This is a genomic window from Microcoleus sp. Pol8_D6 (genome assembly GCF_036700965.1).
Lineage (GTDB): Bacteria > Cyanobacteriota > Cyanobacteriia > Cyanobacteriales > Microcoleaceae > Microcoleus.
Map to the genome: position 1 here is coordinate 115344 of NZ_JAUBPW010000002.1, position 111744 is coordinate 227087.

100 protein-coding genes and 1 pseudogene (1 of these 101 cut by a window edge) are annotated in these 111744 nt (G+C 45.0%); 50 read left to right on the top strand and 51 right to left on the bottom strand.

The features are described from left to right. From QUA10_RS01365 to QUA10_RS01375, 3 genes are all read right to left on the bottom strand, one after another. A protein-coding gene (locus tag QUA10_RS01365) for an MOSC domain-containing protein (protein WP_333081269.1) crosses the window boundary here: on the bottom strand, positions 1–788 show its 5' portion. 16 nt of this gene lie to the left of the window's left edge; 788 of the gene's 804 nt are visible here — the first part of the coding sequence; it begins with the start codon at positions 786–788; the stop codon falls past the left edge of the window. A gap of 116 nt (positions 789–904) precedes the next feature. Beyond that, positions 905–1204 carry a putative quinol monooxygenase gene (locus tag QUA10_RS01370; protein ID WP_190656699.1) on the bottom strand — a complete coding sequence of 100 codons (300 nt, stop codon included), beginning with the start codon at positions 1202–1204 and terminating at the stop codon, positions 905–907. A gap of 237 nt (positions 1205–1441) precedes the next feature. Next, a complete protein-coding gene (locus QUA10_RS01375; RefSeq protein ID WP_333081268.1) occupies positions 1442–2119 on the bottom strand; it encodes a hypothetical protein in 678 nt (225 codons plus the stop codon). Positions 2120–2378: 259 nt separating this feature from the next. On the opposite strand from QUA10_RS01375, the gene QUA10_RS01380 reads away from it, so the two are divergent. Further along, entirely contained in the window at positions 2379–2858 is a 480-nt protein-coding gene (locus tag QUA10_RS01380) for a hypothetical protein (RefSeq protein WP_333081267.1), read from the top strand. 118 nt (positions 2859–2976) lie between these two features. Here the strand turns inward: QUA10_RS01380 and QUA10_RS01385 are convergent, their stop codons facing one another. Next, the gene (locus QUA10_RS01385) at positions 2977–3480 is read right to left on the bottom strand and encodes a hypothetical protein (protein WP_333081266.1); all 504 of its coding nucleotides are present in this window, start codon (positions 3478–3480) and stop codon (positions 2977–2979) included. A gap of 445 nt (positions 3481–3925) precedes the next feature. On the opposite strand from QUA10_RS01385, the gene aroA reads away from it, so the two are divergent. Then, positions 3926–5281: a 3-phosphoshikimate 1-carboxyvinyltransferase gene (aroA, locus tag QUA10_RS01390; RefSeq protein ID WP_333081265.1), complete on the top strand. Its 1356-nt coding sequence runs from the start codon at positions 3926–3928 to the stop codon at positions 5279–5281. Between the two features lie 113 nt (positions 5282–5394). Here the strand turns inward: aroA and QUA10_RS01395 are convergent, their stop codons facing one another. The 5 genes from QUA10_RS01395 to QUA10_RS01415 all read right to left on the bottom strand — a co-directional run bounded on the left by QUA10_RS01395 (position 5395) and on the right by QUA10_RS01415 (position 9644). Beyond that, positions 5395–5832 (bottom strand): CAAD domain-containing protein, encoded by a 438-nt coding sequence (locus QUA10_RS01395; protein WP_333081264.1) that lies wholly within the window; start codon positions 5830–5832, stop codon positions 5395–5397. A 196-nt stretch (positions 5833–6028) separates the two neighbouring features. Further along, the gene (locus QUA10_RS01400) at positions 6029–7036 is read right to left on the bottom strand and encodes a 2-hydroxyacid dehydrogenase (RefSeq protein ID WP_333081263.1); all 1008 of its coding nucleotides are present in this window, start codon (positions 7034–7036) and stop codon (positions 6029–6031) included. 159 nt (positions 7037–7195) lie between these two features. Beyond that, positions 7196–7930 carry an ABC transporter ATP-binding protein gene (locus QUA10_RS01405; protein WP_333081262.1) on the bottom strand — a complete coding sequence of 245 codons (735 nt, stop codon included), beginning with the start codon at positions 7928–7930 and terminating at the stop codon, positions 7196–7198. A gap of 135 nt (positions 7931–8065) precedes the next feature. Further along, on the bottom strand, positions 8066–8722 hold the full coding sequence (locus tag QUA10_RS01410; RefSeq protein ID WP_333081261.1) for an energy-coupling factor transporter transmembrane protein EcfT: 657 nt from the start codon (positions 8720–8722) through the stop codon (positions 8066–8068). Next, the gene (locus QUA10_RS01415) at positions 8715–9644 is read right to left on the bottom strand and encodes an energy-coupling factor ABC transporter permease (protein WP_333081259.1); all 930 of its coding nucleotides are present in this window, start codon (positions 9642–9644) and stop codon (positions 8715–8717) included. The genes QUA10_RS01410 and QUA10_RS01415 overlap by 8 nt, the downstream gene beginning before the upstream one ends. Positions 9645–10372: 728 nt before the next feature. Here QUA10_RS01415 and QUA10_RS01420 point away from each other — a divergent pair. The 6 genes and pseudogenes from QUA10_RS01420 (at position 10373) to QUA10_RS01445 (ending at position 16074) form a co-directional block, all read left to right on the top strand. Beyond that, a complete protein-coding gene (locus tag QUA10_RS01420; RefSeq protein WP_333081257.1) occupies positions 10373–10951 on the top strand; it encodes a hypothetical protein in 579 nt (192 codons plus the stop codon). Positions 10952–11067: 116 nt separating this feature from the next. After that, the gene (locus tag QUA10_RS01425) at positions 11068–11502 is read left to right on the top strand and encodes a ferritin-like domain-containing protein (protein WP_333075906.1); all 435 of its coding nucleotides are present in this window, start codon (positions 11068–11070) and stop codon (positions 11500–11502) included. A gap of 96 nt (positions 11503–11598) precedes the next feature. Beyond that, positions 11599–12561: an FTR1 family protein gene (locus QUA10_RS01430; RefSeq protein WP_333081256.1), complete on the top strand. Its 963-nt coding sequence runs from the start codon at positions 11599–11601 to the stop codon at positions 12559–12561. A 596-nt stretch (positions 12562–13157) separates the two neighbouring features. Then, positions 13158–13895, top strand: a complete 738-nt coding sequence (locus QUA10_RS01435) for a response regulator transcription factor (protein WP_333081299.1) — start codon at positions 13158–13160, stop codon at positions 13893–13895. A gap of 696 nt (positions 13896–14591) precedes the next feature. Continuing rightward, a pseudogene (locus QUA10_RS01440) lies at positions 14592–15086 on the top strand (chlorophyll a/b binding light-harvesting protein); the annotation flags it as partial. Between the two features lie 472 nt (positions 15087–15558). Next, positions 15559–16074, top strand: a complete 516-nt coding sequence (locus QUA10_RS01445; RefSeq protein ID WP_333081255.1) for a transcriptional repressor — start codon at positions 15559–15561, stop codon at positions 16072–16074. 149 nt (positions 16075–16223) lie between these two features. On the opposite strand, the gene QUA10_RS01450 is transcribed toward QUA10_RS01445, so the two are convergent. Together QUA10_RS01450 and QUA10_RS01455 are read right to left on the bottom strand one after the other, a co-directional pair. Beyond that, positions 16224–17078, bottom strand: a complete 855-nt coding sequence (locus QUA10_RS01450; RefSeq protein ID WP_333059034.1) for an Npun_R2479 family HD domain-containing metalloprotein — start codon at positions 17076–17078, stop codon at positions 16224–16226. 311 nt (positions 17079–17389) lie between these two features. Then, positions 17390–17593, bottom strand: a complete 204-nt coding sequence (locus QUA10_RS01455) for a hypothetical protein (RefSeq protein WP_333081254.1) — start codon at positions 17591–17593, stop codon at positions 17390–17392. A 454-nt stretch (positions 17594–18047) separates the two neighbouring features. On the opposite strand from QUA10_RS01455, the gene rpsL reads away from it, so the two are divergent. From rpsL to QUA10_RS01490, 7 genes are all read left to right on the top strand, one after another. Next, positions 18048–18428: a 30S ribosomal protein S12 gene (gene rpsL / locus QUA10_RS01460; protein ID WP_006632197.1), complete on the top strand. Its 381-nt coding sequence runs from the start codon at positions 18048–18050 to the stop codon at positions 18426–18428. 145 nt (positions 18429–18573) lie between these two features. Next, complete coding sequence (gene rpsG, locus QUA10_RS01465; RefSeq protein ID WP_006632196.1) at positions 18574–19044, top strand: 30S ribosomal protein S7; 471 nt, start codon at positions 18574–18576, stop codon at positions 19042–19044. A 345-nt stretch (positions 19045–19389) separates the two neighbouring features. Continuing rightward, positions 19390–21462, top strand: a complete 2073-nt coding sequence (gene fusA / locus QUA10_RS01470) for an elongation factor G (RefSeq protein WP_333081253.1) — start codon at positions 19390–19392, stop codon at positions 21460–21462. Between the two features lie 101 nt (positions 21463–21563). Continuing rightward, positions 21564–22793 carry an elongation factor Tu gene (gene tuf, locus QUA10_RS01475; RefSeq protein ID WP_242724596.1) on the top strand — a complete coding sequence of 410 codons (1230 nt, stop codon included), beginning with the start codon at positions 21564–21566 and terminating at the stop codon, positions 22791–22793. A gap of 182 nt (positions 22794–22975) precedes the next feature. Further along, positions 22976–23293: a 30S ribosomal protein S10 gene (rpsJ, locus tag QUA10_RS01480; protein ID WP_006632193.1), complete on the top strand. Its 318-nt coding sequence runs from the start codon at positions 22976–22978 to the stop codon at positions 23291–23293. Positions 23294–23693: 400 nt separating this feature from the next. After that, positions 23694–24335: an LON peptidase substrate-binding domain-containing protein gene (locus tag QUA10_RS01485; RefSeq protein ID WP_015174045.1), complete on the top strand. Its 642-nt coding sequence runs from the start codon at positions 23694–23696 to the stop codon at positions 24333–24335. Positions 24336–24543: 208 nt separating this feature from the next. After that, complete coding sequence (locus QUA10_RS01490; protein ID WP_333081252.1) at positions 24544–25482, top strand: PspA/IM30 family protein; 939 nt, start codon at positions 24544–24546, stop codon at positions 25480–25482. 31 nt (positions 25483–25513) lie between these two features. Here QUA10_RS01490 and QUA10_RS01495 read toward each other — a convergent pair whose 3' ends face one another. Together QUA10_RS01495 and pheA are read right to left on the bottom strand one after the other, a co-directional pair. Next, positions 25514–26155 carry a pentapeptide repeat-containing protein gene (locus QUA10_RS01495; RefSeq protein WP_333081251.1) on the bottom strand — a complete coding sequence of 214 codons (642 nt, stop codon included), beginning with the start codon at positions 26153–26155 and terminating at the stop codon, positions 25514–25516. Between the two features lie 50 nt (positions 26156–26205). After that, complete coding sequence (gene pheA, locus QUA10_RS01500) at positions 26206–27153, bottom strand: prephenate dehydratase (RefSeq protein WP_333081249.1); 948 nt, start codon at positions 27151–27153, stop codon at positions 26206–26208. Positions 27154–27360: 207 nt separating this feature from the next. Here pheA and QUA10_RS01505 point away from each other — a divergent pair, with 207 nt between their 5' ends. Continuing rightward, positions 27361–27939, top strand: a complete 579-nt coding sequence (locus tag QUA10_RS01505; protein WP_333081248.1) for a DUF1997 domain-containing protein — start codon at positions 27361–27363, stop codon at positions 27937–27939. A gap of 145 nt (positions 27940–28084) precedes the next feature. On the opposite strand, the gene QUA10_RS01510 is transcribed toward QUA10_RS01505, so the two are convergent. The 6 genes from QUA10_RS01510 to pgl all read right to left on the bottom strand — a co-directional run bounded on the left by QUA10_RS01510 (position 28085) and on the right by pgl (position 32346). Beyond that, positions 28085–28537: an FHA domain-containing protein gene (locus tag QUA10_RS01510; protein ID WP_333081247.1), complete on the bottom strand. Its 453-nt coding sequence runs from the start codon at positions 28535–28537 to the stop codon at positions 28085–28087. Next, on the bottom strand, positions 28534–28983 hold the full coding sequence (locus tag QUA10_RS01515) for a hypothetical protein (RefSeq protein WP_333081246.1): 450 nt from the start codon (positions 28981–28983) through the stop codon (positions 28534–28536). Before QUA10_RS01515 ends, QUA10_RS01510 begins: the two co-directional genes overlap by 4 nt. Positions 28984–29263: 280 nt before the next feature. Further along, the gene (locus QUA10_RS01520; protein ID WP_333081244.1) at positions 29264–30001 is read right to left on the bottom strand and encodes a PRC-barrel domain-containing protein; all 738 of its coding nucleotides are present in this window, start codon (positions 29999–30001) and stop codon (positions 29264–29266) included. Positions 30002–30056: 55 nt separating this feature from the next. Next, entirely contained in the window at positions 30057–30548 is a 492-nt protein-coding gene (locus QUA10_RS01525) for an FHA domain-containing protein (RefSeq protein WP_333081243.1), read from the bottom strand. An 82-nt stretch (positions 30549–30630) separates the two neighbouring features. Further along, positions 30631–31422, bottom strand: coding sequence for an FHA domain-containing protein (locus QUA10_RS01530; protein ID WP_333081242.1), 792 nt, complete (start codon positions 31420–31422; stop codon positions 30631–30633). Between the two features lie 204 nt (positions 31423–31626). Further along, positions 31627–32346: a 6-phosphogluconolactonase gene (gene pgl, locus QUA10_RS01535; protein WP_333081241.1), complete on the bottom strand. Its 720-nt coding sequence runs from the start codon at positions 32344–32346 to the stop codon at positions 31627–31629. Positions 32347–32478: 132 nt separating this feature from the next. Between pgl and QUA10_RS01540 the strand changes: the two genes are divergently transcribed. Next, complete coding sequence (locus tag QUA10_RS01540; RefSeq protein WP_333086150.1) at positions 32479–32691, top strand: hypothetical protein; 213 nt, start codon at positions 32479–32481, stop codon at positions 32689–32691. A gap of 118 nt (positions 32692–32809) precedes the next feature. Then, positions 32810–34177, top strand: a complete 1368-nt coding sequence (locus tag QUA10_RS01545; RefSeq protein ID WP_333081239.1) for a hypothetical protein — start codon at positions 32810–32812, stop codon at positions 34175–34177. A gap of 183 nt (positions 34178–34360) precedes the next feature. Here the strand turns inward: QUA10_RS01545 and QUA10_RS01550 are convergent, their stop codons facing one another. The 6 genes from QUA10_RS01550 to QUA10_RS01575 form a co-directional block, all read right to left on the bottom strand. Next, complete coding sequence (locus QUA10_RS01550; protein ID WP_333081238.1) at positions 34361–35527, bottom strand: LptF/LptG family permease; 1167 nt, start codon at positions 35525–35527, stop codon at positions 34361–34363. 79 nt (positions 35528–35606) lie between these two features. Continuing rightward, positions 35607–36335 (bottom strand): LPS export ABC transporter ATP-binding protein, encoded by a 729-nt coding sequence (gene lptB, locus QUA10_RS01555; RefSeq protein ID WP_333034782.1) that lies wholly within the window; start codon positions 36333–36335, stop codon positions 35607–35609. A 173-nt stretch (positions 36336–36508) separates the two neighbouring features. Further along, positions 36509–36979 carry an LptA/OstA family protein gene (locus QUA10_RS01560; RefSeq protein WP_333081237.1) on the bottom strand — a complete coding sequence of 157 codons (471 nt, stop codon included), beginning with the start codon at positions 36977–36979 and terminating at the stop codon, positions 36509–36511. 229 nt (positions 36980–37208) lie between these two features. Beyond that, positions 37209–39929: an AAA family ATPase gene (locus QUA10_RS01565; RefSeq protein WP_333086151.1), complete on the bottom strand. Its 2721-nt coding sequence runs from the start codon at positions 39927–39929 to the stop codon at positions 37209–37211. Positions 39930–40000: 71 nt separating this feature from the next. After that, entirely contained in the window at positions 40001–40408 is a 408-nt protein-coding gene (locus QUA10_RS01570) for a DUF309 domain-containing protein (protein WP_333081235.1), read from the bottom strand. A gap of 147 nt (positions 40409–40555) precedes the next feature. Then, the gene (locus tag QUA10_RS01575; protein WP_172186333.1) at positions 40556–40918 is read right to left on the bottom strand and encodes a ferredoxin-thioredoxin reductase catalytic domain-containing protein; all 363 of its coding nucleotides are present in this window, start codon (positions 40916–40918) and stop codon (positions 40556–40558) included. 311 nt (positions 40919–41229) lie between these two features. On the opposite strand from QUA10_RS01575, the gene cas6 reads away from it, so the two are divergent. Next, positions 41230–42360 (top strand): CRISPR-associated endoribonuclease Cas6, encoded by a 1131-nt coding sequence (cas6, locus tag QUA10_RS01580; protein WP_333081234.1) that lies wholly within the window; start codon positions 41230–41232, stop codon positions 42358–42360. A gap of 93 nt (positions 42361–42453) precedes the next feature. On the opposite strand, the gene QUA10_RS01585 is transcribed toward cas6, so the two are convergent. Both QUA10_RS01585 and QUA10_RS01590 read right to left on the bottom strand, forming a co-directional pair. Further along, positions 42454–43890: a DUF2079 domain-containing protein gene (locus QUA10_RS01585; RefSeq protein WP_333081233.1), complete on the bottom strand. Its 1437-nt coding sequence runs from the start codon at positions 43888–43890 to the stop codon at positions 42454–42456. Positions 43891–43899: 9 nt separating this feature from the next. Beyond that, positions 43900–45483, bottom strand: a complete 1584-nt coding sequence (locus QUA10_RS01590; RefSeq protein WP_333081232.1) for a DUF2079 domain-containing protein — start codon at positions 45481–45483, stop codon at positions 43900–43902. Positions 45484–45610: 127 nt separating this feature from the next. Between QUA10_RS01590 and dxr the strand changes: the two genes are divergently transcribed. Both dxr and QUA10_RS01600 read left to right on the top strand, forming a co-directional pair. After that, positions 45611–46801, top strand: coding sequence for a 1-deoxy-D-xylulose-5-phosphate reductoisomerase (gene dxr / locus QUA10_RS01595; RefSeq protein ID WP_333081231.1), 1191 nt, complete (start codon positions 45611–45613; stop codon positions 46799–46801). Positions 46802–47073: 272 nt separating this feature from the next. Further along, positions 47074–47766, top strand: a complete 693-nt coding sequence (locus QUA10_RS01600; protein WP_333081229.1) for a Uma2 family endonuclease — start codon at positions 47074–47076, stop codon at positions 47764–47766. On the opposite strand, the gene QUA10_RS01605 is transcribed toward QUA10_RS01600, so the two are convergent. Further along, positions 47763–48275, bottom strand: coding sequence for a phosphoribosyltransferase family protein (locus tag QUA10_RS01605; protein WP_333081228.1), 513 nt, complete (start codon positions 48273–48275; stop codon positions 47763–47765). The two genes, QUA10_RS01600 and QUA10_RS01605, sit on opposite strands and share 4 nt — an antisense overlap. Before the next feature lie 54 nt (positions 48276–48329). On the opposite strand from QUA10_RS01605, the gene QUA10_RS01610 reads away from it, so the two are divergent. Continuing rightward, positions 48330–49079 carry a pentapeptide repeat-containing protein gene (locus tag QUA10_RS01610; protein ID WP_333081227.1) on the top strand — a complete coding sequence of 250 codons (750 nt, stop codon included), beginning with the start codon at positions 48330–48332 and terminating at the stop codon, positions 49077–49079. Positions 49080–49227: 148 nt separating this feature from the next. On the opposite strand, the gene QUA10_RS01615 is transcribed toward QUA10_RS01610, so the two are convergent. The 4 genes from QUA10_RS01615 to QUA10_RS29050 form a co-directional block, all read right to left on the bottom strand. Beyond that, positions 49228–49428: a hypothetical protein gene (locus QUA10_RS01615; RefSeq protein ID WP_041622289.1), complete on the bottom strand. Its 201-nt coding sequence runs from the start codon at positions 49426–49428 to the stop codon at positions 49228–49230. A 717-nt stretch (positions 49429–50145) separates the two neighbouring features. Beyond that, positions 50146–50343: a hypothetical protein gene (locus tag QUA10_RS01620; RefSeq protein ID WP_333081226.1), complete on the bottom strand. Its 198-nt coding sequence runs from the start codon at positions 50341–50343 to the stop codon at positions 50146–50148. A gap of 2137 nt (positions 50344–52480) precedes the next feature. Next, on the bottom strand, positions 52481–52618 hold the full coding sequence (locus QUA10_RS01625) for a hypothetical protein (protein WP_333081225.1): 138 nt from the start codon (positions 52616–52618) through the stop codon (positions 52481–52483). 6 nt (positions 52619–52624) lie between these two features. After that, complete coding sequence (locus QUA10_RS29050) at positions 52625–52744, bottom strand: transposase (protein WP_445243554.1); 120 nt, start codon at positions 52742–52744, stop codon at positions 52625–52627. A 587-nt stretch (positions 52745–53331) separates the two neighbouring features. Between QUA10_RS29050 and QUA10_RS01630 the strand changes: the two genes are divergently transcribed. From QUA10_RS01630 to QUA10_RS01695, 14 genes are all read left to right on the top strand, one after another. Beyond that, entirely contained in the window at positions 53332–53517 is a 186-nt protein-coding gene (locus QUA10_RS01630; RefSeq protein WP_015174018.1) for a hypothetical protein, read from the top strand. A 92-nt stretch (positions 53518–53609) separates the two neighbouring features. Further along, a complete protein-coding gene (locus QUA10_RS01635) occupies positions 53610–54470 on the top strand; it encodes a calcium-binding protein (RefSeq protein ID WP_333081224.1) in 861 nt (286 codons plus the stop codon). Positions 54471–54747: 277 nt separating this feature from the next. Then, on the top strand, positions 54748–57531 hold the full coding sequence (locus QUA10_RS01640) for a tetratricopeptide repeat protein (RefSeq protein ID WP_333081223.1): 2784 nt from the start codon (positions 54748–54750) through the stop codon (positions 57529–57531). A gap of 24 nt (positions 57532–57555) precedes the next feature. Further along, positions 57556–61647, top strand: a complete 4092-nt coding sequence (locus QUA10_RS01645; RefSeq protein ID WP_333081222.1) for a tetratricopeptide repeat protein — start codon at positions 57556–57558, stop codon at positions 61645–61647. Continuing rightward, positions 61640–63478, top strand: a complete 1839-nt coding sequence (locus tag QUA10_RS01650) for a tetratricopeptide repeat protein (RefSeq protein WP_333081220.1) — start codon at positions 61640–61642, stop codon at positions 63476–63478. The genes QUA10_RS01645 and QUA10_RS01650 overlap by 8 nt, the downstream gene beginning before the upstream one ends. A 199-nt stretch (positions 63479–63677) precedes the next feature. Next, the gene (locus QUA10_RS01655; protein WP_333081219.1) at positions 63678–64412 is read left to right on the top strand and encodes a glutathione peroxidase; all 735 of its coding nucleotides are present in this window, start codon (positions 63678–63680) and stop codon (positions 64410–64412) included. A 201-nt stretch (positions 64413–64613) separates the two neighbouring features. Next, complete coding sequence (locus tag QUA10_RS01660) at positions 64614–65585, top strand: sodium-dependent bicarbonate transport family permease (protein WP_333081218.1); 972 nt, start codon at positions 64614–64616, stop codon at positions 65583–65585. Between the two features lies 1 nt (position 65586). Further along, positions 65587–65898, top strand: coding sequence for a P-II family nitrogen regulator (locus QUA10_RS01665; protein ID WP_223300725.1), 312 nt, complete (start codon positions 65587–65589; stop codon positions 65896–65898). A 479-nt stretch (positions 65899–66377) separates the two neighbouring features. Continuing rightward, positions 66378–67409: a type I glyceraldehyde-3-phosphate dehydrogenase gene (gap, locus tag QUA10_RS01670; RefSeq protein ID WP_333081297.1), complete on the top strand. Its 1032-nt coding sequence runs from the start codon at positions 66378–66380 to the stop codon at positions 67407–67409. Positions 67410–67557: 148 nt separating this feature from the next. Beyond that, positions 67558–67923, top strand: coding sequence for a DUF1823 family protein (locus QUA10_RS01675; protein ID WP_333081216.1), 366 nt, complete (start codon positions 67558–67560; stop codon positions 67921–67923). Between the two features lie 315 nt (positions 67924–68238). Beyond that, a complete protein-coding gene (locus QUA10_RS01680) occupies positions 68239–68562 on the top strand; it encodes a helix-turn-helix domain-containing protein (RefSeq protein ID WP_333086154.1) in 324 nt (107 codons plus the stop codon). 195 nt (positions 68563–68757) lie between these two features. Next, entirely contained in the window at positions 68758–69177 is a 420-nt protein-coding gene (locus tag QUA10_RS01685; RefSeq protein ID WP_333081215.1) for a transposase, read from the top strand. Next, a complete protein-coding gene (locus tag QUA10_RS01690; protein WP_333081213.1) occupies positions 69149–69358 on the top strand; it encodes a zinc ribbon domain-containing protein in 210 nt (69 codons plus the stop codon). Before QUA10_RS01685 ends, QUA10_RS01690 begins: the two co-directional genes overlap by 29 nt. Positions 69359–69475: 117 nt before the next feature. Next, positions 69476–70171, top strand: coding sequence for an LPS assembly lipoprotein LptE (locus QUA10_RS01695; protein ID WP_333081212.1), 696 nt, complete (start codon positions 69476–69478; stop codon positions 70169–70171). Between the two features lie 311 nt (positions 70172–70482). Here the strand turns inward: QUA10_RS01695 and QUA10_RS01700 are convergent, their stop codons facing one another. After that, the gene (locus tag QUA10_RS01700; RefSeq protein WP_333086152.1) at positions 70483–72792 is read right to left on the bottom strand and encodes a protein phosphatase 2C domain-containing protein; all 2310 of its coding nucleotides are present in this window, start codon (positions 72790–72792) and stop codon (positions 70483–70485) included. A gap of 776 nt (positions 72793–73568) precedes the next feature. On the opposite strand from QUA10_RS01700, the gene QUA10_RS01705 reads away from it, so the two are divergent. Continuing rightward, on the top strand, positions 73569–73925 hold the full coding sequence (locus tag QUA10_RS01705) for a hypothetical protein (RefSeq protein WP_333081209.1): 357 nt from the start codon (positions 73569–73571) through the stop codon (positions 73923–73925). Positions 73926–74130: 205 nt separating this feature from the next. Here QUA10_RS01705 and QUA10_RS01710 read toward each other — a convergent pair whose 3' ends face one another. From QUA10_RS01710 to QUA10_RS01720, 3 genes are all read right to left on the bottom strand, one after another. Beyond that, positions 74131–74475 (bottom strand): NAD(P)H-quinone oxidoreductase subunit M, encoded by a 345-nt coding sequence (locus QUA10_RS01710; protein ID WP_333034736.1) that lies wholly within the window; start codon positions 74473–74475, stop codon positions 74131–74133. A gap of 75 nt (positions 74476–74550) precedes the next feature. Next, positions 74551–75072, bottom strand: a complete 522-nt coding sequence (locus tag QUA10_RS01715) for a hypothetical protein (protein ID WP_333081208.1) — start codon at positions 75070–75072, stop codon at positions 74551–74553. Positions 75073–75261: 189 nt separating this feature from the next. Then, positions 75262–76998 (bottom strand): pentapeptide repeat-containing protein, encoded by a 1737-nt coding sequence (locus tag QUA10_RS01720; RefSeq protein WP_333081206.1) that lies wholly within the window; start codon positions 76996–76998, stop codon positions 75262–75264. A 25-nt stretch (positions 76999–77023) separates the two neighbouring features. Here QUA10_RS01720 and QUA10_RS01725 point away from each other — a divergent pair, with 25 nt between their 5' ends. After that, positions 77024–77824, top strand: a complete 801-nt coding sequence (locus QUA10_RS01725; protein ID WP_333081205.1) for an ion transporter — start codon at positions 77024–77026, stop codon at positions 77822–77824. A 310-nt stretch (positions 77825–78134) separates the two neighbouring features. Here QUA10_RS01725 and QUA10_RS01730 read toward each other — a convergent pair whose 3' ends face one another. The 9 genes from QUA10_RS01730 to QUA10_RS01770 form a co-directional block, all read right to left on the bottom strand. Beyond that, entirely contained in the window at positions 78135–79511 is a 1377-nt protein-coding gene (locus QUA10_RS01730) for an ATP-binding protein (RefSeq protein WP_333081294.1), read from the bottom strand. Positions 79512–80038: 527 nt separating this feature from the next. Then, a complete protein-coding gene (locus QUA10_RS01735; protein ID WP_333081204.1) occupies positions 80039–81394 on the bottom strand; it encodes an ATP-binding protein in 1356 nt (451 codons plus the stop codon). Between the two features lie 677 nt (positions 81395–82071). Next, positions 82072–82638, bottom strand: coding sequence for a hypothetical protein (locus tag QUA10_RS01740; protein WP_333081203.1), 567 nt, complete (start codon positions 82636–82638; stop codon positions 82072–82074). 82 nt (positions 82639–82720) lie between these two features. Continuing rightward, positions 82721–84286, bottom strand: a complete 1566-nt coding sequence (locus tag QUA10_RS01745; RefSeq protein WP_333081202.1) for a hypothetical protein — start codon at positions 84284–84286, stop codon at positions 82721–82723. 482 nt (positions 84287–84768) lie between these two features. Next, positions 84769–85755: a hypothetical protein gene (locus QUA10_RS01750; protein WP_333081201.1), complete on the bottom strand. Its 987-nt coding sequence runs from the start codon at positions 85753–85755 to the stop codon at positions 84769–84771. Between the two features lie 20 nt (positions 85756–85775). Then, complete coding sequence (locus QUA10_RS01755; protein WP_333081199.1) at positions 85776–87152, bottom strand: oligosaccharide flippase family protein; 1377 nt, start codon at positions 87150–87152, stop codon at positions 85776–85778. 182 nt (positions 87153–87334) lie between these two features. Next, positions 87335–88123 carry a TIGR03943 family putative permease subunit gene (locus QUA10_RS01760; protein WP_333081198.1) on the bottom strand — a complete coding sequence of 263 codons (789 nt, stop codon included), beginning with the start codon at positions 88121–88123 and terminating at the stop codon, positions 87335–87337. Positions 88124–88259: 136 nt separating this feature from the next. Continuing rightward, positions 88260–89339: a permease gene (locus QUA10_RS01765; RefSeq protein WP_333081196.1), complete on the bottom strand. Its 1080-nt coding sequence runs from the start codon at positions 89337–89339 to the stop codon at positions 88260–88262. 502 nt (positions 89340–89841) lie between these two features. After that, positions 89842–89985 (bottom strand): hypothetical protein, encoded by a 144-nt coding sequence (locus tag QUA10_RS01770; RefSeq protein WP_333081195.1) that lies wholly within the window; start codon positions 89983–89985, stop codon positions 89842–89844. A gap of 340 nt (positions 89986–90325) precedes the next feature. Here QUA10_RS01770 and QUA10_RS01775 point away from each other — a divergent pair, with 340 nt between their 5' ends. Then, entirely contained in the window at positions 90326–91765 is a 1440-nt protein-coding gene (locus QUA10_RS01775; protein WP_333081193.1) for an ATP-binding protein, read from the top strand. 228 nt (positions 91766–91993) lie between these two features. Here the strand turns inward: QUA10_RS01775 and dnaN are convergent, their stop codons facing one another. The 3 genes from dnaN to dnaA all read right to left on the bottom strand — a co-directional run bounded on the left by dnaN (position 91994) and on the right by dnaA (position 95133). After that, on the bottom strand, positions 91994–93133 hold the full coding sequence (gene dnaN, locus QUA10_RS01780) for a DNA polymerase III subunit beta (RefSeq protein WP_333081191.1): 1140 nt from the start codon (positions 93131–93133) through the stop codon (positions 91994–91996). 238 nt (positions 93134–93371) lie between these two features. Then, positions 93372–93605 (bottom strand): hypothetical protein, encoded by a 234-nt coding sequence (locus QUA10_RS01785; RefSeq protein ID WP_333081190.1) that lies wholly within the window; start codon positions 93603–93605, stop codon positions 93372–93374. A 154-nt stretch (positions 93606–93759) separates the two neighbouring features. Continuing rightward, entirely contained in the window at positions 93760–95133 is a 1374-nt protein-coding gene (gene dnaA / locus QUA10_RS01790) for a chromosomal replication initiator protein DnaA (protein ID WP_333081188.1), read from the bottom strand. A gap of 211 nt (positions 95134–95344) precedes the next feature. Here dnaA and QUA10_RS01795 point away from each other — a divergent pair, with 211 nt between their 5' ends. From QUA10_RS01795 to QUA10_RS01815, 5 genes are all read left to right on the top strand, one after another. After that, a complete protein-coding gene (locus tag QUA10_RS01795; RefSeq protein ID WP_333081187.1) occupies positions 95345–96586 on the top strand; it encodes an HhoA/HhoB/HtrA family serine endopeptidase in 1242 nt (413 codons plus the stop codon). Between the two features lie 118 nt (positions 96587–96704). Beyond that, positions 96705–97238 carry a peptide deformylase gene (def, locus tag QUA10_RS01800; RefSeq protein WP_333081186.1) on the top strand — a complete coding sequence of 178 codons (534 nt, stop codon included), beginning with the start codon at positions 96705–96707 and terminating at the stop codon, positions 97236–97238. Positions 97239–97292: 54 nt separating this feature from the next. Beyond that, entirely contained in the window at positions 97293–97865 is a 573-nt protein-coding gene (locus QUA10_RS01805) for a TerD family protein (RefSeq protein WP_333081185.1), read from the top strand. Between the two features lie 99 nt (positions 97866–97964). After that, a complete protein-coding gene (locus tag QUA10_RS01810) occupies positions 97965–99419 on the top strand; it encodes a TerD family protein (RefSeq protein ID WP_333086153.1) in 1455 nt (484 codons plus the stop codon). A gap of 81 nt (positions 99420–99500) precedes the next feature. After that, positions 99501–100100, top strand: a complete 600-nt coding sequence (locus QUA10_RS01815; protein WP_333081182.1) for a TerD family protein — start codon at positions 99501–99503, stop codon at positions 100098–100100. A gap of 122 nt (positions 100101–100222) precedes the next feature. On the opposite strand, the gene lysS is transcribed toward QUA10_RS01815, so the two are convergent. Both lysS and QUA10_RS01825 read right to left on the bottom strand, forming a co-directional pair. After that, positions 100223–101776, bottom strand: a complete 1554-nt coding sequence (gene lysS, locus QUA10_RS01820; protein WP_333081181.1) for a lysine--tRNA ligase — start codon at positions 101774–101776, stop codon at positions 100223–100225. 310 nt (positions 101777–102086) lie between these two features. Continuing rightward, positions 102087–102224, bottom strand: a complete 138-nt coding sequence (locus QUA10_RS01825) for a hypothetical protein (protein ID WP_190734883.1) — start codon at positions 102222–102224, stop codon at positions 102087–102089. 34 nt (positions 102225–102258) lie between these two features. On the opposite strand from QUA10_RS01825, the gene tkt reads away from it, so the two are divergent. Then, complete coding sequence (gene tkt / locus QUA10_RS01830) at positions 102259–104274, top strand: transketolase (protein WP_333034692.1); 2016 nt, start codon at positions 102259–102261, stop codon at positions 104272–104274. On the opposite strand, the gene QUA10_RS01835 is transcribed toward tkt, so the two are convergent. Next, entirely contained in the window at positions 104212–104562 is a 351-nt protein-coding gene (locus QUA10_RS01835; protein ID WP_333081180.1) for a hypothetical protein, read from the bottom strand. The genes tkt and QUA10_RS01835 overlap by 63 nt on opposite strands. A gap of 315 nt (positions 104563–104877) precedes the next feature. On the opposite strand from QUA10_RS01835, the gene QUA10_RS01840 reads away from it, so the two are divergent. The 5 genes from QUA10_RS01840 (at position 104878) to QUA10_RS01860 (ending at position 111578) form a co-directional block, all read left to right on the top strand. Next, a complete protein-coding gene (locus QUA10_RS01840; protein WP_333081178.1) occupies positions 104878–107676 on the top strand; it encodes a PAS domain S-box protein in 2799 nt (932 codons plus the stop codon). 48 nt (positions 107677–107724) lie between these two features. Further along, positions 107725–108171 carry a response regulator gene (locus QUA10_RS01845; protein WP_333081177.1) on the top strand — a complete coding sequence of 149 codons (447 nt, stop codon included), beginning with the start codon at positions 107725–107727 and terminating at the stop codon, positions 108169–108171. A gap of 444 nt (positions 108172–108615) precedes the next feature. Beyond that, positions 108616–108768 (top strand): hypothetical protein, encoded by a 153-nt coding sequence (locus QUA10_RS01850; protein ID WP_333081175.1) that lies wholly within the window; start codon positions 108616–108618, stop codon positions 108766–108768. Positions 108769–108859: 91 nt separating this feature from the next. Further along, entirely contained in the window at positions 108860–110362 is a 1503-nt protein-coding gene (locus QUA10_RS01855) for an ATP-binding protein (protein ID WP_333081174.1), read from the top strand. A gap of 127 nt (positions 110363–110489) precedes the next feature. Beyond that, positions 110490–111578 carry a response regulator gene (locus QUA10_RS01860; protein WP_333081173.1) on the top strand — a complete coding sequence of 363 codons (1089 nt, stop codon included), beginning with the start codon at positions 110490–110492 and terminating at the stop codon, positions 111576–111578. Positions 111579–111744: the final 166 nt, after the last annotated feature.

The following is a 111744-nucleotide window of genomic DNA, read 5'->3' on the forward strand; positions in this document are numbered from 1 at the left end:
TCGCCGATTTTAACTGTGCCGCTGTTGATAATTTTGGCTAAAACTCCAGTTTGTGCGTGACCGAATTCCTGTTGCAGTAAACTGAGTAGAGAAATATCCCGATCGCCTGTTTCTGGATTCACTTCTATATTGACACAGCGACCGATTCGTGCTGTAACTTCTATGCGCGCCGTGCCTAATTGAAACTGTTTTCCGATCAACTCAAATTCTGACCAAGCGGCCATACCTTCTAGCACAATGTTCGGGCGAAATCGGCCCACGTCAATGTTTTGAACAGCAATTTCTGTTAATTGGTCTAATGTGGCTTGACTGAGTAAAGAAATGTGTACGGGTTCTCGATCGGGATAACGAGTTTCGCCGCTGGTGTCGCCGACTAAGTGCAAAGGTGCAAACTGCGGGTGTCTCGCTTCTTTTGTGGGTTCAATTGCCGCCAAATATTCTGTGAAAAAACTGCCGATGCGATCGCGACCCGCTGCTGTGTTCGTTTCTGCGGATAGCACTTCAACTCCTTGACGCTTGACTGTTAAAATCGTCGTTTCCGGTTGATAATCGCATTCTAAAGCTGCTAACAAAGGCCAATCATTTTGAACAGCAAAATGTTTTTTGCTCATCCAAGGCATATTTTTGACGGGCATCTTTGCAGCTTCCAGATTATCTGCAAACATTAAGGCAAAAGTTCGATCGCCCTTAATTCCGTGTCCTGCTGTTAAAGCAAACTCCGACATTGCTTGGGGTGTCAGTCCCTTAATTGGATAAATAAATAACTGTTTTATTGTTGCTACTGTCATAATTTTTTCAGCTCTGCTTCAATTTAAACTGAACTCTTGTCCCCCCCCTTACTAAGGGGGGCTAGGGGGGTCGAAGCTAATTCACAAACATTAATCAAATTGCGATAAAAAGCTGATTAAGCTAGCAATTCATAGCGACGAATATCTGGAGGCCCAACGGCCAAACCGTCTAATTTCTGCACGGCGTCTTGAATGTGAGTGGAACCGAGATGTAGTTCGAGCAAATCTGCACTTTCCCACTCTTCAACGAAGGTAAAATCTGTGGGATCGGCTTGATTTTGCAGGAGTTCGTATTTGATACAGCCTTTTTCTTTGCGAGTGGGCTCCATAATGCTCAGCAGCAGAGATTTAAGTTCTGCTACTTTGTCAGGAAAGGCAGCGAGGCGGGCGACTACTCGCAAGGTTGTTTTGGACATAGGACAAAAAAGTCACAGATAGGACGATCGAATTTACCGATTTTTATTTGGCAGACTCAGCAAAACACGATTTTACTTAAAATAACCTAAAGAGGTTGCTCGGTCAACGGCAGTACAATTAGTCTAGGACGCGCTCATCTCTCAGAAACCCGCTTTCTTCCCAAATTCTTCGTTACTAACCGCAGAGCGTCGTATAAACCGGGTTTCTTGATATATTTTGGCGAAGACCGGAGAAACTCAATCTTTCGGATAAAATCGCTTGTTTTCTGTAGAATATTCCCAGGCGAGATCCTCCGGGTCTTTTTCGCGGCTCCACTGAGCAAACTCCGGCTTAAGTTTCCACTTGCCGATCGTAGTTGCGTGGACTTTGAACCTGCGGGAGAGTTCCGTCTGGGTAAAAGAGATTTTGGGCTTTTGAGGAGTCTTGGTTTGAGCAAGGGGGAATAAATTTGGTTTTTTATCTTGTGCTTTTTCCCGATTTGTGGGAGGCTCTTGAACAGCTATTCCCGCATTAGCTGTTTCGCTTTGATTGACAGGTGGAGCTATTTGAAAATAATACAAAATTCCGCCTTGTTCCGTCACTTCAAAATCTGCAGCAAACTCAGAAGCTCGTTCGTCGAGATACTCTTGAACTTTTTCTCCCGGCAGTTTCGCATTCATCGCCAAATCCAAAGCCGTAACTCGCCCTTGATTTTCCTTGATCAACTTATAGAAAACCGAGTCTAGATGAGCGAGTTTATGTTTTTGCTGCTGGTGGTAGAGTTTGTAAGCCCAAGCAATGCCCGCTGTGGTGGCGATGGCCCAAAACATCCTTCCCGACTCGAAACTGGCAACCGCCGTCAAGGAAATAGGCAAAAGCAGGGTAAGATATCCCCAAATGCTTCCCTTCTTTAGGTTATTGCTGTTTTTGACCATAGTTCCTAAACAGGTACGTAGTTTAGCTTAGTAGAGCGTGTCTGAATGTCGCGAAAGTTTTTCGACAGTCGATATATCGATCGGCCCGCTGACACACCCAAAAACGGATACTGTGCCGCGTACACTCGCCTTGTGGACAATCCCTAATTTTAGACCAAAGTTCCAGCTCCTTTGATTCAATGTCGCAAGTAAATCGAAAATCGAGTGACGCACTCTACGACAAAATCCCAGAATCTACTTTTTTTGCAACCGAGGATTCATGTACTTTTTTCGCAAACAGATTGCCATCCTGTTGATAGTTGTTGCTTGCTGTACGCTGACGATTAGTTGCAGCGATAGCCGAGCTGTCCAGTGTACTAAATTTACTGAAATTGTCAACAAAGGCAACGCTCTCCTTGAGGTTGACAAAGACAGCAACGATGCTGCAACGACCGACAATTTAGCTAAAAATTTGAACCTGATAGCGAATGAACTTGAGGATCTGCGAATAACAGATCCAACCCTCAAAGAAATTCAGCAGCCATCGGTTAAATCATTCCAGGAAATTAGTCAAGCACTCGGCGACATAAGCAAAAGTCTTCAGGCTGGAAATCTCGCTTCTACAAGTATAGAAGGTCGAGAGCAAATCCAAACCGCTCAAGCAGATATTATTAGAGCCGGCCAACAGGCGAATCAAGCAGCCGCAAATCAAGACGCTTTGACTAGCAAACTGATTAATTATTGTAAGGGCGATCGCTAAAGGCTAAGAGTTTTGAGTTTTGAGATGGCCACGCGAACCCCAACAAACCACGGGGGGTGAATGAATTTGAGGAATGCGTCGCCTTCACCTACTATCTACCCCTTTGCAATTACCCAATTTAGTGATGAATTTCTAGATTCAAAATATAGCGACCGAGTTGTACTTTCTCCGACCACAACTCGTATTCTAACCGCAAGTGATCCGGTTCCGGCTTTCCTGTCAGCGTCAAGTTGCGAGTGAAGTTGCGGAGTCGCAACTGTTCGGGAGTGGCCAGCGATTCGCCCTGAAGCCAATAACGGCTCAGGCCGTACATTCCTCGTTCCCAGCAGTGGCGGTAACTGTATTTGCCGTTTCCTTGCATGGTCATAATGACTCGATAGGGGGAAACTTCTAGCCAGAGCAACCGGGGTTTTGTAGTTGGGGGTAAGATTGTAACTTGCTCGGCAGATGCGTCGGAGTCGTCAGAAAATTGGCGATCGAGGATGGCTGGTTCGTGCAACAACAAGTGAAAGCGATCGCGGTCTTTTTGATAAAGCGTACCAGCGGTTTCAACAACTGACCACAATGGTAAATCTGTGGATACCAGCGATAAACTTACAGGCTTGCGGTGATGCGTCAGCATAAACAAAAGTGTAGGAGTTGTTGTGGATCGGGGGGTTTGAGATTTGAGATTTTAAGCTTTAGATTTTAGATTTTAGATTAGCTGGGTTCCAAATTCCGGAGCTTTTGCTTAAAAAAATGAAAAATCTACAACTGGCAATCGAAAATCGAAAATTGTTTAGTCACAATTCAATCATCTGGTCGATAACTCACAGCAGGACATGAAATCTAAGCATATACACGGATAATATTTGTGAAATTAATGTGAAATTAAAGTGAAATCCGTGCTGTTGCGTCCGCACTCCTGTGTCCTCGATAACTGACAGCGGAGTCTCTGGGCGAGTTTAATCAGGCTTTAAGTTAACCGGACACATTGGGAAAAAACCCGCAGGCCGTACAAAAGACGACTGACTTAGGACTGAGAAAAAGGTAGGATAGCTAACGCCATCCAATCCTAGTTTATCTCAATGCAAGCTGACATTATAACTACTACGCTTCTTGACAAAAGCCAAACTTTAAGCATTCAAAAACCGACCTCGGGCTTGTCGCTGGTGGGGAGGATTCGAGTTCCGGGCGATAAGTCAATTTCTCACCGAGCTTTGATGTTGGGTGCGATCGCCCAAGGTGAAACTACTATTGAGGGACTACTCCTAGGGGAAGACCCCCGCAGCACGGCTAAATGTTTCTCGCTCCTGGGGGCCAAAGTTTCTGAACTCAACGCGGAACGGGTGACAGTCACGGGCGTCGGAATTGGCGAGTTAGAGGAGCCTGTAGAAGTCTTGGACGCTGGCAATTCCGGCACAACGATGCGGCTAATGTTGGGAATTTTAGCTTCTCATCCGGGGCGTTTTTATGCGGTAACGGGTGACAGTTCTTTGCGATCGCGCCCGATGTCGCGCGTCATTAAACCGCTGCAACTTATGGGAGCGCAAATTTGGGGTCGAAAGAGCAATTCTTTAGCTCCCTTAGCGATACTAGGACAGCAGTTAAAACCGATTCACTACCATTCTCCGATCGCCTCGGCTCAAGTTAAATCTTGCATTTTGCTCGCCGGTTTGATGGCGGAGGGAGAAACTACAGTCACAGAACCCGCTCTGTCGCGGGATCACAGCGAACGGATGCTGCGAGCGTTTGGAGCCCAATTGAGCGTCGATCCAGAAACTTGTAGCGTGACAGTTACTGGGCCGACACAACTGCAAGGGCAGAATGTGATTGTACCGGGGGATATTAGTTCGGCGGCATTTTGGCTAGTTGCTGGGGCGATCGTCCCGGGTTCGGAACTCCTAGTCGAAAATGTCGGCGTCAACCCAACTCGTACAGGCATTTTGGAAGCTTTGGAAATGATGGGGGCCGATATTGAACTGCAAAATCAGAGAGAGGCCGCCGGAGAACCTGTAGCGGATATTTTGGTTCGCAGTTCCGGCCAATTGCGGGGATGCACCATTGCGGGCGACTTAATTCCCCGACTGATTGACGAAATCCCGATTTTGGCAGTAGCGGCGATCTTTGCGTCGGGTACTACAATAATTCGAGATGCGGCCGAGTTGCGAGTCAAAGAGAGCGATCGGCTGGCCGTGACTGCTGCCGAACTCAACCGCATGGGAGCCCAAATTTCCGAGTTACCCGACGGTTTAGAAATTACCGGGGGAACTCCTTTGACCGGCGCGGATGTTGACAGCTACACCGACCACAGAATAGCGATGAGTTTGGCGATCGCAGCCCTCAACGCCACAGGTACTACTAACATTCACCGGGCAGAAGCTGCTGCCATTTCCTACCCCGAATTTACCGCCACTTTGCAACAAGTTTGCCATCCAAATTAAGATTGGAAATTTGGCATTGGGCATTGGGCATTGGTTGCTGGTTACTTGTTATCGGTTATTGGTATAGCCTCACAAATAACAAATAACCACTAACTAATGACTAATGACTTCCTCTAAGAATCTTTCCCTACAACTTGTTCTTTTAAAGAATCAATTTCCGTTAACAACTCTTGGCGATTAGAAGCCTTGAGCAGATACCGGTAAACAAACCAACCCGTATATCCCATGCCAATCAACTCAAAAATTGGAGCTACCAAAGGGACATCATTAAGAGCACCTAAAACTCCCAGCATTACCTTAATACTAATACCGCCTGCCAGAATTAAACCAACAGTTATGAGGGGCTTTTGGTAGTCAGCAAAAAAATTAGAGAGATAGGCTGGGAGTTCCGACAAAATTGTAATAACTTGGTCTTTAATATCTTGGAACTGGCTCGCCGTTGTTTCCGTGGTTGTCACTGTAGTCATTACCCCCGGTTTGTCATCCACCAGGTCTACTGTGACGACTTCAGTAACTGTTTGTGTCTCGTCCGAAAAGTTAGCTTGTGTCATTGGATACTTCCTCCGTTGTCAGGTAAAATTGCAGGCTGTGAATTGCTGCCAGTATAATTCTCCGGCAATTAGCACAGCATTCGCGCTGCAGGGACTAATTGATGAGACTAAGGCAGAGCTTCACAAATTGCAAGCAAAAATAAGGATAAGACTTGATTGTAAACAATTCCCCTCGTTGCTAAATCGGTCTTTTGACTCATTTTTTCACTTGATCGAGGTCAATTTGATTCGGGCAAGGGCGTCCTTGTTCAAAGTCGGTGATATTGCCGATCGTGGTTTCGGCGATATTTTTCAAAGCTTCCTCGGTGAAAAAAGCTTGGTGTCCGGTAATCAGGACGTTGGGGAAAGTCAGCAAACGCTGAAATACGTCGTCTTGAATGACGTGATTTGACAAATCCTCAAAAAACAGATCCGTCTCTTGTTCGTAAACATCTAAACCGAGGTAGCCAATTATACCAGACTTCAGTCCTTTGGTAACAGCTTTAGTGTCAATCAACTGACCGCGGCTGGTATTGATCAGCATCATCCCCGGTTTCATTTGCTCGATCGCCTCTGCACCGATTAAATGGTAAGTTTCCGGTATCAGCGGACAGTGGAGGCTGACAATATCAGAGGTGGCGAACAGTTCGGGGAGTGCGACGTATTTCATGCCTAGGGCGAGGCAATCCGGGTTTTGGTAAACATCGTATCCCAGCAGGTGACACCCGAATCCGTGCAGAATTTGGGCAGTAATTGCGCCAATTCTGCCTGTTCCGACGATTCCCACCGTTTTGCCGTGGAGATCAAAACCCAACAATCCGTCTAGGGCGAAATTGCCTTCGCGGACGCGGTTGTAGGCCCGATGGATTCTGCGGTTGAGGGACAAAATCAGAGCGACTGCGTGTTCGGCCACTGCGTAGGGAGAATAAGCGGGAACTCGGAGGAGAGTTAGATTTAAATCCTTCGCTGCTGCTAAATCGACGTGATTGAATCCGGCGGATCTCAGGGCCAGCAACCGAACGCCTTTTTCGGCAATGCTAAGCAGCGTTTTCGCGTCCAAAGAGTCGTTCACGAACGCGCAGACTGCCGGAAATCCAGCAGCCAAAACGCTGGTTTCCAGGTTCAGACGCGGTTCAAAAAAAACTAAATTGTGTTTGTCGCCGACATTCGCTGCTTCCAGAAATGTGCGATCGTAAGATTTGGTGCTGAATACGGCTACCTTCATGATTTTTGCCTGCAAACCCAGTAATAGTGGGAAATTCTTTCCCGATCAACTCTAAAGTTTACTAGAACGCCGTTGCCCCAAACAACCCACTTTCCATGAGACATATCGCTTGTGGTTAGTTATGACTACTTTATGTAATGACTAATAAACAATGGTTAATTACCAATCTGGCGGCAAATTGTAATATTCGAGAGTTGATTTGTCTGCCAGCAAATCTTGGGTTTTTCTGTCAATTTTAATCTCGCCATCCGCCAAAACTAAAGCCCTTTGAGTTGTTTTCCCGATCCAATTCAAATTGTGAGAAGCGATCAAAATTACCTCGATCGGCAATTGGGACAAAACTGACGCCAAGTGACGCCGCCACGAGGGATCTAGTCCATTAGTCGGCTCATCTAAGATTAAAATTGCTGGCTCTAATGCTAAAATTGCTGCCAAGGCTGCTAACCTTCTTTGACCTCCAGAAAGTTCGTGGGCAGAACGGTTGGCAAATTCTACTAAACCAAATTCGTGTAATAGCGCTAAAGCTCGATCGCGCGCAACTCTCGGCGGCACTCCGTAATTGCGCGGCCCAAACATGACATCCTCTAAAATAGTGGGCATAAATAGCTGGTCGTTAGCATCTTGAAAGCAAAATCCAATCTGCCTGCGTGCCTGCGATAAAGTCTTCGGTTCCAATTTTTTTCCCTGCACTCTAATCTCACCGGATTGAGGCACTTTTAAGCCGATCAAGTTTTCCAGCAAAGTGCTTTTACCAGCACCTGTCAGGCCGAGTAGAGCAACTCTTTCTCCGGGTTGCAAAGTAAAAGAAATTGCCCGCAATATTGGCTTTTGATCGTGATATCCGAATACTAAGTTTTCTACTTCGATTGTAGGCACGGATTTGAGTATAGTCAATTTTTATTTTCCTCGATTTTAGGATTAAGAGTATTTAACCGCAGAGAGCACAGAGGGCGCAGAGAGGGGAAGGGAGAAGGCAAAAGGTAGAGGCAGGAATTAATCAATTACCAATTACCAATTGCCCCTTCTAAATTACCACTTACCATAAGAAGCTATTGTTAATCCGGCTGCCATTAAAATTGCTACTGTCAGCCATAGTAGCTCTTTTGGTGTTGATTTTGAGTCAGCAGGTAAAGCTCCTTGATACCCGCGAATTAGCATGGCTGCGTGTACTCTTTCTGCCCGATCGAGACTTCGCAAATAAAGCGCTCCGATCATGGAAGCACTGGCGTAACGCAGCCATCCTCCGGTACCGGACAAGCCCCGGAGTTGGGCAGATATTTTCATGCGGTTGACTTCTGCCAGCAGGATTTCTAAGTATTGTCCTGTTAAAAGTACAATCTCTTGCAAACCTGCTGGTAGGGGTAATCCTTTGAGGGCAATTCCGAAACTGTGGGGTGGCAAAGTTAGCAGAAAACTGTTCATAATTAGCAAGCAAATTAGGGAACGCAGCAACAAAAAACTGGCGCGTTCCCAACCTTGGGGCAGCACTAATAAGGAGAGAAAAAGCAATTCTGCTCCCAAAAGTTGCGCGAGGGTTCGCACCGGAGCCCGGAGCCAAAACGACCAAAAAAGTGCGATCGCCCCATAAATTCCCAGCCACAGCCAAGCGCCTGTCTTCAGAAAACCCATGCCAATCACAATTGTGAGAGACACTCGCAATCGAAAAGGTATGGAGAGTTTAGACATCTTTAGGTTTTACCACCAACTGAGCAATCCCAAAAGCCGCGCCGAAGCTGAAGGCAGACCCTAAAAGTCCAGCAATGCTAGTACCAATCGGCTGTTCTTCTAATCCTTTAACTGTGTAATCTGCTAAAGGAGTGGGATTTTCGATTGCCACAGCTTCTTTATCTTTAAAGCCGTATTTTTCGGCTACCGCTTCTAACCCGTCAGGCCAACTTGAAGCAAACAGTGAAAGCACCCCGGAAATTAATAAAACTCCGATTACTGGCACTACCCATTTCTGCAATTGTGGCTGTTGTCCCGGCAATAAATCCGGCCGCACTTTGACGAGATAAGTTAACACGCCGCCTGTAATTACCCCTTCGCCAATCCCAATTAAAATATGTACGCCTACCATTGCTGGCAATGCGATATTGAGCCCTACGGTACCAGAAATTGCCAATTGAATCGCCACACTAATCGAAGCAGCCACGACGCTAAGGGCGGCTGCAATCCCTGCTGCTAGGGGCAAACGATTTCTGGAACCTCCCAAAAGTTGCTGCAATGGCTGCAACAGCCACCAGCCCACCCAAATGCCAACTAGCCCCATGTTAAAAATATTGGCTCCCAGGGCGGTGATGCCCCCGTCGGCAAACAAGACGCTCTGAATTATAAAAACGGTGCTCATTGTCAAAGTTGCCGCCCAAGGGTTACCCAAAACGACGGATGCGAGCGCCCCTCCCAACAAGTGGCCGCTGGTGCCGCCGGCTACGGGAAAGTTGATCATCTGGGCTGCAAACACGAAAGCTGTGGTTAAGCCCATGATTGGGGCTTGTCGAAGTCCAAGACTGGCGCGGGTTCGATTTAGGGCAACTGCAATTAATGCTGCGCTTGCTATGCCGGTGGCAATGGCTACTGGCGGTGAAAGAAAACCATCAGGTATGTGCATTGATGTATCCAAACGAGAGAAGTTCCAACTCTTTAGTCAACTATTTTTTACAAAAATTTAAAACCCCCTCTGGGGGCATTAATGCGATCGAGCGATGGGGGGATTTGTGGCTGGCAATCGCTTACTCGATATAGATTCGGGCTTCCCAGCCAGAGTTTTGAGGATGAGAAATGTAACATTAAATAATCCTGAAGAATTATTCGGATATTTTACCGACCCCCCCCACATTCAAGCTTTTTGATAAGAATTATCAATGTTTGTTTACAGATTAAACTGAAAAATGTATTTACCATCAAGCTCAAGCAATTTTTTTAAAAAAATATAAAGAAAAGAAAATCCCTAATTAATTTTATTTGCGGCTCTTCAGAATAATTTGTATTAATCTGTTGACGATAGCAGCAGCTAAATTGCCCGATAGCTAATCCAAGCCAAGCCAAAGTATGGCGTGTTTTTGAAAGAAAAAACTCCTTCCTAATTATTACTTAGTTAGTAGAGTTATTGGTTGCCGTCACAGCTATGTACTGGCATCCTCTCTTCCATACTTACCGTTAAATTAAATAATGTGAGGTTTGATAATGGAGACAAAAAATAAGCTACTCCCCGCCAGGGAGATGCACAAAATAGTTTGGATCAGCATCGGACTTTTGAGTTTTTTATTTGTGACTTATCCCATCACAATGTTTAACGTTAGCCCAAAATAAAAGTTTCGCGGTTTCCATGTCAAATCTTTGACAAGTGAGGGGCAAAATCCCGCTAAGGTAGCAGATGCTAATCCTGTTCCTAATAAATCGGCCCAATCAGCTATTGCGAGTAGCAGTGCGCTTCCGGCTATGTTTACTGACAGTCAAAAAAAGCTGCCTGAAAAGTCTTCTGATGTTGCACCTTCTACTAATAATTCTTCTGAAACAGCTATTGCCAGTAGCCCTAAAGATCAGACTGTCCAATCTGCACCTGTATCAGCAGGCAAGCAGGAAGTTCAGGCAGTAGATAGAACAAATCAGAGAGCAGAAATTACCGATCGCGCTAAACTATATGAGTTAGCTCTGAAAGCCTACGATCGCATCGATCGAAGTTGGCAAACTAGCCCTACGTTCAATCAAAATCTAGTCTATCGAGTCAGCACAAGTCAAGATGGGGCGATCGCCCATTTCGATCCGCTCAATCAACCAGCCAAGGATTTCATCCCAGAACCTGCTTTGCCAAATCTGCTGAAATCTTCTGAAACTAGCAGCAGTAACAGTACAGCAGTATTCGTTAAGTTTATTGTAGTGTTTGCTCCTACTGAAACCTTAGAAGTTAACCCGTAACTCACATACAACCTCTCTCCGGTAAAGTGCGCCATCAGCACCTTACTTTTCATTTTTAACTTAAATGTGATATTATAAACAGCGCCATCTAAGGCCTGCTACTTCTAAAACAACAAATGAAAGAACTTGACGAGAAAAAAACCCAGGAACTGCTATGCACCATCATGGAATGGGAACTTGCAGGTGTCGTGCGCTATACCCACTATTCACTAATGGTGACAGGGCCAAACCGGATTCCCATCGTGCAGTTTTTTAAAGCACAAGCCACAGAATCTCTAATCCATGCCCAACAAGCAGGAGAAATTCTCACCGGTTTAGAGGGGCATCCTAGTCAGAAAATTGCTCCAATCGAAGAAACCTACAAACACTCGGTGAAAGACTTGTTAGAAGAAAGTTTAAATCACGAGAAAAAAGCGCTCAAAAAGTATAAATCTTTACTTGAAGTTGTGACAGACTCCAGCGTTTATTTGGAAGAATATGCCCGCAATTTGATTGGGCAAGAAGAATTGCACCAAGTAGAATTGAAAAAAATGCTGCGGGATTATAGTTGATTTAATCATTAGTTAGTTGTTATTGGTTATTGGTTATTGGTTATTTCCACTCACCAATGACCAATACCCCATGCCCATGCCCCATGATTATAAAAAATGAATTTTAGTGAAGCCATACCCACTTTTGTAATTACCCTCCGCGAAGGCGTAGAAGCCGCCTTAGTTGTCGGAATTGTACTAGCTTGCCTCAAAAAAGCCGAGCAAAGTCACCTCAATTCTTGGGTTTATGGAGGTGTCGCAGTCGGCATTGGTGCTAGCGGTATTGTGGGTATTATCTTCAATGGATTGCTCGCAGCATTATCAACCTCAGAGCAGCCTTACGCACCAGTCATTAAACAGCTATTAGAGGGAGTGTTGGGCATTGTGGCGATCGCAATGCTAAGCTGGATGCTAATTTGGATGACTCAGCAAGCTCGCTTTCTCAAAGCAGAAGTTGAAGGAGCAGTTACAGCAGCTTTAACAGAAAATAGCAATGCCGGCTGGGGCGTATTTGGCTTAATTTTTATTGCGGTACTGCGCGAAGGTTTTGAAACAGTTATATTTGTCAGCGCTCAATTTCAACAAGGTTTAACTCCTGCTTTGGGTGCTTTGGGCGGTTTGACTGGGGCGGCAATCCTTGGCGCGCTACTGTTCAAGTGGGGTGTCAAAATTGATATCCGCCTGTTTTTCAAGTTTATGGGGATTTTGTTGCTGTTAATCGTAGCAGGTTTGGCAGTATCTGCACTCAAACATTTTGACCAAGCCGCTGGGATTTTGTCGCAGATGAATAGCAAATATTCAGCAATTTGTGTTTATTACGATCGCCTCGCACCAGTCCACTCTTGTATTTTAGGGCCTATGGTGTGGAATGCAGGGGAAATTTTGCCCGATCGACAATTTCCAGGAGTGCTTCTCAAAGCACTGTTTGGATACAGAGATCGACTTTATCTCGTCCAAGCAGCCGCTTACACAATATTCTTAGCCACCATCGGCGGTCTTTATTTCCAAAAATTAGGCTCTAAGGCGACTGTTCCCAACAAAAATACTCAGCAACCTCAATCGGAAACTCGCCCTCAGTAGGTATGCAACCTGTTTTTATCGGTTGTTTTGCTGATTCCAGGGCGATAAAGAAATTAGCCCCACACGCAAAAAATTGACCAAAAACTTTCAGTTTGCGGGATTTATTATTTGACTTTTATATGATATCATTAAATGATGCCAACATTGTTTATTTGTTTTATAAATAGTCATATTAATATTATTTAATAATACCGTCAATACCCCAAAAAAGCAAGCCCTACCGATCAAAAAACACAAAAATTTTATCAGCAAAATTAACTAACTTAAAAAATTTACAGTTAACGGTTAACAGGGTTATGCAAAACGCGGACTACCGTTAGGGCGATCCTGTGAAGCCCCAAGCGCACCCTGCAAAAGTTAAGGCTGTTCTTTCCGACCCAAAATCTGTCCCCAGCAAGATTTTTGGTAAACAGTTTTCTGATAAGCGCTCTTAGGGCTTATAATTAGTACAAGAATATTTACAGAGTTCCGAAAGTTCTTAATCAACCTTATAATCCTTAATGAAGCTTAAAATTAAAAAATTGTTCGTTAAAGTTACCTGGAACCCCCAGAAGGCTGTAGGATCTGCCATTCGGTTAGCGGTGAGATAAATAATGATGCCTCGGATACTTGTTATTGATGATGACGCGGCGATCGCCGAACTCGTAGCAGTCAACCTAGAAATGGCTGGCTACGAAGTCACCCAGGCAGAAGACGGCATCAAAGGTCAGGCACTAGCCATACAACTGCTCCCCGACCTGATCATGCTAGACCTCATGCTGCCTAGAGTAGACGGATTCACCGTATGTCAGCGTTTGCGGCGTGACGAGCGCACCTCAGACATTCCCGTCTTGATGTTGACAGCCTTAAGTCAAACTCAAGACAAAGTAGAAGGCTTCAACTCCGGCGCCGACGACTACCTGACCAAACCCTTTGAACTAGAAGAGATGCTAGCCCGAGTGCGAGCTCTACTAAGACGCACAGACCGCATCCCCCAAGCGGCCAAACACTCCGAAATCCTGAATTACGGCCCGCTGACCCTTGTCCCCGAAAGGTTTGAAGCTGTTTGGTACGCTCAGACAGTCAAACTGACCCACCTAGAGTTTGAGCTGCTGCACTGCTTGCTTCAGCGCCACGGTCAGACAGTCTCTCCTAGCGAAATTCTCAAAGAAGTGTGGGGTTACGACCCCGACGACGACATCGAAACTATTCGTGTACACATCAGACACCTGAGAACCAAGATGGAACCCGATCCCCGCCATCCTCGGTACATCAAAACCGTATACGGGGCTGGTTATTGCCTGGAGTTACCCAACAACGAGCAAGTAGCTGAACAAACAAAATCCTCTGCTTGAGCTAGCACGCCAGATGCAACAAGCAGTTAAAAGTTCCGCTAGAAAAGCCTGAGAGCAAATGCTCTCAGGCTTAGTTGTTTGGAGTTTGAGATGAATATGTCAACAAGTAGGCATTAACTCTCTTCATTCGGAAAAAAACAATCCCACACCCCCCTCTAACCGCGCGGTTTCATTCTCTTGTAGGGGCTGCCCCCCGTGGCTGCCCCCATGTCTGAAACTGTGAAATCGCCTGTGGGGGGGTAGGCACGGGGGCACTACCCCTACAAAATCGCGATTTTCGTGAGAATGAAACCGCCCTGCCTCTAACCGTACTTTTAGAGAAGCTTGTCCATAGGAAAGTACCGGATTTCTTTTTCCACCTTGTCTTTTCCGAGAGGATTGGATACCTACTTAAACAATACTCTAGCCATAATACTCTTTAATAATATTATTTATCAATAAATTTAGAGGTATTCCTTGAGCTGCTATTTTGGCTAAGGAGAAGCCAAACTCCGCTCAAGCGCCAAAAACAGTCATAATCGTGATATAACGATGTTTTTTCCTACTGATTTACATACCTGAACTCAAATCAGTGAAAATTTTTCTCAAATACCCCTTGACTAAACTACTAAAATTGTTGATTATCTATATCAATAATCTGTGATCGCTTAAAACTCCACTGACATCTTTCTCAAGAGGTAAATCGCCGTGACCAGCATGGCAAAAAAATCCTTCCCAGCCGAAGGAAAATCATTTCCCTGGTGGGTCGGCAACGCCCGCTTAATCAACCTTTCCGGCCGTTTGCTCGGTATCCACGTCGCCCACGCCGGCCTCATCGTCTTCTGGGCGGGAGCCTATACCCTATTAGAGCTTTCCCGCTTTAACTCAGAATTGCCCATGTACGAACAAGGCTTAATCCTGTTGCCAAACCTGGCCAGACTCGGCTTGGGCGGGGGTGCGAGAGGCAAAATTGTCGAGACTGATCCGTATTTCGCCGTTAGGGCGATTCACCTAATCAGCTCAGCCTTTCTCGGCTTCGGCGGCATCTTTCACTCCCTCAAAGAGCCAGCCACCCTCGAAGCAAGAACTTCTTTCTTTGGCTACACATGGGAAGACGCACACAAAGTGACCACCATCTTGGGCATCCACCTAGTTTTGCTGGGTGTCGCTACCTTCTTGTTGGGGGCTAAAGCTATATATCTCGGTGGTTTATGACTGTCTTTTTCTAATATTTATGTATTGCCACTTTGATTATTTTTGTGGAGTCTGTCCGTAACATTGCCAGAAGGAGTGCATCAAATCAAGTGCTTGTATCCAATTCCTTGTGATTGGAATTTTTTTACTAACGACTACCGCCTCACATTTACAGTGCGCCCGTGCGTTGCTTGTGCTGAAGATGCGAGCGGTTGCACTGACTTTGAACCTAAGACTTGTTTTATTAATGCTTATCCGCAACATTGCTATAAACTTCACAAAAATTACGCAGAAATACCGAAAACAACTTTTTCAGTTCCACTTTTAGCAAAGGGGATAGGTGGCTAGCAGATTACCCTGGACTAAAGGGGGAGTCTAGAGTTATATGGATTATCACGGAAAATATACTTTAGGAGCATCTAAAAAATAGCACGAATAAATAACAGATAATCCATGACCATCCTCGTTCAACTTTTTTATTTTTTCCGACATGAATTTATACAGTGCTAACTCACTCAAAGTCGAACTCAACCAAAGAGGCTGCCGCCTGACTCCCCAGCGAGAAACTATTTTGAGTGTCTTTCAAAATCTACCGCAGGGTAATCATTTAAGTGCGGAAGAATTATACAGGACTTTGCAGAATCAAGGAGAACGAATAGGCTTGTCTACTGTCTACCGAACGCTGCATTTATTAGCAAGGATAGGAATTTTGCGTGAACTAGAATTAGCAGAAGGACACAAACATTACGAACTGAATTTTCCCGAATTGCACCACCACCATCATCTGGTTTGCATTCAGTGTCACAAAACCTTTGAATTTAGCGATGAATCAATTTTAAAAATTGGCAAAAAGCAAGTTGAAAAAGCTGGGGTAGAACTGCTTGACTGTCAGTTAACTGTGCGTGCTGTTTGTTTGGAAGCGCTGCGGGAGGGATGGCCTTCTTTGGTACCCAGTAATTGGTTGTGTCCCAGATATCATTCTGAAATGGATGAGGAAATTAGTTGATTTGGATGAAATACACTTAGGTAATATGGAATTGGTGACAATTGGTAATTTGTGCTTTTTTATTCGTTATGAGCTGTTAGTTATTAGCACCTACAAATAACAAATGATAACTGACAACTGACTGCTGACTGCTGAATTCACTTTTGCAATCAAGCAACCTCAGAAGAATCGCAACGTTGGTGTTCCATCCGAAATATGTTAGCGTACAAACTAGCAACAATCTGTTTGCCTTCCTGCGTCAATTGCAAGTAACCGAGAGATTCACTGATGTGAGGATAAATGCCGCTCCAGTAAAACTTAGAGTAGCTTTGCAGCAAGTCGCCCGGATGTCGATAGCCCAAAACTTTAGTAGCACCGCTTTCTTCCAACTCATAAAACAGCGCGCCAATTTTCTGCAAATATTGCGGGTTGCTGAGCTGACCTATCAAGTCAGCACCGCGCACTAAACTAGAATAATTACCTGCATCCTCGTCAGTGTTGCCGTCAAGCACCGAGAAACGAGTCTGTTCTATGTTCTGCTTAATTATCTCAGCATTAATTAGCTTGTGGTTGCCGAAGCGCTCGTCAATAAACAATTTAGCTCTGTCAACTCGGTAAGGAGCTAAGCTAGCGGCTGTTGCACCGGGAGCAAGTGCAATTCTCATGCCATCTTTTCCCGTAGCATATAATCCTTCTGATTCTTGGTCTTGCCGGCAAACTCCTTTGACATATCCGATGTCTTGGCACAGCAAAGAAATAATGAAGTGCAGCCAATCTTCGCAGGAAACTCCGCCCTTGCGAATGTGTTTTCCCCGCAAGATTTCTTGACCGACTAAGCTAATGCAAATGGCGTGTTCTACATTGTGATAAAGAGCGTCGCTGTTGGCGATGTTTTCTAACGCCATTGCCCCCACCCAGGCAATAATGTCAGCATAATCAGATTTGTAGCCTCCGTAAGTGCGGCTGTACCCGTTCTGAAGTTGTTCGATGAAAGCCTCGATCAGCAGTTCTGTAGAATTAAACATACCCTATCCTTTTACCTTAATATTTCCTTTTAAGAGCGGTGCATCTATTGGGGATTCGTCTACTTTTATGGATGAGATTTTAGCTCATACCAATTCACTATCAAGATACACTAAATGAGGCTGATGTCTTTTTGGTTGGAACTATATCCTTAGCGTTATATTAAATGCAGCTTGATAGTAAATTGGTATCACCACTCATGCACGCCGTGTGTGTTGTGCTCCGTGGGTGGCAATCTCAAAACTCATTGACGCAGCTACGCCCGGGGAGTCACGAAGCAATCTCGCGCCCTGACTCAAAACTCCCAAGCAACTCAGTCCATCACTGACACCCATCCCCGCCGTACTGCATACAGCAGCCTGCTGACAATTTTTCGATCCTCTGAACTTTTTAAACTGTGAGAATTAATTGCGTATTGAATTTCCTGGAACTGATCCCGATCGATCTTACCGGATTTCCAAATATTCAAGTAAAGTTCGGAAATTTTATATTCAGGAATATAAGCTTTGGTTGTCATCTGCAGTCAACTCAATGTATATTTCTTATTGTCCGGCAGTTTTAGATAATTTTATGTGATGTAGATCGGCTATAGACTGTGATGCGATCCCAGGCAGGAGTTAATGCACTTCTCCTAACAATGGTAATTTGAGCGAAAAAGCGCGATATTGCGATCTCATAAATTTTGCTGACGGCTGTGAAAATCATCATAGTTGCGCCTAAATTATAGGATGTCACATACCATTCTCCCGTTGCGCTCGCCCCCTCCCAACTTGCAGCAAGGAAGAAAGTTTGAGTGCGGGTCGCGCAAATTTCTTGCCAAAGAAACACGCGTCGTGTACAATATAGAGTCTGGTATCCTCACTTACCCATAATTATTTTCATTCATCCCGTCCCCCCAGAGGGGAAGGGACTTTCAGTGCGGATACAGCCAAATCACTATATTCAGCAAAAAGCTAGAAATGCCGTAACTCATGCCCACTATTCAGCAACTCATCCGTTCAGCACGGGAACAAACGCAGAAAAAAACCAAATCGCCAGCTCTCAAGAGTTGCCCCCAGCGCCGCGGAGTTTGCACCAGAGTGTACACGACCACCCCGAAAAAACCCAACTCGGCGCTGCGGAAGGTGGCTCGGGTACGGCTGACCTCTGGTTTTGAAGTGACCGCCTACATCCCAGGGATCGGTCACAACTTGCAAGAACACTCGGTAGTAATGATCCGGGGCGGTCGGGTAAAAGATTTGCCCGGAGTTAGATACCACATCATTCGGGGTACATTAGACACCGCTGGGGTGAAAGACCGCAAGCAGGGTCGTTCCAAATACGGGGCCAAGCGTCCTAAAGAGAAAAAATAACACGGAACTCGCCCGATCGTAGGGGTTGGGAAGCAAAAATAAATCCGATTGCGCCGCTCAATTGCACGCTCGCTCGTCATCAATAGAGATGTGATCCCAAAACCCCAAACTCAATCATTCAAAATCAAAAATCCCAAATAGAACTATGTCTCGCCGCACAGTTATTCAAAAACGTCCAGTTCCACCAGATCCAACCTACAACAGCCGGTTGGTAAGCATGATGGTGAGACGGATCATGCAGCACGGCAAAAAATCCGTTGCCTCCAGCATCGTCTACGACGCCCTCAAAACCATCCAAGAACGCACAGGGGCTGAACCGTTAGATTTGTTTGAAAAAGCAGTCAAAAACGCGACACCTCTGGTAGAAGTCAAAGCCCGCCGGGTAGGTGGCGCCACCTACCAAGTTCCAATGGAAGTGCGTTCCGATCGCGGTACCACCCTCGCCCTCCGCTGGCTGATCAGATTTGCCCGCGCCCGCACAGGCCGCTCGATGGCAGCCAAGCTAGCCAACGAACTGATGGATGCAGCTAACGAAACAGGCAGTGCTATTCGCAAGCGCGAAGAAACACACCGCATGGCTGAAGCTAACAAGGCTTTTGCTCACTACCGCTACTAACTGCAACATCGGGCATGGAGAAGAGCGCGATCGTGCGGTATAAAAGCATCGGGTGAGAAATTGGAAAGTGTAAGTTTTGAGTGTTGAGATTGCTTCTCTTGGCGCAATTGCGATTCGTGAAGCAAACTCAAAACTCCTAAAATCAAAATTCATGCACTCAAAATTCATGCACTCTCTGAATCCTCCATGTCGCATCCTTAATATTTTTGTAAACAAATTTTGCAAAAAATATTAAAATGTAACAATAAGCTCCAGAGACTTTTGTAAGTCGCTGGGGAGTGCAAAATAGGGTTACTGTGTAGTATAATAGTATTATAACAGCAACACAAGATTAAGGAGGTAGCTGTGGCACGTACCGTCCCGCTAGAAAAAACTCGCAACATCGGCATCGCAGCCCACATCGACGCGGGCAAAACAACAACAACTGAAAGAATTCTGTTCTATTCAGGCATGGTTCACAAAATGGGTGAAGTGCACGAGGGAACAGCAGTCACTGACTGGATGGAGCAAGAGCGGGAGCGGGGAATTACGATTACTGCCGCTGCTATCACCACCAGTTGGAAAGATTACAAAATCAACATCATCGACACTCCCGGACACGTAGACTTCACGATCGAAGTCGAACGCTCGATGCGAGTGCTCGACGGAGTGATCGCAGTGTTCTGCTCGGTAGGGGGAGTGCAGCCGCAATCCGAAACAGTTTGGCGACAAGCCGATCGGTACAAAGTACCGCGGATCGTGTTCGTCAACAAAATGGATCGGATGGGCGCAAACTTCTACAAAGTCTACGGCCAAATTCGCGATCGCATGAGAGCGAACGCCGTACCCATCCAAATCCCGATCGGCAGTGAAGAAAACTTCCGGGGAATTGTAGACTTAGTGCAAATGAAAGCCTATATCTACAACAACGACACGGGAACCGACATCGAGGAAGTAGAAATCCCCGATGAAGTAAAGGATCTAGCCGTAGAATACCGCACCAAGCTGATCGAGTCCGTAGCAGAAACCAGCGACGCCCTCACGGAGAAATACCTCGAAGGCGAAGAGTTAACGGAAGACGAAATCCGCTTGGCCCTGCGTCACGGCACTGTCGAAGGTACGATCGTCCCCATGTTGTGCGGTTCGGCATTCAAAAACAAAGGCGTTCAGTTGTTGTTGGATGCAGTCATCGACTATCTGCCGTCGCCCTTGGAAGTTCCTCCAATTCAAGGACTCCTGCCCAACGGCGACACAGCAGAGCGGTTTGCCGACGACAACGCCCCGCTGTCAGCCCTGGCATTCAAAATCATGGCTGACCCCTACGGTCGGCTGACCTTTGTTCGCGTCTACTCAGGTATCCTCAAAAAAGGCACCTACGTCCTGAACTCCACCAAAGACAAAAAAGAGCGGGTTTCTCGCCTAATTGTACTCAAAGCGGACGATCGGATAGAAGTTGAGGAACTGCGGGCAGGAGATTTGGGAGCAGCCTTGGGTTTGAAAGACACCTTCACCGGCGACACCCTCTGCGAAGAAGGAGCGCCAGTGATTCTGGAATCTCTGTTTATTCCAGAGCCAGTCATCTCGGTGGCTGTCGAACCCAAAACCAAACAAGACATGGAGAAGCTCTCCAAAGCCCTCCAGTCACTCTCGGAAGAAGACCCCACCTTCCGAGTCAACGTTGACCCAGAAACCAACCAGACAGTCATCGCCGGCATGGGCGAACTGCACCTGGAAATCCTGGTAGACAGGATGCTGCGGGAATTCAAAGTAGAAGCCAACGTGGGTCAGCCACAAGTAGCCTACCGTGAAACCATTCGCAAATCCGTCCGCGCCGAAGGTAAATTTATCCGCCAAAGTGGCGGTAAAGGTCAGTACGGTCACGTCGTGATCGAACTAGAACCCACGGAAGTTGGAAGCGGCTTTGAATTTGTCTCCAAAATTGTTGGTGGCACTGTACCCAAAGAGTACATCGGCCCGGCAGAACAAGGGATGAAAGAAGCGTGCGAATCAGGTATTGTAGCAGGATATCCCGTGATTGACCTCAAAGCTACTATGGTAGACGGGTCTTTCCACGACGTAGACTCCTCAGAAATGGCATTTAAGATCGCCGGTTCAATGGCGATCAAAGAAGCCGTGATGAAGGCGTCGCCAGTGCTGCTAGAGCCTATGATGAAAGTAGAGGTTGAAGTTCCCGAAGATTATATCGGGAACGTCATCGGAGACCTCAACTCGCGTCGGGGTCAGATCGAAGGTCAAGAGACGGATCAGGGGATAGCCAAAGTTTCTGTAAAAGTTCCACTAGCAGAAATGTTTGGTTACGCCACCGACATCCGCTCGAAAACCCAAGGTCGAGGCATCTTCACAATGGAATTCAGCCATTACGAAGAAGTGCCGCGAAACGTGGCTGAAGCCATTATCGCTAAGAACAAAGGGAACTAATGATTTTGGATTTTAGATTTTGGATTTTGGATTGAATCCAAAGTCTAGAATCTAAAATCTCAAGTCTAAAATCGCTAAAAAAAACAAGGAACAGATCAAGAATGGCACGCGCAAAATTTGAACGGAATAAACCCCACGTAAACATCGGCACGATCGGTCACGTTGACCACGGCAAAACAACTTTGACCGCCGCGATTACGATGACTCTCTCTGCACTAGGTCAAGCAAAGGCTAAGAACTACGCCGACATCGACGCTGCCCCAGAAGAAAAAGCACGGGGTATTACGATTAATACTGCTCACGTGGAATACGAAACCACAGGTCGGCACTATGCTCACGTAGATTGCCCCGGACACGCTGACTATGTGAAAAACATGATCACCGGTGCTGCTCAAATGGATGGCGGCATTCTAGTAGTGTCAGCAGCAGACGGCCCCATGCCTCAAACTCGCGAACACATCCTGCTAGCTAAGCAAGTTGGCGTTCCCAGCTTGGTTGTGTTCTTGAACAAAGAAGACATGGTGGATGATGCTGAACTTTTGGAATTGGTAGAACTGGAAGTTCGCGAACTTTTGAGCTCTTACGATTTTCCGGGCGATGACATCCCCATCGTCACAGGTTCGGGATTGAAAGCTCTCGAAGCGATGCTTGCTAATCCCAAGACTGTCAAGGGCGAAAATGAGTGGGTTGACAAAATTTACAAGCTGATGGAAGAAGTAGATGCTTACATCCCCACCCCAGAACGCGAAGTTGACAAGCCTTTCTTGATGGCAGTTGAAGACGTATTCTCGATTACTGGTCGGGGTACTGTCGCCACAGGCCGGATCGAACGTGGAACTATCAAAGTCGGCGAAACAGTCGAATTGGTGGGTCTTAAGGACACTCGCAGCACTACAGTGACTGGTGTGGAAATGTTCACCAAGTCTCTGGAAGAAGGTTTGGCCGGCGACAACGTTGGTCTACTGCTGCGGGGGATTTTAAAGGCGGATATTGAACGCGGAATGGTGATTGCTAAGCCGAAAAGCATCCTGCCGCACACTCAGTTTGAATCTGAAGTGTACATCCTGAAGAAGGAAGAAGGCGGCCGGCACACGCCCTTTTTCTCTGGATATCGTCCTCAATTCTACGTCCGTACCACTGACGTGACCGGCACGATCGCACAGTTCACCGCTGATGACGGTACTGAAGCAGAAATGGTGATGCCCGGTGACCGGATCAAAATGACTGTTGAGCTGATTCACCCGATCGCGATCGAACAAGGAATGCGCTTCGCTATCCGCGAAGGCGGCCGCACCGTCGGCGCCGGCGTTGTTTCCAAAATCCTCAAGTAGGACTCCGATAACAGCTTAAATAGCAGAAAAGCCACCAAATTTAATCAGGCTTTTCTGCTATTTAGTGATTAGTTATTACTCAGAAATCTGCTGTTAGCAGTTAGCCCAAAAACAACTGCAAATAGACGACAGACAACAGACAACAAACAACAAACTGAACCTCGAAAATTCAAGAAACAAAAATGGCAACAATTCAACAACAAAAAATTCGCATTCGCCTCAAAGCTTTCGATCGCCGAATTCTAGACGCATCCTGCGAAAAGATTGTAGATACAGCAAATCGGACAGCAGCCACAGCGATCGGCCCGATTCCCCTACCGACAAAACGCCGGATTTACTGCTTGCTGCGATCGCCCCACGTAGACAAAGATTCTCGCGAACACTTTGAAACCCGCACGCACCGCCGGATTATCGACATTCACCAGCCATCGGCCAAAACAATTGACGCTTTGATGAAATTGGATTTGCCAGCCGGCGTAGATATCGAAGTCAAGCTGTAGATTGACTCTTTAGAAACTCGGAAGAAGGAACAAAAATTAAATAACTTGTTCCTTCTTTTTGTTGAAATTTTCCAAGTTATTAGGTATTAGTTATTAGTTAATAATCAGCAATAATTTCTGTTATGGCACGAACTTAAATAATTATTCTTAATTAAGGCGCGATAACTACAAAAAAGCTCCTTGAGCAGTCGCTATAATCGCCTTCGGGATCGCTTAGTTTAGCAAAAAGGTATATTTAACATTTTGATGCAATAACGCCTTTGTCAAGCTGCCAGCACCGGAGATAGCTCGCCGTCGCTTCCGTTGCCACCGAAAAAGCCCGATCGCTCCTGCCCCGGAATTGCCTTTAATCAGTTAAAGTAAGAAAAATAAGCGCAAGTACCGTCACTTTTGAGCGACAATGGCATCCTCTTCCTCTGTAGCAGTTCGCGAACTCCCCTTATTTCCGTTGCCGGAAGTGGTTCTATTTCCAGGTAGACCACTCCCGCTGCAAATCTTCGAGTTTCGCTATCGAATCATGATGAATACGATTCTGGAGGGCGATCGGCGTTTCGGTGTACTCATGTGGGACCCCAACCAAAACAAAGTCTCTGCCGTTGGCTGTTGCGCCGAAGTGATTCACTGTCAGCGCCTCCCCGACGATCGCATGAAAATTATGACTCTCGGACAACAGCGGTTTCGAGTGCTTGACGCCGTTCGGGAAAAACCATATTTAGTCGGTCTGGTAGAGTGGATCGAAGACGCACCGCCGCAACAAGACCTCAGACCTTTGGGGAAAGATGTTGAACAACTGCTGAGAGATGTAGTTCGCCTCTCCAGCAAATTGATGGATCAGCCGATCGACCTGCCCGAAGACATTCCCAGTTTGCCTACAGAATTGTCCTACTGGGTAGCCAGCTACCTGTACGGCGCCGCGACAGAACAGCAAACTCTTTTAGAATTGCAAGATACTGCGGCGAGATTGGAACGCGAAACCGAAATTTTGACTTCTACTCGTAATCACTTGGCAGCGAGGACTGTACTTAAAGATACCCTCAAGTAGCCAATTTGCCTAGGAAAAAGCACGATCGGTTTGACCTGAAGTGAAAAAAGAATTACACACAAATCATTCGATTTTTGATTTTTGGTTTTCGATTGACTGATGAACTAAGGGTTTGGATCGCAGCCCTACAGTTCCATTCTTTTTGGGAACTGGCATCTGTTTAATTCTTAACTTCAAACAGGTTCGGATAGGTTCCTTATAGCAGTAAATGCTTGTGTTAGACAATCACGACCAACCGAAACCATACGATGCAGTTAGAGGCGGTCAACTGCCACCTCCTGTGGGCGGTGTAGTGCTCGGCGGACTAGCAGGAGTTAAACATCGGCTGTCTAGTTCTGTCAGCGAACATCGAATCGCCGCCTTGAGAGAGACATTGAATTACGGCGATGCAGGCTTAAAAATAGTCATCAAGATTTGTCAAAGCGAAACAGGCCCAGTGCAGTGGGCGGCCTGTGATTTGCTTCGACAAAGGCTGAATTCGATCGCCCGCGAAAAATTACAGGCCTTTGTAGCTTCAAGTTCAGATTCAGAAGCTAAGCTAGATAGCACTGAAAAAATATTAAAGCACTCATGCGGTGCAGTCTCAGAAAAAAATTACGATCGGCAAATGTCCGAAGCACAGTTAATATTTGAGACAATTACGCAGCAAATGCAACCAAATTTGTTGCTATTAGAAGCACTGGTAGCCTCTGTAGAACGCGAAGAATTTACCAGCGAACTGATGAATCTTTGGGAACTATTAATCTTAGAAATTCAGGAACGTCTCAAAGAACTGCGTCAGGCTGTTGGCATTGCGATTTCCGCCCAACTGCGGATTCAGTGGCTGTACAATCAAGCTGAATCTCAAGCCAACCAGTGGCAGCAGCGAGCTTTGCTAGCTCTTCAGACACAGGATGAGAATTCAGTCGGCCTCGCCGTGGTTCGCAAGCAGGTTCAATTCGATCAGGCGGCAGAACTAAAAATTGACTTAGACTACCAAACTGTGCGAGTAGAAAATCTCAACCGCAACTTGCTGGCTTTGGAAAGTAAGATTGCTCAAGCTAATTCTAAGAAAGAAATCCTCAAGATGCAGCTTCATTTTGCTAAGGTACAGCAGCAAATAGACTTCACTTTCAGCCAAGTCAATAGTATATTTTTTAGTCCTTAGTTGTCGGATACTCCGGTGATATTGCGTGATATCAAACTTGTCTGACGCAAAAATGTATAGCCCCACTTAAAATTGCCTTATCTAGCTTAGCTCCCTCAAGATTAGCACCGCACAAAAATGCCCCGCTCAAATTAGCACCCCTCAAGTCAGCTCCTCTCAAATCTGCGCCCTCAAGGTTACTTTCACACAAAAAAGCGTTCCTCAAGTTGGCTTTTTTTAGACTTGCTCCCCGCAGTTTAGCCTCGCTTAGATTGGCTTCTTCGAGGTTTGTATTGTCCAAGCAAGCATCTATGAGGTTTGCTTCCATTAGGTTGGCGGCGTACAAGAAAGCTCCGCTCAAATCAACACCGATCATTTTGGTGTCGCTCAAGTTGGCGTTTTTCAGTTTGGCTTCAATCAGGTCAGCTCCTGTTAATCTGGCGAAACTTAGATCGGCTCGGCTCAGGTTAGCCCCATTGAGTTTTGTCATCACCAGGCAAGCATTCTTGAGGTTGCTACCTATTAAGTTTGCCCCCATTAGGTTCGCCAAAGCAAAATTTATTTCTTTGAGATTCGCGCAGGCTAGATTAATATGAATTAGGAAAGCTTCTCGCAAAGAAGCCTCTTTCAAGTTTGTTTCATGAAAATTTCTTTCTCCGGCGGCGTATCGCTTGAGAAGTTCATCAGCATTCATCTCACCAGCCTCCTAAGGTTGACTTAAAAAGTATACTACATAAAAGAAAATTATACTACTGACAGTAAATTGTAGCAACCAAAGATTTTTAAAGTTTCTGTGTGATTTTTTAATTCTTCGAGTGCCGCTCGAACAAATGCTTGGCAGGCGTTAGCCTCAACGTCCATAAAGAAAATATATTCTCCGAGTGATCTTTTAGTCGGTCTAGATTCAATCCGACTTAAATTAATACCGCGACTGGCAAATACTTCCAAAGGTTTTACCAGTGCTCCCGGCATATTGGCCGGTACGCTAAAAGCTAGTGAGGTATGGGTGCAATTAGACGGTGAAGTATCGAGGATCAACTTAGCAGCAGATGTTGTGCTGGACTTAAGGGATGAGCGTTCCCCTGGTTCTACGTTGGCGATTTCTCCACCACTCCTGCTGAGTACCCAAAAGCGAGTGTAATTATCGGGATAATCATTAATGGGGTGAGCTAACACTGGCAAATTGTAAAGTTCAGCCGCTCTTGGCGAAGATATCGCTGCTACATTTCTATCTTCCAGATATTGCAATGCTTCCGTGGTAGAATTCGCCGGAATTAATTGAGCTGAGGGAATAAACTGCCCCAACCATACCTGACACTGAGCTAGCGCTTGCGGGTGAGAGTAAACTTTTTGAATCTCGTTAAAATTTTTGGCATTAGACACTAAGGCGTGGGAAATTGGCAAAACTAAGGCGTGTTGAATGCGGAGTTGATCGAGTCGCCAGAGTGTATCTAAGGTGACAGTCACGCTGCCTTCGATCGAATTTTCGACGGGCACAACTGAATAGTCAACCTGCCCTACGGCAGATGCCTCTAGCGCTTGGGAAATGGTGGAATAAGGACACAGGGTGCATTCCAAGTTAGTTTCCAGACTCAACCAATTGAGATAAGCTAGAGCCGCTGTTTCTGCATTTGTACCAACAGGGCCGAGATGTGCGATCCTCTTCGAGGGCTGCGCTAACGAAATTTTCATGTAGAGGCAATTTAGGTTACAAATGTTTGCTTTACTCTCATCAGCTAGGAAGTATGATGAAAAATTAGCGATGTCCAGAAAGCTTTAATCAGTGATTTCTCGGATGACATTGCTGGGCGCGCGACTTAGTGCGCTACGTATGTCACCTTAAAAAAGGTGATACTTTATTAAGATATGCTTAGGAATCCTATATTTTGATATTTTCTCATGTATACCCGCTTTAATTCTTCCCAATCCGTCGAGATCGCCGTACCAGAGGAACGGGTTCCCATTCAACATTATCTGCGCCAGCCGAGGCGACTGGTGAACGCCCTCGTTGATCAAAGTCGCACACAACAGCTAAGCGATGACTGTTTCCGCCTAAAAATGCGACCCTTACAATTTATGATGCTGAGCATTCAACCCACAGTAGACATGAGGGTGTGGGCCCAGTCGGATGGCACAATCAATTTGCAGTCCGTCGCCTGCGAAATTCTCGGCGTGGGTTATATCAATGATCGCTTTGCTCTCAATCTCAAAGGAAAGCTTTGTGTACACCAAAGCAGCGGGGTAGCATACTTGAAAGGAAAAGCGGATTTGGAAGTGCAAGTAGAATTACCGCCGCCGTTTTGGCTGACGCCCAAACCCATTTTAGAAGCAACGGGGAATGCTTTGCTCAAAAGCGTACTGCTGAGCGTCAAACAGCGGTTGATGCACCAGTTGCTCTTAGATTACCGCCGCTGGGCAAACAGCGAAAATGAGCTAATATCGATCGATCTCCCCCCAATCTTATCTTTAGAAGGCTGACATCCTACTAGATAACCTGTTAATTAATGTATAGGGATATTTAGGCACAAATCAGGCCACTTACCACAATATCAGTTAGACGCTCGAATTGGGCATCGGTCACTTTGTGGGAACTAGCCAGCAGGGATAGATAGATAGCGGCAGGTCAGTCAAGATCGATTTGAGTCAGCCCCCCAAGTTCATCGTCTTCGAGGATTCCCACGCCCCCAGGCCAAGCTGTTGACCTGTTTTTTGAAACTTCGTCCTTTTGGCGGAGTTCGCGCTGCGGTGGCTTAATGATTTTGCCCGGTTGATTCGTGGCGGCCACCCGAATCCTGATTTTTGGCCCGGAATTGCCCAAGCGAATTGTCATACCGTCCACAACGGACACCTGAGCGATCGGTCTATCATCTACATAAGTGCCGTTAGCACCAAAATTAATAATTTCCCAGCCATTAGCGTGATTCCACAGCTCTACGTGGTGGCGGGAAACTACAGCGCTGTAAATAATTACATCATTGTCGTTCGATCGACCGATCCGAACCACCGGTTCTGATTCAAAACACCAACTTTGAACTGGGACAGACTGGATAGGATGTAAAAGAGTTAAGGTAATCACTGATGTTTTGACACTCCACCGCCAGACTGAAACGGGGATACTTCCAGAGAGATTTTTTGGGAGAAAACTGCAAAAAATTTGCTTTTTAAAGGCGTCGTCAGTGCGCCCCTATTCCCTCTATCTGCCGTAAAAGTCGAACTTTTGGCTGCTTGAGGCATTTGAAGCAACTTTTGAGGGTGAGCTTTTGGCGCAGGCGCAAATTTTTGCTGTCCTCGGTAACAACCAAACACGATGTGATTAGTCGGGTGAACTTCCCAGTGATGGACGGCGGTTTTAACCGCTTGATTAATGTGGTCTGTGAGGGAGCGATTCTGCCGATGGGTGAGCCGCTCAATTTGATCGGCTAAATAATCCTTTTCTTGCTGATGAACCAGAGAATTTAACTCAGACCCGCGCTGGTTGCACGGCTGATTCGACTTCTCGATCAGGCGACAGTCACTGCTCAAGGACTCGCTGTTTATAAAGAAAGAAGTTAACCAATTATTAATCCTGGGGTCTCTAGATAAAATACTTGTTGATTGTATCAAACAGCATAGGTCATTTTGAGTTGCTAACATTTTCCTTATTGATGCGATACCTTTAAAATACAATGCTTTGAGCAGCACTGGAATTTTAAGCGACAACGCATCAATCTCTCATAGCGAAAATACCGATCGACCTTCCTCGCGCGCGCCGCCCGAAAATGCGATCGGCAATTAGTCCCCCAGCGAGCGGGAAGGCCAAACTTCAGCTCAAATCTGAGTCAGGCGGCTCCGGTTTCGGCTCTGGCTGGACAGATTCTTCCCTTTGGCGTTTCAACTCTGCAACTTTTTCTTGAGCTACATCTCTGACTTCGAGAGCTTTATCTTGGAATTTTTCCGCCAGACTTTGAGCGCCCCGCTTCACACCGGCCACATTTTTGAGAGTTCTGTCGAAATCTTCGTGTAAAAACTCTGCTACCAGACCGACTTTTTTGTGCAGTCCCTCCGAGTACTGCACTGGCTCCGATACAGCAGCTTCAGAGACGATCGCCCGCTTGCTGCCAATGGTCGAAATAGCTGCCACAGGTAACAAGTAAATGTCGTCTAAAACACCGCGCCAGCCGCTCGATTTAAATAGGTAGTGGGTGACTGAACCCGTGCGGACATCAAAAAGGTAGTCAACCACTGCACCTGCCTGATTCCCAGCGTCCGTGAGCACCTCAAGCCCGATCGGACAAACAGCTTGTTCCGGCTGATGCAATTCCGGCAGTTCCGGGTTAATGGTGACAAAAACATTTTCCCCCACCGTATCAACTTGTGCCCAAGCGAACCAAGTTTTTTTGCTACCCAAAAGGCCCGACTTGCAAGTAAAGCCGATCGCCCGCTGGGAGTGAGCATCGAGCCAAACCCGATCTACCCTGCCGACCTCTTCCGCCGTTCTGCGGTCGATGGTGCGGCGGCCCTGCAGTTCGCTGCGCCTAACAATCTGTGGTGATGTACTCATAAATAAACTCCTGAGTGCCGCCTTTGAAAAATGTCGATCGTCCAAAGAAGCCGATTTAATATTCTTCTTCCGAATAATGGCGATTATTATCTGCCTGGGTTAACTCCTCCTCTTCCCTGGAATTGCCAACTTCTTTGTGGTCGGGAACAGGAATCGTGCTAATGTGCACGCCGCCCGAGGGAGCGTGAATTTCCTTAGCTTCCCTAGGCTTGACGCTAATTTGTCCTAACTGGACTGAGGACTGATTCGGGCCTACGTTGATTTGAATTTTCGGCCCAGAGCGAGCCAAGTGAACGATCAGACCGTCCACAATGGGAACCTTAGCGATCGGCTTACCATCGAGGTAAGTGCCGTTGGTACCTAAATTGATCAGTTCCCAAGTTATGCCGCTGCGCCGCAATTCGATGTGGCGACGAGAAACCACAGCGCTAAAAAGAACGACGTGGTTTTCGGTCGAACGCCCGATCCGGACGACCTGCTCGTCTTCAAAGATCCAACTGCGGACGGGTATAGACTGGAGTGGATGTAGCAAGGTCAGCTTAATCACATTGGCTGCATTGAGTTTTGGTAGAGCGCCTCAAGATGCGATTTTAGATTTTAGACTTTCGATCGCCCAATCCAAACTCGCTCTAAGAGATTTGAAATAAAAACGTAACCAGGTCTCCTTTGCCCAGAGAGATGCGGTCTCCCGGTCGCAACCGGTGGCGGTTTCCCTTGGGTAGCGGAGTATTGTTGACGTAAGTGCCGTTGGAACTGCCTACATCTTCTAGGTAGCAAGCATCTCCCTCCACCCGGAGATTTGCGTGTACCCGAGAAACTATCTCAGAATTAGCAAATCCCGAAACATCAATATCCGGGGGCACTAAATCATTTGGCTTGCCTATGTGAACCACAGCCAGACTGTGAGGCAATTCCATCGGGGTATTTGTCTGAACGTGTAGCAGGCGCGCCGACTGCTGTTGCAGTTGAGTTTTAGCTACACCTGCTGGCTGTAGGCCCGGAACCGGAGGAGAGATAGTTACTGGTGTTGCCACCGATTCAGTTGTAACAGGAACCGAGGGCAAAGGCGGGGGATCTGGAATCGTCGGAATGCTGGCAGGAGTTTTTTCCAAGTTAAGCCCCTTATTCAGGGTAACTAGAGGTTCCATTGCCATCAGGGGATCGGGTGGCACTAAATCCGGCGCCGGTGAGGATACCACTGTCGGGCCTACAGGCGAGGGGGACGGTACTGTCACCTCAACTTCTGGAACTATGGAACCCGGACGCAAATTAAAGCCACACTGACCGCAAAATGCTGCATCTGTCTGAACTGCTGCACCGCAGTTCGAGCAACTTGCGGTAACAGGTAAAGGCGTGTAGCAAGCCTCACACTGGCTGGCCCCGTCGGGGTTCTGGTGATTGCAATTGGGACAGACAATCATCGATTTCTCCTTGCTATCGGCCAGATTTTCAAATCAGCCTCATAAAAATACTCGTGTATATGGTCAAATTTTAACTTTAACCGCCACAATTCTTATATTGCTTCTAATACTAGCAACTGAGCTGACGCCGTGACGTTAGCTGTGATGGGCAAGATTGAGTTAGTGATAATGCTGACTGTGTTGGCACGCTTGCGGCTCTGTCGGCTATTTTACTGCTTCGCCAGCCGCCGCATCGAGGAGCCACCAAAGTTCACCCTCTGGTTCAATGAGTCTGGCTGGATAGGTCATTTCGTCGGCTGCAGGGGCAAAAATTTGAGCTAGGGCGGGTTGTTTGCTGGCTCCTGCGACCATGAAGATGACGCACCGGGCCCGGTTGATTAAGGGGACTGTAAAGGTAATGCGGGGTTGACCGTCTTTGTTGCCGACAGTTACTAGGGCGTCGCGGACTTGCAAAGCTGCTGTGCCGGGAAATAGAGAGGCTGTGTGGGCGTCGTCTCCTATGCCCAATAAAATGATGTCGAAGGCAGGAAACTCGCCGTCGGATACTTTGAAGAACTGCTGCAATTCAGTTTGGTGCGCCGCAGCGTCGGCTGCGGGGTCGCCGGCGCTTGTGGGCATGGGGTGGATGTTGCTGGCGGGGATATTCACTCGATCGAGCCATGCGAGCCGCGCCATTTTTTGATTGCTGTCTGGGTGTTCTGGGGGAACGTAGCGTTCGTCGCCCCAGAAAACGTGAATTTTTTCCCAAGACAGGTCTTCGCCCGATAGCGCTCTGTAGAGCGGTTCTGGTGTACTTCCGCCCGCTGCGGCGATCGTACAAAGTCCGCGTTCTGCTATGGCTTCTGAGATTTTCGACAGCACAATCTCGAGGGATCGATCTATTAGTTGTTCCCGATTTGCTAATACTTCAACTACTTTTTTCATTAATTTCCTCTCAACTTTCCTTGGGTGTTATTCTCAGCAATTGCCAATTTTACCTTGACATTTTGGTTTGAGGTCGATCTGCTGACAGACCCGGCAGGCCAGGCACAGCACCCCATAATATTTTATCATCTTATGCCCCTTGATTTAAGGAAAGCAAGACATATTTCTACCAGTGCTTTATTGATTTTCATCGGTTGCATTGAGCTTTCGCAACTTTCAATCAAAAGTTCGATCGTACTCGGAGCATCTATGCAGAAAGTAAAAAACGTTTTTTGGGAGTCCGATCCGTCCCGCACAGCAAAATCTATAAATATAGCCAGCCGGACGATCGCACACCGACAGTAAAAGCCAAACCGAGATGCTCCCGATCGCACTTACCCCCGCATAGCAAAAATAATCAAGATTGATGTGGTAGACTAGGAAAAATAGTTTTAAATCCGCACGCTCGGAAGGAAGCAAAACTATGTCAATTTTTAAGCGATTTCCTACATCTGTCCGCTATCTAATAGCGCGGTTGCGCCACTGGACGCAACCCGCCGTTTGGGCTCCCTTAGCCGTGCTGTGTGCGGGCGGGTTATTTATCTGGGAGGTCTCTGTAAATCCAGAAAGGTTGAGTATAGATGGCGAAGAAGAACCAGCCTCAAACACTCCAGCTTCGCTATCGGGACTATCTGCTGAAGATACCGCCATTGCGGCTGAAATCGACAGCTCACCAGTGCTAGTCAATCAGTTTAATGGCTCTACTGCTTCTGAACTGAACTTGTTAAATTCATCAGTAGTAAAAAGCAAAGGTTTATTCGACGAACTTCGAGATCGGGACTTAGAAACTCCTCAGCCATCTTTAGCCTCCAAGCGGGTAGGAAGCAGCGGATTTTTATCCTTGTCAAATTTAGCAAATTCTGCTGTCGAGGCCGGAAACAATAACCCCCAAAATTCCACCTTGCCAAGTTCAAATGCAACATCAGCGTTGAGTTTATCTAGCAGCGGGAGACTAACTTCCGGGATCAAAACGATCAAACCTGAGTCTGGGGGTACAGCGACAGCAACTTTATCGCAGGCGTCGAGTGAGGCTAATTCAGATAAACAAAACGAAAATTCTCTGCCTTTGAGTCCGCTGCAAGCAGCTATGAAAAAATACGTCGTTGCTAACACTTCGCCAACGGCGGCTTCGGCTGAAAAAACAGCAGACTCGGCTAAATTGCTCGATCGACCGGCTTCCGATCCGGCGGCAGGAAATGCGACAAATTTGCTCCCAACGACCGCTACAGCTCAAAGTGGAGCCAATCCAGTGAATGTTCCCACAGCACTTCTCCCACTTGTTGCTCCGACAAATACTGTGAGCAAGGAATCTCAAGAATTCTTACAACCGACAGCTGCAGTCCCTGAATCATTAGCGGGGTTAACTTCCCGAGTACCGAGCCTTCCCGAAATTAATGCAGGGGCTGCAACGGTGGCTTTGCCGAAAAATCCCTACCAAACTAATTTATCTGGCTCAGGCTTCGCACCTGAAGTTCAACCTGTGGCACTTCCAGTAGCCATACCTTCGCCAATACCTCTACTTCCAAATGTCGGCCCATCTCCTTTTCCGAGTGGGATTGGAGGAAGCAAGATAATTAGCCCTCAATTCTCTCCCAATTCAGCGAATTCTCAATTTCAAACACCTCCACCGAGTCTGCTTAATTTGCCACAGCAGCCTAACTTTGGAGTTGTTCCCCAAAATACAAATCAGGGCGTGCAGCCCATTCAACCTGAAACTTTTGCTACACCCCGCTCCCTGGCTCCGGGACGCTATATTGGTGGTGGCGAAATCAATACTTTTTCTAATCCTTAAATGAAGGAACTTCGGCCACGAAAACGATATTATCAATTCCCAATACTTAGGCTACGCGATTCCTGCCCTTGGACTTCGGTTCTCCTCAGCTTAGTCGAAGGCAAGGGAGCCAAAGGCAGTGTAAGGGCAGTAGAAGGGCAGTACCAGTTCCGAATTACCCATTCCCAATGTTATTGGTAAAACTTACCTAGCGGCGGCCCGCACCAACAACAATCCCCCGATTCCCAAGCCAAACATAATCGGCAGCCAAGCCGATAGAATCGGTGTCAAAACAGCTTTCACGCCCATAGAACTGGTGATGAAAGAAAATACATAGTAAGTAAAAATCACAACTACGCTAATACCAAAACTCGTTCCTCGCCCGGAGCGGCGCGGTTGAGTTCCCAAAGCTGCTCCCACTAAACCGAATACCATGCACACGAAAGGAAAAGCATATTTTTCTTGAATTCGGACCTTTAATTTGCGAATTTGCGGTTCGTCGCCACTGTTTTTAAGGATATCCAAACGCTCTAAGGCTTGGGCAATGTTCATTTCCTTGAAATCCCGCGCTCTAGCCGCTAAATCTAAGGGCGTGCGGGGCAGTTGCAACTGCTGGTGTTGAAATCTAACTATATTGCGGTAAGAGCCGTCAGGAGCAACTATATAAGCGGTTCCGTTGAAAAAATCCCAGGTATTTTCTGAGGGATTCCAAGTAGCTGATTCTGAAGAAACGATTTGATTGAGGCCTGGGGTGGAGCGATCGATAATTGTTAAACCTTTCATTTGCTGGCCGTCAAATTGTTCTGCATAAAAAAAGCGGGCCAGGATTTCGTCGCCGCCTTTTTCAGGTTTGCGAAATTCTGTGTAGATAATATTTCTATCTTGAAATGTCGGTTTTTCTCGCTTCAGGGCTCTGTCTAAAGTCACAGTAGCTCTGTAGCTGGCGGCGGGTACAACTAACTCTTGCAAAGCAAAAGTGAAGCCTGCAACAATTAAACTCATGATCACAGCAGGCAGTATCAATCGGTATACGCTGACTCCGCAACTGCGGAGGGCTATGAGTTCGCTGTCGCTGGACATTCGGCTGTAGGCCATTAAGGTTGCTAGCAGCATCGACATCGGGAAAGCCAATACTACGAAGTAGGGAATTTGCAGGAGAAAAATTTCTATGGCTGCGCTGTAGGGGAGGCCGGATTCTGCTACTCTGCGGACTAATTCAAATAAAGCTCCAACTGTGACGGCGACGGATGTAAAGAGTCCGACGCCAAAGAGAAATGGCCCGATTAGTTCTTTGGTAATGTACCAGTCCATTACTGAAATTCTCGGCAGCCAGTTGATGGGATTCAAAGAATTGGATATTGCTATTTTCATAGTTTGGGCTTTTTGCAGTTTGCTCCTCAATCTAACATCTCAAATCTAAAATTATGGCTTGGGGAATGCCTTCAAAAGACTATCGCACGAAGTTGTCACCTAAGTAATACTGTCGCACTAAAGGATTGCTGTAGAGTTCTTCTTCAGCCCCGGAGGCTAAAATTTGACCATCTCGCATGATGTAGGCTCGATCGGTAATTTCGAGGGTTTCTCGGACGTTGTGATCGGTGATGAGGATGCCGATTTTACGATCGCGCAATTTAGCAATAATGGTTTGAATTTCGTCTACGGCGATCGGATCGACGCCTGCAAACGGTTCGTCTAAAAATAGGAACATCGGCCCGTCTCGCCCTGCGGCTAATGCTCTGGCCAGTTCAGTCCGCCGCCTTTCTCCCCCCGATATTTGAATTCCCAAACTGGATGCTATTTTTTCTAAGCGAAATTCTTGCAATAGAAAATCGACTCGCTCGCGCCATTCCCAGCGCGGCACTTGAGTTTGTTCTAGGACTAACAAAATGTTGTCGCGCACGCTCATGTTGCGGAAAATGCTTGCTTCTTGAGCGAGATAGCCAATTCCCAAATGCGCTCGCTGGTGCATCGCCAATTTAGTGATGTCTAAATCGTTTAGCCAAACGGTGCCTTGATTGGGTTTTTCTAATCCGGTTGCTATGTAAAATGTTGTGGTTTTGCCGGCACCGTTGGGGCCGAGTAATCCTACGATTTCTCCTTGGGCTACCGACAGGTTGACGCGACTAACTACATTGCGTTTTCCGTAGGATTTGTGAATATTTTCGAGTACAATTTTCATTTTCGCTCCCGGCAAGCTCTACAAGCTAAATTTCAGACTGCTGCTGTGTGCGATCGAGTCTCTAATTTAAATTGTACCTTTACAAGTTTGTGAGTTTTATAAAGACGAAATTTCGCATCTATCCCAAGTAGTATGTTTTGGCTGAGGCGAAATTTCGCTGCTGCAAGCCACTGTTACCGGGGGGCTGTAGTTGGACGTGGGGAGCCAACTGTATTTTGGGCTGCCGCATCTTGTTCCGGGGCAACCAGATAAACAGATTCTACCTGTCCTGGGTTGTCTGGCAGGGCAATAAACCGCCCTTCGTCGATGAGGTATGTTATGGTTTCGCCGCGCAGGCTGTTGCCCTGCTGCAATACGTAAACATCTCCGCTGAGAATGATCCGGCGCTCGCGGCTGAAGTATTGAGCTTGAGCTGCGGTTGCTTGTATTTGGCGGGCTGGATAGTTGATTTGGACGTTGCCGCGGGCAGTTACGATGCCGGTTTTGGAGTCGGCTTCTTGAATGTCCGATCGCACGCTGAGAGTACGGGGCGGCCCGGCTTGCGGGTAGGTGGGAGAGGCGATCGCGCCTGCCAGAGTCAGGGGCAACAGCAGCGATAATCCTTTGAATATGCGGGAATTGAGCAGTTTAGCGGAGGGCATCATAAGCTTGGAGCCTCAATATTTGTGAAATTACTGAAGGGCATTATATCCAGTTAGATATTTTATCTTAACGGCCAGAAAGATTCCCGTGAGGTCGATCGATTGACCCGATAGTCTCAACCAATTATCCTAGCAAGACAACAGCACTTTCTCCGGCTGTTTGGATGATTTGCTGGAGAAAGCAAGTTTTTTGACGGTTTCCCCGATCGGGAAGTTTCGCACAACCTCGATACTATTTGGGTGGATTAGGCTTTTTCCTCATATTAGAGTTTGCAGAGCGATCGGAAACTTCAGCAGTTTCTACCTCAGACGTAGTAGATACTTCCTCATTAATTAATTCCTCATGCCCATCCTTAAGAGACTTATCCATTTTAGTATCCTCAAGCACTTCTTCTGAAATATTTGACTCCTCTGCTTGAGCCTCGACCGTTTTTTCTTGACTCGCTAAAAGCCCTGCATACTTGATTCTCTCTAAACCCTTTTTAAATCCAGTGTAATCCTCGATAGCTTTACTCATTTCGACATCAAGCCTGTAGTCACGACGCAAATTTTGGATCGCATTCTGAATTGCTTCGATTTCCTTAGTTGACTCATTTGCTCTATTGCTTTCTATAATGCCCTCGATCTCCTCAAGCAGAATAACACCATGCTCACGCCTTGCAGAAATGGGATGACGTGCAATAAAATCCTTTTTTGAACGCTCGATTTTTTGTGAAAGCATTTCTTTGATCAATTTCTGTTGAGCATTACGTTGCATAAAGTTCAATCTTTTAAACAAAATTTTAAAGTTATTCTCAAAATTTTGTAATGCCTTAGATTGCTCCTCACCTAACTCAACTCCTTTCTGTGACCACTGATTTACAACTTCAATAACATTCCTAGCAAAGCCAGCTTTACTAATGACAAACTCCTGCGAAAAAGATTCTGAAATGCTTGCTTGTATGGCATCAAGAATAGTCCGATTATCAATCTTACTTAAAATTAAATCTTCAGTTAAAAAAGCAACTTCTGTTTCACCCACTTGTAGAAATTCCTGTAAACATAGCTTCGTTGCTTGTATGCAGATTGGCAAGGGAATAATATCTTCTATCTCAAGTTCTTCGGTTGCATTATCAGCCCCCAAAGAGAACTCTTCTTTAAGATCGCCAAGCTGAAGAATAAATTGCTCTTTAATCAAAGGTTTTTTATGTTGTTTTCCTTTACCTAATAATTGCTTTTTAGCATCATTTCCAGCCTTGTCACTGTCCAATAAAACGATAACTGCTATTTGCTCAGCGTGTTTACCACAAGCTAGATAGACCATGTAGGGAATTTGGCTAGCTCCCTCTGAGTTAACAATGGTTATGTAGTTTAGATCTAAAGTTTCTATTTCTAAACTAGATACACCAATAGCTCGAAGGTATCTTGCAGCCCCAGCAATAATAATTTGCTCGCAAATGCCTTCTACCATTAAATTGCAATTGCCAATAAAAACTGATTCGCCAATAAGAGTACCTATCGAAGACCTTAGAGGTTCATAACGGTTTCTGACAAAATCCTTAACTACTCGTGTTCCCTCATCTTCATTTCCCTTCTGTAAAACTCGAATACGATCAGTATGATTCTTATCAATTAAAAAAGGAGAGTGAGTCACGTAAACTACCTGAATTGGTTGAGTTAAATGTGAACCTGGTTCTGGATTTGCAAAAAGATCAAATACTTTAAGTAAATCTTGTTGCGCTTGACTTGATAGATAAGCATCTGGTTCATCCATCAACAGTACCTCAGTTTTAGTGTGATGGGGATCATGAGATCGATATTCAATATAATAGCTAAGAAAGAATCGTAATCCTTGACTCCTTTCATCAAAGGAATATTCAGTTCCTGTCCTATCAGTTATGGTAAAAACTAAGTCATAGTCTCTTGCCACTACTTTTAGAGAAAAATTACGATCTTGAACCCAATAGTTGGGAAAGTTTAAATCAATGGCTAATTGGCGGTTAATCTTCTCAATGATTCCATTGGCAAAACCCTGCATTCCATTTTGAATAGCCTCCGCCAGATCAAGTAAAGCCTTGGTATCAACTTCAGCAATTTTGCAAATCAATTTGTAAGCTAGATGGAATTCTTTATTTCTTTTTTCTTGAGCTATATTGACTCCCTCAAGTGCTGAAATAATTAAATTAAATAATGTAATTCCTTTCTCGTTTTGTTCGGCACTAATAAGGTTAATTGGATTAATTAATTCTGGATGATTACTAATAGTTTCAAGTGTCTCTACTATTTTGTTTCTTTGATCTCTATCTAAAAGCTCAAATTTTCTACTGCCGGAATAATCATCTTGAGCCAACTCAACTAATTTTTTGATAGGAACGCTTGAGGGAAGAGCAATATTAGACTCTATCCTAAATGGTTTAGGAAGTAATTCTTGTAACTTTATAACCTGATTTTTCCCAAGTTTGTATGGTCTGTAATCTCCCTTTTCAGGCAAATATAACGTTAAATTGTCAACATTATTAAGGAAGATTAAAAATCTCTCTAACCTCAATTTATCAGGAATTTCTATAATTTCTCTTAAACTTACCTGTTCAGACTTAGAAAGACCCGACCATTCAGAACCAAAGTCAGGGTATTTTAATTCGTTCTTTTTAACCGTAAAAAGTGGAGAATAGCGGCAGAAATCGCTGCGCTCGATATTTTTGACAAATAAAGCCTTCTCAATGGCACTTAACAAGTGAGATTTGCCAGATTCGTTCGCGCCAACAATTGTTGTAATTTTGGGTTCTATGGGAACTTCAATATATGGGTAAAAAGCATCCTTTATCAGCTCCCAAGGTTTAGGCTTCACCTTGTCATTATTTTTTCTGAGGAAGTCGTCATTGAATGATTTATAGAAGCGAATGAAAACTTTTTTGAGAAGCATATTGTTAGAGTCGATGGTACCATTGTATTTTTTTTTCCTCAGTTTGATCATCGGCTTAATACCGTGACTCAGAGGATTCAACTGCAAATTTGTTACTATTATACACTAATATACCTCTATATCTAAATTTGTTCTACTTTAATAATTCGCGGCAATTGCAAACCTGCAACTTCTGCACCTGTTAATAAAGGTACAAATTCAGCAACTTTTTCCGGGCCAGCTTGTTGCAAAGCGCTCAAAAGTTTAGCACTTTGTCCGAGCAAGTCTTCAACAGCAATTCCAGCATAACTAGGCTGATAATAACTGAGCCGATTTATTCCTTCTCCCAGCAATATGACTGCACCGCGCCAGTTTTGATTTCCTAAGTGATAAAGCGCGACCGCAATTTGCAAGATTCCCTGATAAAACCTTTTTTCCGGCTCGCAGGCTTCCATCCACAAAGCCTCTAAAGTATCGTGACAAGCGTAAAATTCTTGGCTGTTAAACTGTTCAATGCCTTGCCAAAACTCGATCGGGATTTCCTCTGTCATTCGATTGGGGATTGGGGATTTTCGATGGCGGATATATGTTTGAGTAGGCGGCGATCGGTTGTTTTTTAATAGCTAAGTCTTAAAAATAGGAAAACTTCCGAATTGTTTTCAAAACTACTGCCATTTCACGACCGCCTACTTAACCAATTACATAGTATCTCTGACAGCTTGAATCTGATCCATTCCTATTTCCTGATTAGTTCCCGCAAAATCGTTGTCTGGCGTCAGAAATAACATACAGTGACACTCTTTCCGCTCGCGCATGGGAATGCAGGGACAGTTCCAGTAGGCGGCTTTTACTTCGGCTTCTTTATCTTCGTAATGGCGACAAGGGCATAAGGGAGCGCCTAGTTCATCCTTGTGTTTTGCTAGTCCTTCTATCACGACAGCAGTGACGGAAGGTTCGGAACAAAAGTAAGTTCCCGTGCGCTTGGCGTAGGTTTCGGAGAAATTCTTCATTGCCTCCAAAGTTTTTTCGTTGGATAGTTTAGATTTTTCTGTTGTGTTCATAGTTTAGGATCGGAGTTGAGGATGCTACGAGCTTTTGACAATTGTAGCGCAGAATGTGATTTTAAACACTGGTATATTTCTGTTTAGTTACAAGGAAGAAAACCTTGACAAAGATTGAGTTTTAGGTTGTTGGTTTTTTAGTGGTTTTTGTCTATCCCGGAGGGTGCGGGAAACTGGCGGCAGAGCGAGTTTTTGAAGCTACCAAAAGATTTGGGCGATCGATCGCCCTCAACAATCATCCCCCAAAGGGGATAAAAATCGGCTAAGATAGCGCGGCGCTCTTTCTGTGACGGTTATAGGCACGGCATCTGATGGCAACTTCCCCGAACCGCACCGGCACCCGCGATCGAAAATCTCCTCCGTCTGGGCTGATTTGGCCGGCTGACACCGAGTTAGTCGGATTAGTGTTTGAATTGACTCCCCGCGCTGCTGGCTATCTGTACGCGCAGTATGCTATAGGTTTGCACGCTTGGTTTTTAGCTCAAGTGCAGCAAACTGACCCGGATTTATCGAAACTTTTGCACGATGAACAGTCAGAAAAAGCCTTTACTATTTCGGGATTGGAAGGTGATTTGCTCCCTGGTGGCAAAGAATTTCAGCTTTTGGGCGATCGAATTTATCGCTGGTACGTAACAGGACTTTCAAAGCCAGTAGTGCAGTGGCTGAGTCAGTGGCTGCAAAATTTGCCCGAAGAGATAGATTTACGAAATGCTCCGCTGCTAATTCGCTCTTGGGATATTGCTTTTGCTCCCACAAGTTACCAGCAATTACTAACAGCAGAAATCCCATTATCCCACAACATAAAGCTTAGTTTTGTGACTCCTACAACCTTTCGCAGCAAAGGCCATCTTTTTCCTTTGCCAGTTCCCGAAAATGTTTTTCACAGCTATTTGCGCCGCTGGAATAACTTTTCGGGGGTAAATTTTGACCAAACAGAATTTTTGAATTGGATTGATGAAAATGCAATTATTAGTCGCCACAAATTGGAGTCGCAAAAGGTAGTGGCGGGCAAAAAAGGTATGGTAACGGGGTTCACTGGGGCTGTGGAATTTGGTCTAGGGCGATCGGCTCACAATCGTCCTGATTTTGTACAATTATTTTATGCTTTGGGGCGGTTAGCGCCTTACTGCGGCACTGGCCACAAAACAACTTTTGGATTAGGACAAACGCGAGCAGAATGGTTGACAGAAGCCCTACCTGAAGTGTCAATACAAAGCGTCTTGGGGGCGCGAATAGAGGAATTGACAAAGAAGTTTATGGCACTGAGAAAGCGTAAAGGTGGAAGTCGCGCTGCTGAGATTGCGGAAACTTGGGCGACGATTTTGGCGCGCCGGGAATTGGGGGAATCTTTGTTTGATATTGCTGCTGATTTAGAAATGCCTTATGAAACTGTGAAAACTTACGTGAAGTTGGCAAGAAGGGCTTTGAAAGTGGAGGATTAGAGGGCATTGGGCATTGGGCATTGGGCATTGGGCATTGGGCATTGGGAATGACTGATGACTGATGACTAATTACTGATGACTGATGACTGCTCACTAATGACTCTTAGTAAATAGATATATGTCGTCTCGCTGATATTTGAGTTGAAATTGAGGGTTGTTTTTTAGTTTAGTTATGAGGTTTTCCACAAAAGCTCGATCGCTCATCCAGCCAGGATATCTGAGGTTGAGCAATACATAATCAAATTCTGCCAGATTTGCAGGCGGCGCCTGAGCATGAGTTAATTTTACTACAGGGCGGTGCGCTAAGTGCGGAGCAATCTGAGCAGTTGTTAAAACACTGCCTTTGGTTTCAACAAGAGAAATTGCTTCTCTGGTAGCGGGCCAAGTGTCGAACCCATTTAAATAAATAGTCCAAAAATAGCCGTATTTCGCTAAAGCTAAGAAAGCAATCAACGACCAAATTACAATGACTCTAGGCAATGGATAATTACGAATTGGCAATCTATCAAATATTGTCTTTCCCTTTTGCTGATTGCTAGCTGCTAAACTGGAAATTACGGCAACCAATAAAAACGGCAATATCGGCACAGAATATTGATGAATTAAATCTCGCTGAGCGGGGATATCGGAAAGAATATTCATCGCCAACATTGGCACAGCACTAATTAAAGATGACAGATGACGCGGGGACAGCCACCAAATTAGAGGTAATAGCAATAACGCTAAATATTCAAAAGTTTCTAAAGAAAACAAACGCCCTAAAACTAGATTTGGTTTCACTATTAAATTAATAGCTATTTCCAAAACCGAGTTTCCCAAATATTGATATCGCCCGATTCCCGCGTGTTCTCTTCCCTGATTAAAATACGGTATAACTGCCTGAGTAACTACCAGGAACCAACCCGCGCCTAGAAAGAGAGCTATGAGTCCACAATTGCGTTTTTTGTCAAAACACAACAGCCACAAACCCATCGCAGCCACAGTTAAAGATAGCACGGCTTTGCAGCTCAAAACTAATACAATAGCAGCACAAAACCACAAAGTTTTATTCAGTCTCGCGGCTAAGATTGCTGCTAGCAGTGCTGGTAAAGCAATGACTTCTGGGTGGAAGTCGAAGAGATTGACATTAAATACTGCGGGATAAAGCAGATATACGGCTGAAATTGCAATTGCTTTTCGTTCGTTTAATCCCGCTTGACGTGCCAAACTCCAACTCGGCCAAGCGCCTAAAGCTAGGGAAACAGCTTGCACTAAAAAAAGCCAGTGAACATCTGGATATATTTTGTACAGTAAAGCTAGTGGATAAAAAATAAAAGCGGCGTGATCGCCCCAAATATTTATTGCCATTAAAGAGGAAAATGGCGTTTGATTTTGGGAGATTAAATAAATTGCTTGGTCAAAAATTGCTAAGTCGAATGCAGTTGACTGAAACAAAGCGTGCCGCGCGCTGCTGGCGGCAAATAAGACTATCGTTGTCACGACAATCATTAAAAATACTGGATGAGATTTTAGGGATTTGAAAGTTAGCATTTTATTGGTTTAATCAGCCCTTCGTTTAAATAGCAGGACTTCGTTTTTTTGATAAGTTAATTTAAAATCGGGAGAAGTGTTAAGTTTATTTGCTAAAGTAGCACCAAGTTTTTCAGTATCAGGCCAGGGATGGCGCAGGTTTAATAATATGTATTGAAATTCAGCTAAATTTGTTTGGGGCGAAATTTGTGACAGCAATTTTACTATGGGGCGGTGGGTAAAGTGAGGGGCAAGTCTATTATCTGTTAAAATACTGCTTTGGGGTTGAACTTGTGCGACTGCTTCGCGTGTAGCTTGCCAGGTATCTAGTCTATTTAGGTACAGATAAAAATCTTTATATTCGCCCACACATAGGAAAATTAGTAATGACCAAATTATCATGATTTTCGGCAATTGAATTCCCTGCCAAAGTTGAGAAATTCGGAAGTTTTTAAAGTGTGGGATATTGACCCATGTTAAAAACTGTTGCTTATTTGTTTTATCCTTTTCCTTGTTGCCTTTTATTTCTTCCCTGTTCCTGGTTTCTTCCTTCGCGATTATTGCTAAAAATAAAAATGGAATTACAGGCATTGAATACTGATAGGCTAAGCTGCGTTGAAATGACAAGTCAGAGAGGATATTGATCAGCAGGGTAGGGATGGCAGGAATTAGCGCTGTTAAATATTTTAGGCGTAGTTTGCCGGAAAATGGCAAGAGCAGCCAAATCACAGGTAACGTGAGGAGAAATAAATAGTTGAATGTATCAAAAGAAAAGATTTTTCCTAATACTAACTGTGGTTTTAATATGAGATTGATGATGATTTCTAGTACGGATTTGCCTAAATAGCTGTAGCGCCCGACTCCAGCGACTTCGCTGCCACTAAAGAAGGGGATTATTTTCTGGGTAGCTATCAAAAACCAAGCTGCACCGAGCAAAAGTGCGATCGCCCCGCACCGTTGCTTTTTTTCGCAAAAAAACAGCCAGAAACCCATAGCAACAACGGTTAGGGACAAAACCGCCTTGCAACTGAGAACTAACACAATAGCGGTACAAAACCACACAATTTTATTTAAACGCGCCGCCAAAATTGCTGCCAAAAGTGCGGGTAAAGCGATTACTTCCGGGTGAAAATCAAATAAATTGATGTTAAATACCACCGGATAGAGTAAATAAATCAATGCGATCGCACGGGATTGTTCTTGATTCAAACCTGCCAAACGCGCTAAACTCCACGTAGGCCAAGCCCCCAAGGATAAAGCAACTGCTTGTACCAACAGCAGCCAATGCACATCCGGGTAGATTTTGTACAGCAAAGCTAGCGGATAATAAATTACCGCTGCGTGATCGCCCAAAATATGTATCCCCATTAAAGAAGAAAAAGGCGTTTGGTTTTGGCTGATCAAGTAAATTGCTTGGTCAAAAATTCCCAAATCGAAAGCAGTTGATTGGAATAAAGCGTGGCGTAAACTGCTACACAAAAAGAAAATTGCCGCAGCAGTAGCGATCGCCCAAACCAAACTCGACGGTAGCTGCGATCGACCTTCCTCTATATTTTCGGCGATCGAGACACTGATGTCCTCACGGTCATCAGCAAAATTTTCCCTATTCTGCATGAAATCTGGCACTAGGTGGTCACTCAAAATATGATTCCATCGAATGTGCTTTCCACGCAATAGTTAACCACTAATTTTTATCCCCGCAATCGTAATATTAGAATAATCCACAAAACATTAAACAATTGTGAAAGCAATAACTCTTCTCGGCTCCACAGGCTCCATCGGCACTCAGACTCTGGATATTGTAGCTCAATACCCCGATCAATTTCGGATTGTCGGGTTAACCGCCGGACGAAATGTAACGTTGCTGGCCCAGCAAATTCGCCAGTTTAGACCGGAAATTGTCGCGATTTGCGACGAAGATCAATTACAGGAATTGAAAGAGGCGATCGCAGATCTCGACCCTCAACCTATTTTACTTGCTGGCGAGTCAGGCGTTGTCGAAGTGGCCCAATACGGCGACGCTCAAGCCGTCGTCACGGGAATAGTTGGCTGCGCCGGTTTGTTGCCAACAATTGCGGCTATCAAAGCAGGCAAAGATATTGCCTTAGCCAATAAAGAAACATTAATCGCAGGGGGCCCTGTTGTCAACCCCTTAATCGAAAAATACGGCGTTAAAATATTACCGGCTGACTCGGAACATTCGGCAATTTTTCAGTGCCTCCAAGGTGTTATGGTTGGCGGGTTGCGACGAATTATTCTCACTGCTTCGGGAGGCTCTTTTCGAGATTTGCCGATCGACCAATTAGCAGGAGTAACAGTAGCGGATGCTTTGAAACATCCGAATTGGTCGATGGGGCAGAAAATCACGATCGATTCTGCTACTTTGATGAATAAAGGATTAGAAGTAATTGAGGCTCATTACTTGTTCGGAATGGATTATGACGACATTGATATTGTCATCCATCCTCAGAGCATAATTCACTCGTTAATTGAGCTGCAAGATACCTCGGTTTTGGCGCAATTGGGATGGCCGGATATGCGATTGCCACTGCTTTATGCTTTGTCTTGGCCGGAGCGAATTCCTACCGATTGGGAACGGCTGGATTTGGTAAAAGCTGGAGATTTAACTTTCCGAGAACCCGACCACGAAAAGTATCCTTGTATGCAGTTGGCTTATGCGGCGGGACGTGCGGGTGGTTCGATGCCGGCGGTGCTGAATGCGGCAAACGAACAGGCTGTAGCGCTATTTTTGCAGGAGAAGATTCAGTTTTTGGATATTCCGAAGTTGATTGAGAAGGCGTGCGACAAACATCAAGCTGATAACTGTGAAAGTCCTGGTTTAGACGATATTTTGGCGGCGGATAGGTGGGCGCGGCAGGAAGTTTTGGCAGATAGTATGGAATTGGGCGATCGGATTCTTTCGGTTCGCTAATGGTATCAGCAGACTTGCACTTACTCACAAGCCCGCCGGGGAATAAATTCCCCGTCTCATAGAAGACAGTCGGTTTCAACCGACTGCCCAACCTTGATAAATATCCAGTCCTCTTGAGCGAGGACTTTAGCTATGAGACAGGGGTTTTTAACCCCTGGCGGACTATGCCAAAAAGTGCAAAATATCAGTTAAAACCAAATCAAAGTTTTGCCTTCTCATTCTTCAATCCCTTGATAAAATAGAGCTATGAGTCCCATCCCTACAAGCAACCGATGCAAACTGAAACCAAATCAACATTATTTGAACTGAATCAACTAATTGTCCCCCCCGGCAATAAAGTCCAGTTACAAAACGTTAGCTGGGAAATGTACGAAGCTATCCTAGACGAGTTAGGAGAAGGTTACGCACTGCGAGTTACTTATTACAAAGAAACATTGGAAATTAGGATGCCACTACCAAAACATGAAAGAGCTAAATCATTGATTGGATACCTTGTCAACGTTCTGCTGGAAGAACTTAATATTGATTGTGAAGTTTTAGGTTCCACTACCTTCAAAAGCAAAGATATGCAGATCGGCGTAGAACCTGATGATTGTTTCTATATTCAGAACCAAGCTGCTGTCAGAGGCAAGGATCGAATAGATTTAACAGTAGACCCGCCTCCCGATTTAGCGATCGAGATTGACAACTCCTCACAAACCGGTTTAAACAGCTATCAAGCTTTGAAAGTGCCGGAACTTTGGAGATATGACGGGCGAAGCCTGAAAATTTATCTGCTTCAAGAGGGCAAATATACTGAGTCCGATACTAGCCAAAATTTCCCTGACTTTCCCATTATTGATGTAATTCCCGAATATGTCGATCGCGCCAACACCCAAGGCAGAAGCCCGACAATCAGAGCATTTCGAGCTTGGGCAAAAGAACAACTACAAATCAAAGACTTGGTTGAGAGTGGGTTTTACTAACTCCCAACTTTCGCTGCCAAATCAGCCGCACTCATCTTTTCGTACATTTCAAAAGGTTGGTGAATCCAAGGATTGTCAGCCAAATAATCTACATAATAATCCGGCTTCGCCACAGAACAAGCCTTGTACCAAAGCACAGCAGTCCGAATTTCCTGAATATCTTCGCCGTAGCGACTCTTGAGCCAAGCGATACCTTGATCCAAACTAATTCCCGAATCCACCAAATCGTCAACCAGGAGAATGTGGCTGCCCAAATTATCGCCCACCATTGTCAAATCGCGGGCAAACTCGATCGCACCCCGGACATTTCCCTCCGCCCCACCATAGGACGACGCCGCTAAAATCGCCAGAGGTTTGTCGAAAATCCGCGACAGAGTATCCCCAACCCGCAGCCCTCCCCTCGCCAGACAGACAATTCGATCGAATTTCCACTGAGATTCCTCAATTTTTACAGCCAAATCCTCAATTTTCCGATGGTACTCAGGCCAAGAAACGTAAAGGTCACTCATTCCTAATATTATTGAAATATCAAAGGTATTATTAATTATTTTGGGGAAAATGACATGGATGCAGATGAACTTCTCAGACGGTATGCAGCCGGAGAACGGGTTTTTCACAAAGTAGACCTGAGCGGTGCCAATATGTCAAGGACAAATTTGCGCGATATTGACCTGAGTCACGCTAATTTAAAAGGTGCAAATTCGATCGGTCTAACCCTCTACAGAGCTAATCTGTATCAAGCAGATATCAGTCAAGCCAACCTCTCCCAAGGCAACCTCATGTCCGCTAATTTTGGCGACTGCGACGCGGTGGGAGCGAACTTGAGCGGAGCCATCTTGCGAAGTGTCGTCTTCAGCGGGGCAGATTTAACGGGGGCGAGTCTCAGGGGTGCAGACATGAGAGATGCAAACCTTCAGGGGGCAATTTTGATTCAAGTTTATGCAGTTAACGCTAACTTTCAAGGTGCAAACTTGACAGAAGTCAAGCTTTGCGGAATCAACCTGAGCAAAGCAAATTTAACCGATGCGAACTTAACACAAGCTGACCTCAGCCGTGCTAACCTAACTCAAGCAAATCTGAGTTGGGCTAATTTGACGGAAGCAAATCTGGAAAAAGCTGATTTGAAGGGAGCCGATTTGAGCGGAGCTAACTTGAGCTGTGCAAATCTCCATAAAGCAGATTTGAGCGGAGTTTCCCTTAAGGGAGCAAATCTCCGGGGAGCAAACTTGCATCAAGCTTCTTTGCGCGGGACTAATTTGGATGAAGCAAATCTGAGAGAGGCCATGATGCCTGACGGCACAATCTGTGACTAAATAAGCTGAGAAAATAGAAGTTAAAACCGCAGGGTGCCTGTGGCGCACCCTACATTTAGGCTAATGCCTGATTTTTTTAAGGGGATTTAATTCTGCCTTCAAGTGACAGTGCATTTAAAGAGTAGTGGCAAAAAATTTAGCACCGAGTTTAATCTACAACTTTCAGCCAGCCCCGGCGAACTGCGTGGAGCAAGCGGTTGATGGCTGTTTGATCTTCTTCGGTAAGACAGTCATTTAACAGCGCTGTCTTGAGCTGTTGTCGGTGAGTGGGAGTCAGCAGACCGGAGTGATATACCTGAAAGACTAGCTCTGCAATAGTAAATTGAGGTAACAGCGTTTGGGTTTTCATCATGTGTTTTTTCTTTGAACTCACTTTTGACAGTATTAACTAATTTTTCCAAAATTTATGTGATTCAACTACGGGAGTAAATGTGATCGATTGGCTCTTGATGAGTGATTTGTGTCAGCCGGACTTGGGGAGTGGATATTTCCTCGATAGCCCCGGCACTGGAAATACAAACCCCGTCCCCATTCCTCGCTTTTGGCAACTCCGAAATCTCTAGTTTTGGTTAAGAAACGGTGACAAATAAATTAAAATTTATCTATTAAGAGATTACTAATGACTGCTAGCTAAATCGCATGGCTTAATTCAAGGTACAACTTTTAGCCTGTTTAGAAACCCGCTTTTACCTACATTTACCTAGTTTCTTGGTGGGGTATTTGTTCGGTGGATATACTTAATAACCCGCCCAAAAACCGATACAAGTTTCCGACAGGAGCGGCCATCGGCCCCAAATTTTAGGCTCTTGTTCATGCTCCCAGATTCATCTGTGAAGTCAATCTAAAATCTAAAATCTAAAATCTAAAATCTAAAATCTAAAATCGACTGGCTGCTTAAAATCAAAAATCCCGGCTTCTTCAAGAAACCGGGTCGAGCTTTTCGATCGCAGTACAATTTTTTTTGGAGAGGGTTAATGGAGCGACCTGCTCACTTCAATCTTATTGTTGGGAAAGCTTGACAGGAGAGAAAGTAGAAATACTCATCTCAACTTCTTGTGTGAGGGGACTAATCAGAAATCCTGACCCATCCGCGGCGGATGGCGTGCCGCAGGCGGTTGACGGCATCTCTGGCGTCTTCGCTGAGAGCGCTTTGGCAGAGTTCGCGCAATCCGTGGCTTTCAGTGCGAGTCAGATTGCCTGAATTGGTGACTTGATAGAACAGTTCAGCGATCGCGCGATCAGATTTTAAAGTCAGAGCTTGCATGAAATCTCGTTGAACTCGACTATTATAATATCGAGGATTTGAGAAAAAAGTAGGGTGATTGCAGTCGGGTAAGCTGTGTGATCGTTCTTGGCTCGATTTGTGACCGAAGTCTGCCAGTATACGTGATTTAAATCACAGAAAACCACAGACATCGATCGCATAAGCTATAATTGGGGTGGTAGCCTCAAGGTTTGACAAAACCTCGAAAAGCGCTGAACGCAAGACCTTTACCACCTCGCGCCGCGCAGCAGGAGTAAGTCAGCTCAACATCGCAGGCTCTGGACTTGGATAGCTGTGAAACTTTGGCTTTTAGACACTTGCAGCTTGCAGCTCAGAGCATAAAGTTGCGATCGGCGAGCCACGGCCTGAGATACAATAATTATAAATACTTCTATCCCATCTATAGACAGGGAGGTAAAAAAATGATAATGATTAGCTACTTTTCGATTGCCTTAATCGTTTTTCTTGTTTGGTTCAAAAGTTTTTGGAATGATACTGCGACATCTAAAAAAGACGTGATATCTTGGATAGCCTTAATAATTGGCCCTCTGGTTTGGCCTGTTGTTCTGCCCCTATCCCTTTTGCAAATTACCAGCAAAAAGTCTGTCGTACAAACAGCTCAATGCGAGCAAGAATTATAATAAATTGTGGAAGTAACTGGCTTCAACACACTCGCTTATCTCTTCCTAAATTATTCGGCCTGCATCGCTCCTGGCAGCGAGTAATTTATCTTGTTTCATTGTAAAAAAAATGCAGCGAGAAGGTAGAATCACCTAAAAATTCTGAATCCTAAAACAGTATTTTTTTACAGCTATCAAATTCTGCCTTCTGCTTTTTTACCCCGCCCAAAAACGGCTACAAGTTTTCGACAGGAGTCGGCTGCTGCCCTAAAATTGAGGCTTTTCTTCAAGCTCTCCGATTCCTCTGTGGAATAAATCTCAAATCTCAAATCGTTCAACTGAGCGAGATTGACTCACCGCTCGCCGAAGGTCTCAGGCCGAAGTATCCAATCGACTGATGCCTAATTTTCTGTCACATCGTGAATTAATGGTGCGGATAAGTCAAAATTGTTCAGGCAAAATTGTCAGACTCAAATTATCGGACAGCGACCACAATTTTTTTACCCAAAAATTATTTACCACCTCAACCAAGCTCAAAATTAATATGCAATCTAACATGGCCTGTTGCTTGCAAAAATATAACTTAAGACATATTTTCGCCTGCCACTGACCAACTTAAGAATTTTCATGACTTCCGGCAACTGCGTACCATTAATCGAAGGTGGGAAAATCCTGGCTAGGTGTGGAAAAACAGCTAGGATCTTTGCCCTTTAAGCTTTTCCAGCTCCCTTTTTTCAAATCGTAGTAGCTTTAAACAGGAAATTGTAGAGTTCGTTTGCGCCCAAAATCCCTAACTCTTACCGCAGTTAGATAGACAATTCAAGGCAGAGACCGCAATATGAAATAGGCAACAAAAACTGTTTCACATCTCAAGTAGGACTTATTTTTGGTGATCGGGCATCCGGAGTGTATAACGCGAGCCAGCTAAGTTTTTAGAGGTACGATATGTTTGGGAACTTCTAAAAAAAAGTGCCGTCACGGTATCCAAATTAGTTATTTGCATAAAAAGTAGGAGTCAAAATGAACAAAGTATCTGAGAAACCAATTTATAGATTTCTTAATTTATTGTCGCTGTTAGGGCTGACCTACTATGCAGCTACTTCCATCAATTATATTTTCGAGAGTGACGCTCACATCTATAGGTACGATAGCCAGAGAAATTCCAACGCGTCACCAGCGCAACTTGCAGCACACCGCTATGAATAAATAGTAGAGTTTTTATCTGAATGAATGCCGAACCAAATTTCGGGAAATTTGCTAATCGTTAATGCTCAGCTCGAAGTTAACAACAATTAGTAAAAAAGTTTTTCCTAAAAACTTAAGATTTTCACTCACAGGTATTAGCCCTCGAATGGGGAGCATCTCACTTTTGCAGCCAAGCTAGAAATTGGAGTTGGGAGGCAGAAGGCAGGAGACAGGAGGAAATAGGAAGAAAGAAGGAGCCAGAAGAAGTGTTTTTACAAAAATGAGATGCTCCCGATCGAATGTACCACAAAAATTAACTGTTTAATGGGTTATCAAAAAAGACCAGAGTGATGAAAGGATGGCCAAGCATTTTCATCATTAAAAGCATTAATAGCTTTAGTAATCGCTTCATCAAGAACATTTGAAGGTGGATACGCTTCAGGACGGAAAATCGCTTTGATTTTTGCCAACTATAACTAGATGGGAGATAAATCCGGCGAGTAGGGAGGTAAGAATTTTACTGGGGAGCCGATAGATACCATCAAAAAAATGACGGCTTCAGCATTATGAACAGGTAAATTATCCATAACTACAATTGTGCCAACCCATAACTGCGATTTATCTGTGGACTAAATCTAAAATCTAAAATTTAAAATCTAGTGACAGTACCGTCACAAATCTACCGACCCACCGTTCGTCCCAACTCCACCAAAAGACGATCGCTGCATTGTATGATGATCCGGATCGATGTGGATCATGATTGAAATGACGGATTGTGGTTTAAAAACAGGGTTTTTTAGCCAAAATTCTGCGTTGATCATGACGGATTTGGCTGGAAACATCCAGGTGATGAGGCTCAAAAGCCTCTCCAGGACTGTGTTGGGATGCACTTTTGATTAAATACGACCTCCAGCGTGCGTCGGCTTGCTGTGAAAGCCAGTTAAAAAATTTTGATTTCTGGGGAACTCTTGGGGAAAATCTAAAGTCTGGTCAACTACAGTGTACTTAAAAGAAATCGCAGCTTAGTTCCATCCCCATTGCGGGCGATCGAACTCTCCGGCGATCGACAGTGCCAAGGGCCCGGTGCAACTTCTCAATCTTGAGAGCATACTCCCATTCAAAATGGTCTCTGTGTATCTTCCGGGTATTGTTTTAATAATGACTAGCCAGATCGATGGTCATTATGGTAAACTCGCAAACGTTTAACTGGAATATTTTCGTGTTAGAGGAGGCAGTGGTGGAGTCGAGAGTCAAAAGCAGGAAACAACCGAGATTTGCTGCTCAACGAATACAGGATTCAACTCGCGCTCCGAGGCTCGCTGCTGACAATTTAAATTACATGACAGCTTATAGCAGCCGGGTAAATTAGGGTCTCAACCGATGTCCGGTTTCATTTATTGAATCCCTTTGGAGGGAAAAGTGTATTGTAGAAAAATGATTGATCTTTTAGGAGGAGTGTAAATGACACAGGTAACAAATCCAACACAACCAGCAAGTTCACTACCAGGTGGTAGTGGCGGTGGCTCAACCGTTATCGGCATCACTGGCGCCAACAGGTTGAACGGCAGCGAAGGCAGCGATATTATCCTGACTTTTGGGGGCGCAGATGTCGTCTCCGGTGGCGGTGGCGACGACCTGATTATTACCGGAGGCGGAAATGACAGTATCGGCGGCGGCAGCGGCAACGATAATATCTTTTCAGGCAGTGGCGCCGATGTGGTCGCTGGTGGCACCGGCGACGACCGGATCTTTGCTGGTAAAGGGGATGACCTCGTTGATGGCGGTGATGGCAATGACTTGCTTTCTGGCGACAGAGGCAACGACACCGTACTTGGCGGAAGTGGCAGCGATACAGTCTTTGGTGGCCAAGGCAACGATATTGTCGACGGCGGCGACGGCAACGACACTGTATACGGCGGTAAAGACAACGATACTGTCAATGGTGGCGCTGGCAATGACTTTATCTCTGGCGACAGAGGCAGCGATGTCCTGATCGGCGGTGCTGGTAGCGATACGTTCTACTTCTTCTCCAGCGGTGGCGATTATGGCGTAGACACGATCACTGACTTTACCCCAGGCGAAGATAAGATCCGCTTGAAGCAGGGCGGTGTGTTCGCTGGTTTGGGTAGCAGCTTCGAGGCAAGCGAGTTTGTCGTCGTTTCTAATTTCAACGCAGCTACTCCAGGAGCAACCACGACCAACAAGTTGGTCTACGACCCAACAAGCGGTGCGTTGTACTTCAACGGCGCCAGCGGAGTGCTAACTATTGCTCAGTTGCAGCCTGGTCTGACAATTACCTCGAACAACTTCGAGTTGTTCTAAAACAACTGGCTGTTGTGGGGCAGCACCGGATAAGATTCGGGGCTGTTCTCACAAAGCCGGTAGTTTTAAAGGATTTCAACCTCACTCCGCTGGTGGCAGAGTGAGGTTGAAATCTTAAATGCAGGAAATGAAGCAGGGGCAGTTAAAAAAAGTCGATCGACAGTTATTGATAAAATTAATCGATCGCCCGATCGGGCAAAATATAAATACAAAGTTTTGAAATTAGAATTTCTAGGTTTTACTGAAGCGGTAAAGAAACCGCAACTGCTGGCTAGCAATGAGCACTGAAGAATATATCCGGCAAGCCAAAATTTATTTGAACCGGGGGAAGTTAACTGAGGCGATCGAGTTTTGCAAAAAGGCGATCGAACTTCAACCGTTTTCGCCCTCGGCTTACACGACTTTAGGGGAAATTCTCGACGCTCAAGGCGATCCGACGGCGGCAAGAGACGCTTTTGTGCAAGCTTTGGAGATTTCGCCCCAGTTTTTTCTGGCTCATGGTTATTTGGGTCAACTTTACAGCGACTATGCGTGGCTGGATGAGGCGGTTTTTCACTACCGACAAGCTCTGGATTTGAAACCAGATTGGGCTGAAGTTCATTATAACTTGGGAAATGTTTTTCACAAGCAGGGTAATTTGTTGGGGGCGATCGACTGTTACCGCAATGCGATCGCCCAAAAACCGGATTATCTCGATGCTTTATACAATCTGGCTGTGGTTTTAGATGAAAATAGTCAGCTCGAAGCGGCAATGGATACCTACCGACAGGCTATCGCTCTGAAGCCGGATTACGTGGAAGCTTACAGCAATCTGGGTGTGATTTTGCTCAAGGACGATCGCGCTGCTGAGGCGATCGAGCTTTATGAGCGGGCGATGGAGATTAAGCCGGATTGGGCGACGCTGCACAATAATTTGGGTCAAGCCTTGCTAGACAAAAGTCCGGAAAGGGCGATCGCATCTTACCTCACAGCTATTGAGTTGGAGCCGGACATGGTTTTGGCTCACTACAATCTAGGGAAAGCGTGGCAATTACAGGGGGAACATTCGGCGGCTCTTGCTTGTTTCGATCGCGCGATCGAGATAAATTCCGACTATATTTCGGGCTATACAGACGCCGGGTTTTCTTTGATGGTTTTGGGCAAAATTGCTGAAGCCATGCCTTATTTTGAGCGGGCAATAGCTCTGAAGCCTGATTTTGTTGAGGCTTACTGCCGCTTAGGAGACAGGCGCAGAGTTGCGGCGGTAGAAGATGATGAATTGTCAAGGGCGATCGCTGCGTGCGATCGATTTCTCACAGCATTGATGGGAAGGAAGAAGGAAGAAGCAAGAGGGAAGAAGGAAGAAAAAGAAACTATTCCCAAAGCCCAATGCCCAATGCCCAATGCCCAATTACCAATTGCTGAAATTTGCGATAATTTAGCCGAAATTTACTTGCATTTGGGAAATGCTTTAACAGAGTACGGCGGGCACGAATCTGCCACCACTTATTATCAAAAAGCTTTGCAAATTCAGCCCAAAAATGCAGAGCTTTACTGGCGGGTGGGAAATTCCTTAGCCCAGCAACAGCGCTTGGGCGCAGCAATTGCAGTTTACCGCATGGCTTTGACGATTCAACCTGCTTTACCGCAGGTTTATTTTGAGTTGGCAAAACTGCTGGAAAAACAGGGGCGCTGGGAACGGGCGATTGATTATTATCAAAAAGTTTTAGAGCTGCAATTGCACGGGTATGGGGAGCAGAAAGAATGGAAAAAAAAGAGTTTTATCTTGCCATATAACACTTCTATAAAACCTCCTTACGGTATTTATTTATCGAGTTGGGATTGGCTAGTTAATGCTAAGTTGGATGCTGATAATTATGTGGAAATATGTTGGAAATCGGCACCAGAAGCAAGTGCAGAAAATATTCCGAATTCCCAATTTGCGATCGCTAATTCCAAATTGGCTAATTCCGATTGTGCCGGGTTAACTTGCGGGCTATGTTTGCAGCGACTTTCTAGGTGGTTCAATCCGGTGCATTTGGGTTGGGGAGTTTGCCGTTTGTCCAACTCGCAACCGATACCGGTGGAGGCGCCCAAGACTTTTGTTGCAGCAATTCCCAACGGGCGAGTTTGGATTGTTCCACAGGAAAATTATTGGCTGATTTGTAAGGCGATCGCTGTAATTACTCCTGACAATTATTTATTAGCTGATGTGTCGAGAGATTATCCGGGGTTTTTGCCGGGATGCGAAAAGCATGATGTTAGAAAACACAGCGTTTTTCAGTTAGAATCCTTTCCAGGTTTAAAGCAAATTGACGGCAGCGTGGCGGTGCTTTCTGGTTTGTCGGGGAATGTCTATTTTCACTGGATGGTTGATGTTTTGCCGAGGATAGAATTGCTGCGGCATAGCGGTAGGAATTTGGCGGAAATTGATTGTTTTTTGGTGAATAGTTGTCAGCACCAATTTCAGCGGGAAAGTTTGAGAATTCTGGGCATTCCCGAAGAAAAAGTCTTGGAGAGCGATCGCTTGCCTCACATACAAGCAACAGAGTTAATTGTGCCGTCTTTTGCGGGATATTTGGGCTGGCCTTCTGGGTGGGCGATGGATTTTTTGAGGCGCGAGTTTCTCAAGGGAATTATACCTAGTTCTAGCTATCCAAAACGGATTTATATCAGCCGCAGCAAAGCAAGATATCGACGAGTTTTGAACGAGGAAGATGTGGTTGAGGTTTTGGAGAAATTTGGCTTTGTTTCTATTTTGCCGGAGTCGATGTCTTTGGCAGAGCAAATTGCTCATTTTTACCACGCTGAGGTGATAGTGGCTGCCCACGGCAGCGGCTTGACAAATACGATTTTTAGTTGCCAGGGAACTAAAGTAATTGAGTTGGTGTCGCCTCACTATATCAGCCATTATTACTGGGGAATCAGTCAATATTTGCAGTTGGAACATTACTTTTTAACGGGCGAGGCTTTTGAATGCTATCCTATTAGACAGTTGATGTATCAGAATTCCCTGACTGAGGATATTTTGGTGAACTTGAGTTCGCTGAAAAAGATGGTTGAAGTGGTGGGTTTGGGTTAGTTGGTGTCTGGAGCAAGTTTAATTATGCCCTCGATTGAGAAGATGGAAAAGGCAGCGGTTGATTTGAGTCGGCAAGCAGAAGTTTATTTAGCCGAAGGAAAGTTGAATGAGGCAGTTGCTGCTTGCGAGTCAGCGTTGAAAATTGAACCGAATTTGGCGACAGCTTGCCAGACGCTGGGAAAGGTGATGCAGGTGCGAGGGGAAATCGAGCAAGCTAAGCAGTGGTATGAATCGGCAATCGATCGCAATCCAAATTTGCCGGAAGTTTATGCTAATCTCGGCATTTTGTATTCTCAGGGGAAACAGTGGGAAAAGGCGATCGTAAATTGTAAAAAAGCAATTTCGCTAGCGCCGAATTTTGCTGCTGTTTATCGGCAGTTGGCGAGAATTTGGACGCAGTTAGAGAAGCGAGAAGAGGCGGCAGACTGTTGGTATCAAGCTTTTAATATCGAGCCGAATTGGGCAACTGCTGAGGAAAACGTCACTCTGGGGAATAGTTTGGTTGAATTGGGAAAGTTCGATCGCGCTATTGAGTGTTATTCGCGGGCAATTAAGTTAAACCCGAAGCTGGCAATCGCTTATCACAATCTAGGAGAAATGCTGGTTGGTCAGAAGCGGTGGGAGGAGGCGATCGCCAATTACCGACAAGCCATTGCCATCAATCCAAATTCGTTTGAATCTTACCACAGTTTGGGTAAAACTTGGGCGGAGCGAGGAGAATTCGATCGGGCGAGCGCCTGTTACAACAAAAGCCTCGAACTCAACCCAAAATACGCTCGTGCTTACGTGGGTTTAGGTAATGTTTTCGCGCAAAAACAGGATTTTGATGCAGCCATTAAATGTTACCGTCAGACTCTGGAAATTAATGATAATTCCTACTGGGCATACAATTGCTTAGGGGACGCTTTGGCTCAAAAACAACTGTGGTCCGAAGCTATTAGTTGCTATCGCAAAGCTATTGAAATAAATCCCAATATTCCTTGGTTTTATGTCAATTTGGGAATTGCCTGCACCTGCGAAAAATTCTGGGATGAAGCTGTTAGCGCTTACCTGCACGCGGTTCAGATTGATCCGAATTTGACGGGAATCAATCAGAGGTTGGGATATGTTTTGCGGAAGCGGAGCGAATCGGGTTTAGACAGAACAATCGCAACTTATTGTCAAGGTATCGAGGTACTCGCAAGCGGAAAAAATTACCACAAATTGCTGGGAATTGAGTTAGATGGAGCGGAATTTTATATAAATTTAGGCAATAGTTTAGCGAAACAGAAGCAGCTTGAAGGTGCGATCGTATTTTATAGCATGGCACTGCAAATTGAACCCAATGCTGCAGAAGTTGTCACCCAACTCAATAATGTGCGGGCGAAACAACAGGAGTTATACGCACAAATTGCCGCTTACCGCCACCAAATAGAAATCGATCCGGCTAATTCTAAGCCTTACAACGATTTAGGAAATATTTTACCGCAATTAGGGGAATTAGAAGAAGCAATTATTTGCCACCAAAAAGCTGGCGAATTGAGGGGTTGGCCTGAGTGTGCGTCAAAAAATTATCAATTTACCCAAGATTGGTTTACCCACAATATTCCTATTTGGAAACGGCATTTGCAGGAATTTACCGGAATTGTGGATTTTCAAGTGGTGGAAATCGGCAGTTTTCAGGGAATGTCTGCTTGCTGGCTGCTGGATAATATTTTAACTCATCCGACGGCAAAGATTACTTGTATTGATTTGTATTTTCAACAACATTTTAAGGGCAATATTGTTAAAACGGGAGCAGCAGATCGGGTAATTGAATTAGAAGGTTACTCTCAAGAGTTGTTAATTAATTTGGCTTCGGAATATTACGATGTTGCTTACATTGACGGCTGTCACAAACCTACCAGTGCTCTGCAAGATGCGATTTTATCTTGGAGGTTGGTGAAAGTTGGGGGATTGATGATTTTTGATGATTACGAGTTTACGTTTCCCGACAGCCCGGAGCAAGATACTAAAATTGGGATAGATGTTTTTTTGGAGATGTTTGGAAGTCAGTTAGAAGTTGTACACAAAGGCTATCAACTGATTGTCAAAAAAATCGGCAATCAAAGTTTGGGCGAAGAGCAAACTCTGTTGTCTCTGGGTTGGGAAAAGTTGGGGGATATTGCGGCGAATTCCGGTTATTTGGATGAGGCGATCGCCCGCTATCAAACGGCTATTAAAATAAAGTCTGGCAACTACTTAACTTACCAAAAGTTGGGTAAAAGTTTGCAAAAGAAAGAACTATTTGACGAAGCTAGGGCAGCTTACCAACAGGCGATCGCGCTCAACCCTCATTTTAGTTGGGCTTACCACTTTTTGGGGGAAACTTTGCAGGCGATTGAGCAACACGAGGAAGCGGCTTCTGCTTACCGCAAAGCTATTGAGTTAAATCCAGATTTTTGTTGGACTTACAACAATTTAGGCGATGTGCTGATGGAGCTTTCTGAGTGCGAGGAAGCTGCTGTTGCTTACCGCAAGTTAGTTGAACTCAATCCCGATTTCTGTTGGTCCTACGAGAGATTAGGTAGGGCTTTGGTTGCACTGGAAAATTGGGAAGAAGCGGCGGCGGCTTACCGCAAAGCTATTGAATTAAACCCCAATGATTGTTGGCTGTACAATAGTTTGGGGGAAGTTCTGGAATTACAAGAAAATTGGTCGGAAGCAGCCGGGGCTTTTGATCGTGCTATTGAGCTAGAACCTGAGCATAGTTGGCTGTACAAAAAGTTCGGTGATGCACTGCGGAATCAAGGGGAATTGGAAAGGGCGATCGCCATTTATGAAAAAGGCATCAATCTCGATCCAAAATCCTGTTGGTGTTACGAAGGATTGGGTTTGAGTTTCCTTGCAAAACAGCAGTGGGAACCTGCAATCACTAATTTAGTTCAAGCCCTGCAAATTAAACCCGATTTGTTTGAAGCTTACGATAATATAGGTTATGCTCTGGAACAACAAGGAGAAGGCGATGAGAGCGATCGGGCAAAATGCAGTAATCAAAATTTACCCTTAAGTATTCTCAAAAAATACTGCGGATTTACAGAAGATTTGACCGTTGCACCAGAATCAAATCCTAACCTCACCTGCATTGACATCCATCCTGCGAGTCAAATCAATTTATCTGATTCCAAAACAATCGATAGCAGCCGTAGATTCTGGGAACATCAAAGTCATTCAAGAAAAGCTTTTGTTGCCGTATTGCCAAAAGGAAGAGCTTGGGCAGATGTTGTGACTAGCGCCGTCATTACTTCAGAAAATAAACTTGTTGCTGACATTTCAATGGGTTGTGCGGAATTGGTAATCACTTCCGACAAATTGCCTCCCGCTGAACACGTCGATGGAAATGTGGCTTTTTTATCTGCTCGCTGGGGTGGAGCAGCTTATTTTCATTGGATGTTTGATGTGATTACGCGATTTGACCTTTTGCAGCGGAGCGGATTGATAGAAACTATAGATAAGTTTGTTGTCAATGCCTCGGATTCTTCCTATCAAGCAGAAACTTTAAATACTTTAGGAATTTATCAAGATAAACTTTTAGAAAGTCGCTGCAATTTACACATTACAGCAGATAAATTAATAGTTCCGTCAATATCTTATAACGGATCGGGAGCTGTTTCTAAATGGAAGTGTGAATACCTCAAACAGACATTTTTAAAGGAACAACAGCCACTAAACACAGACTATTCAGAGCGAATTTATATCAGCCGCCAACAAGCATCCTATAGGCGAATCGTCAACGATGAAGAAGTAATTAAATACTTAGAAAAATTTGGGTTTCGCAGTGTCAAATTGGAAACAATGTCTGTAGCGGAACAAGCATCGTGTTTGGCTGCTGCTAAAGTAGTTGTCGCACCCCACGGAGGGGGGTTGACAAATCTAGTTTTTTGCAGCCCGGGAACTAAGGTGATTGAGATTTTTTCTCCCCTTTACGTCCCGCATTGCTATTGGATGATTAGCAATTTGTGTGGTTTGGAACATTACTATTTAATTGGTGATTTGGTTGATGATGGAACTCCGACCAAACCTTTACATAAAGATATGCAGTTGGATTTGAACTCGCTGGAAAAATTACTGGCTATGGCAGGAGTTTTGCATGGATAATGACTACCACAATTTGGGCAATTTCCTGCAAGAAAGCGGTCGGTTTGATGAGGCTGTTTCTGCTTACAAACAAGCTATTGAATTAAATCCCAATTTTTCGTGGTCTTATCACAGTTTGGGCGATGTTTTGCTGAAACTTGAACAATGGGACGAAGCTGTCGCTGCGTACAAAAAAGCTGTTGAGTTAAATCCCGATTTTTCGTGGTCTTATCACAATTTGGGCGATGCTTTGCTGAAACTTCGGCAATGGGAAGAAGCTGCTGCTGCTTACCGCTGCGAGATTGCCCTCAAGTCGGATTTTGCTTGGTCTTTTTGCAATTTAGGCGACGCTTTAACTAAACTAAAACAGTGGGATGAAGCTATCCCTAGGTATTTAAAAGCTGTTGAAATTGACGGCGATTTGCCGGGAATTTACGAGAAGTTGGGCTCTGCTCTCGGACAAACAGAGTCTGATTTAAAGTTGGTGTTAGAACAATATCAATTGCAAATTACACCGGAAAATTGGGAGTTTTATTTGAAGTTAGGAGAGAATTTAGCCAAGTACGATCGCCCAAAAAGCGCAATTATTATTTACAAATTGCTATTGACAAGTATGCCGAGTTGTGCAGAAATATCAGCGAAATTAGAGGACTTGTTGCAGCAGCAAGAAAAGTGCGCTCGCGCATTAGCCTCATCTCGCGCAACGGTAGGCCAAAAACCCGATAATTGCTGGTCTTATTACAATTTAGGTGCTGTTTTGAGCCACCAAAAATATTGGGAGGAAGCGGCGGTGGCATTTTTCCAAGCAATAAAAATAAATCCAGATATTCCTTGGTGGTTTTATTACAATTTGTGGGAAGTTTTTGTTATGCAAAACAAGCTCGATGAAGTTGAGAACTTGTGCCGCGAAGTTGTTGCAGCTAAACCGGAGGCTTTTTGGCCTTATCTGAATTTGGGGGAAGCTTTGACGAGGCAAGGTAAAATTGCTGAGGCGATTCATTTTTATCGAACTGTCAGTTTTAAACAAAGTTTTGCATCTATTATAAGTAATAGAACAGGCAAGATGCCTGTTTTACAAGCAGATACAGGCAAGATGCCAGTTCTACAAAATTGGAACTTAAAACCCGTCCAATTTCCTAACTTTATAATTATTGGTTCTCAGCGGTGCGGGACGACTTCTCTGTATACTTATTTAGCTCAACACCCGCAAATTTTGACTCCGATTAAAAAGGAGATGGATTTTTTTTCGTGGCACTTTGACAGAGGGATTGATTGGTATTTGGCTCATTTTCCGCCAATGCCTCCGGGAGAGGAATTTGTAACTGGCGAAGCAAGTCCGAGCTATTTTGACTATCGGGAAGCACCAGAACGTCTCTACAGCGCATTTCCAGAGGCGAAACTGATTGTACTGTTACGAAATCCGGTCGATCGGGCGATTTCTCAATTTTACCGCTTGACTGACTTAAATTGGGAAGCGCGATCGCTCGATCGAGTAATTAGCGATGAAATTGAACGGTTGAATCAAAATCCCGAATACATCATCGGCGAGGAACCGGGGAATTATTTAGCTCGCGGCAGGTATATAGAATTTATAAAAAACTGGCTGGCTTTCTTTCCCCAAGAACAGTTGTTAATTGTGAAAAGTGAAGATTTTTATGCAGGTGCGGCGACTATAGTCCAGCAGGTTTTAGAATTTTTAGAGTTGCCGGAATATCAATTGTCTGAGTACCAAAATGCTAATCCTGGTTCTTACCAGCCGGTCACTCCATCGGTTCGCGCTTGGTTGAGGGATTATTTTCGACCTTACAATCAGCAGCTAGAGGAGTATTTAGGCCGAAAACTTGATTGGTAATTGGGCATTGGGCATTGGGCATTGTTAGCTGTTGACTGTTGACTGCTGACTGGAAAGCTCACCACAGTCAACTGACAACTGACAACCGTCAACTGACAACTGACTAAAAAAACCCGCCTAGCCTTGACAAGTCATACTCGTTATGAGTACGCTATAATAAGCAAAGGAATTGAACCCAAGTACCCAAAAATTTAAAATCATGCTGACGAACCAAGAAGGTCAAAGAGTACCCAAAGTCACCTTTCGCACTCGCAAAGACAACGAGTGGGTGGATGTCACCACCGATGATATATTTGCAGGCAAAACCGTAGTCGTCTTCTCGCTGCCTGGGGCTTTTACTCCCACTTGTTCGTCAACGCACCTCCCCGGTTACAACGAATTGGCCAAAGTTTTCAAAGAAAACGGCGTAGATGAAATCGTTTGCATTTCCGTCAACGACACCTTTGTGATGAACGAGTGGGCAAAAGACCAAGAATCAGACAATGTGACGTTAATTCCCGACGGTAACGGCGAGTTTACTCAAGGCATGGGAATGCTGGTAGACAAAACAGATTTAGGCTTTGGGAAGCGGTCTTGGCGTTATTCGATGCTGGTAAAAGATGGCGTGGTTGAAAAAATGTTTATTGAACCAGAGGAACCGGGCGACCCTTTCAAAGTGTCCGATGCCGAGACGATGCTCAACTACATTAACTCCGCAGCAACCAAGCCGAAGGTAGTTTCGCTATTTACAAAAATGGGCTGTCCCTTCTGCGCTAAGGCTAAGGCAATGCTGAGTCAAAAGGGCTTGGATTATGAAGAAATCGTCTTGGGTCGGGATATCACAACCCGATCGCTCCGGGCTGTGACTGGGGCTACAACAGTGCCGCAAGTATTTATCGACGGCAAGTTGATCGGTGGTTCCGAAGCCCTAGAGTCTTATTTGTCAGTTGCTTAGTTAAACAACAATAACTTAGCCTGCGGGTGCACAGTGCACACCTTCGTTGTAGGGTGCGTACTGTGCGCCTTTGCCCTATTTGGGGGTATTTAGCCCGATCGAGCTTCTGAGTCAAAAGTTCGATCGGTCTATTGATCCATTCTCGTGCAACAATTACTGGGGAAGTAATATTAAAAACGCAAAAAATGGGAGTTACCGATCGTGGATTTGAGTTTAGTATCGTCAAATATCTTAAATCCCCCAATATTAGCTTTTTTCATGGGAATGCTGGCAATTTTTCTCAAATCTGATTTAGAAATTCCAGCGCCCATCCCCAAACTGTTTTCGCTGTACCTGCTGTTTGCGATCGGATTTAAAGGTGGCGTCGAACTGTCCAAAAGCGGAATTGACCAGCAAATCGCCCTGACAATTTTGGCAGCGATGCTGATGTCAATGCTAGTACCCATTTATACTTTTTTCATACTGAGGGTAAAACTCGACTCCTACAATGCCGCTGCGATCGCAGCCACCTACGGTTCCATTAGCGCCGTCACATTTATCACCGCAACCTCCTTCCTCACAGCACAGGGGATCGACTTTGACGGTTACATGGTAGCCGCGCTAGCATTAATGGAATCCCCAGCAATTATAGTTGGTCTCATTCTAGTCAGTGTATTTGGCGGGGAAGAAGGAAAACGCGAAATAGTTTGGCCAGAAGTGTTGCAAGAAGCATTCCTAAACAGTTCAGTTTTTCTGCTGATTGGCAGCCTAATTATGGGCGTACTGACAGGAGAACATGGTTGGGAAGTTATGAGTCCGTTTACTCAAGACTTGTTTTACGGAGTTCTGACTTTTTTCTTGCTAGACATGGGGCTGGTTGCAGCCAGCAGAATTAAAGATTTGCAAGAAGCAGGAATTTTTCTGATCGGCTTTGCAATCCTAATTCCGATACTCAACGCAGTAATTGCTTTGGTAATAGCCAAATTAATCGGAATGCCGCAGGGAGACACTTTGCTGTTTGCCGTATTGTGCGCGAGTGCTTCTTATATAGCAGTACCAGCAGCCATGCGCCTAACTGTTCCCGAAGCGAATCCAAGTCTTTACATTTCAACTGCCTTAGCAGTGACATTTCCATTTAATATCATTGTAGGCATTCCCCTGTATCTATACGGAATCAATATGTTTTGGAGGTGAGATGATGGAGTCAGTCAAAAGAGTAGAAATCATAGCCCACTCAGTAGAACTCGGCAAGATTTTAGACGGTTTAGATAAAGCAGGCGTACCCGGTTATTCGGTGATTCGTGATGTCGCTGGAAAAAGCACTAGGGATCACGTTTCCCGTGATTCATCAATGACGGCGCTGGATAACATTTATGTGCTTGCTTTTTGTTCCCCAGCTCAAGTTTCAGCAGTTGCAGAAAACATTAGACCAGTGCTTAATAAATTTGGTGGGTCGTGTTTTATTTCCGATGCGGTGGAATTGCTAATTACTAGGTGCGTGGGGTAGTCATTAGTCATTAGTGATGGGTGATTATACCAATGCGGAAAAATTGAGCTAGACATAGATTCTACACCATAGGTTTAGGGACACGGCATTGCCGTGTCCTTGCGCGTATCTGCGAGTTTAATCCTAGGCTTTGGTTCCGAAAATCGCCACTGGTGATAATGCCAATCCGTTTCGGCTTTTGGATAAGTTTTTTATTATTACTTTAGCCTGATTTAAAAAAGGCTATTTTGAAAATAATTTCTGTCTATTATAGCACTTTTACAATTTGACAAAAAGCAGCCATTAGCCATTAGTCAGCGGTCATTTCAAGATTAATTGCCCTTCGCAGCCGGGGCAGAATTCAGAATTCTTAAGAGATAGAAAAGAATCAGTTGCCAAAATCGGTTAGCGTGGTAAATTCTAAGCCACAACAGGCGATCCTCTGCGAGGGCTTCGCTAACGCCCGATCGACTAACGATATTTTCAATAGGAGTTTAAACATGGCTGCATTAAAAGTTGGCATCAACGGATTTGGTCGCATCGGACGGCTAGTCATGCGTGCCGGCATCAAAAACCCCAACATCCAATTTGTCGGCATTAACGACTTAGTTTCGCCAGAAAACCTGGCTTATCTTTTCAAATACGACTCCACCCACGGCATTTACGACGGCGAAGTTGAAAGCAAACCAGACGGGATTGTCGTTGACGGAAATTTTATCCCCTGTACAGCGATTAGAAATCCTGCCGAATTGCCTTGGGGTAAATCCGGCGCAGATTATGTTGTAGAATCTACCGGATTGTTTACAGATTTTGAAGGCGCATCAAAACACTTGGCGGCGGGAGCAAAACGAGTAATACTTTCAGCACCGACAAAAGACCCGGAAAAAGTTCCAACTTTTCTAGTAGGCGTCAACCACCACAAATTTGACCCGGCAAAAGATACGGTTGTTTCTAATGCTAGCTGTACGACGAATTGTTTAGCACCAATTGCCAAAGTTATCAACGATAACTTCGGATTGGAAGAAGGTTTAATGACTACAGTTCACGCAATGACAGCTACTCAACCAACTGTAGACGGCCCCAGCCAAAAAGATTGGCGGGGAGGACGCGGTGCGGCTCAAAATATTATTCCATCTTCGACCGGTGCAGCGAAAGCTGTTACTTTGGTGTTGCCAGAATTGAAAGGAAAATTGACTGGAATGGCTTTGCGCGTGCCAACTCCCGACGTGTCTGTAGTTGACCTTACATTCAAAACGGCAAAGGAAACTAGCTATAAAGAAATTTGCGAGGCAATGAAAAAAGCTTCAGAGGGCGAACTCAAAAACATTCTTGGATATACTGAGGATGCGGTGGTTTCGACAGATTTTCAGGGCGACGCGCGATCGAGCATTTTCGATGCAGGTGCGGGAATTGAACTGAATTCTAAGTTTTTCAAAGTTGTTTCCTGGTACGACAACGAGTGGGGTTATTCTAGCCGGGTGATTGACTTAATGCTGTCGATGGCCGAGAAAGACGGAATTTTGAATAATTAATTTTTTGGGGGTGGCATTTTGGGCGGGCTAGCGTATCCACCCCACAAACAAATTCCTATGATTTTTTGTGGAACGGGCATCTTGTCCGTTCCTGATCATGTTATCTAATATGAGTTAAACTTTTTTTATTTCCGATTCGATCGCGCTCATGTCTGAATTACCACCGCTGAATAACGAAACTATTTGGGCTATTCTCAACGAAGAAATCGACGATGCTGCTGTTAATCAGCTAGTTTGGCAGTATCTGGGCTACCGCTGGGATGCCGAGACTGGCAAGTGGAACAGTGCAGGTGTTGCACCCGAGTGGCGCCAAGAGTACCCGGAACCGCCCGATTTTATCGATTCTAGGCCGGCGACAGTGAAATTGACTCGATCGACTCCTCCAGAAAACAAGCAGTTGCTGAAGGAAAAATTGGGCTTTAAAGGCTATAAAATTGGGGAATTTGGGCCGAGACAGACTCGCAGGGCGACGATGGCTAATTGGTTGATGGGTTTTATGGAATCTGGGGTGTAAGAGGAATTTTGGATGGCTGTGCGGTTGTTGCCACCTTTAGTCTGTGTCCTCTGCGTCCTCTGCGGTTCATTAACAAAAATTAAGCCTGTTGAAAGTCAAAAAACACTAAAACCCGCCAATTCCAACCTCCTCACCCCCAACCCTGACCGAAAATTTGGGTGCAAGCCCAGTCCTTTTAGGACGGCTTTAATTAGACTTCTTGAAAAAGCGTTCCTACGTTCGCTCATGGTTGTGATATAATCAGGTAGGAGGATAGAGCAAATGTTTCATTTAGTCTACGAATTCAAACTCAAACCAACGGCATGACAAATAGCAATCTTTGAAGATTGGCTAGAACAATGCCGTCGCGTATACAACTACGCATTGGCAGAGCGTAAACATTGGTTTGAGTCTCGTAGTTGTCGAATTAACGCTTGCTCTATCCGATCTGAGTTCATCATTCGGGCCGAAACAAAACGACCAACTTATGCAAGCCAGTGCAAAAGTTTAACTACGGCTAGAGCAAACATACCCACTTTGGCTGCCGTCCAAGTACACGTCCTACAGCAAACACTCAAAAGGCTTGAAAAAGCGTTTGTGAGTATGTGGGAACAAAAACACGGTTTCCCCCGCTTTAAGAAAGCAGGAACAATGCGATAGTTTGTATTCCCGCAATTGGTGGTTAACCCTGTCCAAAATCAAGCGGTGAAGCTCCCTAAAATTGGTTTAGTTAAGTTTCATCAATCACGTCCTATCCCTGATGGTGCAACGATTAAGCAAGCAAGGATAGTCCGTAGGGTTAGCGGTTGGTACGTGATGTTAACCCTACAATGAGACGTTTCAGTACCCACTCTAATGCCCCACGGTGAAGGTATCGGAATTGATGTGGGACTAACTAATTTTCTAGCAACTTCTAACGGTCTTTTAGTCAAACGCCAAAGATTTTTTAAAGACGCAGAACGCAAGCTTAAATTGCTGCAACAACGTGTCTGTCGTAAAAAATTAGGTTCTAACAATTGGCGTAAAGCTCAAAAGAAAGTCGCCAAACTGCATGAATACGTTGCTAACAGTCGGAAAGATTGGCATCGTAAATTATCTCATCAAATCTGCCAAAACGTGGGAATGATTTTCGTTGAGGATCTGAATCTGATTGGGCACTCTTGGGCGATGCTAGGGAAACACTGCTTAGACGCAAGCTGGGGTCAGTTCTTCACAATCAAGCGAGCAAACTTGTTTGAAATATGGCGTGTACTTTCAAAAGGTAAGCGCTCATAAAACGAGTCAAGTTTGCCCCAATTGTCTAGCAGAAACAGGAAAAAAACAGCTTGATGAGCGTACTCATTCATGCTCGAACTGTGGCTATACAACGGACAGAGATGTTGCAGCCGCTCAAGTAGTTCTAATTAGAGGACTTGCAGCCGTAGGGCATACCGCCTGTGATGCTTGCCGAGGGTAAATTCATTGGAATCCCTGCGAATCAAGAATCCCCTCGCCTTTAGGCACGGGTATGTCAAATCGGGCTGTTCCGTAAAGTATCCTAGAGTTGGCACAAAACAACTGTGAGGTAAGCTTTATGAAAACAACCACCATATCTCGCTTAACCAGCATTTCCCTCGCTACCCTAATGCTAGCAGGCGTTTCAGTAAATGCGATCGCCACACCAGCCACCACCGAACCCGCAACCCAACTCGCCCAAGCAACTGCCAAAAAGCGCCTCGTAGTCATGGACTTCGACTACGGCCCCACCAACAGCTATTACACTTCCTACAGGGGAGTCGGCGCCGCCAAAGGTATCAGCGAACTCTTGATCAACGAACTCGTCAACAACGGCACTTATACAGTAGTCGATCGTAGCAAACTCGAACAAGTGCTCAAACAGCAAAATCGCAGCGGCGCGATGGATGCCGGGACAGCAGCCGAAATTGGCAAACAATTAGGAGTTGACGCCGTACTCATCGGCACCATTACCAAGTTTAATATCGACAAACAATCCGGCGGCGGCAGTTTCATGGGAATCGGTGGCGGTTCACAAAAAACCAAAGCTACCGTTCAAATAGATGTGCGGTTAATCGGTACAGCTTCGGGAGATATTCTTGCCACAGCCAAAGCAGTAGGAGAAGCAGATCAAAGCGATTCTAATATTTCTGTCAGAGGTATCAGCAGCAATTCTGGCAGCAGCAATGAAGACTCACTTTTGAGCGCGGCAGTTGACAAAGCCGTATCCCAAATGGTGACTAAACTGGCAGAAGTATCTAACAAATTAGGTTAGCAATTTTGAAACCTTGTTAGATTTGAGATTGGTAATTTAATAATTTCCCATCTCAAATCTAAAATTATGCCAGCTACTTGACCACCGATGGTATCAGTTATATCATGTCCGATCGATTAACCATAATATCCCGGTCGGGGCGGGTTTTTGAGATTGTTAATTATTGCCAGGTACTGCTGGCTCACCGGCCCCTACAAAAATCGCGATCGCTCGACCGGACATGATATTAATTTTAGTTTTGTTTAGAAATCTGCGTTTTTCTTTCTACCAAAGTCTATCAATTTAGATAAATATACTCAAGCATTAACAGTTTAATTAGCATTGGGATTTGAGTCAGAATCAACACATTTCCCCTTTTGAGTTGGGTTTAAGGATAGGTTAGAGACTACTTTAGAAATGGCATCTTGTTCTTGAATCCATCCGATTTCCCCCGGTTGCAGCTTGGCGCTTTCTACTTCAACTGTTGGCTTAACTGGCGGGGAAGGCGAGGGATTTGCCACAGCGGGAGATGGATTCAGTGTCGGTTTTGAAACTGTAGAAAAATCTTTATTTGACTCGGGTTTGGGAGAGTTCGATCGCACTATTTCAGGAATCGAACAAACTTTCAATTCCAGCCAATTGCCTTGAGGCGTAAGCTGTTTGTTTGTCACCTGCAAAACACTGCCGGCTGGGACTGTTCCTTTGACAGTCAACTCACCGATTGCGCCTCGCAAATCCAAGCGATCGCCCTCTTTTTCCACTTCCCCAGCCGCAGAAGTTTTAATCTCTATAAACGAGCCTGTTTCTAAAGATTGCACCGGAGAAGCTACAGATTCAACTGTTTTCTCCGGCGTCCTTCCAGCATTAATTAAACCGCCTTTGCCAAAAATCGACTCCCCGGCAGTATCGATCGCGCGACCCACCGGAGGGATGAAAAAATAAGCAAATACACCCCCCAAGCCTAATAAAAATAAAATTTTCAGCACCAGCGAAAATGGGCTTTTGCTTTTTTCCGGCTGTAACAACTGCGTTTTTCCTTCAGAATTCGCACCGCCAGGGCTTGTCGGCCCATTCAAATCCGTTGGCAAATCCTCGCTGTCGGAAATTAGTTCGATCGGCGTATCTAAAGGTGCGACAGACAGTTCTGTAAAAGTATTGCCGTCTTCCCTCAAATGTGCTTGACAGTGAATTAAAGCAACAGTGACGTTATCGTGACCGTTTCTAGTATTAGCAATCTCAATCAGTCGATCGCGCGCCTTACCCAAACTAATGCTACCGTCGAGAATTGGCAAAATCTCCGCTTCCCAACATTCCTCAACCCGGTCTTTATCACTCAAACCGTCGGAACACAGCAGCAAAACGCAGTCTTCATCCACGGGAAAACGCTGTATAGTCGGGTGCAGAGTGTTGGACGAAGTAATCCCCAAAGCTTGAATCAGAGCTCCGGCGGCCACTTGTTCCAAAGCATCCCGGTAGAGAGAGTAGCCCAAACGCACCTCGCGGCAAGCCACATTATCATCGAGAGTAACTTGATAGCAGCCGGTGCGGGTAATCCAGTAAGCCCGACTGTCTCCGACGTGGGCGACGTAGAGCTCGTGAATGTGGGCTAAACCCATAACTAGCGTAGTTCCCATCCGCTGGCGGCCTTGGCGGTGTTCGCTGTCGTTGCGACTGGCTATCTTGTCGTTAGCAGCACAAGCTGCCCGTTCCAGCTTGGAAGTCAGGCTCAACGGGTCCCAATTAGCCTGATGCAGGGGCATTTGCTGCAACTTGTCGCGCAGCACACCAATTGCTTCTTCCGAAGCGACTTCGCCGCCGTCTTGTCCGCCGATACCGTCGCAGACGATCGCGCAAGCTTCCGCACCCGGGTTTCCTGCGAACAGCGTACCGCTGGGCGGATAGCAAGCATCTTCGTTGTGAGCCCGGGATCTGCCTACATCCGTGCCCGTGGCAATTTCAACGTGACGATCGTACAATTTGCCACATTTTGCCAAAGCTTTATCCAACTGGCCCATCAGTTGTTCGCCGTGGCGCACTTGACCGGCAACCATTTGCTGGCAAAGTTGCCTCAGAAAATTGGCAATAGTTGGGTGAGCATCTTCGAGCCACTGCTGCCACAATTTCCCCAACTGTGACAAATGAGGCGGTTTGCGATCGGGCTGCAATTCCAGAAACCGCACCAATTGCCCTTCCACCCGTAGCAGTTCGGGAGTCAGCAGCGTCGAAGCCACGCCCTGAGCGATACAAGGCTGCCACAACTGGGCAATTTGCCACAGCCAATTGAGCTGGCGCATTGCTGCTGCTCCTTTCCAGGAGTCCGCCAATTCCGGCATTAAAGATTCCGTCACCTTCAAAATAGGCGCGTTTTCCAGTAGCCAGATATCTCCCGATAGCTTGCTCATCTTGGACGATACCAGGCCGTATACTTGAGGTACGTGCAACTGATAGGCAAACAGTCTCAGATAAGGAGTGACAACACTCGGAATCTCTTCGGGCAGTTCCGGCAAGTGTTCGGGTTGAGTATCGACAAGAAGTCGATCGCGCTTGACCAAGTAGCGACCAGCGATCAGATCGCCTGGCTTACACCCTTTGATCCCTTCACCTAAAGCCCATAAGTAGTGTTTTGCCACAGAGTTTTGCATAAGGGTTCCTGACGCCTTTGGGCAAGCGTGCTGATCTGAACTATTTTAGCGATTGAACCTCGACGGGTTGATACGTGGCGATTATTTGACACCCCCGCTTTCTCAACAGACGCAGATTCTTAAGACTTCGCAGTCCTAATATCCTGATTTTTCAGGTTCCCGGGCTCACCACGTTTCCACTGTTGTGTGCGTAGTGATATCTGACTTTCCCCCAGTCTAGGGGTAGGTTTTAATGTCTTGTACTGACACGAACAGTTTACCATTTTGTTGACGGCCAGATGAATCTTGCTATGAGCTTTCAGGGTTAGACGATCGCGCGACACCCCAGTCATCGGCTGGAAATCACGCTGTTTTCAGCATATTCCTGATAGCGGCAATTTCCGAAGAAATCGCGATCGTCAAGTGAATTGACATTTTAGACTAACTATAATGGTAGGATGCTGGTACGTAGAAATCACCTGAGCCGACAGGTATAAATAAATATCACTTCTCGGTTTTCTCGCCAAGGGTGTTCATTGCCTTGTGACCGAGTTTCGCAAGAGAAGTTAAATTTAACCCTACCCAAAGACGGATACAAGCCCCCAGATTCATCTGTGGAGTCAATCTCAAATCTCAAATCTCAAATCGACTGACGGATGCCAGCCCCCGACAGGAGTCGTGGAAAGCCAAAAAAATTAGATCTTAGTTCAAGCCCCCAGATTCATCTGTGGAGTCAATCTCAAATCTCAAATCTCAAATCGACTGACCGGCCTCTGCAAGCTGTTGAGTATTTAACCATGCCCCCACATGAGCCCAGCGCCTTTCCCAAGAATTTGTCCGATCCGAAGCTACTGCCTGCAGTTGAAATAGACGAAATACTCACTAGCATTCAACATTCTCACAGTTTCTATTACAAAGTGATGAATCTTGAGGTTTGGGCGCTGGTGGAAACCTTGGATGGGCTGTTTCCCGGCGCTTGGGGTCAGTTTATGACCAACCGCCAACTTGCAGTTAAACAGTTTTTGGAACGCGATCGCGTTCCAAATTCTCCGGTTGATGCTGGGGAGGCGGGGGAGAAGTTTCAGGGCAGTCGGAAGAAGGAAGAAGCCGGGACTCAGGAGTCAGGAGTCAGAAACAAGCAGGAAGAAGAATAAAAGCAGATTTTCCCAATTCTCCCCATCTCCACCTTTCCTCTGTATCCAAGTCTAAATCCCCAAAGCGAGAGAAAAAACAGAACCCTCTTTTCCCCCCGTACTCCCCTGATTAAGAGGAGTAGGAGGGATCAAAACTCAGCTACAAGCGACATTTATTATGGGTTTCAATCTTAAGTTGACATAAATGCCGATCGCCAGATCGCCGTTACAGGTGAATTTTGGCATCAACTTGAGGCAATCCCATGCTGTAGTTGACAGCGCGGCTGTTGAGATTGTAGCTGATTTGGCCTTTTTGTAAGAGCGATCGTACCAAGTGCTCCAACTCGGAACCGATACGGCGGAGGTTGTACTCGGTCAAGTCTTCGCCCTCGTATGCGTCTACGAGTTGGTCGAATTTGGCATATACCTGTTTGACTGACTCGTCGTTCCAGTTAAGTTCGTTATCTGGGTCAATGTCGAGGGTCAAAAGGTCGTTGCTGGGTACGAGTTCGTTATCTTCGAGGATGGCGGTGTATATGCGAATATGGCGGGTTGTTGACTTAAGCTGCATGAGTTCTTATGTGTAAAGATTTTTTGCTGAGTTTATTGTAATGGCACAGAGATGCGCGGGGAGGGCGGGCGATCGTCAATTTCTCGGAATCCCGAAATATTTTAGTTGTTCGGCCGTCCAATTTTTGTAATATTCTGTTTTCTCTAAAGCATCGGAAGCTGGCTTCAGCTTAGAATTTACTTGAACGGTGAAGCCCGGATACGGCATCCTCCTAGTATGAAGCCCGTCAATATTAAAATCTTCTTCGGGATGGATGTGAAAAGCCAGCAAGCCCAATTCTGAAATCTGATTATTGAGTTTGTCTATCAATTCTTTAGTTTCTGGCGCACTAATTGCTGTTTTTTCGGGATTAATTACTACCATGATTTCAAATTCCGAATTGTAAAATTCATGAATCGATTTCATTATGGCAGAATCGCGATCGAACTCAGTCAGCGCTGAAAACCGCTCGATTTTGAATAAAATTTGATTTGCCAAGCGTGCCTTTTTAGCGAAGGGACAAATCGGTAAATCGCTGAAAACTGGATGCGGTAGCTCGACAAACTCCGTCATCCATCTGAGGATCGATTCTATAATTTCTGTGTCAGATTCATTCATCGACAATCTATGTATTTGATATTTCACACTCATCATACTTTATTTTTATGGAGGGCGATGCACACCATTGGTGTCTATTTAACGCTCTTTCCCTCAGTCTGGCAGGGGTTTAAACCCCTACCGGACTTTCGTCGGTTAAATTGACACGAATACATTGCCCACCTTGCTGTTTAATATTGGCGATCCAATTTAATTGTGAATTGTGCCGTCTGGCATAATTGCACCTGTGAGTGTTGCCTTGTCCAGATTTGCTCCAAGCAGTTTAGCTTCCTTCAGGTTAGTTTTCTCTAAGTTTGCGTAGCTCAAATTTGCCCCACACAAGTTTGCAGAATTTAAGTCTGCTTCACTTAAGTTTGCTCGGTGTAGGTTAACCCCAGACAGATTAAAGCCACTCAAGTTTTGCCCGCTCAGATTAACGCTCTGTAAGTTTACCCCAATCAAATTTACCCCTGTGAGGTTAGCACCATCCAAGTTAGCCCCTAAACAGTTTGCCCCACTCAAACTTGCTCCACTTAAGTTAATCCCAATCAACTTGGCATAACTTAGATTTGTACCTGTCAAATTTACCCCACTCAAATTCATGCCACTAAGGTTCACTCCTTGAAGGTTTACCCCAGTCAAACTTACCCCTGTTAAGTTAACACCACTAAGGTTTGCACCACTAAGGTTAACTTTAGTTACCTTCGATTGACTTAAATCGGCTCCTGTTAAGTTAGCGCCACCTAGACTTGCCTGAGTTAAGTTCGCTCTACTGAGGTTTGCTGTAGTCAGGTTGGCGCTATCTAACTTTGCTTCGCTTAAGTTGGCTTGACTAAAATTTGCCTGAATTAGTCTTGCGGAATACAATATTACCTTGGTTAAGTTAGCGCCACTTAAATTAACTTCAATCAAATCAGCGTTTTGCAAGTTTGTTGAGTTCAAATTTGCCTCTTGCAAGTTAGCTCCAATCAAATTTACGCCAGTCAATTTGGCATTTGCTAGATTGGCACTGCTCAGGTTTGCTTGACTTAAACTGACATTAGAGTCGAGAGTTTTGCCACTTAGATCCACTCCCGCTAGGTTAATCTCTGTAAAGTCGCGTTCTCCGTCTTTATACCGTTTCCAAAATTCCTCAGCAGTAACAGCAGCTTCTTGACTTTTTTGAGTAGACTCATCAGTTATTTGGTCAGCATCAGATTCCACAGTATCCGCATTTACAGGAGTAGCAGCAGCCTGTTCTACCGCTTCGCTAGATGCTGGAATCGCTGTCTCCTCGATCGCCTCTTCCCGCAATAGCTTGTCCACCCGATCGCTAAACCGCCTCACAACCTCAGCATCATCAACCTTCTCACCAACATTCGAGCTTTTCTCAACCGCATTCTCAACATAATACTTGTCTACAAAACTTTGCAACCCAGCATTATATCCCTGTCCAACCGCCTGAAATCTCCATTCGCCATTCTTCTTATACAACCGTCCAAATTCTAAAGCCGTTTCTTGCGAAAATATCTGATTTAAATTGTACCGAACCAATTCGCCAAGACTCTCTGAATTGTAAAGCCGGATAAAAGCATTTTCAACTTGACTAAAACTTTGATTTTTTTCCTGTCCGTCGTGAATAGTCACCACAAACACTATTTCCTGAATCGCCGAATTGATTTTGCTCAAATCCAGATAAACCGTCTCATCATCTCCCTCAACTTGTCCATTCCTGCTGTCTCCCGAATGCCGCACCGAACCGTCCGGTGATGTCAGATTGTTGTAAAATACAAAATAATTTTCATCGGGAATGCGACCGTCCGCCGCTAACATAAAAACAGATGCGTCAATGTCGCAGTTTTGTGCTTTCTGACTGACTTGCCACCCCAGGGCGATCGCAATTTTACTGAAATTAGGAGTTTCTTTAGAAAGATTGAACCTTTCACCCTTAGTTAATTCGATGCTCATATGCGATAATTCCCTTACCTCATAAATGGTATTAATTATCTCATCTATGTTAACCCGATCGCAAATTGGATTTTATCTCGAAGATATCGAAACCCCCATTGGCAGAACCGTCAATTTAACTCTTACCGGACTAATTCTCTTATCTTCTACCAGCTTCATCGCCGAAACTTACCCGATTTCGGAAACTGTTAGAATTTATTTGCAAACTCTCGATACAGCGCTTTTAGTTGTTTTTGTGTTTGAGTATTTATTGCGACTATGGTGTGCCGAAAATCGAGTTAAATTTATTTTTAGTTTTTTTTCAATTATTGATTTGCTGGCAATATTACCATTTTTACTAGGATTTGTCAACGTTAGTTTTATCCGAATTTTCCGCTGGTTTAGAATTCTCCGACTCATCCGCTTTCTGGAATTAAAAATTTCTATTTTCCGCATCAGCAGCGAAGATGGGGTGATTTTTGCTCGAATTTTGTTTACTTTGCTGGCAATAATTTTTGTTTATTCGGGTTTAATTTATCAAGTGGAACATCCGGCAAATCCCGAAAGTTTTGGAACTTTTTTAGATGCTGTTTATTTCTCGGTTGTCACCATGACCACCGTGGGATTTGGGGATGTTACTCCGATTTCGGAATCCGGTCGTTTTCTGACTATTTTGATGATTTTGACGGGAATTGCTCTAATTCCTTGGCAATTGGGAGATTTGATTAAACACTTAGTTAAAAGTGCTAATCACGGAGAAGCTGTTTGTAAAGGTTGCGGTTGGTCTGTACACGATGCTAATGCTAGATTTTGTAAAATGTGCGGCAGTCAATTAGAGAATGGTTGACTGTGGACTGTTGACTGTTGAGTGCAGTACAGATAATGGGTAGGGAGACGGCATTGCTGTGTCCTATAGCAATCCTAAATGAGTAGGGGTAGTGCCCCCGTGCCTACCCCAGCCAAGGCGGGGCAACCACGGGGGGTTTGCCCCTACAAGAATTACACAAATGATTTAGGATTGCTATATACTTCATAAATCAGGAATACACTGTAACTTCTTCCCTCTTCCTTCTTCCTGAGATCCGTTACATCCGTTACATCCGTTACATCCGTTACATCCGTTACAGAATCCGTTGTCGAACTTCCCTCTTCCTTCTTTAAGCCAAGGGTAACAAAATTTCAAATTCAGTGCCTCTGCCTAACTCCGATCGCATTCTGAACGCACCGCCGTGTTTGCCCGTCACTATTTGATAGCTAACCGCTAAACTGGTTTCTTTGAGGGCGCGTTTTTCCGTAGAGAATGATTCTATGATTTTTTTGTACTTGCTAGGTGACATTCCTGGCCCGTTATCTGATATGCAAATCGAAACCCAGCGAACATGAAGTTTGTCTAAATCCGGCGCAGGTTCGGGACAGCAGACTTGAGTGGTGATTTCAATTTTAGGCTGGCGATCGGCGTCTCGGAGTCCTCCACCTTTGAACTCTTTTGCCAATTCTTGACCGACTGCTTCATTAATTAATGTATGAATAGCATTGGTCAATATATTCATAAATACTTGGTTTAGCTGTCCTGCATAGCATGGGACTGGTGGCAGGTAGCCGTAGTTTTTCACTACTTGGATTTCCCTAGTCAAACGACTTTTGAGCAGCAAAAGTATGCTGTCTATGTTGGCGTGCAAGTCGGTGGGTTTGGGATAAATATCGTCGATGTGGCAGAAGTTTTGCAAACTGGTTGCCAACTTGCTCAAACGTTCTGCACCTGATTTGATGCTGGCAACAGTTCGGAGGAAGTCGTTTTGCAAAAAGTCATAGTCGATCTCTTCTTTGAGCCTTGCTATTTCCGGCGGGGGGTCAGTACAGTATGCGTCGTAAACTGAGAGCAATTCCATCAAGTTTTTGCTGTAGTCGCTGACGTAGGTTAAATTCCCCCAGATAAAGCCTACCGGATCTAAAATTTCGTGGGCTACTCCGTTGACTAAACGCCCTAAACTAGCCATTTTTTCGCTTTGAATCATTTGAGTTTGGGCTCTTTCGTAGCGGACTTGAGTTTCTATGCCACGAATTTGCCAGTAGGCGATGTTTAGTGCGTTAGGGTCTAAGAGTCGGTAAGATTGGGAGTCTATTTGGACGACGATCGGTTCTGCCTGCAATTCGGGCGATCGACGCAGAGCTTGTGGGGCTGCTGCCAAAATGGTTGTACTCTCTGCCACCAATAATATTTCGACGCGAGCGTAACTGTAGAGAACTTTTAGTGGCAGGTGCAAAAATAGCTCTGGGCCTTGGGGTTTGAGCAAATATTCCAGCAGTTGCCTGCGGGATATCATGCCAGCAAACTCTCCTGCTTCCATCAAGACGACCCCCGGCACTAGGGGATACTGTTCAAACATTTCGGCAACTGCCACGGCCAAGCAGCTCGATTTAACCTGAAAGTCATACAGGGGCAAATCCCAGAGGGTAGACTCTAGCGAAAGGTCTTGATGGCTGCCTTCGGAGACTGAAGGGCCAAGGAGTTTGGAACTGAATTTATTTGCCACTGGAACTTTTAGTTGCCGAAACGCTGGGAAATTGATACTCCCCAGGGCTGAAGCCACGGGGATTCTTGAATGAATCCGAAAACTCTCAAAGGCGTTATCAAAGCACCTCTATACGCTCAAAACAACTACCACTACAAAGGGTATTGCAATTGCGCTTACTTTTAAATTGTGTTTGCTTTCATAATCCATCACAATGCCAGATAGGTACGCTTCACACTCTGCCATTACTTGTCAGTTATACAGGCTTACTACTCCTCAAGGAGTGTGGTGGCTCACTGTGCCGGGATTTCTCCGATACTAGAGTGTTTCAACACGTAGATGGTTGTTTTACTTACAATCTAATTCTAAAACAACCTTTCAATCAGTTGTATAAAGAAATATTGAAGGCGGTTGAAACCGAAGCCGACTTCCTCCCCGTGTCTAAAGCCAGGGGTTCCGTCTCGTTCTTCGGTGAATTGAGAACCTACTACTAAGCTAGCCTATCACTTCACCGCAGGAGCGAACAACCGAGAATATTCTTAAGTTAATCATGTTGTGCCAACTATAGGCAGGAGAATTTCAAATTCAGTATTCTTACCTGGTTGCGATCGCAATTTGAGTTGGCCGCCGTGCTTTTCTGTAACGATTTGATGGCAGATAGCCAGCCCCATACCGCTGCCTTTGCCTGCTGGTTTAGTGGTAAAAAAGGTGTCAAATATCTGCTGGTGATTTTCTGGGGGAATGCCTGGCCCGTTATCGGCAATGCAAATTGCGGCTCGCTTGCCGTGTTCGGTTTCTATCACTTTAGTGGTAATTTCGATTTGGGGCTGCCAGTTGTCCCCGCACTGGGTCTGTATTTCGCGATCGGCTGCGTACTCTGTCAGGGCGTCTAGAGCATTAACTAACAAGTTCAAAAACACCTGACTCAACTGACCGGAGTAGCCTCTAACTAGGGGCAGTTCGCCATAATTTTTTACCACTTCTATGCTGTTTTTAAAGCGGTTTTTCAAAATTAACAGCGTCATCTCCACGCATTCGTGAATGTCTGTCTCGGCTGGTGTTGTCTCGTCCATGTGAGAGAAGTGGTGGAGCCCGTTAACTATTTTTAGCAATTGTGAGGCTCCCAACTCCATCCCTTCTAAGGTGATCGGCAAATCTTCTTGTAAAAAATCAAATTCAATTTCTTTTTTAAGGGCATCAATTCGGGGACAGGGTGCCGAATATTCTTCTTCATAAACCGACATGAGCTGAAGCAAGTGTTCAAAATAGGACAGCAGAAAAGTTAAATTTCCCCAAATACAGTTCAGCGGATTTCTGATTTCGTGGGCTACTTCTGCTACAATCCTCCCCAAACTCGCCATTTTTTCGGTTTGGATGAGTTTGGCTTGGGTTTGTTTGTGGAGTAACTTATTTGTTAATTCGTGAATTCTTGATTGAGCGACCATTAATTGGTGTACGTCTAACAGCTTGTAGGTCTGGGGGGCTATTTCCACTACTACGGGTTCGTAAATTAATTCTGCTGATCTGTAAAGACATTCCTGGGCGGCTTCTACTATTAATTTACTGGCGGGAAGTATGAGTTCCTCTGGCTTGGCAAACTTGTACAGCACCTCTATTGGTCGCTTGAAAAACATTTCTACTCCGTAGCGGCAGTTAACTTTTTCAAAAAATAGACGCCTGGATATCATGCCGACAAAATTACCATTATCTGTCAAAATGACGCCGGGAAGCATTGAATTTTCTTCAAAAGCCTTGGCTACTTCTTTTGCCTGTTGAGTTAATTCAATTTGGCAGTTGGAGAGTGGCAGGTCTAGGAGAGTTGATTCTAAGGAGATGTTCCAAGTACAAAATTCAGGTATATGCAACACTGATAACTCCGAGCTAGTCTCACGCACAGCAAACATAGATGAAACCCCTGTTAAAAATTGTATTCATGAACAACTTAAGTTGCTATTAATTCGTAACTGGTAATTGGTAGCGGGTAGTTGCTAATTTGTGAAATTACAACAGCACCCGATGGGAAAACCCGATCCCAGTAGCATTGTCTCCTAAAGATTTTGTTTCTAAGTCAATATTAAACGATCGAAGCTTTTGTGGAACTTACTGATCTCTGCTGTAAACTTTTTACCATGATATACCTGCGATCGGGTGTTTTCCGAAAATTTTTAATATTTATAACTAATTATTGTGATAAATTATACCATTTTTCCAGTGATAGAAGGGAATTGGAGAACCGCGAGCGGGTTATCAGTGAATATACTGGCATCCTGTGAGGGTTCGAGGGCCCGGATTAGCCATTGTCCAAGGGGCTTGCAGGCTCCAATTGTCAAGACTAGGGCTCTAGCCAAAGGAAGTTCGGCAACGGATTCGCTTTCTTCGGATGTAACCGAATGTAACGGATGGAAGGCTTTAGTTCTCGTCGCGAGAGAAGGAAGAAGCAATGTTCCCCAAGGGTTTGTGGAATTAAGAACATCCTAAGCGTCGGCCGCGGTTGCTATACCACTCAAAAGAAATGCAACTTGAGGCAACTTCCGAACCTCGATAGTCATCAGTTTTTTGCAATCAGCAATCTCCAATTATCTTAGGGTTCCACCTCCGGCCAGAGGCGTTCTAGCTGATACCGCCAAGCGGCGAGAGTTTTTTCGCTAGACTCTCGCCCTAGTTCCATTTCACCCATCAATCCCTCTGCGTAGAAACGGTCTAAAGTCTGAAGGGTGGTTTCGACAGACTGTCCCTGCGCCTTCGCAGCTTTGATGATTTGACGGATGCGGCTTTCTATCAAACCGCCGAAAAAGTCGGACAAACCTCGCTCTTGCAAAGCCAGCACTCGGGCGACTGCGGCTGAGAAATCGGCGGCCGCGAGTGTGGCACAACTGTGCTGAAATACTCCCCACAAAACGTTTTGATGTAAGGCGTAGCGAGTTTCGAGGGTGGTGTCAAAGTTAGCTTCTAGCAGTTTATCAAGAAATGGTTGAGCTTCTTGGGCATCGGCGATCGGCAACAAAATCCGCAGCCAAGTCCCGTCTTCTGAAAGGAGGACTAACAGACGAAAATTGGGGGTTTCTACTTGCCAAGAAGTGGCAGCAGGCATCTCAACACTGTCACCAAATAAGTCTTTAAGGGTATTGCTAATTTCTTCGGGAGTCATAATGATTTTAGTTTTTAGATTTGAGATTTTAGATTAGTCACCACTGATTAGTCAGCAGTGCGATCTCAAATCTCAAATTGGTTTATGGTAGCCAGCGGGGGTGATAGCCGGCAAAGGGAAGTTCTTCTGGCTGTAGTTTGGCGGGAGAACCGTCTGCGGGTATTTCTACTAAGGGTAGCAGCCAGAGGCGGCTGGTGGCGATGGACTGTCCACTATCATTGCGGGGACTGTCTGCTACGGAGGGAGTTGCTGCTGTGACTGATTGGTCGAAAATTAATGCCAGCCCGTCGGGAGATAAACTGATTTGGGTATCTAATTGGTTGGGCAAAATCAGCAGCGGTTTGATGGTTCCGACCAAACGAGTACCCTCTTTTTTGAGGTCGATGGTGGCGATGAAAGGCTGTTCTTTGTAGCTTTCTGTTTTGAGGCGTTGGGCTAACAAACAGTAGAGACGCTGAACTTGGTTGTCTTGGTTTTTGCGGGGGTCGAAATAAACGGCCATAATGCTGCCGGGAATACGCAATATTTCTTGTTCTACACCTTGGTTATCTAAGATGAAAAGCGATCGAGTAAAGTCGCTGTTGTATTTAACATAGGCGGCGGCAGAGTTGTCGCGGGCCATGCCCAATACTTGTTCGTATTTTGGCAAAAATTCTACTGGATCTGCTTCGGGTTTGAGGGGGACGATCGCTAATCCTTGTTTTTGAGATATTACCATGGATTTGCTGTCGGGGCGAATCATAAAATCTCCGCCTTGTTCATTTTCCAAGGGTCTGGGCGCCTGTTTTTCTTCCACAATCCAAGGACTGAAATCGCCGGGATTGCGGCGGTTGACGCGCTGGACAACTATGATTTTTCCGTCGGCTGAGAGGTCGAATTTGAGGTTTTGGTAATCTTTGGAGTCTAAGATTTTGTCGATTCTACCGGCTGGGTATTTTTGTTTAGTTCCTGAGTCCGATTGGGGGTTGAGGCCGGTGGTGACTGTGAATAGTTCTTGATTTAGAGTGCCACGAGTACGGGCGATCGATCGATCTGTGGCGGAGAATAAAATGCGATCGCTGTCGGGATAAGGTTTAAAATCGGTGACAACTAAATCTTTGGGAGTGAGGGGTATAGGTTTAGAGTCGCTGCTGCTGAGATTGACTAGCATTAATCTGCTTTCTGTTTCGCCTTGGACACCGATGTAAGCAAAAGCTTGATCGCGGCTGCGAAAGGAACTGCTAAACGGTTGCATTAGCGTTCCTTTATTTTGGTTTTTTTCTCCGAAATACTTGTCGGTTGCTCCGGCGAGTTTTAATGTGTAGGTAACGCCGTAGGGTGCTGGATCTTTGAGGGTGTAAGCCATGCGCCTTCCAGCCCAACTAAATTTACCGGGCAGGGGGGGTTCTAGCTTTAAGTTTTCTTCGACCGTGGACTGGTTCATCGGCCGAAAGAATGTGAGGATAAAGCCAGTATCTTCGGCGCCGATTTGTTTATTTTCCCAGGTAAATTCTCGGACTCTGGGTGCTGTGCGATCGCCGCTCAGCAGCAGCAGCGCGATTAAGACGCTCAGCACTAGCATGAGGACGATCGCCGTGCGGTCGATCGGCTGTTGGAATGGCAGAATAGCGAAGGGTGAAGGATTAATTTTTTTCTTAAAAATACTCACAAATCTTTCTCTCCTACTTTCTGCTGAAAATCAACTGCCAAATTTTCCCTCTTAAATTTTACTGTCTTGGGCGTACTCCCGACCCCCTGAAACGGTTTTTTTTACCAGCAAAAAGGGCTGCAACGAAATATGTTGGTAAAAAACTCGGTTTTTGAAAGTGTGTGTGCCTCCAGGACTGAACTAAACTCACGAGCTTAAATCCGTGGAGTATGCGGCACTTCCAACAGTATCAACCGAGTGGAGATGCGAAATTTGAGATTTTACCTTTTAGGCTGCCTCCGAGCTAACAATTGCTCGATAGAGAGAGGCTTTGAGGACAGTAGAGCACCGTACAATTATACCACTTGCGTCCAACACTGTTTGAGATTTTAGATTTTTAATTTAATCTCACATCTCAAATCGCTAATTATTTAATAGGTTGAGGGGTAACGCTTGCGATCTACCTATCCTACTAATAATCATGACGACTACTTAGATCCCTTTCACGAAGCCTTGCCGATTGGTGTGTTGGAACTATTATTAACTGCTGACAGTGTATAGGGCGATTCCGGTTCGGGATATAGCTTAGAATATTTGCTATCGTAATGCCTGATCTCAAAATAGTTTAAGTTTGACGGGTGGGGCTTATATATCGAGAAACATTCCAAAAGACAAAAAGTGGCTGCACTCTCTAAAGGCCCGACCTTCACTACTTGATTTTTGAAGATGCGACCTGATTTTATCCACTCTTTCATCTGCTTTCTTGACAAACAGTAAAATCCTGAATGAGGATTGGTACACTCAGCAAATTTTACAGTTTCTATCTCTACACTAGATAGTTGATTCCACGATAGTTGATCATCTATTGTCAAATCAATGTATCTCTTGGTTCCTTGATACATTTCAAAACGGTGTGGGTAAAGAATAGCATTCTCATACCCGCTTTGTCGGTTAAAACTTTCTAATTTTTCTAGAATGAAAGCATCGTACAAAACAATGTCATCTTCTATAAATAAAAACCAGTCAAATTTTTCTACTCTTTCGACAAATTCTTCCTGAAGTCTAAACTCTACAAACATGGGGTCGCATTCAGGGCTTTCTTGGATCTGAATACACTTAATTTGATATTCAGGTAAGTAGGCTGTAACGTGCCTGTTCGGTAGAGTTTGGATAGTAATTGTCAGGTCGCAATGAGCAAAAGTCGTTAACAGTCCATCTATTGTGTGCCTGAGTCTCTCTATTTTTGCTGTGGCTTTTTCGGGATTGTTAGATTCTTCAACTGATGTAATGTGTGGGACAGCCACAAAGACTTTGGGGCGTTTTTTTTCGGGCTGTTCGTTTTCTTTGAACAAATTTATAATCCGATTTTTTTGATAAAAAAACATCAGTTTACTATACCTTGTTGCCACTCGCGATATTTCTTGTAAAAGAGCCATTTGTAAGAACATAAAGTGCATTACTTTGCTTCTTGTATTTTGTTCGGCTGACATAGAGACCATCTCCTTTTTGTTTACTGAAATAGTTGATTGATTGGAACTAAATCCATCGGTGATATTTTATCGATTGGCAGACCCAAATCCAAAGCGACTCTACACCAAAGTAGAGTTGCCAGAACCACTACAAACAGCCCTGTTAATTGAATATCCTGCCAAAAACAAGTTAGTCCTTCTTTCCACAAACCGTAGTTAGTTACTGCATAGGTAGGAAGGTCACCGAGAGCTACAGCAATCACGGCCCCTAAATTACCTTTTAAGTAGTATCCCAGCGGTATACTTATACATAGATTCACAAAAGTCAGCAGATTGCCTATAGCTGGGTACTGAGACTTTCCTACGGCTAACAGACAAGAACCCATGATATTGTGGAGGGTGGTGTGCCAGATACCTAACGCCAAGATTGGCATCATCCAAGATGCAGCCTCATACTCTTTCCGATACAGTGTTAAAATTAACTGATCTCCAAAGATCACAAAAATTGCTAAACCTACGGCTAATGGTATTAGAATTAGCTTGCGGTTCTTGAGTATCTTCGCGCGCAACTCCTCCCGCGGCAACTCTGCCAGCATAGAAATCGATGGAAAAATCACCCGACCGCTAATGGCGATGATGACTTGGCGCGGCATATCCCCCAGGGTAAAAGCGATGCCGTAAATGCCCAACATTGTTAAAGTAAATATTTTCCCTAGGATCAGTCTATCGGCTTGAGAACACAAGAAAAACAAAGCCGTAGACAAAAATATCCATTTTCCATAAGAAAATATTTCTTTAGCTGCTTCTTTATCCCAAGCAAAGCGGTTTGACTTGCCTGGAATCAAAAAATGGCTCCATACTAACTCCATGAAAGCTCCAGTAAAGCCACCGACGATGATTGCCCAGATGCTGCGATCGAACCATGCCCAGACAATCATCACTGTTGTAGAAACAATCTGTATGCCCAACTCAAAAATTACTACTTTCTTCACTGCCATTTTGCGTTCTAGGCTGGCTGTGGCAGTAGATTTAAACCCTCCTAGTACGGAATTTATACCTATGATTGGAATCAACCACAGAAGACGGGGCTCTTCATAAAAACTCGCAACGGGCTGGGTAATTATAACCAAACCAATCCAAATGAACAAGCTGCGAAGAACTTGCAGTGTCCAAGCGGTGTTGAGAAATTGAGGATCTTCCCCCCGTTTGTTCTGGATGATACTTGGGCCCAAACCTATGTCTGTAAATAAGTTGATCCCTGTTATAAAAACGTAGGTTAGACCTACTAGACCAAATAATTCGGGTAAAAGCAGACGCGTCAGGATTAAGTTACTGCCAAATCGGATAATTTGACTGCTTGCATAACTGGCGATCGTCCAGGCAGCACCTTTGATAGCTAATTTTTTTTCTGATGACATATACTCAGAATTTATTTCCTAATTACGAGTGTAGTTGCTGAATTTGTTATTTGCAACTCCTAGAGGAGGATACTGCCACTTTTATAGCTGACTTTACCGTATGTTGATCTGTATACGGAGATTGGGTCTGGACTTTCCATCTCGCAATCAAGGTAAAATTTAATCTGATACTTACTCAACATCTAATAATCATAAGGGTTTTTTGGTTCGGGAATTGGTGTGAGGGAGGATGCTTGAATGATTAATTTGCGCTTGCCTTGGAGTTCTTCTACGATCGTTTCTCCTTCTATTTCTAGCCAAGTGTCTGGGGCAAAGGTGGTGCGGCTTTGACCGATCAGTAATTTTACCGGCAACCCGATCGGATAGGCGTCTGCAGCGCAGCAGGTAATGATAAAACGCCCAATCCACATATATTGTTCTGTTAGGTTAGGGGGGTGAATTACAAATCCTTGAACTTTGACTTTTTGACCTCTGTATGTATCCGGTTCGGGGTTGAAATTTAACAGCCGCACCCATTCGACGAGCGATCGCTGTTCGGGTTTTGTAGTATTGCGAAATTCTTGGGGTTGCAGTCTGGTGATGGGCAGGGATTCGGTGAGACCTCGTTCTAATGCTGTCTGGCTGGTAAAGGTGCGTGGCGTTGTTAGTAAACCTATTAATGCGACGCCCAACATTAAGGTGCTGCCGATACTGGGGGGAAACAAAGTAACGTGTTCAACTTCTGTGATTCTGAGAGAGTTATTTGCTGTTGATGTCCGCGAGTGCTTTGTGGTGCGATCGAGCTTTAAGAGTTCCCAAGTTTTTAAACCGCCAATAACCATTAAGCCGATTCCTCCTGCTAGAGTCAAGCCAAAGTAATTGGGGTGAATGAGAATGCTTAATTTGCCGGTGATCCAATATTTAAGAAGCAGTATTCCCCAGGCTAATATAGCTAGGGCGTCCAGCCAGGGGCTAATTTTTTTAAGATTCATTTTTTAATAGTGATTGGGAAACAAGAGGGAAGAGGGAAAAGAAAAAACACCTATCCGTATATCCGTGACTTCCGTGTCGTGGAGCAAGGTTATTGAAAATCTAAAATCGTATTAGTGGTCTGTTTGAGCTAATTTATTAACCTAAATGCAAGTTGACAGCGAGGGTCATTAAAAAGGTTAACTGAGCTGCCAAGACAATTAAGTAAACGACGGATCTACCTTTAAAAATTGACAGCATTAAACCGATGCCTTTGAGGTCAATCATCGGGCCAAAAACGAGAAATGCTAACAGCGAACCGCTGGTAAATGTGGAAGCAAAAGACAGGGCAAAAAAGGCATCTACTGTAGAACAAATCGATACGACTGCCGCTAATAGCAGCATGGCTATAATCGAGGAAACGGGGCCTTGGCCGAGGTTGAGAATTAGTTCGCGGGGGGCGCCAACTTGAATGATGGCTGCGATCGCACTTCCGATTACCAACACTCCTCCCAATTCGCGCAACTCCTGTACCATAGTATCTAAAAGCAGGCGCAGACGCTGTTTAGAAACGCGGTGAAACATTGAGAAACGTTTCGAGGTTGTTTCTGTTTTGCCTGTTTTTAATGGCTTCCAGTCGTCTTGTAGCAAAGATTCGATCGGCACCACCCCCCCCGGCTGACCGAGCATAAAAGTTCCCGACTGCAACAGCAGCGGAGTGTTAGCTTGGACAACTTCTTTTTCGGAAAACTCTGGTTTTGGCAAGGGGATTGCGCGGGCTACAGAAGGTTGCAGCAGAGGCCGCAAGTCTTTTTGGGCGCTGAACACCCAGCCGATAATTGTGGCTATAGACAGAGAAAATACCACCCGGAAAACTACAATTTCTGGCTGATCGCGAAATGCCGTCCAAGTAGCCCAAATTACCACGGGGTTGATGGTGGGGGCTGCGAGCAAAAAGCCGATCGCGGCTGGTGCGGGTACTCCCTGCATCAGTAACCTGCGGGCTACGGGAACGTTACCGCACTCGCACACGGGAAACAAAAAGCCGATCAAACTGCCCATCAAAGCCGCCAGCAGCGGGTTTTGTGGGATGCGCGATACGAGTTTGCGTTCGTCTACAAACCCCAGCAGCAAACCTGAAAATAAAACTCCGAGCAGCAGAAAAGGTATTGCTTCTACTAACAAGCTGAGAAACAGGGTAAAAGCATTATTTAACTGATTTGTCAGGGCGGGTTGCATCGATCACCTACTGGTAGATTGCTATTTAGCTATACGTCTTTGGTAGAACTCCTTGTAGATCATACCAAAGCATAGCACTAAGTTAAGATCGAGTTAATTGTTTTTGTTTTTTTTTTGCTAGAATTTGTACACATTCTCATTTAATCAATGCTAAGACATGGAATGATTTCGACTGGTTAAAACTGTTTGAATTTGACTTGATTTTTATTCATATCCGCCTCGTACAGCCAATCAATAATTGACTATGCCAACCGTCGCGGATTTGATGGATATCTCGGTTAACAATAATTGATTTTAGAACAAATGCCAAGGCAGATTTTACAGATTGCGGGCGCGGCTAACTGTTTTATATAACCATCGCTACAAAATTGGTTTATAGCGATGACTTTAGTTTTCACTACAAACCTATAGGGGACGCACTGGCAGGTGTGTCGCTGGCTGAGCGTTACGGGGGGTTGCAAGTACCGGATCGGGGAGATGGGATGAAATCGCCTCAAATGCCCTAGCAGGGGCGATGGCCCGACGCCATCGGCATTAGGGAGCTAAAACTCAGGGACGCGATCGCTCCAATTTGGGCTTTTAACTTGTCTGCTGACGTGTGCATGGCGTGGGCGATCGGGCAATTCCCATTTTCTTCTATTATCAATCAATTATATTTCTCAGCCTAATAATTTATTAACAAAAGGTTAAGACGATTAATTAAGATTAATGAATAGTTAAATAGTCGAAACAAGCGTTAATACCGCTCAAGTCAGTATAAAATAAAGTCAGGTATAATTACCAGGGCGCATTTATCTCGGTGATCCTCAATCTTGCCTAATACTTTAAGTGGTAAAATTTTCCTTGCTACAGTCAGTTTTTTGTGTAATTTAAAATGCAGTTTGCCAGGGGGATGCCGGTCAAAACACTCAGCAACTCACCTGCTGAGCTTTGGTAGCTGAATGTCTGCTGGCAAATAGAACCCAAAAAAGCGTGCTGATAAATTTATGTTGAATACCTCCTGCGTAGAAAGACCCGTCCAACCCATCTCCGAGGCTGACCTAGGAGAACTTTGTTTAGACTCTACTCTCCAACAATTGTCGCTTTACGATTTTCAGGTAGAAGCTACGGATTGGGGAATGCGAATTTCTCAGATGTTAGAAGCTAATCCGCTGTTACCGGGAGTCATTGTCACCCATCAAGGTGAATTTGCCGGTATGATTTCCCGGCGGAGATTTTTAGAATTTATCAGCCGTCCTTTTGGGCGAGAATTATTTTTAAAGCGACCTGTGAGGGCTTTGTACCGCTTTGCCGAAACTGAGAGTTTAATTTTTTCCAGCAATACTTTAATCGTGGATGCAGCGAGGAAGTCGCTGTTGCGATCGAAAGAACTGCTTTACGAACCTATTGTAGTTCAAGTGTCGCCTCAAACTTATAGTTTGCTAGATGTACACGAACTGTTAGTAGCCCAATCCAACATTCACGAACTAGCGACAAAATTGCTGAGGCAGCAAACTCAATCTCAACTAATTCAAACCGAAAAACTAGCCAGTTTGGGGCAGATGGTAGCTGGAGTCGCCCACGAAATTAGAAATCCAGTCACCTGCATCAGCGGAAATCTAGGCTTTTTGTCAAACTACTCGAAAGACATCATGGAGTTGCTGTCTGCTTACGAACACATTGTCGGTGAAAACGAAAAAATTAACCAACTCAAAAAACACATAGAATTTGATTTTTTGCAAGAAGATTGGGTGGAAATTCTTAAAAGTATGAAAGTTTCATCGCAGAGGCTGACCGAACTCGTTACCAGCCTCCACACCTTTTCTCACATGGACGAAACCCACTTGAAACAAGCTAACATCCATGAATGTATTGATAGTACGCTGCTAATTATGAAAAACCGTCTCAAGTACCAAATAGAAGTAGTTAAAAGCTATGGTGATTTGCCTTTAGTCAAGTGTTACTCGGGTCAGTTGAGCCAGGTATTTATGAATATCATCAGCAATGCGATCGACGCTTTGGAAGAGGTAAAAGAAGAAAAAGATTTTGTGCCGGCGATTACTATTGAAACCGAGGTAATAGACAGTTCTGACGGAGACTGCGTTAATTCGGAATTAATTCAAAATTATGTTATGGGCGATCGACAAAATGCCAAACAGCTATCATCCGCCAGCCAAAACGGCGGCTTTAGCCCCGAAGCAGCCGAAAAAAATCAAAATAACGCTTGGATAGCCATCAGAATTGCCGATAACGGGCCGGGAATTCCGCCAGAAATTCAACGGCGGATTTTTGAGACATTTTTCACCACTAAACCTGCGGGGAAAGGTACCGGTTTGGGGTTGGCAATTACCCATCAAATTGTTACGGAAAAGCATAAAGGTAAGTTAAATTTGCATTCTACGCCCGGTACAGGTACTGAATTTGAAATTTTGTTGCCATTGATTTGAAGGAATAAGTCATATCAAATCTGTTAGCATCGACCTTATTCATATATCTCTTCTCGACCTCTGCGTGAATCAGGGTCAATCAATTGTCATCTGCGGCAGAAAAATTCTCTTTTTTAAACCGCAGATGAGGGCAGATAAACACAGATTAACGCAGATGAATTAGATCTATTCGGGTTGCAGCATTGGTGATTGTTGACTGTTGACTCATGACTAATGACTCTTTTTAAGCTAAGCTCTTAGCTGCACTGGCATTACCAAGAATGTAGCATTGACTCCGCCTAAAGGCTGAAAAATTACAGGCGCTAGAGCACCGTTTAATTGCAGTTGAATTTCTGGGGATTGAGCAGTTTTCAAAATGTCAATTAAGTATTTCACGTTGAAAGCAATATCTATGCTATCTCCCGAAATCTGTGCGGGCATTGACTCTTTGCCACAGCCGACATCTTTAGCATCTACAGACAAAGTAATTTCCTGATTCTCCTCGTCGATGCTGCATTTGAGAATATTGTTTTTTTGGTCGGCAAAAACGGCTATTCTTTCTACTGCTGCTAAGAACGATCGCCTTTCTAAGGTAATTTGCCGCTCAAAAGACGGCGGAATCAACTGCCGATATGCGGGATATTGCCCTTCCAAAGTGCGGGTGGTCAGCCGCTGATCTGCCCATTCAAACACTACTTGACCGTGTTCAAAATGCAAGGTGACAGGTTCAGTCCACTGCCGCATCACCAGCATTCTTTCTACTTCGCGCAATGCTTTAGCGGGGACTGTCACCTCAAATTCTTCTTGGGTTTCTTCGCCTTCAGGTTTTTCATTGGCAGTTTGAACTACTGCCAATCTGTGACCGTCTGTAGCTGCAAATTCCAGGCAATCTTGCAATACCTTTAAATGCACGCCTGCAAGTACCTGTTTTGCCTCGTCGGGGCTAGTAGCAAATAAAGTTCCTTTGAGTCCTTCTATCAAGGCTTCCGGTGGCAATTTGAGGATTGTTCCGCCTTCTATTGCAGGCAATTCTGGGAATTCTTCCGGGCCCATGCCTCTAACTTGGTAGCTGCCAGAACTGCAAGTGAGATATGCTACGGTGTCCCCCGCTTCGTCTTCTAAAGTAATCTCTCCATCTGGGAGTCTCGAAACAATATCGTTGAGTAATTTAGCGGGTATGGTAAAACTGCCGCCGCCTGTTACTTCTGCTGCGAAGCTGGTGCGAATGCCCAAACTGAGATCGAAAGCTGTCAAGCTAACCCGCTGATTTTCCTCATCCGCTACTAAGAGCACGTTGGCTAGTACCGGATGTGTCGGGCGGGAGGGAACGGCCCGACTTACCAACGAGAGGTTGGCGTTGAGGTCACTTTGGGTGCAAACCAATTTCATGGTAGGAAGGTTAATTAACCGGATTTGAAACAGAAACAAATCGTATCACAGAAAGCCGGCGGGTCGGTTTTTCTGTGTGTAGGGGTTAAGTATGTGGCGCTTATTGCCGGTTTCTACGCAAAATTTTGCCTGTAAAAACGAGAAATCTTCGTAGAAATCGGGTTTCTGAGGTCAGCCCGCGTCGCGAACTATGTGTGTAGGGTGTGTAGGGATCACCAGTTTTTTTTAATTTATTGAATTATTTTTGTATTGATCGCCCTGTGGAACCTGTGGAAAAAAAAGCTAACTGCTTGCTGGGAAAGACTTGTAGGTAATAAATACTTGTGGAAAACTTGTGGAAAAGCTGTTGCGGTCGATCGCCCGCCCATTTTTGTGCCAAAACTGTTTTGGGCGATCGAGTAAAGTTTTCCACAAACAAAGGGCAACTTTTCCACAGGTTTTTCCACAGGCAAGATTGTCTATTATGGGGCATTGGGAATTGGGAATGGGAATTGTTGACTGTTGACTGTTGACTGTTGACGGCGTTGAGTGATGACAACTGACAAATGCCAACCGACAAATGTCAACCGACAAATGTCAACCGACAAATGTCAACCCACAACTGCCAACTGACAACTGACTTCAAATTAACTTTTGCGGCTGACAGCGTTAATTCGATCGCTCAACTGACGCAAAGTTTGGGCCAAATTCGGGTCAGTGTTCCGTAACTGAGCAATTTTGTCGCAACTGTAAAGCACAGTCGTGTGATCTTTGCCACCGAACACTTCTCCAACTTTAGGCAAACTCAAACCAGTATGCTGCCGAATTAAATACATCCCTATTTGACGTGCGAGACTAATTTCTCGCCGACGGGAAATACCTTTCAAATCTTCAACAGAAACATCAAACTCCTCAGCCACAACTGCAATTACTGCATCTGGCGTTGCCTCTACACTTTCAGTTTGCGGATTCAAAACCGGGGCGATATTTTCCACAGTCATCGGCAAACCAGTAATTGAAAGATATGCTACCGCCCGAATCAAAGCACCTTCTAATTCCCGCACGTTGGAAGTGTAACTAGAAGCAATGTATTCAATCACATCTCGCGGCAACCGCATATTTTCATACTCGGCTTTTTTCTGCAAAATTGCCATCCTAGTTTCCAAGTCTGGCAATTGAATGTCGGCAATTAATCCCATGGAAAATCGGGAACACAAACGCTCTTGCAGGCGGGGGATTTGCTGCGGCGGGCGATCGGAAGCTAAAACTACTTGATTCCCGGCTTCGTGCAAAGTATTAAAAGTGTGAAAAAATTCTTCTTGAGTGTATTCTTTACCTTCAATAAATTGGATGTCATCTATTAATAAAACATCGGCTGCCCGATAATGGTCGCGGAAAGTTTGCATACTGTCTTTGCGAATGGCGGCGATTAAATCGTTAGTAAATTTCTCAGTAGAAACGTAAAAAATCTTGGCGTTGGGGTCAATTTCCAAGCGATAATGACCGATCGCCTGCATCAAATGAGTTTTGCCCAAACCAACGCCACCGCACAAAAATAGGGGATTGAATTCTCGGCCCGGAGACTCGGCTACGGCGAGGGAGGCTGCGTGGGCCATGCGGTTGTTGGAACCGACGACAAAGCGGGAAAATAAGTATTTGGGGTTTAAATTGGCGGGTTTGGGGGGGTGAAGCGAGTGGTTTTCGGGGACATCGGCGGCGATGGAGGAGGGCCAAATCATGGCTGATTCACTGCTGCCCCCTGTTTCGTTTCCCCCGGCAATTGTCAAGTAAATGTCTACGGGATAGCCGAGAATTTCTGCGACTGCATCGGCAAGGATGTCTCTGTAATATTTTTGCAACCAATTGCGAGCAAAGGGGTTGGGGGCGCTGACGATCAAACAGTTATTTTCGAGTTGTTCGGCGCGGGCAGTTTTGATCCACGTCTCAAAGCTAGGTCTGCTCAGTTGTACCTGGAGACGTTCAAGTATCTGATTCCACAGACTTTCGAGGGGAATTTCCATCGCTCACCTCTGCCGATCGGCATTCAAGAGATTAAGTTTATAGTCTAGAGAGTTTAGTCGTCAGATGCTAAAGTTTAAGGGAGTCTGCCGTAGCACGGGCGAGGGCGGGACGCCATCGCCCAAAAATTTTGCGGCTCTGCAGCCCAAACCAGGTATCGGGGAGCTGTTCAGCAAATATTTAGATTTGGCAGGAAAGCCTTAAAACATGGCCATGAAGAGTTCTACTGGCAAATTTTGGAAGCAACCGGCAATTTACATATTGCTGCTGGTAACGGGAGCCGGGGCCGCCATGTTGGGCGATCGTCTGACGGTTTCTCAATTTGGTGCAAATTCTGGCGATTCGCGACAAAGGGCGCTGGAACCCAAATTGCAACTGCCTCGTAATACAAAGGATCAAGCTAGCAAAGTCTTGCCGCCGGCTTCGTTGTCGGGCGACGGGACTAATGTGAATTTTATTGTGGCTGCGGTGGCAAAAGTTGGCCCGGCAGTGGTTCGGATCGATGCTTCGCGGCGGGTGAAACCGGGAAATAGAGGGCTGTCGCCGGAAGATTTTTTTGGCATAGAACCGAATTCGGGCGGCCGGGGCGGGATCGAACGGGGCACTGGTTCGGGTTTTGTCATCGGTGCCGACGGCTTGATTCTCACTAACGCTCACGTTGTAGAGGGAGCCGATACGGTAAATGTAACTCTCAAGGACGGCCGCAGCTTTCAGGGGCGGGTGTTGGGGGCGGATAAGGTGACGGATGTGGCTGTGGTGAAGATTGAGGCGAATAATGTGCCTGTGGTGGCGATCGGCAATTCGGATAAGCTGTTGCCTGGGGAATGGGCGATCGCGATCGGCAATCCTTTGGGTTTGGACAATTCGGTAACTGCGGGGATTATTAGCGCTACGGGGCGATCGAGCTCTGATGTGGGCGTACCCGACAAGCGGATCGGTTTTATTCAAACAGACGCTGCAATTAATCCGGGGAATTCCGGTGGCCCGCTGCTGAATGCTTCGGGCCAAGTTATTGGCATGAATACGGCGATTATTCAAGGTGCTCAAGGATTGGGGTTTGCGATTCCCATTCAGGCAGCCCAACAGGTGGCGAAGGAACTGATTACGACGGGGAAAGTCGAACACGCTTATTTAGGCATTGAAATGGCGACGCTGAATCCAGAGGTTAAGCAGCAAATTAACAGCAATGCTACCAGCAGCCTGCGAGTTGCAGTCGATCGGGGTGTGGCTATTGTTAGCGTTGTTCCTAATTCTCCCGCAGCAGCAGCAGGTTTGCGTGCTGGAGATGTGATTCAAAAAATTAACAATCAGCCGATTATTCAATCGGAAGCTGTTCAGGAGTTCGTGCAAAATGCGAAGGTTGGCGGTCTGTTGCAAATGGAAATCAACCGCAATGGGCAAATAGTTAATTTGACTGTTAAACCGGGGAGTTTGCCGGTTCAAAAAGTTGGATAAGAAGGAAGAAGGAAGAAGGAAGAAGGAGGAAGGAGGAAGAAGGAAGGAGGAAGAAGGAAGAAGAAAATGGTAATTTGTCAGTAGTTAACGACTAACCAATAACGACTAACCAATAACTATGGCAGAACTCTTACAAATCTCACAATTAGGAAATCCCGTACTGCGCCGCCCGTCGCAAGTTGTCGAGAATATTAAGGACGATCGCATTCAAGAGTTGATTGACAGCTTAATCTGTACAGTACAGCAGGCAAACGGAGTGGGGATTGCTGCCCCTCAAGCGGCTCAGTCCGATCGCCTGTTCATCGTCGCATCGCGCCCCAACCTGCGCTATCCCCAAGCACCCAAGATGGAGCCCACAGCGATGATTAATCCCCGGATTGTGGCTGCATCAACAGAGACAGTCAAAGACTGGGAAGGCTGTTTGAGCATTCCGGGGATTCGGGGATTGGTGCCCAGAAGTAGGGCGATCGAGATAGAATACACCAGTAGAGACGGCAAACTCCACCGACAAGAATTGACAGACTTTGTGGCCCGAATTTTTCAACACGAACACGACCATTTAGATGGAATCGTGTTTTTAGACAGAGTGGAAAATACCCACGAACTAATCACAGAGGACGAGTACCAAAAGCAAATTGTCAACTTACTATAACACTTGATATAATTGCTAGTAGTAACGCCAGTGATGTTGTGAATAGGAGGGCGAATGTCTATCAATTTGGAAAAAGGCGGGAGAATCAATCTCTCTAAAGAAGCACCAGGGCTAAAAAATGCCGGGATTGGTTTGGGATGGGATACCAATATTACAGACACAGGCGCAGCATTTGACTTAGATGCTTCCGTGTTTATGTTGGGGGCTACTGGCAAAATTCCCGGCGAAAAATACTTTGTTTTCTACAACAACAAGGAGTCGCCGGACACTTCTGTAATACATCTGGGAGATAGCCGAACCGGAGAAGGATTTGGCGATGATGAAACCGTTACAGTCGATTTAACCAAAGTCGATCCGGCAGTGCAAGAAATTGTGTTTGTGGTGACTATCCACGAAGCAGAATCGAGAAGGCAGAACTTTGGTCAAGTGCGGAATGCTTTTATTAGGATTTACGACACTACTACTAACACAGAGGTAACTAAGTACGATTTGGACGAGGATTTTTCTAGGGAGACAGCGGTAGAGTTTGGCAGGCTTTACAAGAAAGACGGTGAGTGGAGGTTCCAAGCTGTAGGACAAGGCTACAATTCCGGCTTGCAAAGCTTTGTAGATAAGTATGCCGCATAAAAGGTCGATCGCTCCTAGCTAAATAAATCGAGGGGAAATTCGGAAGCAGGAATGTTTCCCTCGATTTTCAGCAATCAGACTCATGAGGTGACAAACCAGATGGGAATTCAATTAAAGAAGGGCGAAAGATTTAATCTTTCTAAAACATCTCCCAGTTTAACAAAAGTTGCGATCGCCCTGGGTTGGGAAATAGCAACTCAACTAAATTTATCGAACTCAAACCCGCAAAGCTGCGATATCGATGCCTCGGTTTTTGCGTTAGGTTCGGACGGCAAAATCCCCGATGAAAGATACTTTGTATTTTACAATAACTCGCAGTCGCCGGACGGATCGATCGCCCATTCGGGAGATAATCAAACTGGTCAAACTCAAGGGGATGACGAGACAATTTATGTAGACTTAGAAAAAGTAACGGCTGCTGTTGAGGAAATGGTTTTTGTGGTCACGATTCACGACGCACAAGCTAAACATCAAAATTTCAGCCAAATCAGAAATGCTTTTATCCGATTGTACGATCGCGAAACCGACAGCGAACTAGCCCGGTATGATTTAACAGAAGGTTTTTCTGAAGAAACAGCAGTCGAGTTCGGACGGTTGTATAAAAAAGATGCAGCTTGGAGATTTCAGGCCGTAGGACAAGGATATAAAGCAGGGTTGCAGAGTTTTGTTGACAAATATCATTCTGAGATTCAACAGCAAGAAAAAACCGCAAAAATTACAGTAGAACTGCCTAAATTACCAGTTATTGAAGATAGCCAAAAAAGTCAGAAAGCTATAGCATTAGACAAAAAGCTTGAGGAGAAAGCGCCGCACATTTTCAATCTCGCGAAGAAAGCCGATATTTCGCTAAAAAAGGCAAATCTCACAAATCACGATGCTCAAGTAGCGCTTTGCCTCGATATTTCTGCTTCTATGTCTTCCCTATACCGTTCAGGAAAAATTCAGCGTTTGGCAGAGAAGATTTTGGCTTTGGGATGTCGGTTTGATGACAACGGATCGATCGACATATTTCTGTTTGGAGTCAACCCCCACAATCCCGGTGAAATGTCGATCGACAATTTCTCAAACTTCATCCACCATATACTGCAACAGTATCCTTTAGAAGGAGGTACTTACTACGGTAAAGTGATGAAGGAAATTAGAAAGTTCTATTTTCCTGATGGTCGCGGTAGCAGGCGCTACGCAGCTATGAAAGCCGATCGACCTGTCTACGTGATGTTTGTAACTGATGGAGAAACTGCGGACGAGTCGGAAAGCAAGCAGCAGCTACAATGGTCGTCCTATGAGCCGATATTTTGGCAGTTTATGGCGATCGGCAAGTCGCAGAAAGATGTCAAAAGTAAGGGATTCCAAGGGTGGTTAGCAAGATCCGTAGCCAGCGATTTTAGCTTTTTAGAACAGCTTGACGAAATGGGCGCTCGCTACCTAGACAACGCCGATTTCTTTAGTTTAGAAGACCCGGAACATATTGCCGATGAGGAATTATACGATTTGTTGACCGCCGAATATCCGCATTGGGTAAAATCAGCACGAATCAAAAATCTCTTACCATAGAAACAGCTTTTGCCGGCAAACAAAATGCTAGCTTAGGGCAATCATTCAACTTCACAATAAACCTTACACAATCACAAAAATATGGCTATCAACTTGACAAAAGGACAATCGATCGTTCTCAGCAAAAGCGAATACGACTTGTCCAGACTGACAATGGGTTTAGGCTGGGATGTTGCACAAGCTAAAAAAGGTCTTTTCGGCCGCAGCAGCGGTGCAAATTTTGACTTAGATTCCTACGCTATGCTGCTGGGAGAAAATGGCAAAATAAAGAACTACAAAGAGGATGTAATTTATTACTCTCATTTGGAGTCAAAGGACAAAACAGTTGTTCACTCAGGCGACAATCTCACGGGGGCTGGAGATGGAGACGACGAACAAATAGTGGTGAAACTGAGTTCTTTGCCAGCAGAATATCACAAAATTATTTTGGGCGTAAATATTTACGATGGGAAAGAGAGAAAACAGCATTTTGGCTTGGTACAAAATGCTTTCGTGAGGGCTGTAGATGCCGCCGGGAAAGAAATCGCTCGCTATCGCTTGTCTAATGACCCATCTTATGAAGGAAAATTAAATATGTTGATGGGAGAAGTCTATCGAGAAGGCGGCGAGTGGAAGTTTAAGGCTTTGGGAAATCCTTTGGCTGAAGATATGAACGGTGTTGTCGGTTCGTTTATGCGATGATATGAAAAATGTTTTTTTAACCGCAGATAAACGCAGATAAACGCAGATAAACGCAGATGTAATTTCATCTGCGTTTATCTGTGTTAATCCGCCGACATCTGCGGTTAAAAAAGCTAATCCAATCAATCTTTGACCGGCCGCATTGTCGGAAACATTACCGCATCGCGGATGCTTTGAGTATTAGTTAAAAGCATCACCAATCTGTCTACGCCGATGCCCATTCCGGCACAGTTAGGCATCCCCAAAGATAGCGCTTGAATAAAATCTTCATCCATTGGATGCGCTTCATCATCGCCCGCATTTTTCTGTGCTAACTGTTCCTCAAACCGCTTTCTTTGCTCTTTCGGATCGTTCAATTCTGAGAAGCCGTTCGAGTATTCTGTACCGTTGATAAATAGCTCGAAACGTTCTACAAATCCCGGCTTGCTGCGATGTCCTTTGGCTAAGGGGCTGACTTCAACAGGATAGTCGATGATGAATGTAGGTTGAATTAGTTTGGGAACAACTAATTTGTCAAAAACTGCATACAGCACGTAGCCTAAACTCTGTTGTTCTAACTTAGACAGGTGCAGTTCGAGTTTGCTTGCAGATTCGATCGCACTTTCCAAGTCCAAACTGTCAAAATCCAGCCCAAACTCGTCTCTGACAGCTTCTACCATCGTTTTTACTTGCCAGTGTTTGCCGCTGAAACCCGGATATTTTTCGCTGTAGTCGAACTTGCGTTCTAAACTAATCGTTTCCCCCTGATTTTCAATTTCTTTGACATCCCCAAATACAGCAGCCGCTGCGAAACACATCACGTCTTCTACAACTGTTAAAATGTCGAAAACATCAGCATAAGCTTGGTAAACTTCTAAAGAGGTAAACTCAGGATTGTGGGTGCTGTCAATGCCCTCATTTCTAAATGCTTTCCCTAGTTCAAATACTCGCTCGAAACCGCCGCAAATTGCTCTTTTTAAGAATAATTCGGGAGCCACTCGCAAATACAAATCCACATCCAAAGCATTGTGGTGAGTGATGAAGGGCTTAGCAGCAGCACCGCCGTAAATAGCTTGCAGTGTTGGGGTTTCTATTTCGTAAAAATTGGCTTGCCAGAGATAGGAACGGATGCTTTGAACGATGCGGCTGCGAAGCATAAAACGGTTGAGCGCATCTTGGTTGCTTGCCAAATCCATTTCGCGGTGACGGCGGCAAACTTCGGGGTCGTTAATTCCGTAATAAGAATCGGGAAATTGAATGGTAGCTTTTGATAAAAGCTTTAATTCCCTCACTAAAATAGAAAGTTCTCCCCTGGGAGTGCGGCAGCCGATACCTTCGACGCCGACAAAATCGCCGACATCGAGCAATTTTTTAATTTGTTCAAAGCTCAAACCGACTTCGCCGGTGACGATTGCTTTCTCGATTTTGAGTTGAATTTTGTCTGTGGCGTCTTTTAAATCGATGAAACCAATTTTGCCGCTGTCTCGCTTGGAAGTGATGCGGCCAGCTAATCGCAGGGAAATTTCTTCGGGGTCAGTTTCTCCGTTTTGGAGTTCTTTTCCCGGCTGACTAAATATTTCGCGAACTTGTTGGGCTGTGTGCGATCGCGCGTAGGATTCACTGGGATACGGTTCTATGCCTTGCGATCGCAGTTCGTCTACTTTTTGACTGCGGACTTCGGCTTCACTGAGAGTCATTAGTTATTGCCTGATTAAAATTACAAATATCTGACATCTTGCACTATTCTGGCGATCGTGCGATCGGGCATTGCTCAAAGCAACGCCCTACAAGAAAATTCACTCTTTGTGGAACAGGCATCTTGCCTGTTCGTGACAAAGCTGCAAGATGTCAGAAACACCAAACTCTATCATAACTGGGCGGCTTTGAGAGGCAATTGGCCAAATAAATAAGTTACATCCTCTCGTAGCCCGATCGCACATAGCCGCACTCGCCCCAGAAATATCTCCGATAAAAATTTACAATCAACTGCACAAAGCGACCGAAACATTAAAAAATTAAGTTGTCTGTCGATCGCAACAGGTGAGATGATATGTAGTGCAGCCTCACGGCAGTTCCATAGAAACTGAACAGCAGAAATGCGAGCGATCGAACTCGGCTCATCGCACCTCTGTCAGAATCGACCACACACACTCTCTCTTAACGTATAAAAACCAGAATTATGGCTGTTGCAACCCAATCACTCGAAGAACTCTGCATCAACTCTATCCGCTTTTTGGCCATCGATGCGGTAGAAAAAGCAAAATCAGGACACCCGGGACTGCCGATGGGCGCTGCCCCTATGGCCTTTGTGCTGTGGGATCGGTTCATGCGGTTCAACCCCAAAAACCCCAAGTGGTTTAATCGCGATCGCTTCGTCCTCTCCGCCGGCCACGGCTGTATGCTACAGTACGCCCTCATGTACTTGACCGGCTACGATAGCGTCACCCTCGACGACATCAAGCAATTTCGTCAGTGGGAATCCAAAACCCCCGGACACCCCGAAAACTTCGTCACCGAAGGCGTAGAAGTTACCACCGGCCCCCTGGGACAAGGAATTGCTAATGCCGTCGGTTTAGCAATGGCAGAAGCTCACCTCGCTGCTAAGTTTAACAAGCCCGACCACAAAATTGTTGACCACTACACCTATGTCATCATGGGTGACGGCTGCCACATGGAAGGCGTTTCTGGCGAAGCTTGTTCTTTGGCCGGACACCTCGGACTCGGCAAATTAATTGCCTTGTACGATGACAATCACATTTCTATTGAAGGCGACACCAGCTTGGCCTTTACTGAAGATGTGGGCAAGCGTTTTGAAGCTTACAACTGGCACGTTATTACAGTAGACAATACCGCTCTAGACGAAGATACTAACCTAGAAGCAGTTCACAAAGCTATTGAAGAAGCCAAAAAAGTCACGGACAAACCGTCCATGATTAAAGTCCGTACCATCATTGGTTACGGTTCTCCAAACAAGCGCAATTCTTACAGTGCTCACGGCGCTGCTTTGGGTAGCGATGAAGTGCAAGCAACTCGCGATTTCTTGAAGTGGGAACACGCACCGTTTGAGATTCCTGATGATGCTTTGTCACACTTCCGCAAAGCAGTCGAACGTGGCGCTCAATCTGAGCAAGAATGGCAGAAAGCTTTTGATGCTTATAAAGCAGCATATCCTGCAGAAGCTGCCGAATACGAGCGCACGGTTGCCGGCAAACTTCCCGAAGGTTGGGATAAAGTTTTGCCGACATACAAGGCAGAAGATAAGGCCGATTCGACTCGGAATCATTCTGGAAAATGTTTGAATGCTTTGGCAAGTGTGTTACCTGAACTGATCGGCGGTTCCGCTGACTTGGCATCTTCTAACATGACTTTGCTCAAGGGTGAAAAAGACTTCCAAAAAGGTCAGTACGAAGGACGTAACCTGCGCTTTGGTGTGCGGGAACACGGCATGGGTGCGATCGCCAACGGTATGCTGTTGCACGGCGGTTTAATTCCTTACTGCGCCACTTTCTTGGTATTTGCTGACTATATGCGGGGAGCAATTCGCCTCTCTGCACTCTCGGAAGCTGGAGTTATTTATGTAATGACTCACGACTCCGTAGCCTTGGGCGAAGACGGCCCCACTCACCAACCCGTGGAAACCATCGCTTCTCTGCGAGTAATTCCCGATTTGTTGGTAATGCGCCCTGCAGATGGTAATGAAACATCCGGCGCTTACAAAGTGGCAGTTGAAAGCCGCACCCGCCCAACTTTAATGGCTTTGTCGCGCCAAAACTTGCCTAACTTGGCTGGAAGCTCGATCGAAGGAACAGCCAAAGGCGCTTACATTTTGTCCGACGACGGTGGCACTCCCGACATCATTTTAATCGGCACCGGTGGCGAAACCTACCTCTGCGTTGATGCCGCTGAAAAATTGCGCGCTGCAGGCAATAAAGTGCGCGTAGTTTCGATGCCATGCTGGGAATTGTTCGACTTACAAGATGCCGCTTACCGCGAATCTGTACTGCCGAAAGCTGTTACTAAGCGGTTGGCAGTTGAAGCAGGTTCTAGCTTCGGCTGGGGACGTTATTTGGGTTCTGAAGGCGATAGCCTCAGTATTGACAGATTCGGCGCTTCTGCACCGGGTCCCGTTGCTTTAGAAAAGTTTGGCTACACCGTTGATAATGTGGTAGCTAAGGCTCAGGCGCTGTTGGGTTAATACCAGCAGCATAATTTTTGGTGGGGCGGGCTTCGAGCTCGCCCCATTTTTTATAGCAGAAGGAAGTTCGGCAACGGATTCTGTAACGGATGTAACAGATGTAACGGATGGATGGAAGAAGGCTTTAGTTATTGAGAAGATAAGGAAGAAGGAAGGAAAAGCTAAAATCCTAAAATCTAAAATCGGCATATAGGGTGTCACTTCGTCATACCTCACATCTTGCACCATTGTCAGGAACAGGCAAGATGCCTGTTCCACAAGAGATGAATTTTCTTGTGGAACAGGCATCTTGCCTGTTCATAAAAGGATTGAGAATAGTGCAAGATATGAGTTATACCCAACCTAGAGCTCGCTACAGCTCGCGAATCATTGAGAATTGCTATATTAAGACTTACGGAAGAAAAACCAGTTTCTACGACAATATTCGGTTTGGCAACGAGGCATCTAACCAGAAACCTGGTTTTTAGCCCCCGGTGCGTTCAAGACTGTATCTTTCAAAAATTTGAGATAGGTTATAAGTCATTGAGTTAAATCACCAATTACCAATTCCCGCTTACCAATTACGAATTACCAATTACTAATTCTCGATTACCCATTCCATTTATGATGATTTGGAATTTTTTAAATCAGTTGTTATTCACCGGGAATTATATTCCTCAAGGCTACTGTTACCTTTGGCAGCGAGAGCTAGTCGCGCTCCATATAGTTTCAGACTCTATAATTGCCCTGGCATACTATTCAATACCGCTATCCCTAATTTATTTTATCGGTCAGCGAAAAGACTTGCCATTTCGCAACATTTTTTGGCTCTTTGCAGCCTTTATTATCTCCTGTGGCACTACTCATATAATGGAAGTTTGGACGCTTTGGCATCCTGTTTATTGGGTTTCTGGCATTCTAAAAATTATTACCGCCGCGATTTCTGGTTACACCGCTTTTGCATTAATTCCTTTCGTTCCCCAAGCATTAACTCTCCTGAGTCCAACTCAATTAGGGATGATCGATTCAATACTGCAAAAAGAAATAATTGAACGCCGAGAAACGGAAGCTCGCTATCAAACTTTAACTGAAGCTTCCCCGGTGGGAATATTTTATGCAGATGCAGGAGGAGACTGCTTGTATGTCAACGAACGCTGGTGTCAAATTTCGGGAATAACCTGTGATGAGGCTTTGGGCAAAGGGTGGTTGCAAGGCATTCATCCAGACGACCGCGATCGGGTTTTTTCTGAATGGTATAGCGCCGCGCAGGAGAAATTGCCCTTTAAATCTGAGTACCGCTTTCAAGGTATTAATCACCCTCAAATCAGTTGGGTATTCGGTCAATCTGTCGGTCAAATCGGAGAAAATGGCGATGTTAAAAGTTATGTGTGTACTATTACTGATATTACAGAACGCAAGCAGGTAGAAGAGGAAAATCGACGGCTCAATGAAACTCTGGAGCATCGAGTTGCTGAGCGCACTGCTCAAATCGAAATTTCTAACCACCAATTGCAAAAAGAAATAGCTTACCGCGAAAAAATTGCTCTTACTTTGTTGGAATTGACGCAACTGCAAAATGCAATTCTTAATAGCGCTAACTACACAATTATTTCTACAGAGCCCGACGGTACAATTAAAACATTTAATCGGGCGGCAGAGAAACTTTTAGGTTATTCGCTAGAAGAAGTGGTGGGGAAAGTCACGCTAGCAATAATTCACGACCCTCTGGAGATAGCTAAAAGAGCTGAAGTTCTTTCTCATGAATTGGGAGTAAAAATAGAGCGGGGAATTGAAGTATTTTTTGCTTTGCCGTGCCGGGAAATCGCTGACGAAAATGAATGGACTTACATTCGCAAAGATGGTTCGCGGTTTCCGGTACTGTTGTCGGTGACTGCCTTATTTGATAGTAGCGGGAATATTAACGGTTTTTTGGGTATCGGTCAGGATATTAGCGATCGCAAACAAGCTGAAAAAGAGCTGCGCGACCTCACGAATGCCATGCAAAATGCGGTGGAAGGCATTTCGCGGCTGGATATTGAGGGACGCTACGTGAAGGTTAACCGAGCTTACGCTCATAAATGCGGTTACGAACCGGAACAAATGCTTGGCATGGAATGGCAGCTCACCGTACATCCGGGCGATGTTGAGATGATGCTCTCAGCTTATCAGGAAATGGTCATTTCTGGCAAAGTAGAAGTAGAAGCTAGAGGGGTCCGCAAAAATGGCTCGTTTTTTTACAAGCAAGTAACAATGGTAAAAGCTTGGGACGAACAAGGAATATTTAACGGCAACCACTGTTTTATGAAAGATATCACCGAGCGCAAACTAACTGAAACAGCTTTGCAGGAAAGTGAATTCAAGTACAGACAAATAGTTGAATTGGCAGAAGAAGGCATTTGGGTAATTGATAGTAATGGTCTCACGACTTACGTGAACCACGCAATGGCGCGAATGCTCGGCTATAATGAATTAGAAATGTTCGGGCGCTCGCTTTTTGATTTCATGGACAAAGCGGAAGAACCACAAGCTATTGATAATGTCGAGCGACGCAAGCAAGGTATTCGTGAACAACACGAATTTAAATTTAAAAGCAAGGATGGAAAAGATATTTGGACTGATATGTCTACCAGTCCAGTCATGGACTCCCAGGGTAATCTGCTGTCTTGTTGCGCCTTGGTTTACAATATTACAAGCCGCAAAGAAGCAGAGCAGCAAATGCTGCAACTTACAGAAGATTTGAAGCGTTCCAACGAGGAATTAGAACAATTTGCTTATGTGGCTTCCCACGATTTGCAAGAACCGCTCCGAGCCGTTACCAGTTACACTCAATTGCTTGCCCAGCGCTATCAAGGAAATTTGGACGCTCGCGCAGATAAGTATATTCATTATATTGTCGATGGCGCCACCAGAATGCAGCAGTTAATTAACGATTTGTTGGCGTATTCGCGCCTGGGAACGAGGGGTCAGGAGTTTGAGCAGGCGGACTGCAACGCTGTGGTTAAGCAAACTATGTGCAATTTGCAAATTGCGATCGCCGAAACAAAAGCTGTAATTACCTGCGACGCGATGCCAACCGTGATGGCGGATGAATTTCAACTGGTGCAATTATTCCAAAATTTGGTCGCCAACAGCATCAAATTTTGTCGCCAAGATATCCCGTTGATTCATATCGCTGCCCGTAGGCAAGAGAGCGAATGGGTGTTCAGTGTCCGCGATAACGGCATTGGGATTGATCCGCAGTATGCCGATCGCATTTTTATCATTTTTGCGCGCCTACACTCCCGCCGCCAATATTCCGGTACTGGCATAGGTTTGGCGATGTGCAAGCGCATTGTTGAACGCCACGGCGGTCGGATCTGGGTGGAATCTCAGGAGGGAAAAGGAGCGACTTTTTACTTCACTATTCCTATAATTAGTACCTGAAGCCTCAAAATTCAATTTTGTTTTTATACTCAAAGGGATACGCCGGTTATGAGCGATCGAAGCACTGTTAGACCTATAGAGATTCTGCTGATTGAGGATTCTCCCAGCGATGCCGATTTGGCAATAGAAGTCCTCAGTCAGGGTAAAATATTGAATAACTTGCATTTTGTGGAGGATGGAGTCGAAGCAATCAAGTTTTTGCGCCGAAAAGAACCTTATCTCAGGGTACCTCGTCCCGATTTGATTTTGCTCGATTTGCATCTGCCGAAAAAAAGCGGTATTGAAGTGCTAGAAGAAATTAAAACTGACCCAAAGTTAAAATTAATTCCTGTAGTAATTCTCAGCACTTCAGCAGCGCCCGAAGATATTTTTAAGTCATACTCCCTCCACGCCAACTGTTACATAACAAAACCTGTAGACTTCGTTGAATTTACTAAAGTAGTCAGGTTAATTGAGGAATTCTGGCTGGCAGTCGTCAAACTTCCTCTAAATTAAACGAACAGATGCTTTGCTTATGAATGCTCTAAAAATTTTTAACCTATGGAAATTCTGCTGGTGGATGATTTGCTCAGCGAGGCTTAATGGGGTTTATAAAAGCTGGCGCCCAGTCAATTTTTAACAACTTGCAAATAGTAGAAAATATGGTACAAGCAAGAGTTTATTGAATAAAGCAGGCTTTTCGGTTCGCCTTCTCGGTCTAATTTAATTATGCTTAACTTGATTTTGCCTAAAAAAAGGGTTAAAAATATTGATATAAATCAACTCAACACTCAAGTTAAAAATGATTCCGGTGGTAATTATGACAAGCGAATTTCTTGATGGTACAACCCCCCAGATTTATCCGTGGAATCAATCCAAAATCTCAAATCTAAAATCCTCAAGCCCCCCAATTTATCCGTGGGGTCAATCCAAAATCTCAAATCTAAAATCTAAAATAAAATGACAACCTCAGCAGCCGATCAAGAGATGCTCAAGTCTTATGCCCTGTCAGCCCGGTGCTACATCACTAAGCCTATCGATTTTAGTCAAGTTCCTAAGCTGGTGAGATGGATTGAGGATTGGTGGCTGGTGGTGGTGACAGTTCCCAAATAATAATTTTCAAGTTGAAAATGGTAAGGGAAAGGAAAAAAGTTTAACCTAAGATTGGTAGAGTAAAATTTTTATAGTCAAAAACGTCTAAGCTATGTGGATTAAGATTCTGTTAGTAGAAGACAATCCTGCTGATGCTGATTTGCTTGCAGAACTGTTAGAAGTATCTGTCGGCGTCGAGTGGGAACTGGTGTCTGTTGAGTTCCTGCATGAAGCGATCGCACAACTGTGTAAACAACCCTTTGATGTCGTTTTGCTCGACCTTTCTTTGCCCGACAGCCGCGGTTTGGAAACGCTAACTCGCCTGCGAGAAGTTGCTCCTGATGTGCCAATGGTGGTAATGACAGGCTTGGATGATGAGGCGATCGCCCTCGAATCAGTTCGCTTGGGAGCTCAAGACTATATTGTTAAAGGTCAAATTACTACTCAATTATTAGTGCGGACGATCCGCTATGCGATCGAACGTTCTCAAACATTTCAAATGCTGCGGGAAAGCGAGCGCCGCTTTCGGGCAATTTTTGACTCGTCGTTTCAGCTAACCAAGCTGCTGACTCCCGAAGGAATTGTGCTGGAAGTCAACGAGACAGCCCTCGATTTTGCCGGATTGCGATCGGAGGGTATTGTGGGCCGCCCGATTTGGGAAATGGCGATTTGGACCCAGTCGCCACAGGTTGCCGAACAATTGCAATGCGCGATCGGCAAAGCAAGTCGCGGCGAGTTTTTCCGCAGCGAAATCGACTTGTTAGGCAAAAGTGGTCAAATCATGACAGTTGATTTCTCACTGAAACCTGTTAAAAATGAGACAGGAAAAATTTTGCTGCTGATAGCGGAAGCCCGTGACATTAGCGATCGCAAACGAGCAGAAGCGGAAATTCTCAAAGCCCTCGCACGAGAAAAGGAACTTTCAGAACTGCGAGCTAAATTTGTCACAATGGTTTCCCACGAGTTCCGCACACCTTTGACAACCATCCAATTTTCCGCTGGATTGCTGCAAGATTACAGTTCTCAGTGGACCCAAGATAAAAAATCTACTCATTTTGTGCGGATTCAATTAGCAATTAAACGCATGACAGAGTTATTAGAAGATATCCTCGTAATTGGCAAAATCGAAGCCAATACCTTGCAGTTTCAACCGATTTCCTTAAACCTTGAAAAATTTTGCCGTCAACTGGTAGAAGAGCAGCAGCTCAACGACAGCAACCAACACCCGATCGCCTTTCAATATGAAGGTGGCAACTGCGAGGCTCAAATGGATGAAAAACTGTTGCAGCAAATTTTGGGAAATGTCCTCTCAAATGCCATCAAATATTCCCCCGTAGGCAGTCCAGTTTCTTTGCATCTCAACTGTCAAAACAACGAAGCTGTCTTCCAAGTTCAAGACCAGGGCATCGGCATTCCCCAAGCCGATCGAGAGCGAATATTAGAAACTTTTTACCGCTCTCCAAATGTCGGCACTATTTCGGGAACAGGGCTCGGTTTAGCAATTGTGAAGAGGGCTGTGGAACTGCACGGCGGTCAACTTGCGATCGAGAGTCAAGAAGGAAAAGGCACAACTTTCACTATTACCTTGCCTTTAATTTGCACTCCCCGTCAATAATAACAAATGAATTATCAACTATAGATATCCGTAGTTTAACGATTAATTAAGTCCCTAACAAACAAACTTATCAAGTATCTGAACCCAGATTTTTCCCACAAACTACTAACTAAAAGGAGCTATCACCATGGCTAAGATTTTGGTAATAGAAGACGAAGAAGCAATTAGAGAGAATATTTTAGAGTTGCTGGAAGCCGAGAATTTTGAAGGAATAGGAGCGATTAACGGCAAAGTCGGCATCAAATTGGCGATCGAACAAATCCCTGATTTAATTTTGTGCGACATGATGATGCCGGAAGTAGACGGTCACGGCGTCCTCAAAGCTTTGCGTTCGGAACCCTTGACTGCCACAATTCCGTTTATTTTCCTCACAGCAAAAGCCGATAAAGTTGACATTCGCACGGGCATGGAACTGGGAGCTGACGATTACATTACTAAGCCATGTACGCCGCAAGAACTGCTAAAAGCCATTGCTATTAGACTTGAAAAACAAAAAACAATTAGCCGACAATCTCAAAAGACGCTAGACGAATTACGCACTAATATTAGTATGTCGCTGCCCCACGAATTGCGGACTCCTTTGAATGCAATTCTGGGTTTCTCTGAGCTAATCTTGTCAGAATATCAGGTCTTAGAGGAAGCAGATATCTTAGAGATGATTGGTCAAATTCAAACTTCTGGTCATCGCTTGTATCGACTCATTCAGAACTTTTTGCTGTATGCAGAACTGGAGATAGCAGCTACAAATCCCGAACTGTTAAAGGAGATGCGAAACAGCGAATTTAGCTGTGTAAAATCTTTGCTGAGTCAAAAAGCGCGCCAGCAAGCAAAACACGCGAATAGAACAGACGATTTACAATTAAACTTGCAAGATTCGTCGGTTGCTATTGATTCTGTCAGACTTGCAAAAATTGTTGAAGAACTATTGGACAATGCCTTCAAATTTTCTTTAGAAGGAACGCCTGTTTTATTAAGCACTTTCGTCGAAAATCAGACTTTTCTTCTGTCTGTCAAAGACCAAGGCCGTGGCATGACTACAGATCAGATTGCACAGCTAGAAGCTTACAGGCAGTTCGATCGCAAACTTTACCAACAAGCAGGTTTGGGATTGGGCCTGGCGATTGTTCAACGCCTTGTAGAATTGCACGGAGGAGAATTTAAAATAGAAAGTTTGCCGCAGCAAGAAACCATAGTTTCCGTTTCCCTGCCTGTCTAAACAATGATTATACCAGTTTCCAAAAAGAATACAACTGTAGGCAAACTCCCAACCCTTATGGCATAAGTCATTCCCTATTCTCAAATCTAGGTAGTGGCCAAGAAGTAATGATGGTAAGATAGTAGCCTTGATAAGTTTTTTGTGAACTATGCCGAATTGTCCCGTT

What these genes read in the sequence shown, in the direction of transcription:
- QUA10_RS01485 (WP_015174045.1), top strand. Translation starts at nt 23,694, where the DNA reads ATGGCATCCTCTTCCTCTGTAGCAGTTCGCGAACTCCCCTTATTTCCG.
- QUA10_RS01585 (WP_333081233.1), bottom strand. Translation starts at nt 43,890, where the DNA reads ATGCTAACTTTCAAATCCCTAAAATCTCATCCAGTATTTTTAATGATT.
- QUA10_RS01655 (WP_333081219.1), top strand. Translation starts at nt 63,678, where the DNA reads ATGCTGACGAACCAAGAAGGTCAAAGAGTACCCAAAGTCACCTTTCGC.
- QUA10_RS01725 (WP_333081205.1), top strand. Translation starts at nt 77,024, where the DNA reads ATGGTATTAATTATCTCATCTATGTTAACCCGATCGCAAATTGGATTT.
- tuf (WP_242724596.1), top strand. Translation starts at nt 21,564, where the DNA reads ATGGCACGCGCAAAATTTGAACGGAATAAACCCCACGTAAACATCGGC.
- QUA10_RS01760 (WP_333081198.1), bottom strand. Translation starts at nt 88,123, where the DNA reads ATGAATCTTAAAAAAATTAGCCCCTGGCTGGACGCCCTAGCTATATTA.
- QUA10_RS01620 (WP_333081226.1), bottom strand. Translation starts at nt 50,343, where the DNA reads ATGCAAGCTCTGACTTTAAAATCTGATCGCGCGATCGCTGAACTGTTC.
- QUA10_RS01455 (WP_333081254.1), bottom strand. Translation starts at nt 17,593, where the DNA reads ATGACAACCAAAGCTTATATTCCTGAATATAAAATTTCCGAACTTTAC.
- QUA10_RS01450 (WP_333059034.1), bottom strand. Translation starts at nt 17,078, where the DNA reads ATGTTTAATTCTACAGAACTGCTGATCGAGGCTTTCATCGAACAACTT.
- QUA10_RS01740 (WP_333081203.1), bottom strand. Translation starts at nt 82,638, where the DNA reads ATGACTCCCGAAGAAATTAGCAATACCCTTAAAGACTTATTTGGTGAC.
- rpsJ (WP_006632193.1), top strand. Translation starts at nt 22,976, where the DNA reads ATGGCAACAATTCAACAACAAAAAATTCGCATTCGCCTCAAAGCTTTC.
- QUA10_RS01385 (WP_333081266.1), bottom strand. Translation starts at nt 3,480, where the DNA reads ATGCTGACGCATCACCGCAAGCCTGTAAGTTTATCGCTGGTATCCACA.
- QUA10_RS01710 (WP_333034736.1), bottom strand. Translation starts at nt 74,475, where the DNA reads ATGCAGCTTAAGTCAACAACCCGCCATATTCGCATATACACCGCCATC.
- QUA10_RS01630 (WP_015174018.1), top strand. Translation starts at nt 53,332, where the DNA reads ATGGTAAACTCGCAAACGTTTAACTGGAATATTTTCGTGTTAGAGGAG.
- QUA10_RS01810 (WP_333086153.1), top strand. Translation starts at nt 97,965, where the DNA reads ATGGGAATTCAATTAAAGAAGGGCGAAAGATTTAATCTTTCTAAAACA.
- QUA10_RS01425 (WP_333075906.1), top strand. Translation starts at nt 11,068, where the DNA reads ATGAAAGAACTTGACGAGAAAAAAACCCAGGAACTGCTATGCACCATC.
- QUA10_RS01700 (WP_333086152.1), bottom strand. Translation starts at nt 72,792, where the DNA reads ATGCAAAACTCTGTGGCAAAACACTACTTATGGGCTTTAGGTGAAGGG.
- QUA10_RS01545 (WP_333081239.1), top strand. Translation starts at nt 32,810, where the DNA reads ATGTCAATTTTTAAGCGATTTCCTACATCTGTCCGCTATCTAATAGCG.
- QUA10_RS01640 (WP_333081223.1), top strand. Translation starts at nt 54,748, where the DNA reads ATGAGCACTGAAGAATATATCCGGCAAGCCAAAATTTATTTGAACCGG.
- QUA10_RS01845 (WP_333081177.1), top strand. Translation starts at nt 107,725, where the DNA reads ATGAGCGATCGAAGCACTGTTAGACCTATAGAGATTCTGCTGATTGAG.
- QUA10_RS01560 (WP_333081237.1), bottom strand. Translation starts at nt 36,979, where the DNA reads ATGATGCCCTCCGCTAAACTGCTCAATTCCCGCATATTCAAAGGATTA.
- QUA10_RS01570 (WP_333081235.1), bottom strand. Translation starts at nt 40,408, where the DNA reads ATGACAGAGGAAATCCCGATCGAGTTTTGGCAAGGCATTGAACAGTTT.
- QUA10_RS01505 (WP_333081248.1), top strand. Translation starts at nt 27,361, where the DNA reads ATGTATACCCGCTTTAATTCTTCCCAATCCGTCGAGATCGCCGTACCA.
- gap (WP_333081297.1), top strand. Translation starts at nt 66,378, where the DNA reads ATGGCTGCATTAAAAGTTGGCATCAACGGATTTGGTCGCATCGGACGG.
- QUA10_RS01850 (WP_333081175.1), top strand. Translation starts at nt 108,616, where the DNA reads ATGACAACCTCAGCAGCCGATCAAGAGATGCTCAAGTCTTATGCCCTG.
- QUA10_RS01610 (WP_333081227.1), top strand. Translation starts at nt 48,330, where the DNA reads ATGGATGCAGATGAACTTCTCAGACGGTATGCAGCCGGAGAACGGGTT.
- QUA10_RS01410 (WP_333081261.1), bottom strand. Translation starts at nt 8,722, where the DNA reads ATGTCTAAACTCTCCATACCTTTTCGATTGCGAGTGTCTCTCACAATT.
- QUA10_RS01530 (WP_333081242.1), bottom strand. Translation starts at nt 31,422, where the DNA reads ATGATTGTCTGTCCCAATTGCAATCACCAGAACCCCGACGGGGCCAGC.
- QUA10_RS01675 (WP_333081216.1), top strand. Translation starts at nt 67,558, where the DNA reads ATGTCTGAATTACCACCGCTGAATAACGAAACTATTTGGGCTATTCTC.
- QUA10_RS01785 (WP_333081190.1), bottom strand. Translation starts at nt 93,605, where the DNA reads ATGCCCCATAATAGACAATCTTGCCTGTGGAAAAACCTGTGGAAAAGT.
- QUA10_RS01860 (WP_333081173.1), top strand. Translation starts at nt 110,490, where the DNA reads ATGGCTAAGATTTTGGTAATAGAAGACGAAGAAGCAATTAGAGAGAAT.
- QUA10_RS01490 (WP_333081252.1), top strand. Translation starts at nt 24,544, where the DNA reads ATGCTTGTGTTAGACAATCACGACCAACCGAAACCATACGATGCAGTT.
- QUA10_RS01400 (WP_333081263.1), bottom strand. Translation starts at nt 7,036, where the DNA reads ATGAAGGTAGCCGTATTCAGCACCAAATCTTACGATCGCACATTTCTG.
- QUA10_RS01635 (WP_333081224.1), top strand. Translation starts at nt 53,610, where the DNA reads ATGACACAGGTAACAAATCCAACACAACCAGCAAGTTCACTACCAGGT.
- QUA10_RS01375 (WP_333081268.1), bottom strand. Translation starts at nt 2,119, where the DNA reads ATGGTCAAAAACAGCAATAACCTAAAGAAGGGAAGCATTTGGGGATAT.
- QUA10_RS01795 (WP_333081187.1), top strand. Translation starts at nt 95,345, where the DNA reads ATGAAGAGTTCTACTGGCAAATTTTGGAAGCAACCGGCAATTTACATA.
- QUA10_RS01605 (WP_333081228.1), bottom strand. Translation starts at nt 48,275, where the DNA reads ATGAGTGACCTTTACGTTTCTTGGCCTGAGTACCATCGGAAAATTGAG.
- QUA10_RS01645 (WP_333081222.1), top strand. Translation starts at nt 57,556, where the DNA reads ATGCCCTCGATTGAGAAGATGGAAAAGGCAGCGGTTGATTTGAGTCGG.
- lptB (WP_333034782.1), bottom strand. Translation starts at nt 36,335, where the DNA reads ATGAAAATTGTACTCGAAAATATTCACAAATCCTACGGAAAACGCAAT.
- QUA10_RS01415 (WP_333081259.1), bottom strand. Translation starts at nt 9,644, where the DNA reads ATGCACATACCTGATGGTTTTCTTTCACCGCCAGTAGCCATTGCCACC.
- QUA10_RS01665 (WP_223300725.1), top strand. Translation starts at nt 65,587, where the DNA reads ATGATGGAGTCAGTCAAAAGAGTAGAAATCATAGCCCACTCAGTAGAA.
- def (WP_333081186.1), top strand. Translation starts at nt 96,705, where the DNA reads ATGGCAGAACTCTTACAAATCTCACAATTAGGAAATCCCGTACTGCGC.
- rpsG (WP_006632196.1), top strand. Translation starts at nt 18,574, where the DNA reads ATGTCTCGCCGCACAGTTATTCAAAAACGTCCAGTTCCACCAGATCCA.
- tkt (WP_333034692.1), top strand. Translation starts at nt 102,259, where the DNA reads ATGGCTGTTGCAACCCAATCACTCGAAGAACTCTGCATCAACTCTATC.
- QUA10_RS01715 (WP_333081208.1), bottom strand. Translation starts at nt 75,072, where the DNA reads ATGAATGAATCTGACACAGAAATTATAGAATCGATCCTCAGATGGATG.
- pgl (WP_333081241.1), bottom strand. Translation starts at nt 32,346, where the DNA reads ATGAAAAAAGTAGTTGAAGTATTAGCAAATCGGGAACAACTAATAGAT.
- QUA10_RS01765 (WP_333081196.1), bottom strand. Translation starts at nt 89,339, where the DNA reads ATGCAACCCGCCCTGACAAATCAGTTAAATAATGCTTTTACCCTGTTT.
- QUA10_RS01805 (WP_333081185.1), top strand. Translation starts at nt 97,293, where the DNA reads ATGTCTATCAATTTGGAAAAAGGCGGGAGAATCAATCTCTCTAAAGAA.
- QUA10_RS01550 (WP_333081238.1), bottom strand. Translation starts at nt 35,527, where the DNA reads ATGAAAATAGCAATATCCAATTCTTTGAATCCCATCAACTGGCTGCCG.
- QUA10_RS01705 (WP_333081209.1), top strand. Translation starts at nt 73,569, where the DNA reads ATGCCCCCACATGAGCCCAGCGCCTTTCCCAAGAATTTGTCCGATCCG.
- QUA10_RS01395 (WP_333081264.1), bottom strand. Translation starts at nt 5,832, where the DNA reads ATGACACAAGCTAACTTTTCGGACGAGACACAAACAGTTACTGAAGTC.
- QUA10_RS01735 (WP_333081204.1), bottom strand. Translation starts at nt 81,394, where the DNA reads ATGTTTGCTGTGCGTGAGACTAGCTCGGAGTTATCAGTGTTGCATATA.
- QUA10_RS01695 (WP_333081212.1), top strand. Translation starts at nt 69,476, where the DNA reads ATGAAAACAACCACCATATCTCGCTTAACCAGCATTTCCCTCGCTACC.
- QUA10_RS01835 (WP_333081180.1), bottom strand. Translation starts at nt 104,562, where the DNA reads ATGCCTGTTCCACAAGAAAATTCATCTCTTGTGGAACAGGCATCTTGC.
- QUA10_RS01650 (WP_333081220.1), top strand. Translation starts at nt 61,640, where the DNA reads ATGGATAATGACTACCACAATTTGGGCAATTTCCTGCAAGAAAGCGGT.
- rpsL (WP_006632197.1), top strand. Translation starts at nt 18,048, where the DNA reads ATGCCCACTATTCAGCAACTCATCCGTTCAGCACGGGAACAAACGCAG.
- QUA10_RS01840 (WP_333081178.1), top strand. Translation starts at nt 104,878, where the DNA reads ATGATGATTTGGAATTTTTTAAATCAGTTGTTATTCACCGGGAATTAT.
- QUA10_RS01565 (WP_333086151.1), bottom strand. Translation starts at nt 39,929, where the DNA reads ATGATCAAACTGAGGAAAAAAAAATACAATGGTACCATCGACTCTAAC.
- QUA10_RS01615 (WP_041622289.1), bottom strand. Translation starts at nt 49,428, where the DNA reads ATGAAAACCCAAACGCTGTTACCTCAATTTACTATTGCAGAGCTAGTC.
- pheA (WP_333081249.1), bottom strand. Translation starts at nt 27,153, where the DNA reads ATGAAAATTTCGTTAGCGCAGCCCTCGAAGAGGATCGCACATCTCGGC.
- QUA10_RS01720 (WP_333081206.1), bottom strand. Translation starts at nt 76,998, where the DNA reads ATGAGCATCGAATTAACTAAGGGTGAAAGGTTCAATCTTTCTAAAGAA.
- dnaN (WP_333081191.1), bottom strand. Translation starts at nt 93,133, where the DNA reads ATGAAATTGGTTTGCACCCAAAGTGACCTCAACGCCAACCTCTCGTTG.
- QUA10_RS01370 (WP_190656699.1), bottom strand. Translation starts at nt 1,204, where the DNA reads ATGTCCAAAACAACCTTGCGAGTAGTCGCCCGCCTCGCTGCCTTTCCT.
- QUA10_RS01495 (WP_333081251.1), bottom strand. Translation starts at nt 26,155, where the DNA reads ATGAATGCTGATGAACTTCTCAAGCGATACGCCGCCGGAGAAAGAAAT.
- QUA10_RS01600 (WP_333081229.1), top strand. Translation starts at nt 47,074, where the DNA reads ATGCAAACTGAAACCAAATCAACATTATTTGAACTGAATCAACTAATT.
- dnaA (WP_333081188.1), bottom strand. Translation starts at nt 95,133, where the DNA reads ATGGAAATTCCCCTCGAAAGTCTGTGGAATCAGATACTTGAACGTCTC.
- QUA10_RS01685 (WP_333081215.1), top strand. Translation starts at nt 68,758, where the DNA reads ATGCCCCACGGTGAAGGTATCGGAATTGATGTGGGACTAACTAATTTT.
- QUA10_RS01750 (WP_333081201.1), bottom strand. Translation starts at nt 85,755, where the DNA reads ATGTCAGCCGAACAAAATACAAGAAGCAAAGTAATGCACTTTATGTTC.
- QUA10_RS01590 (WP_333081232.1), bottom strand. Translation starts at nt 45,483, where the DNA reads ATGCAGAATAGGGAAAATTTTGCTGATGACCGTGAGGACATCAGTGTC.
- QUA10_RS01755 (WP_333081199.1), bottom strand. Translation starts at nt 87,152, where the DNA reads ATGTCATCAGAAAAAAAATTAGCTATCAAAGGTGCTGCCTGGACGATC.
- QUA10_RS01435 (WP_333081299.1), top strand. Translation starts at nt 13,158, where the DNA reads ATGCCTCGGATACTTGTTATTGATGATGACGCGGCGATCGCCGAACTC.
- QUA10_RS01540 (WP_333086150.1), top strand. Translation starts at nt 32,479, where the DNA reads ATGCCCCTTGATTTAAGGAAAGCAAGACATATTTCTACCAGTGCTTTA.
- lysS (WP_333081181.1), bottom strand. Translation starts at nt 101,776, where the DNA reads ATGACTCTCAGTGAAGCCGAAGTCCGCAGTCAAAAAGTAGACGAACTG.
- cas6 (WP_333081234.1), top strand. Translation starts at nt 41,230, where the DNA reads ATGGCAACTTCCCCGAACCGCACCGGCACCCGCGATCGAAAATCTCCT.
- QUA10_RS01430 (WP_333081256.1), top strand. Translation starts at nt 11,599, where the DNA reads ATGAATTTTAGTGAAGCCATACCCACTTTTGTAATTACCCTCCGCGAA.
- QUA10_RS01380 (WP_333081267.1), top strand. Translation starts at nt 2,379, where the DNA reads ATGTACTTTTTTCGCAAACAGATTGCCATCCTGTTGATAGTTGTTGCT.
- aroA (WP_333081265.1), top strand. Translation starts at nt 3,926, where the DNA reads ATGCAAGCTGACATTATAACTACTACGCTTCTTGACAAAAGCCAAACT.
- QUA10_RS01775 (WP_333081193.1), top strand. Translation starts at nt 90,326, where the DNA reads ATGTTGAATACCTCCTGCGTAGAAAGACCCGTCCAACCCATCTCCGAG.
- QUA10_RS01445 (WP_333081255.1), top strand. Translation starts at nt 15,559, where the DNA reads ATGAATTTATACAGTGCTAACTCACTCAAAGTCGAACTCAACCAAAGA.
- QUA10_RS01575 (WP_172186333.1), bottom strand. Translation starts at nt 40,918, where the DNA reads ATGAACACAACAGAAAAATCTAAACTATCCAACGAAAAAACTTTGGAG.
- QUA10_RS01815 (WP_333081182.1), top strand. Translation starts at nt 99,501, where the DNA reads ATGGCTATCAACTTGACAAAAGGACAATCGATCGTTCTCAGCAAAAGC.
- QUA10_RS01520 (WP_333081244.1), bottom strand. Translation starts at nt 30,001, where the DNA reads ATGAGTACATCACCACAGATTGTTAGGCGCAGCGAACTGCAGGGCCGC.
- QUA10_RS01855 (WP_333081174.1), top strand. Translation starts at nt 108,860, where the DNA reads ATGTGGATTAAGATTCTGTTAGTAGAAGACAATCCTGCTGATGCTGAT.